A 110,364-nucleotide genomic window follows, 5' to 3' on the forward strand; every position below is an offset into this window, starting at 1 on the left:
CCTGCCGGTCGAGCGGGTGGACTCGGCCGGGACCAGCAACGCGATGTTCCGGCTCGGCGCCGAGCTGGTGGTGCGGATCCCGCGCATCCCCGGGGCGGCCGAGGACATCGGCAAGGAGCACACCTGGCTGCGCCGACTGGCACCCGAACTGCCCGTCGCCGTACCGGTTCCGGTGGCCCTGGGCGAGCCGCTCGACGGCTGCCCGTGGGAGTGGTCGGTGCTGCACTGGCTGGACGGGGCCAACCCGGCTGCCGGGGACGTACGTCAACCGGGCCTGCTGGCCGCTGACTTGGCCGCGTTCGTGACCGCGCTGCACCGGGCCGACCCGGCGGGCGCCCCCGCCTCCTACCGCAGCGAGCCGCTGGCGGCGCGGGACGCGGCGGTCCGGCGGGCGATCGCGGCGCTGGCGGGCGTGGTGGACGCGGCGGCGGCAACCGGGCTGTGGGAGGCGGTACTCGGCGCGCCCGAGCACCCCGGGCCGCCGGTCTGGATCCACGCCGACCTCCAGCCCGGCAACCTGCTGGTCGACGGGCCCGGCCGGCTCAGCGCCGTCATCGACTTCGGCTGCGCCGGCCTCGGCGACCCGGCCGTGGACCTGCTCCCCGCCTGGTACGTGCTCCCGGCTTCGGCCCGTGACGCCTTCCGGACGGCCGTCGGCGCCGATGACGCGGCCTGGGAGCGGGGGAGGGGCTGGGCGCTGTCCGTGGCGCTGGCGGAGCTGGACTACTACGGCGACAGCAACCCCCGGATGGCGCGCACCGCCCGGTACGTGCTCGGCGAACTGCTCGCCGACCACGGCAGGGAGGCGTGAGGAGGCCTGAGGAGCCCTGAGGAGCGCTGAGGCAGCCTGGAGGGGACGCCTGACGGGCTGCTACGACGGGGAGGCGGTGACCTGAGCCCCCGCAAGGGGCCGCTTGGCCATACCCAGGCGCTCGTACACGGCTATCGCCGACTGATTCCCGCCGTGCACCATGAGGGCGGCCCGCCCGTGCCGGCGCACCAACTCCCCGAGGACGAAACCGCAGACGGCCTGCGCCAGCCCGCGCCCACGGGCGGCGGGGTGGGTGCACACGCCGGCCATGAACCCGCAACCGGCCGCCGACCAGACGTCCGCCGCCACGGCCAGGGGCTCCGGTGGGGTGCGGCTGTCGAGGGAGTCGACGATCCCGGCCCAACGGTGCGCACCGCCGTCCCCCGGCTGCGCGAACGAGTCGGGGAAGAAGCGGTCGAACAGCGAGGTCGCCTCCTTCACCGTCACCTCGTCCAGCCACTCCACCGCGACGGCGGGCGGAGCAGGTACGGTCGAGGTCTCCATCCAGTAGAACCGGGGGAACAGCGACAGACCGGGGATCGCGTCGGCCAGCGACTCGATCAACGACGCCTGGCCGACGGGGCGGTAGGTCGGGCCGACCTCGGTCAGCACGCGCCGCACCAGCCGTGCGGCGTCATCGGCACTGCCCCTGACCGCCAGCCGGTCCCGCGCGGAGAGATCGGGGCTCGCCACCGCGAGGGCCGTCCCGTGGCGCCAGGCCCGCACTCCCGGGCCGAGTCGGCCGCCGTGCTGCCCACAGCAGGTGCCCGTCTCCGGCTGCGGCTTCCTCGACGTCGTCGAGACGTATGAGTTCTTCCATGGGTCTCTACCTATCAAGCGGTTTGATCATGTGCAGTGATCCAGCACTCACCTGGCCTCACCTGGGGTCGGCGGCAGCCGCCACTCGAAGGGCCACAGCTCGGCCGCCCAGGCGGGGCCGGTTTCGGCGGGGGTCGCGGGGGTGCGCAGCAGGGTGCGGTGACGGAGGAGTTCGCGGCGCTCGGCGGGGGTGAGCAGGCGCTCGTCCGGCCCGAGGTTGCCGTAGGCGTTCGGGTCGAGGTCGGGGCGGCCGTCGATCGGGGCGTCCTCGGCGACGTTGAGCAGGTCGCCGTCGGCGGTGCGGTAGTCGAGGCGGAAGTCGGTGCGCCACTGGGAGTTGCCGCCCCAGCCCTGGGAGAGGTCCCGGGTGGGGCGGTGGGCGCGGCGGTGCGTCCAGAACAGCGGCCAGCGGTCGGCCACCCCGCGTTCCGCGTGCGCGGCGCCGGCCCGGACCCGTACGCCGGCGCGGCTGAACAGCAGCTCGCCGAGCATCAGGCCGGGGTGACGGACCTCGAGGATCTCGATGGGGGAGTCGCGGTCCTCGGCCTGCTCGACCTCGGTGATCTCGTGCAGGAACGGGTCGAAGGGGTGCTGTTCGGCGACCGGGGTCATGCCGAGGGCGGTGAAGAGGTGGAGGTGGGGCGGGAGTTGGGGGTCGAGGAGCAGGTAGTCGCTGACCCGGCTGAGGGCGTAGAGCTCCTGGAGGAGGTCCTTGTCCTCGGTCCACCAGTGGGTGCGATGGGTGGCGGCGAGGTGGAGGTGGGCGCGGTAGTCGGCGGTGGCGGCCTGGTCGAGCCAGGGCGCGATGACCTCGTCGTAGGGGCCGTCGGTGTCGAGTAGCGCCTCGTACAGCGCGCGAGCGTTCACCCCGGCGATCCTGGCAGGTTTTGCCGAACGGTCAACCAAAATGAGGGCCGGCGCGGGTAGCGTCCCTGGTCATGAGCTTGGTGGACGTGAAGGAGCAGGCGGCCCAACTGTCGGACGCGTGGCGGTCGGTGGTGCTGGCGCGGGTCGGGACGGCGGCGGTGAAGGTGCTGCGGATGGACGGCCGGGAGCTGCCGGAGGAGGTGCACGGGACGGCGGAGGTGTTGGTGGTCGCCGACGGCGTCCTGGAGCTGGAGTTGGGTGGTGAGGAGCTGACGGTCGGCGCAGGGGAGCTGTGCCGCATCCCGGCGGGCACCCGGCACGCGGTACGCGCGGGCAGCCGGGGAACCCTGCTGATCGTGGAGGTCGGGGAGGACTGATGATGAGCGTTGCCTCGCCCGGAAAGGGGCGAGGCACCGCGATCACGGGCGCTCAGAGGAGACCGAAGTCGAACTCCCCGGCGGAGATGGCCCTGATGAAGGCCTCATGTGCTGCGCGATCAAACACAAGTATCGGGCCGAAGAGGTCCTTCGAGTCGCGGATGTAGGAGTTGGGGCCGCTCGGAATGGCGACCTCGACGCAGTTGACATCTCCGGCGCTGTATGTGGACTTCTTGAAGGTCAGGTCGGTCACTTGATCTTGTCTCTCTGTGCGGTGATGAACGCGAGCGAAGAGTCGACGGACATCGCTTCAGCTGTGATCTCCTGGAACTTCGCCCGATAGATCTCCACATCGGCTGGATCCTCGACCCACATGCTGCTCAACAGCCCTTCGACCAGGACAACATCCAGGTCCTGCCGCTGCGGGAACCCCATCAGTGCGAGGGCTCCAGTCATTCCCGCATGGATTGCCGCACCGATTGGCATGACCTGAATGTTGATGTTGGGCAAGCTGCTGAGCGTCAGGAGCCGGTCCAACTGCGGGACCATGATCTCCGGGCGGTTTGCGTTCGAGCAGAGGGCGGCCTCATGGATGACGGCCCACACCTGCACGGGGTTCGGGCGCGTCAGGATGGACTGGCGTGCCATCCGAACCTGAACGAGATCCTCTACCGATCCACCAGAGCTGATGCGCAGCCGATTGATCACGATGCGCGCATAGTCGGGGGTTTGGAAGAGGCCTGGAATGAACGCCGGCTCATACGTTCGATAGGTGACGGCGTCGGCTTCCAGAAGGATCAGATCGGTTGTGGTGGTGTTGATGACATCGCGATAGCTCAGCCACCAGCCGCGCTTGCTCCCATCCTTGGTGATGGCGATCAGCCCGGCCCGATAGTCCTCGTCGTCGCAACCGTAGAAGTCGAGGAGCTTCTCTACATCTTCGACCTTGGCTGCGGTGTGGGCGGTTTCGATCCGAGTGAGCTTGGCCTGACTCATCCCGGTGGCGTCCGCGACTGTTTCTGCGGTGAGCTTCCGCTCCTCACGGAGCTTCCTCAGCACACCGCCGAGCCGCCGTCGACGAACGGTCGAGACTGCCATCTTGTCCCCTCCTGAGCTGTCAGTTGACCAGTCTGCCCGTGCAAAAGGCCGTGGCGCCACCGACAACTAGCAGTCTAAGTCGCCGAATTCAGGTTCGATTTGCAAAATTGCGACTTATGGCGAGTGAGTTGCGCTAGGTGTCGCATAGGCTCCATGCTGAGAGTAGCGGGCCGCATGCATTGAGTGTTCGGTGGCCCTGTGATCTCGCCGTTGCCTGAGGCGTGCCTGCCGGTATGCGGCGATGAATGATCCATTTCGCCCCACGGAGGTATCTTCGTGTTCTCCCTCGAACTCCCCCCTGACTGGTCGGCCCCGCGCGAGGAGTTGCGCGAGGCCACCTCGCGCGCCGGGTGGAAGCCCGACCTGGTCGCCGACGCCGAGCTCGCGCTCCTCGAACTCTTCGTCAACGCCTGGCGCCACGGCGGCAGTGCGGCGCCCATCGTGGTGGTCCTCATCATCGGGGAGGTGCTCCGCGTCTCGGTCAGTGACGGGAGCCCCGTCCTCCCCTCCCCGCGCGAGGACTCCGACCCGTTCGCTGTCTCCGGCAGGGGCCTGCACCTCGTCCGCTCGCTCACCCACCGTTTCGGCACGGAGCCCCGCAAAACCGGCAAATCCGTGTGGTTCGAGCTGGACGCCGCCGCGTGAGCGCCCCGATCGAGCCGGCCGACCCGCGCATCCGTACCTACACCGAGCCCGACATCACCCGTCTGCTCGCCGAACTCGCCGAGCGCGGCCGGAAGTTCGGTCTGCTGTGGCCCTCCGCCACCACCGACAGCGTCGTGGACGGCCGAGTCCTCGTCCGCTTCGGCAACGCGCCGACCAGCACGGTGCTCAACCTCCTCGCCCTCCTCCGCTCCCACGACACCACCGAGGACGACACCCCGTGCGACTCCTGATCGGCCTCGCTCTCCTCACCCTCCTGATCCTCGCCATCGCCGTCGTCGGCCTCGGTGCGGTCGCCGTCCTGCGGATGCCCCACCGCCCGGACGACGCCACTCCCGCCGCGCCTCCCACCGCGCCTCCCACCCGCGACCGCCAACCGGTGGCCTGACTCCGCTGAAACCCGCGCCGCCCGGTCGGACCCGCCGGGCGGCTACTGGTCGGACTCGTTGACCTCCCTTACAGCGGTGGGCAGTTGGGGTCGGCCGGGACGGCGGAAGGACGCGGCGATGGTCTGAGCCACCTCGGCACGCTGGCGGGCGGTGCACCCGGTCATCAGGCGTTCCAGGCGACGGAGCACGAGGACGTCCCGCCACGCCCGGATCGCTCCGCTCACCACGCCGCACAGCAGGGCGCCGGCCAGGGCAACGGTGGGGGTCATCGGACGGCCTCCGCCCAGTCCGAGGCGGGGGCGTCGGGAGGGCCCCCGTGATCGCAGAGGCCATGTCGCCTCAGGACGACCGTTCGACCGCCGATCATTGCGGTCGCCGAGGTGCTGTAGAGCTCGGCGGCGTCCATCGGATCGAGCCCGTCGGCCAGGCCGTGGGCCAGCATGGCGGCGAAGACCGCCTCCACGCTGTCGCCGCAGCACCATTCGATCACCAGGTCGGACATGCCGTGGGTGTGACAGTTGGCCACTCCGTGAGCGGCGGCGGCCCGGTTCAGCAGGGCTGGACGCCGCAGGAGCCTGCTCCACAGCAGATCGCGGACGTCCGGGGCGTCGGCCTGGTCCCATTTGTCGGCGCGGGTGACTTCGGCCTGGTGGACCGGTATCACGAACTCGCCCGGGAGCTCGCGGGGCGCCCCGAGCGGCGCGCCGTCGGCTCGCAGCAGAGTGATGCGGGCAGGGAGGATCGCGCTCTCGATCACGAGCCGCCCGCTTCGGACGGACCATCGCACGCCGGCGACTCCCCCGACCATGCGGTGCGTTGCCATCGGGCCGACCAGCAGTTGGCCCACCGCCTCGTCGGCCATCGCCGGGTGGAGGTGCAGCGTGAGCCCGTCTCCGTCGTGCGTCGTGAAGAGGACCCCCAGCACGGCACCGTCGCGCTGACGATCGCGAAACACGTTGGCGAGAGCGCTCACCACCATGGCCTCGAAGCGCAGTTGGCCAGGATCGGTGGTGTCGGATACCGAGTGTTTGATGAAGACCCTGACCTGCCCGGCGAGTTCACGAGCCCGCCAGAGTGGCAGACCGCTCAGCCGCTGGATGCGCCTGGCCAGACGGGTGACATTGTCCGACGCGGACATGCGACTCCAATCCCCCCACGGAGCCGTCCGGCGGCGGCTGGAGAGACAGGTGCGTCTGTCTGTGCGTACGGATGAAGAGGGACAACGCCTGCGGGTGACTCTCCGGAGCCCTTCGCCCACCCCGGCCGCCGGTGACCGAGTGTGTGGGCCTGTTGCCACATCAACGCAACCAGCTTACACACGCCAGGGGTTGGCCCGTCGTGAATCCTCAGTAACCGCAGTTCTCCTCGCCCCAGGTGTCGAACCAGCGCAGCCAGATGGGCGTGTCCTTGCCGTGGTGGTGGTGCCTCCTGTCGGCCTCTCGCTGTTCCGGGGTGATCAGGGGTTCCTCGCGGGCCAGCCAGTCGAGGTACCACTCGGCGAAGGTGGCCGGGCGGCCGTCGTCGGTCAGGAGCGGGTTGAGGCGGTCGCAGGTCGGGCGGCCGTCGAACCACATGGTGCCGCGGTGCGGGCCGGTGACGACGAGCAGGGCGGAGAAGCCGTGGCCGTGGCCCTTGAGGAACACGGCGCCGGTGACCCGGTCCGCCTCCGCCGCCTCGGCGGCCTCCTCCCAGGCGGTGCGGGCGGCGAGCCACTCCTCCGGGCGCCGGTGGTCCTCCTCGCGCGGGGGGTTGTCCCATACCGCGTCGGCCGTCGCCAGTGCGCGGTCGTGATCGGGGAACGGCGTGCCCAGCCGGGAGCGGTCGGTGTGCTCGTCACCCGCCCAGTGCCAGCCGTCCGGGCCGTGCCGCAGTTCCCTGGGGAAGCAGCCGCCCGCGCTGACCCGGAGCAGGAAGTCGCGGTAGTCGGTCGGGAAGGTGATGCCGAACTGGCGCTCCGCCCCGCCGACCTGGGCCTCGGTGAGCGGTGGCGCCGGAGCTTCACCGGCCGCCCCGCCGCGGTACCCGGCCCGCTTCTCGTACAGCGCGCGCAGCCGCTTTCCCACCTGGTCCCAGTCCGTGTTCAGCACGGTCGGTCACTCTAGCGACCGGCCTGCGCTCCTACACTGGCAGCCATGGCGGACCCGCAGCCCTTCTCGGCCTTCCACATCCCCAACGCCGACCCGGCGACCACCGACCGGCTGGTCACCGCGCTGGACGTCCAGGCCGCCAACCCCGGGGTGCGGCGGCTGCGCGAGTGGGCGTATGCGCGCCTGGCGGTGCGCCCCGGCGAGCGGGTGCTGGACATCGGCTCCGGCACCGGTTCGGAGACCCTCGTCCTCGCCGCGGCGGTCGGCCCGGACGGCACCGCGACCGGGCTCGAACCCAACCCGGGCCTGCGCGCCGTCGCCGAGCGCCGCGCCGCCGAGGCGGGCAGCGCCGCCCGTTTCCTCGACGGCGACGCGCTCGCCCTGCCGCTGCCCGACGGCGCGTTGGACGCGGTCCGGTGCGAGCGCGTCCTCCAGCACCTGGACGATCCGGCGCAGGCCGTGGCGGAGATGGCCAGGGTGCTGCGGCCGGGCGGGCGGGTCGCCCTGCTGGACACCGACTGGGCCACCCTCCTCCTCCACCCGGCCGGCCCGGAGGCCTACCCCGGGCTGGCCGCCGTCGCCCGGGCCGCCGCCAGTACCCCGGACGCCGGACGCCACCTGACGGGCTGGCTGGCCGCGGCGGGCCTGACCGTCGACCACGTCGGCGCCGACGTCCTGCTGCACGACCCCGACACCGTCCCCTGGCCGCTGCTGCGCGGTCTCGCCACGGCGGCCGTCGCCCACGGGCTGCTCACCGAGGCGCAGCGCGACGACCTGTACGCCGACCTCACGGCGGCGGCCGAGCGGGGCGCCTTCCACTTCTCCGTGACGATGTTCGCCGCGATCGGTCACCTGCCGGGCTGAGCCGATCGGGACGGTCAGGGGCGGAACGGGACGGTCCGGATTGGTCCGTCCCGGCCTGTCCACCCGCTGAGTTCGCCTGCACAGGAAGTCGGCCCGGCCGACTTCCTGTGTATCCGCCCCGCTGTCCGAGTCTGCCGCCATACTGGCCGCGCACGCAGCTCGTGCACGTACTCGTGCACGTGGCCGCCGGGGCCGCCGAGGCGGCGCCCCGTCACCTCGGTCCACTCCAGGAGTCGTTCACCCATGTCCTCGCCCGCCGCGTACCGGTCGCCGAGATCGCTCGCCACCGCCGCCATCGTCCTGCTCGTCGTCTGCGGTGCGGTCACGCTGCTCCAACTCGTCGTCGACGTCCTCCGGTACCGGGCGGCGGGTGACCTGCCGGGCGCCGTCGAGTTCGGCGACGACAGCGCGTTCGGCGTCCCGTACTGGCTCGACCTGGTCGCTCTCCTGCTGTACGGCCTGACCCTGACGGGTTCGGCGGTCACGTTCCTCGGCTGGTTCCACCGGGTGCGGGTGAACGCCGAGTGGCTGAGCCCGTACGGGCACCGGCACAGCCGCGGCTGGGCGGTCGGTGGCTGGTTCACGCCCGTGATCTTCCTCTGGTTCCCCTGGCGGATCGCTTGTGACATCTGGCAGGCCGGCGTCCGGCCGGATGCGTCCGGGGTGCGGACGCCGCTCCCGACGACGCTGATCAACCTCTGGTGGGTCAGCTTCTGCCTGGCCAACATGGTGGACGCGCTGGGCAACCAGGACATCGACGCGGCGCGTTACCCGGACGCCTACCAGCAGGGCGCGGCCTGGCTGATCGCCTCCGACGCACTCGAACTGGTCGCCGCCGTCCTCGCCGTCCTGGTGGTCAGCAAGGTGACGACCATGCAGGAGGAACGTTTCGCCGAGCACACCGCCGCCACCTCGTACGGGGTGCACGTCTCGGCCGTCGAGAGCTGAGCCGCCCCCGCTCCACGACGCGGGCGCACAGGAAATCGGTCCAGCCGACTTCCTGTGCGCTCTTCCCATGCCGTCAGGCCAGCGAGCCCGCCCAGGCCGCTAGTCGGCGGAAGTCGCCCGCCGTCAGGCCGACCTTCGGGTCGACGTGGTGGAGCAGCGCCGGACCGGGGTGGTGGGCCGCGACCCAGGCGCGGTCCGCGTCCGTGATGTTGTCGTCGACCCAGGCGAAGGGGCGGCCCTGCGCCCAGGCGACGATCTCCGGGGTCTTCCAGAACACCCCGCCGACCGGCTCCGGCCGGGGCTCGGACCAGGCGATGTACGGCAGTTCGGGCAGTCCCAGCAGGGGGCCGATGAAGGAGTTGGCCTCCTCCTCCCAGGTCGTCGCCCACACCAGGTCGAAGGGCAGCGCCGCCAGCGCCGGCCCGTGCTCCGGGTTGAGCCACACCCGCAGCGGCTTCGGCGCCTTGTGGGGCGTGCCCCACCACGCGAGCCGCCGCCGCTCGGCAGCCTCCCAGCGCGGGGTCATCAGCCGGTGGGTCCGGTAACCCTCCGGCCGCCGGTACGGCTTCGCCGCATCGGGGTTCAACGGCCCGTCCACGTCCACCAGCAGCGCTGGCCGCACCAATCCCGCACCTCCTCGACCGTCGTCGAACGGTACCCGGTGCACCGGCCGCGCCGAAGCGGATATCTCCCCCGCCCGCCGACTGTCGTAGGCGGCGGGCAAGCTGTGTGCCATGACGCTCGCTCAGTCCCTGGCGCCGGTGCCACAGTCCGTGGCTCCGCCTGTGGCACCGCCGTGGTGGCGCCCGCTGCGGCGCCTGCACCATCGGACGGTGGAACGGCGCGCGGCCACCGGGGCGAAGGATCTCCGGGCCGTCCTGGGAGTGCCGCTCGACGTGGCACTGCTGCGCCGCGCACTGATCTACCAGGCCGACGGGCAGGTCGTGTTCCGGATCTTCGCCACCGGCCTCTTCGCGGTGATGGTGACCGGATTCCTCTTCACGGCGATGAAGGGGAACTGCACGCCTGGGGGATGGCTCCCCGGGCCAGGTGCGGAGCTCAGCCCCTGTCCGACCCACCGGGACAAGGTGACCGTGGCGCAGGTGTTCGGCTACTCGGCAGCCGCGTTCACGGTGGCGGCCGTGCTGCGCAGCGCGGTGAGGGCTGTCGCCGTCAGGCCCGCCGGCAAACCGGTGCTCCCGGCGCTCGACCTCCTGCGGGCGTGCGCCCAGGCCGCTGAGCCAGGTGCGGGGCACCCGGAGGCCGCCCGACTGAGCAAGGTGGCACAGGCCTTGGGGCAGGCCCTGGTCGATGCGACGGGCCCGGTCGCGACCGACTACGGAGCCCGGCCGACCACTCGCAAGCAGTTGCGCCAACACGCCCGGCAGGTCGCCGCCCTCCTGGAACGGACCGCCGACGAGCTGCTGCCGGACCGGGACCGCGCTACCCGGAAGCTGGCCGAACTGGCGGCGGTGATCGCCGAGCAGGTCGCCGACGGGCAGTTCACCAACCTGCTCAGGGAGCACGGGCAGCCACCGGACCTGCCGACGAGCGCCCCCGAGTCGCCGGACCGCGCCGACGGGCGACGGCTGGCCGTGGCGGCCGTGACGGCGCTGCTGGTCACCATCTCCCTGGCCGTCACGACCGGGATGCTCGGCCTGCCCGCCTTCGTCACCGCGCCGCTGGCGGCGATCACCGTCCCGCTCCTCACCTTCCTGCTGCTGGCGCACCGGTTCGGCCTCAGCGAGGCGGTGCGCCTCGTCCAGGTCCTTCGGACGGTGCGGGGGGAGAACGCCATCGAGCCCACGGCGACGCCCGCGCGGCAGGAGCCCGGGTCGGACGCCGGTGGTGACCAGCCCGCTGGGGAGGTGCGGGGTGCGGGGAGATCCGCCTGAGGTTGCCGGGAAACGGCATGGCGGCCGGGGGATTGACGGGTCTATGGTCGCGCGGTGAGTACTTCGACCGGTGCCGTCCGAAGACGGCGCGCGTTCTTCGTCGTGGGCTGGGCCGTGCTCCTGCTGGCGATCGTCGTGCCGCCGCTCGTGGTCGGACCGGCCTTCGCCCGCTCGGGGGCGCTGGTCGTGCCCGGCCTGGTCGCCACGATCGGCCCCGCGATCCTGATGGACGCGGGCACCGCACGGCGGACGGGCTGGCGGGTGGCCGGCGGGGTGGCCCGGGCCCGTACCTGGTCGGGTGCGCGGGAGGTCGACCTGACGGAACTCCGGACGGTGCGCGCCTGGGAGATGGTGTCGAGGGCCGGCTCGGCGACACTGGTCTCCCTCTCCGACCGCTCCGGCGGGTGGGTGATCCTGACCGTCGCCGACGAGGACACCCACCTCGTCACCGACGCGGTGCGCCGCCACGGCGCGGGCTACGTCTCACCGTGGGCCAAGGCGCTCCTGGGCCTCGAACCGACCCGGTGGTACGCCTCCGGAGCCCGGCTGCTCGGCCTCCTCCTCATCACGATCGCGCCCCTCCCCGCCGCGATGCTGCTGGCCGCAGCGATCGCCCAGCGCTGACCGGTCTCGGTCCTCAGCAGTACCCGTCCACCACGGCAGGGACCTGGGCGCGAGGGCTCAGGGCTTCTGCCAGGTCAGCGAGTAGCGCCGCAGGATGTGCCACCGGTAGCGCACCCCGGGCAGCACCTGCCCGGCTGCCTCCCGCACCTCCCGGTAGCTCATCACGGGTGCGGCCGTCGGCATGCTCTCGGGGCCGGACGCCCGGCGCAGCGCCTTCACCGCGCGCACCAGCGGGGCGGCCGCGACCCAGCGGGCCCAGTCCGCCGCCGTCTCCTCGCGGGCCAGGCCGGCCACCACCAACACGCCGCCGGGGCGCAGCAGTTCACGCATCCGGGCGAGGGCGGTGGTGAGGTCCATGTGGTGCACGGCCGTCACCGAGCAGACGAAGTCGAAGCCGCCGTCCGGTAGATCGAGGGTGAGGAAGTCCCCTTCCAGAAACGTGACTTCGCCGTAGGCTGCGCGCGCCCGCGCGACCATCCCCGGATCGCTGTCCACCCCGACCACCCGCCCGCACCGCCGCGCGAGCTTCGCCGCCAACAATCCGTCCCCGCACCCGACATCCAGCGCGGCCCCGCACCCGGGCGGCGCCGCCCGCAGGATCCCGGGGTGCCGCGCCACGTTGGTGTTCCAGTACGGACGTTCCTCGCGCATCGACACCAGCTTGCCATGTGCTGCACTGCATGAGTGTGGGGTGTCCGGTGGCGGCCCGAAAGGCCTCCGGAGCAGTCGCGAACTGCAGGGCGGCTTGCGCTGCTTTGTGCAGACGGCCGGCATCGCGAGTTCAAGCTGAGTAGCGGGGACAGGATTTGAACCTGCGACCTCTGGGTTATGAGCCCAGCGAGCTACCGAGCTGCTCCACCCCGCGTCGGTAGTCCCGACTCTACGGCACAAACGGGTGATCACAAACCAGATTCCTGCTCGGGTGGGTCAGTCGTCGGCCAGGGCGGCGGTGACGGCGGCCTCCGCATGCAGGCGGGCGGTGGGGAAGAGGGGGACGGGGCTGTCCTCGGGGCGGACGAGGAGTTCGATCTCGGTGCAGCCGAGGATGATGCCTTCGGCGCCGGCGGCGACCAGGTCGGCGATGATCCGGCGGTAGGCGGCGCGGGATTCCTCGCGGACGAGGCCGAGGCACAGTTCCTGGTAGATCACCTGGTGGACCAGGGCGCGGGAGTCGGGCCCCGGGACGAGGACGTCCAGGCCGCCGGCGGTGAGGCGGCCGCGGTAGAAGTCCTGCTCCATGGTGAAGGCCGTGCCCAGCAGGCCGACCCGGCGCAGGCCGGCCGCGCGGACGGCGTCGGCGGTGGCGTCGGCGAGGTGCAGCAGGGGGATGGAGACGGCCGCCGCGACCTGGTCGGCGACCTTGTGCATGGTGTTGGTGCAGATCAGCAGCAGGTCGGCGCCGGCGGCTTCCAGGCCGCGGGCCGCGTCGGCGAGGACCGCCCCGGCTTCCTCCCGGCGCCCGGCGGCCTGGAGCCCTTCGATGTCGGCGAAGTCGACGGAATGGAGCACCAGTCGGGCGGAGTGGAGGCCGCCGAGACGGTCGCGGGTGAGCTCGTTGAGGGTGCGGTAGTACTCGGCGGTGGATTCCCAGCTCATGCCGCCGATAAGGCCGAGGGTTTTCATGGGGCCAGTTATAAGCCGGAGGGGAGAAGGAAATCAATTGCATAAGGATTACTTTGAGGTGCCCTCCCGTGCCACCCGGTGCTGCCATTCCCGGGCGAACACCACCGACCCCGCCTCCAGCGCCCGCACCTGCACCACGCTGATGAAGTGCCCGGCGTCGCACCGCAGTTGGGCGCGGGTCTGGACGGTCACGTCCCAGCCGATGTCCGGCCGCTCCAGCCGGACGGTGCGGTCGGTGCGGGCCTGGGCGCTGAGCGGGGCGCCGGTGAGGATGCGGTAGGCGGTGACGGTGTGCTCGTCGCGGACCAGGCCGTCGGGGTAGGTGCGGGTGCCGTCGCTGGCGGGGGAGAGTTCGCTGCGCCACTCGTGGCGGCCGATGTCGTGCACGGTGACGTGTTCGGGCCGGGCGGTGAGCGGTTCGGTGAGGTGGACGTCCAGCGGGTCGGGCAGGGTGGGGGCCGCGAGGGTGACGGGTGCGGCGCCGGCGTCCGCGGCGAGGTGGCGGACCGGCAGGACGAGGGTGGAGTGGGACGGGTCGACGGCGTACCCGGTGTCGTCCGCGCTCGGCCACACCCAGGGCCAGTAGACGGAGGAGAGCGCGAGCCGCAGCCGGTGCCCGGCCGGGACGGTGGCCGCGAAGGCGGCGAGTTCGACCTCGACGTCCGGGCCGGCGGCGGCCCGCACACCGCGGGTGAGCAGGGTGGAGGTGCCGTCGGGGCCCACCGCGCACAGCCGGGCGACCACCTGGGCGGGCCCGCCGCCGGGGCGCAGCCGCAGCCGGGCGGTGGGTGCGCCGAGCAGTTCGACGGGTTCGGGCAGCGGCTGGGAGTCGAAGCAGACCGAGCGGCCGTCCTCCTCACGCTGGTCCGGTGGTAGGTCGGCGGGGCGGCCGTACGGGACGTAGGCGCCGGCGTTGAGGCCGGTGTGCTGCGGGGAGCGGACGGGGACGTACCGGTCCTGGGAGGCGGTGCCGGCGGTGCGCAGCTGGCCGTCGAGGTCGTAGTGGATCTCCCGGACGTCGGGGGAGGGCCAGACGTCCTCGCCGGTCCAGCGGGTGCTGATCCAGCTGCGCAGGGCGGGTTCCTTGACGGCGCCGGTGTCGATGCCGCGCAGCCAGTGGTCCCACCAGCGCAGGGTCTCGGGCAGCGCGGCCTCGGGCAGGCCGTGCGGCCAGGGGCCGAGCAGGGCGTGCGCGGTGGGGGACTCGGCGAGCAGGCGCAGTACGAAGGAGCAGGACGGGTCGCCCCAGCCGGCCACGGCGAGGACCGGGACGGAGACCGGCACGGTGGTGCCCCCGGCGGCGAGCCAGGTGTCGACGGGGGGTTCCAGGGATTCGAGCCGGGCCAGCCAGCCGGGCCGCCAGGCGTCGCCGAGCCGGCTCGGGTCCGGGGGGAGCGCGGCGTCGGAGATCAGGGTGGTGAGCCGGGTGTGCAGGTCGGCGGCGAGGACGGCGCCGCCGAGCCGGTGGCCGCCCTCGGGGCAGGCGGTGACGGCCGCGCCGACGGTCTCGGGCACCCGGGCGGCCAGCCGCAGCGCGGTGGTGCCGGCCGCGCCGACGCCGAGCAGGCCGACCCGGCCGTTGGCCCAGGGGCGGCGGGCGAGCCAGTCGACGGCGGCGGCGCCGTCGGTGAGTTCCTGCTCGCCGCCGGGTTCGCCGGGCAGGCCGCCGGAGTTGCCGTGGCCACGGGTGTCGACCCGGACGGCGGCGTAGCCGTGGCCCGCGTACCAGGGGTGGCGGCGGGCGTCCTCGGCGGCGGTGCGGTCGCCGAGGCGGTCGGCCGAGTACTCCAGCAGGACGGGGACGGGCTCGTCGCTGACCGGGCGCCAGAGCCGGGCGGCGAGTTCCGTGCCGTCGGGCAGCGGGATGCGCAGGTCCTCGCGGGTGGTGTGGAAGGGGTACGACGGCATGGCCGCTCCCATCGGGGTCCCGGGCCGGTGAGCGCCGAGCGGCCCGCGGCGCGTTCGGGGGCCGCGCCGCGGGCTCGGCCCCTCCGACCCTAGGGGAGGAATCGGGCGATTTCCTGATGAGCGCCCCGCAGTGGTGACGCCGCGCAGGCGTGCGGCTGTGTGCCGCGCGCCCCCGGCCTGCGCCGTCGTGGATCGGTTCGCTGCCGTCCGGCATTTGCACATGACTTGCAACTGCTCGCCCGAGGGGGGAAAGATGGCCCAGCTTCGCCCAGCTCAGCCCGGGCCCGGACGGTCTCAGCCCGTGTCCGGACCGTCCTGGACCGGGCCGTCCCAGTCCCGACCGGCCCGGACCCGTCCGAGCCCGCCCGCCCCAGAAAGGACCCCACGATGCCCAGCGCCGCCACAGCCGCCCCGGCAGGTGCCCCAGCCGTCAGATGGCGCGACCGGCTCACCCGCGAGGAGTGGATCCGGCTGGCCGGGATGGGCGGCTTCATCCTCGCGCTGCACGTCATCGGCTGGTTCACCCTGCTCGCGCTGGTGGCGCCCGAGCACTACGACGTCGGCGGCCAGGTCTTCGGCGCGGGCATGGGCCTGACCGCCTACACCCTCGGCATGCGGCACGCCTTCGACGCGGACCACATCGCGGCGATCGACAACACCACCCGCAAGCTGATGGGCCAGGGCAAGCGGCCGCTGTCGGTCGGCTTCTGGTTCTCGCTCGGGCACTCCTCGATCGTCTTCGGCCTCTGCGCGCTGCTGGCCTTCGGCATCCGCACGCTCGCGGACCAGGTCGAGGCGGACGACTCGACCCTGCACCGGATGACCGGCCTGATCGGCACCACGGTCTCCGGCACCTTCCTGCTGCTGCTCGGCCTGATCAACCTGGGCGCCTTCAACGGCATCCTCAAGGTGTTCCGCCGGATGCGCGTCGGCGAGTACGACGAGGCGGAGCTGGAGCGCCAGTTGGAGCGGCGCGGGCTGATGAACCGGATCCTCGGCAAGGTCACCCGGGCGGTCACCAAGCCCTGGCACATGTACCCGGTGGGCCTGCTGTTCGGGCTGGGTTTCGACACCGCGACCGAGGTGTCCCTGCTGGTGCTGGCCGGCGGCGCGGCGGCGTTCTCGCTGCCCTGGTACGCGCTGCTGACGCTGCCGATCCTGTTCGCGGCGGGGATGAGCCTGCTGGACACCATCGACGGCTCGTTCATGAACTTCGCCTACGAGTGGGCGTTCTCCAAGCCGGTCCGCAAGATCTACTACAACCTGACGGTCACCGGCCTGTCGGTGCTGGTCGCGCTGGTCATCGGCCTGGTCGAGCTGATCGGCCTGATCGGCGAGAAGCTGGACATCACCAGCGGGCCGATCGCCTGGATCGGCGGGCTGGACCTCAACTTCGTCGGCTACGCGATCGTCGGCCTGTTCGTGCTGACCTGGGCCGGGGCGATCGCGTTCTGGAAGTTCGGCCGGGTCGAGGAGAAGTGGTCGGCGGGCCTGGCGGCGGGCTCCGCGGCCGACGCGGAGTAGCGCGCCGCCCGCAGGCGGGCCGAGGGGCCGGTGACCAGACCGTTGGTCACCGGCCCCTCGTGCTTTTCCATGGCAAGCGGGAGCCGGTCAGACCGCCGCACGGGCGGCTACCTGAGCGCGGCGAGCACCGCGTCCGCCATCACCTTCTCGCCGGTCGCGTTCGGGTGGAACGGTACGGCGGGCGAGCCGGGCAGGGCGCCCTCGATCCAGCGGTCGTCCGAGCAGACGTCGTGCCCGCGGGTCGGTGTCGCGGTGTCCACGTAGGTCGCGCCGTTGGCGGCCGCGGTGGATTTCAGGGCGGCGTTGAGCTTGTCGAGCACGCCGTGCATGTACTCCACGTCGCCCGGGGTCACCGGCTGGCGCAGGACGCAGGTCGAGCCGTCGGCGGGCAGCACGGACGGGTAACCGACCAGCAGCACCCGGGCCTTGGGGGCCTTGGCGTGGATCTGCTGGAGCGTGCCGGCGATCTGCGGGGCGATGGTGGTGGTGATCCGCTCGGCCAGGTCGTCGTTGCCGTACTGCCAGGACCACGTCTGCCAGTCGAAGTAGCCGTGGTGGTAGACGTCCTTGCAGGGCGTGCCGAGCGGGTTGACGACCGCGCCGGCGACGCAGGTGGCGACGAGTTCGCCGAGACCGAGGTCGCTGCTGGCGAGGTCGTTGCCGCCGATCCCGAGGGTGACCAGGTCGGTGTCGGCGCTCACCGAGTCCAGCTGCGGGTCGTTGACCCGGATGAAGGCGTCGTACTGGGGCTGCGTCATGGCCTTGACCTTGGCGGCCGCGCAGGTGACGTCGGTGTACGCGCCGGCCTTGAGCGAGGCGGCGACCAGGTGGCCGTAGTTGTGGTCGGAGCGCAGGCACAGGCCGGCCGACTGGCCGGGGACGCCGGCGCCGGCGGCGTAGGAGTCGCCGAGGGCCACGTAGTGCCTGGGCGCGGGGGTGGCCGCCTGGGCGGTGGTGGAGGTGAGCGCGAGGGCGGCGCCGACGGCGACGGCCGCGAGGGCGCTGGAATTGCGGAGTCGCCGGGAATTCCGGGCAGGGCGGAGCACGGTTCCTCCTGGGGGAGAGAAACGACGGGTGGGGGTCGTGCCGAGCCGGGCCACAGCTGCTACTCGTACTACTCGCAGGTAAGTTACTTCCAGGTTTCGCAGCCGTCCATAGGTTACGGCGGAATTTCCGGAAATCCCGTCAGATGACACCGGGTGCCATTTCGAATTCCGCTCCACCGCGTTTCGGAATTGCCGCCGATACGTGCGGGAGGGGAATTCGGTTCACTCGGCGGGGCCGGCCGGGGTGCGCCGCCGGGCAGCGGCGAAGGAGGCGATGACGACCGCCGCGAGCACCCCGAACACGGTGACCAGGGCCCCGAGCACCATCAGCGCCGCGGCGCCGATCAGCTTGCCGGGCAGGACGGGGGAGTCGCCGCCGGAGTGCCAGACCACCCGGTGGCCGGTCAGCCGGGCCAGGTCGACCGTCCCCTGCCGGTCGTCCTCGACGTGCTGCCGGGAGTCGACCGCGGTGTCGCGCCGATCGCCCATCAGGAAGGCCCGGCCGGGGGAGACGGTGACGTCGAAGTCGTGGGCGCAGGTGCCGTCCTGTCGGTCGGCCGGCTCGTCCAGTGGCCTGCCGTCGAGGCTGAGCCGCCCGCCGGTGCAGCTGATGCGCTGGCCGCCGAGCGCCATCACCCGGAACACGGGGGAGCGGTCGGGGCCCCAGGGCGCGTCGGCGATGTAGAGCTCGCCGCGCCGCACGTCCGCGGCCGCGACCCGGTCGGTCAGCATCCGGTCGCCCGGCCGGAGTCCCGGCTCCATCGCGGTGCCGTCCATGCGGTGCAGGGAGTAGCCGCCGGTCAGGACCACCGAGAGCCCGAGCGCCCCGCACAGCAGGCCGAGCACCGCCACGGCCACCGCGAACCACAGGCCGCGGGCCCTCCGCTTCGGCATCCGCCCGTCCCCTTTCCCCGCCCGCTCCGCGGCTCGGACCGTCGGCCGGATCCTAGTTCAGGCCGGCCGGGGCCTCGGTGCCCCCGGCCGCCCTCGATGCCCGGTGGGCTGACAGGTACAGTTCCGGTGCAGAGCGTGCCGTCGAACCGGGCCGCCGACCAGGAGGGGGACCAGCGCGGATGAGCCGCCGAGAGCGTGACCGCGACCGCGACGGCAAGCGGGGTGCCGGCTCCCCGGTGACCGTGACCGTCTGTCGGGGCTGCTGCTGCGGCGCCGAGGCGAAGCACCCCGGGGTGGACCACGCGGGGCAGTACGAGCGGCTGCGGACGGCGGTCGGTCCGGCGGGCCGGGTCCGGGCGGTCAAGTGCCTGGACGTCTGCTCCCAGTCCAACGTGGTGGTGGTCGGGCCGTCCTCTGAGGGGCGGGCGGCGGGCGGTCGCCCGGTCTGGCTCGGCTTCGTGCTGATGGACGAGATGATCGACGACATAGCCGCCTGGGTGCGGGCGGGCGGGCCGGGTCTCGCCGATCCGCCGGGGCTGCTCGACCTCCAGCTGATCTCGGTCTCCCGCCGGGTCCGCGAGGGCCTGCCGGAGTGACGGCGGGGACCGCTGGGGCCCCTGGGGCCGCTGGGACGGCGGGGCGCGCGAAGTGCTGACGATTCGTCAGGTCTGCGGCCCGGCGCGGTCCCCGGGTCGGCCCACTACCATGACCGGTGGCGTCGAGCGGTTCCGCGTAACGGGAGGAAGACGATGACGACGGTCTGCCGCATCTGCGCGGGCACCGGCCGGACCGCCGGCCTCAACTGCCGCACCTGCCAGGGCACCGGCACCACCGAGGTGGGCGGCGGGGGCGGCAACTGCTTCCTCTGCGACGGCACCGGGGTGTACGTGCGCTACCGGGTGGACGCGACCGGCGCCAAGCAGGCGTACCGGGACGAGATCTGCCGCACCTGCGACGGCACCGGCAACCGGTCCGCGAACCTCTGGGACGAACCGTCCTCCTGAACTGCCCCCCTTAGCGGCCCTCCTGAGCCGTCCTCCTGAACCACCCGCGCCTGAACCACCCGCGCCTGAACCACCCGCGCCTGAACCACCCGCGCCTGAACCACCCGCGCCTGAACCACCAGCCCGACCCAGGCCGATGATCCGACATCACTTCGATGTGGACATGCTCTTTGCCCAACCATGGTCGAACGTTGGTGTTCGAGTGGCCGATGCGCTGACCCCCGTTCACCGGGAGGCCGCGCGCGGTCAACGCGCCGCTGACAGAGTCCCGCGCATGGATATCCCCAAGATGGGCGTGCCGGCCAAGCTTGCCGACCGCATGAGCACGGCCGAGCAGCACGAGTACCTGCGGGCCCGCTTCTCCCGCCGCCGGATGCTGCGCGCCGGTGCCGTCACCGTGGGCGCCGTCGCCGTCGGCGGTGCACTGGGCAGCGCGCCGGCCTTCGCCGCCCCGGCGAGCCCCCAGCTCCTGACGGGTGCCACGACGGCCGGCATCGACGGCGCGCTGGTCGCGCCGGTCGGGCGTCACCTCCAGTTCGGCGCCGAGCCGGACACCCAGTTCCGCATCTCCTGGCAGGTCCCGGCGCCGGTCAAGAAGCCGTTCCTGCGCTTCGGCAAGCACCCGTGGGAGCTGAGCCACAAGATCCAGGCCGAGGTCCGCGCGCTGCACACCCCGGCGCTGACCCCGACCGGCAAGCCGGTGGACCAGTACTACCTGCACGTCGCGCTGGAGGACCTCCAGCCCGACACCACCTACTACTACGGTGTCGGCCACGAGGGCTTCGACCCGGCTTCGCAGCAGCAGATCTCCACCCTGCACACCTTCCGTACCGCGCCCTCCCGCGACCACCGCTGGGGCAAGGTGTACGAGCCGTTCACCTTCACCGCCTTCGGCGACCAGGGCGTCAGCTCCCACGCGGCCGGCAACGACAACATCATCAAGGCCCAGAAGCCGGCCTTCCACCTGCACGCCGGGGACATCTGCTACGCCGACCCGGCCGGTTCCGGCACCGACCCGGACAAGTCCGTCTTCAACGCCAAGACCTGGGACGACTTCCTGGTCCAGACCGAGACGGTCGCCGCCGACATCCCGTGGATGGTCGCGTACGGCAACCACGACGTCGAGGCCTGGTACTCGCCGAACGGCTACGGCGGCGAGAACGCCCGCTTCTTCCTGCCGGACAACGGCCCGGACCCGCGCCAGGTCCCCGGCGTCTACACCTTCCGGTACAAGAACGTCGGCGTCATCTCGCTGGACGCCAACGACGTCTCCTACGAGATCCCGGCCAACCTGGGCATCTCGGCGAACAAGCAGACCAAGTGGCTGGAGCGCACCCTCAAGGACCTGCGGGGCGACGAGACCGTCGACTTCGTCGTGGTCTTCTTCCACCACTGCGCCTTCTCCACCACCGTCGCCCACGCCTCCGAGGGCGGCGTCCGCGAGGCCTGGGTGCCGCTGTTCGAGAAGTACCGGGTGGACCTGGTCATCAACGGCCACAACCACATCTACGAGCGCACCGACGCCATCCTCGGCAACAAGGTCTCGAAGCAGGTGCCGAGCGGTGCCACCATCGAGCCGGCCAAGGACGGCGTGGTCTACGTGACCGCGGGCGCGGCCGGCCGCAGCCTGTACAAGTTCGACGTGCCGGACACCTACGAGGGGCACGAGAACCACCAGGACGAGGTGCAGAGCTACTACTGGAGCAAGGGCCGGGTGAAGACCCCCGAGACCATCCAGTGGTCGCGGGTCCGCTACACCGGCTACTCCTTCATCAAGGTCGACGTCACCCCGGCCCACCTGGGCCAGAAGTCGTCCATGAAGGTCACCGCGCTGGCCGAGAACGGCACCCAGATCGACCACTACACGATCCTGCGCAAGGTCGGCGAGGGCTGGGACTCCAACAGCGACGACGACGGCGAGGGTGGCGGCTGGGGCTGGTAGTCGCCGAACCCGCCTACCGGGCCCCGGTGTTGAGGAGCGAAGAGCTCAACGCCGGGGCCCGTACATGATCACGCCGACCCCGGCCAGGCAGATCAGCGCGCCCAGCACGTCGTAGCGGGTCGGCCGGAAGCCGTCCACGGCCATGCCCCACAGCAGCGAGCCAGCCACGAACACCCCGCCGTAGGCGGCCAGCACCCGGCCGAACTCGGCGTCCGGCTGGAGCGCCGCCACGAAGCCGTACACGCCCAGCGCCACCACGCCCAACCCGGCCAGCCACCAAGGCCGTTGCTCCCGCACGCTCTGCCAGACCAGCCAGCAGCCGCCGATCTCGGCGACGGCCGCGAGGGCGAACAGGACGACGGAGCGCAGAACGGTCATGGTCCGTGAGCGTACGGGGTCAGACCTGCCGGTACGTGGCCAGGAAGCGCCCGATCCGGTTGATCGCCGTCTCCAGGTCGTCGGCACGCGGCAGGGTGACGAAGCGGAAGTGGTCCGGGCGGGGCCAGTTGAAGCCGGTGCCCTGGACGACGTGGATCTTCTCGCGCAGCAGCAGGTCCAGCACGAAGCGCTCGTCGTCGACGATCCGGTGCACCGCCGGGTCGAGCTTGGCGAAGGCGTACAGCGCGCCCTTGGGCTTGACGCAGCTGACCCCGGGGATCTCGTTGAGCGCCTTGACCGCGATGTCGCGCTGCTCGGTGAGCCGGCCGTTCGGCAGGACCAGGTCGTTGATGGACTGGTGGCCGCCGAGCGCGGCCTGGACGGCGTACTGCGCGGGCACGTTGGGGCACAGCCGCATGCCGGAGAGCATGGTCAGGCCCTCCAGGTAGTCGGTGGCGTGCTGCTTGGGGCCGGAGACGACCAGCCAGCCGCTGCGGAAGCCGGCCACCCGGTAGGCCTTGGAGAGGCCGTTGAAGGTGAGGGTGAGCACGTCGTCGGCGAGCGCGGCCAGGCAGTGGTGCTCGGTGCCGTCGTAGAGGATCTTGTCGTAGATCTCGTCGGCCAGCACCATCAGCTGGTGGCGGCGGGCCAGGTCGAGGATCCCCTCCAGCAGTTCCTTCGGGTAGACCGCGCCGGTCGGGTTGTTGGGGTTGATGACGACGATCGCCTTGGTGCGGGCGGTGATCTTGGCGGCGATGTCGTCGAGGTCCGGGTACCAATCGGCCGCCTCGTCGCACAGGTAGTGCACGGCCTTGCCGCCGGCCAGCCGGACGGAGGCCGTCCACAGCGGGTAGTCCGGCATCGGGACGAGCACCTCGTCGCCGTCGTCCACCAGGGCGGTGATCGCCATCTGGATCAGCTCGGAGACGCCGTTGCCGAGGTAGACGTCGTTGACGCCGACGCCCTGGACCCCGCGCTGCTGGTAGTACTGCACCACGGCGCGGCGGGCCGGCAGGATGCCGCGCGAGTCGCTGTAGCCGTGCGCCGAGGGCAGGTTGCGGATGATGTCCTGGATGATCTCCTCGGGCGCCTCGAAACCGAACGGCGCCGGGTTGCCGGTGTTCAACCGCAGCACGCTGTGCCCGGCCTCCTCCAGGGCGTTGGCCTGGTCGACCACCGGGCCCCGGATCTCGTAGCACACGTCGTTCAGCTTGCTGGACTGCCGAAACTCCATCTGCGGCCTCCCGACCGTCACCACCGCGCCGTTGCTTCCGCTTTGTTCTACCAAGTAGGCACTTGGAAAGTCCAACCTTTTGGCTATGCTGATCCACATGTCACGCCGAAGCTACGACCAGTACTGCGCCGTCGCCCGCGCCCTGGACGCGGTGGGGGAGCGCTGGAGCCTCCTGATCGTCCGTGAACTCCTGCGCGGCCCGCGCCGCTACACCGACCTCCACGCCGACCTGCCCGGCGTCTCCACCGACATCCTGGCCGCCCGGCTCAAGCAGTTGGAGGGCGAGGGGCTCGCGGAACGGCGGCGACTGGAGCGGCCCGCCAACGCCACGGTGTACGAGCTGACCGACCGCGGGCGCGAACTGCGACCGGTGATCGAGGCCCTGGGGGAGTGGGGGCTCGGCGCCCTCGGCGACCAGCGGCCCACGGACGCGGTGCGCGAGCACTGGTACACGGCTCCGGGCGCGGGCGCGGGCGTCGCGGCGGGCGCGGGCGTCGGGGGCGTCGGGGCGGAAGCGGCCGTCGCGGGCTGAGCGCCTCGCCGGACGGGGTGGGGCGGGGGCGGCGGCAAGGCCCCCGTCGCCGGCCGCCGCCCCGTGGACCCAGGATGGCGCAGGGCGATAAACGAACAGTGGACGCCGAATGAGCGGCCGGGCCCCCGTGACACTGGTTGGCAAGTGCACACGTACGATCGTCGGATCGCGGAGCCATCTCAGGAGAGCGGAGGCAGCCCGTGCCCACCACCAGCCGCAGTTACACCAGCTACGTCGCCATCGGGGACTCCTTCACCGAGGGCATGTGCGACGACCTCCAGCCGGACGGCCACTACCGCGGCTGGGCCGACCGGGTCGCCTCCGCGCTCGCCGCCGAGGGCGGGGCCGACGGCTTCCGGTACGCCAACCTCGCCGTCCGCGGCAAGCTCATCGGCCAGATCCACGACGAGCAGCTCCCCGCCGCCGCCGGGATGGGCGCCGACCTCGTCACGCTGGCCGGCGGTTTCAACGACGTGCTGCGCCCCGGCTGCGACATCGACCGGGTCGAGCGGCAGCTCGGCCGCTGCGCCGCCGAGCTGCGCGCCACCGGCGCCACCGTCGTCCTGTTCACCAGCACCGACCCCAGCCGCAGGATGGCCGGCGGCGCCCGGCTGCTCCCCGCCATCCTGCGGATGAAGGCCTTCGTCCAGGAACTCGGGCGGCAGGACGGCTACGCCGTCGTCGACCTGTTCTCCGCGCCCTGCTTCGACGACCGCCGGCTCTGGGCCGAGGACCGGCTGCACCTGTCGCCCGAGGGCCACCGCCGGGTCGCCGAAGGCGTCCTGGAGGCCCTCGGCCGCCCGGCGGCCTTCGACTGGCGCGCCCCGCTGCCCGCCGTCGCCCCGCCCGGCCGCGCCGAGCGGCTGCGCTCCGACGCCCGCTGGCTGGGCACCCACCTCGGCCCCTGGATCGGCCGCCGCCTCACCGGCCGCTCCTCCGGCGACGGCCGGCCGCCGAAGCGCCCGGAGCTGCTGCCGTTCCCCTAGCCCCGGCCGTCCCAGCTAGTCCACCCAGCTGGGGCCGGGCTGCTCCGCCTCCAGGACCAGGCTCGCCATCGGGGCGTGGGTGGTCCAGCCGAGGGCCCGGTAGAGCCCCTGGCCGTCCGCCGTGCCGACCAGGACGCCGGTGCGGGCGCCCGCCTCGTACGCGCCGGACAGCAGGGCCCGCATCACCACCGAGCCCAGGCCCCGGCGGCGGTGCTCGGGGGCGGTGGCGATCTGGTCCGGTACGGCCACCGGGCCGGCCAGGCCCACCTGGCCGCGGGCGGCGAGGTGCCCGTCCGTGCTGCGCACCAGGGCGCGCAGCACACCGCCCCTGCTCCAGGTGGTCAGGGTGTAGCCGGACGGCGGCTGCGCCCGCTCGGGGGTGAGCGCGGCGGTCATCAGGAAGCCCGGACGGTCCAGCCGCCACTGCGGGCCCAGCCAGGGCCGTACCGTCCCGTCCTCGGCGAACAGCTTGAGCCAGGTGGTCGGCGCGGTGGTCGCCCCGGCGAGCTCGCGGACGGCCTCCTCGGTCGGCTCGGGCAGCACGTACCGCCCCACCTCCCCGGCCGGCGCGCCGACGTCGATGCTCCAGCCCCAGGGCCGCTCCACCGGGTCGGCGGCGCCCCGGGAGACGGTCCAGCCGCTGATCCACATCCGGACCAGCTCGGTCACGTTCGACTCCGGCATCGTTCGGATCCCCCGCATGTAATGGTCTCTGCTTGCCTGCATACCTTACTCGGAGGGAGGGGGGCCTGCCCAGTAATCTTGACGGGTTCGACGCGCCGGCTCCCGCCGGTGCCCAGCAGCTTCGGAAGGACCCCGGACGTGAGCGAGACCGAGTCGCCGCAGGACCCCACGGCGGCCGCGCCGACCCCGCTCCGCTCCGACTGCGGCAGCTGCTTCGGGCTGTGCTGCGTCGCCCTGCCCTTCGCGGCCACCGCCGACTTCGCGGTCGACAAGGCCGTCGGCACCCCCTGCCGCAACCTGCAGACGGACTTCACCTGCGGGATCCACGCCCGGCTCCGCGACAGCGGCTTCCAGGGCTGCACCGTCTACGACTGCTTCGGCGCCGGTCAGCGGGTCTCCCAGGTCACCTTCGGCGGGGTCAGCTGGCGGGAGGAACCCGCCACCGCCAAGCCGATGTTCGACGTCTTCCCGATCGTCCGACAGCTCCACGAACTGCTCTGGTACCTCACCGAGGCGCTCACCTTCGCCCCCGCCCGGCCCGTCCACGCCGAGCTGCGGCAGGCCCTGGAGGAGACCGACCGCCTCGCCGCCGGCACCCCCGAGGAACTCATGGCCGTCGACGTCGCGGCCCACCGCGGGCGGATCAGCGAGCTGCTGCTGCGGGCCGGCGAACTCGTCCGCGCCGCCGTTCCCCGCCGCCGCGAACACCGGGGCGCCGACCTCTTCGGCGCCCGCCTGCGCGGCGCCGACCTCCAGGGCGCCAACCTGCGCGGCGCCCTCCTGGTCGCCGCCGACCTCGCCGGTGCCGACCTGCGCCTCGCCGACCTGATCGGCGCCGACCTCCGCGACGCCAACCTCGCCGGTGCCGACCTCAGCACCGCCCTCTTCCTCACCCAGGCCCAGCTCAACGCCGCCCGCGGCGACGCCACCACCCGCCTCCCGGCCACCCTCACCCGCCCCACCCACTGGCCCGAGACGGCCCCGGCGGGCCCGACGGGCCCGGCCACCGGCGACCGCAAGCCCCGCGGCGGTTCCCGGCCCCAGTCCGGCAACCGCACCGGCAACCGCTCCGGCAGCCGCTCCGGCAGGCCGCGCCGCCGCTAGCGGTGGAGCCCGTCACTCGGCAACCGCCACAAGCGGTCAGGGCGTGAGCAGTCGTGACCGCAGGGCGTCGATCCGGGCGCGGTCGATGCCGACGGTGCCGGCGAGGTAGGCCTCGACGGAGCCGTAGCGGGTGGCGAGGTCGGCGAGGGTGAGGCGGATGACGGTCTCCGGGGCGCGGCCGTAGCCGGGCCAGCGGAGGGTTTCGCCGGGGTGGGCGGCGTGCCAGTCGGCGACCAGGTGCGGGGTGGCGAGCTCGGTGAGGGCGAAGTCCGCGGCGATGTCGTCCTCGGAGACGCCGAGCAGGGTGAGCACCAGGGCGGCGATCAGGCCGGTGCGGTCCTTGCCGGACATGCAGTGGAAGACCACCGGGGCCTCGGCGTCGGTGATCGCGTCCAGGGTCTGGCGGATCTCCTTGACGCCGTCCTCGGCGACCTCGGCGAAGCGGTCGGCGAGGTAGCGCCACGGGTCGAGCGCCGGGTCGATCGCGGCCTGGTCGTACGGGCGGTGCTCGATCGAGTGGTTGCGGAAGTCCAGGCCGTCGAAGTCGGGGACCCGGCCCTTGGCGGCGATCTCCCAGTCGTAGCGCAGGTCGATCACGGTCCGGACGCCGAGGGCCCGGAGCCGTTCGAGGTCGGCGGCGGTGGAGAGCTTGCCGAGCGAGTCGGCGCGGTAGAGCAGGCCCCACCGGACGGTCCGTCCGTCGGCGGCCGGATAGCCGCCCAGGTCACGGAAGTTGTGCAGGGCGTCGAAGTGGAGGTGGCGGGTCGTCATGGGCGGCAATCCAACCACGGCGTCAGGCGTCGGTGTAGCCCCGGGCGAGCAGTTCGAAGGCGCGGTCGGCGTGGGCGACGGCCTCGGGGTGGAGGTCGTCGGCGGTGCGGCCGCCGTCCCGGAGGAGCTGCCAGTTGTGCAGGGCCAGGACCCGCTGGGTGGCGGTGACCTGGGCGGCGAGCAGCGGGGCGGTGAGCTCGTGCGGCGGGGCGAGGTCGGGGGCCTCGCGCAGCGCCTCGGCGAGGGACTGCTCGGCGCGGGCGACGTACGCGCCGACCCGGGCGGCCAGGCTGGGGGTGCCCTGGACGAGGGCGGTGAAGGCCAGTACCTGGGGGTGGTCGTTGAGGCCGGTGACCGGGTCGCGCCGGGCGAGGCCGTCCAGGAAGTCCCGGTGCAGGGCGTCCAGCAGGGTCTCGTCCCCGGCCCGGTTGCGGACCACGTCCGCCGCCTGCTCCTGGTGGTCGGCGAAGCGGTGGACGACCAGGTCCTCCTTGCTGGCGAAGTAGCTGAACAGGGTGGGCTTGGAGACCTCGGCGGCGGCGGCGACGTCGGCCACCGAGACCTGGTCGAAGCCGTGCTCCAGGAAGAGCGTGATGGCCGCCTCGGAGATGGCCCGCCGGGTCCGTTCCTTCTTGCGCTCCCGCAGTCCAGTCATGCGGTCCAGGCTAGCAGCCGGGATTGACCGGGGCAGTTTTCTGACCCGGTACGAAAATAGTGGCCCGACCGTCAGGAGTCGAGCGAGTCCAGGAGCCGGCGGACCGACTCCACCACCGGCGCACCCGCCCGCACCAGCGAGGCCACCCCGGAGATGTTGCGCAGCGCCCGGCGCAGGGCGGACGGCGAGTCCCCGTCGCCGGCGCCGTCGCCGATCGCCTCCAGCGACTCGTCCAGCACCTCGCGGTCCTCGGCCGGCACGTGGTCGCGCAACTGCCGGACGGCGGCCGCGAGTTCGCGCAGCGCGGCCTGCGGGTCGACCGGGCCCTGGGGACTCACGCTGACATCGATCGTGCTACGTGCCAAGTCCGATCCCCCTACCCGTAGTGGCGGGGAGAACCATAGCAACGGCCGCGGACAGCGCGAACGCTGGCGGTGGATCAGCGACCCCTCACCCGGTTGAGCGCCGGGCGGTCACCTCGATCTCGATCCGCATCCGGGGGTCGGCCAGGCCGCACACCTGCATCGTCGCGGCCGGTCGGACCTCGCCGAAGCAGCGCCGCAGCACTGGCCAGCAGGGCTCGAAGTCCGCGCGCTCGGGCAGCAGGTAGCGCACCCGCACCACGTCCGCGAAGCCGGAGCCGGCCTCGGCCAGGGCGGCCGCGATGTTGCGCAGGCACTGCTCGGCCTGCTCCACCACGTCCGGGGAGATGGTCATCGTGGCGTAGTCGAACCCCGTCGTCCCGGACACGTGCACCCAGTCGCCGTCCACCACGGCGCGGGCGTAGCCGATCTGTTCCTCGAAGGTGGAGCCGCTCAGCACGGCGCGTCGCTCGGATCGCTCTGTCATGCGCCGAACGCTAGGTGGCCTGCGGGGATACGTCCAATACTGCTACGGAGCCGATCTGATATCCCTGGAGCTATGGAGCACCGCCCCGAACTCCCCCTCCCGCAGCTGCACGCCTTCACCGTGCTCGCCGGGGAACTGCACTTCGGCCGGGCCGCCGCCCGCCTCGGCATCGCCCAGCCGCCGCTGTCCCAGCAGATCCGCCGGCTGGAGGAGAAGGTCGGCCACCCGCTGTTCCGGCGCGAGCCGGGCGGCGTCACGCTGACCCCGGCCGGGCAGGAGCTGCTGCCGGTCGCGCGCCGGGTGCTGGCCGAGCTCGCGGACGGGCTGGCGGCCGCCCGGGCGGTGGGCGACGGGGAGGCGGGGCGGCTGCGGATCGGCTTCTCCGCCTCGCTCGCCCTGACCGTCCTGCCCGGGCTGCTGCACGGATTCCGGGAGCGCCACCCGGGGGTGCGGCTGGACGTCCGGGAGATGACCAGCGCGCCCCAGCTCGCCGCCCTGCGCGACCAAGGCATCGACGTCGGCCTGCTGCGCGAGCCGCCCGCCGACGACCCGGGGCTGCGGTTCCGGACGGTGCTCAGCGAGCCCTTCGTCGCCGTGCTCCCGGCGGACCATCCGCTCGCCGCCCAACGGGTCGTCCGGCTCGGGCAGTTGGCGGCGGAGCCGTTCGTGCTGCTGCCCCGCGAGGAGGGGCCGCAGCTGTACGACCGGATCACCGGCCTGTGCGCGGAGGCGGGTTTCACCCCGCGGATCGGGCAGCAGGCGGTGGAGTGGCAGACGGTGTGCGCCCTGGTGGGGGCGGGCCTCGGGGTCTCGCTGGCCCCGGCCGGCATCCGGCGGATCCGGCTGCGCGGCGTCGCCTTCCGCCGGATCGACCCCGGCGCGGCCCGCACCCGGGTCGCGGTGGCCTGGCGGGCCGACGACGGCAGCCCGTTGGTGCACCGACTGCTGGCGATCGTCGGGCCGGACGGCAACCCTTAGACGCTGCTCAGACGCTGCGGTCGGCGAGTACCTCGCGGACGACGTGACGGGCGTTGGCGGTCCGGGCCGGGTCGGTGTGGCGGTAGTAGGGGATCGTCACCAGGGCTATGGAGAGGGCCCAGGCGCGGCCGCGGGCCCACATGGCGTCGTCGGCGCCCAGGGCGGCGCGGAAGCCGGGTCTGGCGGCGGCGGGCAGCAGGTTCCAGGCGGGCATCAGGTCGGCGGTGGGGTCGCCGACGCCCATCAGGGCGAAGTCGATGACGGCGGTGAGCCGCCCGGAGCCGTCGACCAGCAGGTTCCCGGGGGTGAGGTCGCCGTGCATCCAGGCCGGCGGTCCGGCGTACTCGGGGAGGCGGAGTGCCTTGTCCCACAGGGCGGTTGCGGCGGCGGTGTCGATCGCGCCGGTGAGTTGGGCGATCGCCGCGCGGGTGGCGCCGTCCCGGGAGGCGAGCGGCACGCTGCGCTGGCCGGCCGGGGCGCCGGCCGGGTCGAGCTCGCGCAGGGCGTTGACGAAGCCGGCCAGGTCGCGCGCGAGGCCCTCGGGTGCGGCGAGCACGCCGACCGCCGGGTTGACGCCGTCGAGCCAGCGCAGCACCGACCACTGCCAGGGGTAGCCGGCGGCGGGGCGGCCGACGGCCAGCGGGGCGGGGACGGGCAGCGGCAACTGCGGTGCCAGCCGGGGCAGCCACTGGTGCTCGCGCCGGACGTCCCCGGCGGCCCACTCCACCCGGGGCAGCCGGACGGCGAGTTCGGGCCCGAGCCGGAACATGGCGTTGTCCGCCCCGGCGGGCCCGACGGGCGTGACCGGAAGTCCCACCCACTGCGGGAACTGGGCGGAGAGCAACCGCCGTACCAGGGCCGCGTCGACGACCGGTTCATCGGGGTGCATCCGGGCGGCAGCGCACATGCCCGGCAGCGTACAGCGCGGACCGCCGCCCGACAGGCGGATCGGCGAACTGCCGGGGCACCGGCCTGACCGCGCGCCGCCTGCCCCCGCGCCGCCCGCCCCCGCGCCGCCCCGCCCGCCCGCGCGCCACGCCCGCCGCCCCGGGTGCGGCCGTGCGGTGTCACCGGCACCTGCCAGAATGCGGGGGGTACGGCGAAAGCACTGAAGGAGAAGGTGACCGGCTTCGTGACCACGCCAGTCGAACAGGTGGCCCGGCAGGCCCAGCAGGCGATCGAGCGCAAGATCGCCGAGGAACTGGGCGTTCGCGAGGGGCAGGTGACGTCCGCCGTCGAGTTGCTCGACGGCGGTGCGACCGTGCCGTTCGTGGCCCGCTACCGCAAGGAGGTCACCGGCTCGCTGGACGACGCCCAGCTGCGCACGCTGGAGGAGCGGCTGCGCTACCTGCGCGAGTTGGAGGAGCGCCGGGCGGCCGTCCTGGAGTCGATCGACTCCCAGGGCAAGCTGGACGACGCGCTGCGCGCCCAGGTGCTGGCCGCCGACTCCAAGGCACGGCTGGAGGACATCTACCTGCCGTTCAAGCCCAAGCGGCGCACCAAGGCGCAGATCGCCCGGGAGGCCGGGCTGGAGCCGCTGGCCGACACCCTGCTCGCCGACCCGACGCAGGACCCGGCGGCGCTCGCCGCGCAGTACCTGAACGAGTCGCTGGCGGACGCCGCGGCCGCGCTGGAGGGCGCCAGGTCGATCCTGGTCGAGCGCTTCGGCGAGGACGCGGACCTGGTCGGCTCGCTGCGCGAGCGGATGTGGGGCCGCGGCCGGCTGGTGGCCAGGGTCCGGGACGGCAAGGAGGGCGACGGCGCCAAGTTCGCCGACTACTTCGACTTCTCCGAGCCGTTCACCAAGCTCCCCTCGCACCGCATCCTGGCGATGCTGCGCGGCGAGAAGGAGGAGGTGCTGGACCTCGAACTCTCCCCCTACGACGGCGAGTCCGAGGGCGACCTGCCCGGCGAGAGCGACTACGAGCAGCGCATCGCGGCCCGCTTCGGCATCGCCGACCGCGGCCGCCCGGCCGACAAGTGGCTGGTCGACACGGTCCGTTGGGCCTGGCGCACCCGGATCCTGGTGCGGCTCGGCATCGACCTGCGGGGTCGGCTGCGCGCCGAGGCCGAGGACGAGGCGGTGCGGGTCTTCGCCGCCAACCTGCGGGACCTGCTGCTCGCCGCCCCGGCCGGCACCCGCGCCACCATGGGCCTGGACCCGGGCTTCCGCACCGGGGTGAAGGTCGCCGTGGTGGACGCCACCGGCAAGGTGGTCGCGTACGAGACCATCTACCCGCACCAGCCCGCCAACAAGTGGGACGCGGCGCTGAACACCCTCGCCGCGCTGGCGAAGAAGCACGACGTCGACCTGGTGGCGATCGGCAACGGCACCGCCTCCCGGGAGACCGACAAGCTCGCCGAGGACCTGCTCAAGCGCCACCCCGAGCTGGGGCTCACCAAGGCGATGGTCAGCGAGGCCGGCGCCTCCGTCTACTCGGCCTCCGCGTTCGCCTCGCAGGAGCTGCCGGAGCTCGACGTGTCGATCCGCGGCGCGGTGTCGATCGCCCGCCGGCTCCAGGACCCGCTGGCCGAACTGGTCAAGATCGACCCCAAGTCGATCGGCGTCGGCCAGTACCAGCACGACCTGAGCGAGGTGAAGCTCTCGCGCTCGCTGGACGCCGTGGTCGAGGACTGCGTCAACGCCGTCGGGGTGGACGTCAACACCGCCTCGGCGCCGCTGCTCACCCGGGTCTCCGGCATCACCGCCACGCTGGCCGACAACATCGTGGCGCACCGCGACGCCAACGGCCCGTTCCGCACCCGCAAGCAGCTCAAGGACGTCTCCCGGCTGGGCCCCAAGGCCTTCGAGCAGTGCGCGGGCTTCCTGCGGATCCCCGGCGGCGAGGACCCGCTGGACGCCTCCAGCGTGCACCCCGAGGCCTACCCGGTGGTGCGCCGGATCCTCGCCGCCACCGGGGGCGAGCTGCGCGAGCTGATCGGCAACGGGGAGCGGCTGCGGGCGCTGCGCCCGGCCGACTTCGCCGACGACACCTTCGGCGTCCCGACCGTCACCGACATCCTGGGCGAGCTGGACAAGCCGGGCCGTGACCCGCGCCCGGCCTTCCGCACCGCGGTGTTCAAGGAGGGCGTCGACAAGATCGGCGACCTGGAGGTCGGCATGGTGCTGGAGGGCGTGGTCACCAACGTGGCCGCCTTCGGCGCCTTCGTCGACGTGGGCGTCCACCAGGACGGGCTGGTGCACGTCTCGGCGCTGTCCAGGAACTTCGTCAAGGACCCGCGCGAGGTGGTCAAGCCGGGCGACATCGTCAAGGTCCGGGTGCTCACGGTGGACGTGCCGCGCAAGCGGATCGGGCTGACCCTGCGGCTGGACGACGAGGTCGGCCGGGAGCGGGGCGGCGACCGCGGTGACCGCGGTGGCGACCGGGGCGAGCGGCAGGCCCGCCCGCCGCGCCAGGAGCGCCGTGGCGGCGACCGGGGCGGCGACCGCGGCGCCGGCCAGGGCGGTCAGGGCGGTCAGGGCGGCCGGGGCGGCCAGGACCGGCGCGGGGGCGGCTCCGGCTCCGGCGGCAACGCCCCGCTGGCCAACAGCGCCATGGCGGACGCGCTGCGCCGGGCCGGTCTGACCGGTGGCGGCGGCGACGGCGTCCCGAAGGACCGGCGCTCCGGACGGCGCTGAGCAGGGCGCCGAGCAGGGGCGCTGAGCAGGGGCGCTGACGGCCGGGGCCGGTGGACACGCGTCCACCGGCCCCGGCCGCTTCGTCCGCTCACGCCAGGAGCTTGTCCTTGGCCTTCTGGTACTCCTCGTCGGAGATGGCGCCCCGCTCCTTCAGGTCCGACAGTCTCGCCAGGTCCTCGACGTGGCTGCGGCCGCCACTGCCGCCCTCCGCGGGCGTTCCGGCCGCCGCGTCCCGGATGTAGGCCCGGACCGCCGCGTCGGCCTGCTGGGCCTGTTCGACGTCCCGCTTTCCCATGCCCTGGCCGCGGGCGATCAGGTAGGCGAGGATGCCGATCAGCGGCAGGATGATCACCAGGATCAGCCAGCCGGCCTTGCCCCAGCCGCTGAGGTCGTGGCTGCGGAAGATGTCCGTGATGATCTTGAACAGCAGGAAGAACCAGAGGATCCAGAGGAACAGCTCCAGCATCGTCCAGAAGATGTTGAGCACCGGGTAGTCCACGGCCAGTGACGAGGCCAACGAATAGGTGTCCATGGCCGAGTCATATCACCGCAAAACGGACAGTTCCCTCTTCTGTTCGGCCGTTCCGGTGGTCTTCCGGCCCGACGGGAATATCCCGGACCGGGGGTGACCTCGGGCTGGGGGCCGCCTCGGGCCGGGGGCATGGCTCGGGCGGGGGCCGGCTCAGGGCTCAGCCCCGCCCGGCCCGCCGTCGCAGCTCGACCGCCAGCCCGATCAGCTCGCCCCACCAGGCGTCGTGCCCGCCGAGCAGCAGCCGCTGCGCCTCGGCGGCCGGGACGGCCCGGACCTCGACCACCTGCTCGCCGTCCGCCGGATTGGTCGGCGTGGAGTCCAGCTCGACCTCGCCCCAGCCCCACAGCCAGGCCTTGTCCGGGTGCGGCTGCCACGGCCGGTACGGCACCAGGTCCTCGGTGTGGCAGCGGTGCGCGCCGAGCCAGGCCGGCTCGCCGAGCAGCCGGGCGCCGGCCTCCTCGCGCAGCTCCCGCGTCAGGCAGTCGGCGACGGACTCGTCCTTCTCCCGGGTCCCGCCGGGCAGGAACCAGTGGTTCCGGTCGTCCCGGCAGAGCACCACGTCACCGTCCGCGAACCCGACCAGGTGGATGTTGGTGACCAGCTCGTCCGGCGGCAGCAGGGTGGAGAACTGCGCGTCGTAGCGGCCCCAGGCCCAGTACTGCGGCGCGTGCAACGCCGGGAACAGGGCGGCGAGTTCGGCGGCTCTGGCGGCCGTGTCGGTGTCGGTGCGGTCCGTGGTGTCGGTCATTCCGTGATCGTAGTGCCGGCCGGGAAACGGCGGGGGGCGCCCTGGTGGACGAGGGCGATGTCGGAGGTGGAGATGGCGCGCGGCCGGCGGCGCACCGGTTCGACCGGAGTGTCGACCCAACTGCCCAGGGAGATCTCGGCGGTGATGCCCGGCCCGAACCCGGCGATCAGGCCGGTGGTGCCCTCGGCGACCCCGCCGTCGGCGAACAGCCGGGCCAGGGCGTCGAAGACGACGGCGCTGGCGATGTTGCCGCGCTCGGTCAGCGTGGCCCGGCTGTAGCGGAAGGTCGACGGCTCCAGGTTGAGGAAGTGGCAGAGGTCGTCCAGGATGCGCGGGCCGCCGGCGTGCACGACGTAGAAGCCGAGTCCGGAGACGTCCCAGCCGTGCTGTCCGGCCAGGGTGCGCAGCGCGGGGGCGAGCATCTCCATGGTGCCGGGCACCCGTTTGTCCAGCTGGAAGTGGAAGCCGGTGTCCTTGACCCCGTACGAGATCCAGCCCTCGGTGTGCGGGACGAGGTGCGAGCCGTTGCGCTCGACGTGCACCCCGCGGCCGCCCCGGCCGCGCATCACCACGGCGGCGACGGCGTCCCCGAACAGGCCGTTGGAGAGCAGCGAACCGACTTCGAGGTCGCTCGGCTGGTAGCAGAGCGAGCAGAACTCGCAGGCGACGATGAGCACGTTGGCGCCCGGGTAGGCGCGGCAGAAGTCGTGGGCGCGGTTGACGGCGGCGCCGCCGGCCGCGCAGCCGAGCTGGGCGATCGGCACCTGGCGGGTGTCGGAGCGGAAGCCCATGGTGTTGATCAGCCAGGCGGTCATCGACGGCATCATGAAGCCGGTGCAGGACACGTAGATGATCAGGTCGATCTCCTGGGCGCCCAACTCGGCGTGGGCGAGGGCGCGTTCGACCACCTCGGGGACGCGGCGCTTGGCCTCCCGCTCGTACACCTGGTTGCGCTGGGTGAAGCCCGGGTGGGTGAGGGTCTGCTCGATCGGCTGGACCAGGTGCCTGGTGCGCACCCCGGTGTTCTCGATCAGTCGCAGGGCCAGGCCGAGTTGGGGGTGGCCGGCGTGCAGGGTGCGGGCCAGGTCGAGGGTCTCGTCCAGGGTGATGACGTGCTCGGGCACGGCGACGGCGGGGCGGCAGAGTGTGGGCATGGGTGTGTGGGTCTCCCCGGTGCGGGAACGGTGTGGCGAAGGGGAGTGGGCTACCAGGCGACCGGCAGGGTCTGCGGGAAGCGCCAGATCGAGCCGGATTCCCAGTCGAGTTCGGCCGGGTCGACGGCCAGTCGCAGCCGGGGGAAGCGGCGCAGCAGGGTGCCGATCGCGACCTGGAGCTCCATCAGGGCGAGGTGCGAGCCGAGGCAGCGGTGCTGGCCGTGGCCGAAGGCCATGTTGACGGGCCCGTCGGTGCGGTCCAGGCGCAGCTCGTCGGGGTGCTCGTAGACGGCCGGGTCGCGGTTGGCGGTGAGGTAGGAGACGTGCACGGCCTCGCCGGCCCGGATCAGCACGCCGCCGAGCTGCACGTCCTCGGTGGCGATCCGGGCGATGCCGGGGCCCTGGCGGAACGGGATGAAGCGCAGCAGTTCCTCCAGGGCGCGGGGCAGCTCCTCGGGCCGGGCGCGCAGCTTCGCGAGCTGCTCGGGGTGGGTGAGCAGGGTGTAGGTGATGTTGCTCAGCTGGTAGGTGCTGGTGTCGTGGCCGGTGACCAGCAGGACCATCGCCATGACGGCCAGTTCGTCCGGGTCGAGCAGGTCCTCGCCGTCGCGGGCGGTGGCGAGCGCGCTGATCAGGTCCTCGCCGGGGTGGGCCCGGCGTTCGGCGGTGAGCTCGGTGAAGTAGGCGCGCAGGCCGGCCTTGGCCTCTTCCTGGCCCTCGCGGCTGCCGGGGCCCATCCGCATCATCGCGACCGCCCGGGCGCGCAGTTGGTCGCGGTCCGGTTCGGGGATCTCCAGCAGTTCGCAGATGGTGTGGAGCGGGAGCCGGGCGGAGAGGAAGTGCGCGAGGTCGGCGGGGGCGCCGTGCTCGGCCATCTCGTCGAGGAAGCCGTCGACGATGGCCTGCGTCCGGGGGCGCATCCGCTCGACCTGGCGGTTGGTGAAGCCCTGGGCGACCAGGCGGCGCAGCCGGTTGTGCTCGGGCGGGTCCATCAGATTGATGGACTCGGCCTGGGCGATGGTGGCGGGCGTCATCCGCGGCAGGTCGCGCCCGATGCCCGCGGCGCGGCTGAACCGGCGGTCGGTGGTGACCAGTTTGACGTCCTCGTAGCGGGTGGCCAGCCAGGCCTCGCCCGCGCCGTACGGCAGTCGGACCCTGGCGATCGGGGCCTCGGTGAGCAGCCGCTTGAGGAGGGGGTCGAACTCCAGGCCGTCGGTGTGGTGGAAGGGGCAGTCCCACACGGGGGTGCTGGTGGTCACGGGCCTGTCCAATGGTCTTCGTCCTGCGGGGTGGTGCCGCCCGGACGGTGTTCGTCGCTCCGGTCGCGGATACGCAGATGCTCCCCCATGGACTGGCAAAAATGTGAATCCTTCGAGCCGTTCCCCCTAATGAGTGAGATGCCTGATTGTCACGCGAATCATCCTGGCGAGGAGGGGGATTGACGGTCAGTCGTTCGAGCCGGGTGCGACCAGTCCGGTCTCGTAGGCGAGCACCACCGCCTGGGCCCGGTCGCGCAGGCCGGGCCGGCCTTCCTCGACCAGCACGGGCTCAAGCTCGGCGACCGGATCACGCTGGTCCTGGACGGCCGACAGACCACGGTCACCCTGGTCGGCAAGGAACTTGAGGGCAACGCCAACGCGATCACCTCCAACGACGCCACCAGGGCCCTGCTCACCCCCAATCCGCACGTGGTCGAGTACGACGTGAAGCTCGCCCAGGGCGCTGACGCCGCGGCCTACCAGAAGGCCGCCACGGACGCCGACCCGAGCCTGTCGGTCTCGGTGAGCACCCAGGGGTCGGTGGGGCCCGTCGTCGCGATCAAGACCTTCAGCACGACCTTCACCGTTCTGCTGTCCGTGGTCGCCGCGCTCGGCGTCTTCAACACCCTGCTGCTCACCATGCGTGAACGCCGCCGCGACCTCGGCATGCTGAAGTCGATCGGGATGACGCCCCGGCAGGTGGTCGCGATGACGATCACCTCGGTGGCCTGGCAGGGCGTGGCCAGTGGGATCATCGGCATCCCACTCGGGATCCTGGTGCACCGGCTGATCATCGAGCATGTCCGGATCATCGCCTTCACGGACTCGATGATCGACGTCTGGGGCGCCCCGCTGCTGGCCGCCCTCGCCCTCGCGGGCGTCGCGATCGCCGTCCTCGGCGCGCTCGTCCCGGCCCGCTCGGCGGCCCGGCTGCCGATCGCCGAGGTGCTGCACAACGAGTGAGCCCGCCCGGGACGCGGCGGACGCGACGAAGGGACCGGGTGCGGGGCGGCCGGCGGCGGGGTGGCCGGGCGGCCGTGCGGCCGTGCGGTCGGGTGGCGGGGCGGTCGGGCGGGGAACCGCCCGGCCGGTCCCGGCGTCCCACTTCCCGTCGACACCGGGGGAGTTGAGGCCAATGACCGCCAGCCGTACGGGAACCGGCCTGCGGGCCGCCGCCACCACGCTCAGCGTCGTTGTGCTGTTCCGGCTCGGCCAGAGCCTGCCGCTGCCGGGCGTCGACCCGGCGGTCCTGGGCCGGGTCGCCGACCGCACCCTGCCGGGCGACCAACTGCGCGGCCTGGTCGACCTGCTGACCGGCGGCGGGCTGTACCGGTTGGCGCTGCTCCCGTTCGGCGTCCTGCCGGTCCTGCTCGCCCGGGCGCTGGTGCTGCTCCTCACCCGGCTGCACCCCAGGCTCGCCGCGCTGCGCCCCGAGCACCTGGGCGGCAGCCGCGCCGGGATGCGGCGGCTGGAGACCCGGACCACCCTCGCCCTCGGCCTGCTCGGCGGCCTGGCGCTCGGGCTGGTCGCCGACTCCGGGCGGCTGCTGCCGTCCCCGGCCGCGGCGGACGGCGTGCTGCGGCTGCACGGCGCGCCCGCCGTCGCGGTGATCACCGGCTGCGCCGCGGCCGGCGCGATGGCGGTGCTCTGGCTCGCCCGGTGGCTGAGCCGGCGCGGGCTCGGCGACGGGGTGTCGGTGCTGCTGCTCGTCCAAATGCTCGCCGTCCTGCCCGGCCAACTGTGGGCGGTGGAGCGGGAGTCGGGCCTCGGCGGCTACGCGCTGGTGCTCGCGGCGGCGCTGTTCGCCCTGCTGGCGACCACCGCGCTGGTCATCGCCGGGCGCAAGGGCGAGCGGCGCGTCCCGGTCCAGTACGCCCGGCGCCTGATCGGGGCCCGGTCGGGCGGTGAGACCCGCTACCTGCCCCTGGTGCTCAGCCACCGCGGCTTCGTCCCGGCGGTGACCGCGGCGCTGCTGCTGGCGCCCTTCCCGCTGCCCCGACTCCCGTACCTCGCGCTGCTGTTCGTGCTCGCGGCGGTCGGCGCCGGGCTGGCCGTACGGGCCGACCGGTCGGCCCTGGCCGGCGCCGACGCGCTGCTGCGCACCGGGGGGTTCGTGCCCGGGATCCGGCCCGGCCGGCCGACCGTCGAGTTCCTCTCCTACCTGCGCCGACGGCTCGCCGTGGCCGAGGTGCTCGGCACCGGACTGGTCGCCGTGCTGCCCGCGCTCGCCCTGACCGCCGTCGACGCGGGCGACGGGTACGCGTTCAGCGGCGCGAGTCTGCTGGTGGCGGCGGGCGCCGCGCTCGGCGCCGTCGGGCCGGTGGTGCGGGACCTCCGACGGGCGGAGCTGCCGCGCCGTTACGCCGAGTACGTGAGGCAGGCCGAGGGGTGAGCGTCGGAGCGCCTATCATCGCGCCATGGCCACCGCTGAGCTGATCCGCATCGTGTCCCGCTCCTCGCCCATGGCACTCGCCCAGGTCGACCGGGTCCGCGCCGAACTCGCCGCACTGCACCTGGGGTTGCGCACCGAGGTGGTGCCGGTCACCACCTCCGGCGACCGCTGGACCGGGGACCTCGCCGCCCTCGGCGGCAAGGGCGCGTTCACCAAGGAGGTGGACGCCGCGCTGCTCGCCGGGGAGGCCGACGTCGCCGTGCACTGCCTCAAGGACGTGCCCGCCGACCGCCCGCTGCCCGCCGGTACCGTGTTCGCCGCCCACCTGCGCCGCGACGACATCCGCGACGCACTCGTCCACCCCGGCGGTCTGACCCTGGCCGAACTGCCGCCCGGCACCCGGATCGGCACCTCCTCCGTCCGCCGGATCGCCCAGCTCGCCGCCTCCCACCCGCACCTGGAGTGCGTGCCGATCCGCGGCAACGCCAACAGCCGGCTCGCCAAGCTGGCCGCCGGGGACGTCGACGCGCTGCTGCTCGCCGTCTCCGGACTGGAGCGGATCGGCGAGCGGGCCAGGATCACCGAGGTCCTCCCGGTCGAGGAGATGTGCCCGCCGATCGGCGCCGGCATCCTCGTGCTGCAGTGCCGCGAGGACGACGCGGCGACCATCGAGGCCGTCACCGGGCTCGGCCACCACGACACCTGGCGCGAGGCGTCGGCCGAGCGGATGTTCCTGCACGTGCTGCAGGGCCACTGCAACAGCCCGATCTCCGGCTTCGCCAAGGCCGAGGCGGACGGCCGGCTCTCGCTGCGCGGCCGGGTCTTCACCCCGGACGGCAAGCGGGTGCTGGACGCCCACGAGTGGGCCGGCGCGCTCACCCCGGAGGACCTCGGCACCTCGGTCGCCCTCGCGCTCAAGCGGCAGGGGGCGCACGAGCTGATCTCCTCGATCCCGCACTGAGGCCGACCGACACAAGCCGTTGACCTGCAGTGACGTCGACCTGCAGTGACATTGACCTGCAGTGACATCCGCTCCGCGAGGGCGGGGACCGGTACTCGGTCCCCGCCCTCGTCGGGTCTCAGCGGTGGGTCGCGGCCTTGCGGCGGCGTGCGACCACGAACAGCGCGCCGCCGACGGCGATGGCCGCCGCGCCGGTGCCCGCGATCAGGAGCGTGCCGTCGCTACCGGTGTGGGCGAGGTCGCCACCCAGCGCGCGGGCGCTGGGGGAGGCGGTGCTCGCTGCCGAGGCCGTCGTGCTCGGGGCCTGGCCCGGCGTCGAGGGCGTGGCGGTCGGCCGTGCGATCGGCGGGGCGGAGGTCGGGCGGCTGCTCGGCGTCGGGCCCTGCGAGGGCTCCGTGGTCGGAACCGGGCCGGGGATCGAGCCGCTCGCCTGGGCGCCCAGCTGGACCGAGACCGACTCGTGCGACGGGTCCGGTTCGAAGGACAGCTTGGCGACCGTGGCGCCGGTGCCGTACAGGCTGTCCTGGTCCTGGAGCGTCACCTGGACGGTCGGCGGGGTGCCGGCGTCGATGGACAGCCCGAACGGGAACACCTTCTCCAGGCCGTTCGCCACCCAGATCGGGGACTCGCACAGGTACTTGTCCGGGTGGGCGACCTGCTTGCCGTTCTCCCAGGTCTTGGGTCGGCAGCCGTCCGGGACCTTGGTCACGGTGACGCCGGCGGGGATCGCGGCCTGGACGGTCACGACCGCGTCGCCGCTGCGGTAGAAGATCGAGGCCGGGCCGCTGTTGCGGAAGCCGACCGACAGCGTGCCCTGCTTGTCGCCGTTGGGCTTCCAGGCGCCGAGCGCGGAGAAGTCGGCGGTGTTCGTGGCCTGCACGTTCTGCTCGACGTGGTTGTCGTAGCTGGTGCGGGGGGTGCTGAGCAGCTCGGGGTCGTTGGCCGGCTTGGCGGTCAGGGCCGGGCCGGTGCCGCGCTGGAAGGTCAGGCGCTTGCGCCAGTCCGAGATCTCGGAGAACTGGGCGTCCTCGGTCGGGGACACCGTGATGTCCGCGAAGGTGTACCAGGCGCTGTTGGTGATGCCGAGCTGCAGCGGGTCCAGGGCGACCACCTGGCCGGGCGCGACGGTGGTGTCCACGGTGCAGATCGCGATGGAGTCACCGGGCCAGGCCTTGTCGCCCGAGCTGCCGTCCGGTGCGGACGCGAACTCGCAGTTCGACGGGCGCTGCTTGAGGTCGATGCCGGAGATGGCGTCGACGGTCACCACGACCTTGCCGGCCGGCAGGTCACCGACGTTGGCGAACTCCACCGACGGCGTCAGCACGGTGCCGGGCTTGACGTGGTTCTGGTCGGCGAGCGGCTTGGCCTTGAAGTCCGGCCCGCCGACGTCGACCCGGACGTCCTGGCCGGCGCTCTGCGCGTTGGACGCCGTCAGCTTCAGGTGCAGCACTCCGTGGCTGCCCGGGGTCGCCCCCGGTACGGCACTGAGCCACGGGTTGGCGAGGATGTTGATCCGGTCGAAGTTCAGTTCGTGCTGGTCGCACGTGATGGTCTTGCCCGCGGTCGCGCAGCCGGGAACGGTCAGGTCCGCGACGCCGGCCAGGTCGGTGGTGTCGAACACGACCTTCACGTCGTGCGCGGTACCGGAGCCGATCCGGCCGATCTCGATGTGCAGGTTCTCGCTGCCCCGACTCGGCTGCGCAGGCTTGGTCGGGATCTGGACGGTGGAGTTCGAGACTCCGGCGAAGGTGAGCTTCAGGTCGTCCGCGTGCGCCGGGACGGCGGTCGCCCCGAGGACGACGGCGGCGATGGTGAAGGGCGCGTAGAGCGCGCGTCTGCGCGAGTTGCGCATGTGGAAGGTCCCCCTGGGGTCGTTACGGGCATGCCGGGACGGATCTGCCAGGACGGGCATGCCGACGGGAAGAACTACTCGACCGGTGGAGCGGTCCGCAATTCCCGTAGGGGTGACGCCTTCTCAGATGTGGTTGATCGGGTAAGGAATGTCCGAAAAGCACACTCTGTCCCGGTGAAGATTTTTGCCGCCCTTGGAAATCCCGTCATCCGGCCGTTACCCGGTCACTGGGGCCGGTAGTTCTTTGCCTTCCCGAACTGGCCCCAGGGGCGTGCAGCTGAGATTATTCTGCTTGCGGGGTCAGGCAGCTGAGGTTTACTCAGGCACCACCGGCCCCGCAGAACGTGGAACGCGCACGCCGGGGGTGGACGTGGAGGCGTTGAGACCCACCGACCCGACGACGGTCGGCGGCCGCTACCGGCTGCTGGCCCGGCTCGGCAGCGGCGGGATGGGGGTCGTCTACCTGGGGCGCTCGCCCGGCGGACGCCTGGTCGCGGTCAAGTGCGTGCACTGGGACCTCGCCACCGATCCCCGCTTCCGGCTCCGCTTCACCCAGGAGACGGAGGCCGCCCGGCGGGTCGGCGGCTTCCACACCGCCCAGGTGGTCGACGCCGACCCGGACGGCGACCCGCCCTGGCTGGTCACCGCCTACATCCCCGGCCCGTCCCTGGAGGCGGCCGTCGCCACCCACGGCCCGCTGCCCGAACCCGTCCTACGGGTGCTCGGCGCCGGACTGGCCGAGGCCCTGGCGGCGATCCACGCGGTCGGACTCGTCCACCGCGACCTCAAGCCCTCCAACGTGCTGCTCGGCGACGACGGGCCGCGGGTCATCGACTTCGGCATCGCCCGCGCCCTCGACGGCGCCTCGATCACCCGCACCCAGACCGTCATCGGCACCCCCGGCTACATGGCGCCGGAACAGATCGCCGGCGAGCCGCTCACCCCCGCCTGCGACCTGTTCAGCCTCGGCCGGGTGCTCTGCCACGCCGCCGGCAGCGCCCCGTACGGGCACGGCGGCAACCCGCAGGTGCTGCTCTACCGGATCATGCACACCGAGCCCGACCTCGGCCAGGTGCCCGAGGCGCTGCGCCCGCTGGTCGCCGCCTGCCTGGCCCGCCGCCCGGAGGACCGGCCCACCCCCGCCGAGTTGGTGGAGCGGCTCGGGCCGCCCGGGTACCAGGGGCCGACCGGGTCATGGCTGCCGGAGGCGCTGCGGGTGCGGTCCGCCGTCCCGGAGGCGCCGCTGCTGGCGCCCGGGTCCGGTGCGCCCGGGTCCGGTGCGCCCGAGTCCGGTGCGCCCGGTTCCGCTGCGCCCGGGTACGAGGGGCCCGGGTTTGAGGGGCCCGGGTTTGAGGGGCCCGGGGCGCCGGGCGGGCTGCCCGGCCGGGTGCCCTCGACCAGGGTGCCGACCCTGCTGGGCGCGGACCCGTACGGCGCCGGCGGCTGGGCGCGGACCGAGCCCTCAGAGGCGGCGGCCCGGCGGCGGCGCGTGCGGCGGCTCTGGGTGCTGCTGCCGAGCGCGTTGGCGGTGGTCGCGGCCGCCGTGCTGGTGCCGGTCTACCTGCGGCACGACGGCGGCAGCGGCACCGGACTGGACAACGGCGGCTTCGTGGTCGCCGAGGACGGCGGCGGCCCGCCGGACTGCGTGACCGGCGGGTCCGGCGGCACGGGCGGAGCGGGCGGAGCAGGCGCCACGGGTGGCACGGGCGGCGACGCGAGCGCCAACCAGGGCCCGCCCGCGGCCGTGCCGAACGGCACCCCGCACGCCTCCGGCCTGCTCACCCCGGCCGACCGGGACACCCTGACGCTGGGCCGCTCGCTGGTGCTCAGCTGGGACAAGGCCGGCGCGGTGACCAAGGTCTTCACCCGGCGCGGCACCCAGCCCTGGCAGGCCTCCGGCTGGCTCACCTCCGCCGACTGCACCTTCAAGCCCACCGAGGCGGGCGTCTACCAGTGGGCCGTGGTCGGCGCGAACGCCTCCAACGGCAGCATCGGCAGCGGCTGGAGCGCCACCCGCTACCTCAACGTGCAGCCGGACCGGAGCCAGGCGACCAACCCGGTCAAGGCCGCGCCCTCGGCCCCGATCCCGGTCTTCCCGAAGGACCAGCAGGTGGTTCCGGTGGGGAAGCCGGTCGAGTTCAGCTGGGCGAGCGCCGGCACCACCTCCACGGTGAACATCCTGACGCCGGGCGCCACCGCATGGGACCACCTGCCCTGGCAGACCGCGCTGAGCACCACGTACACGCCGAAGCTGCCCGGCGTGTACATCTGGACGGTCTACACCTCGGGCCCCGGGGACTGCGCGGGCGGGCCGTTCACCGGCGGGGGCTGCGTCAGCGGCGGGAGCGAGCAGCGGTACCTGGTCGTGCAGTGACGGCCGCTCAGTCCGTCGCCGCCCGGGCCCGGGCCACCCGCCGGAGCACCGGTCCCAGCGCCAGCCCCACCGCCGCCCCCAGGACGATCCCCTGCACCCCGTCCCAGACGTCCTGCACGTCGCAGGCCCGCCCGATCGACGGCACCGCGTACTGCACCGCCGACACCGCGAACGGCAGCACCGCCGCACCCAGCAGCGCCACCACCGCCCGCCGCCTCGTCCCGGCCAGGGCGGCGGCGAAGCCGACCGGGGCGTAGGTCGCCAGCTTGAGCTCGATGTGCCGCACGTGCAGCAGCTCGTACGGCGAACGCGGCCGCGCCCCCTGGACGGTGCAGTGCCGGACGGCGTCCGCGGACAGCCGGAACGCCTCCGGCAGCAGCGTCGCCACCACGACTCCGCCGAGCCCGAGCAGCAGCAGGAAGCCCACCACCCAATGGGCCCGCAGCAACCGCCCCACCGGCCGGTTCAGCAGCGCCGCCGGTACCAGCGAGAGCAGCAGCCCGGGCCAGAACATCGGCATCCCGCCGAGCACCGCACTGATCACGCCTCAAACGGACGCGCCGAACGCCCGTCCGGTTCTGGCGTCGGCGGGTCGGCCTCAGTCCCCTTCCAGCAGCGGGAACAGCCGGGTGACGGCGGCGACCGGGCGGGCCCCGGCGGGGCGGGCGGCCGGGTCGGCCTCGCGGCCGCGGTAGCGGGCGAGGATCCGGCGCACCTCCGCGCCGACGGCGGCCAGTTCGGCCGGGGTGAGGTGGACGACGGTGCTGAACGCCTCGTCCTGCTGCCACTCGGCGGGCGCCTCGGAGCGCCGGGCCAGCCAGCGCCGGTGGCTCTCGTCCTCCAGGCCGCGGGCGAGTTCGCCGAACTCGTCCGGGCTCTGTTCCTCGCTCGGCTCCGGGCTCTGCCCCGGCTCGGCCCGGGGGAGCCGCCAGGGGCGGGCTCGGCCGTCGAGGGCGGGTGCCTCCTCGATCAGCCCGTGGCGGGCGAGCTGGCGCAGGTGGAAGGAGCAGAGCCCGGAGCTCTGCCCCAGGTGGGCGGCGGCCTCGGTGGAGGTGAGGGTGCCGTGTTCGGCGAGGAGCGCCAACAGGGCGGTGCGCACCGCGTGTTCGGGGAGGGTCCCGGATCTGACGAGGTCTTCGGTCACTTTGCAAAGTCTGCTACTTTGCAAAGCTGACAGCAAGTCCGACAGAAAGTCCGACAGCTGGTCCGACCGCACGTCCGGCATCTCGTCCGGCATCACGTCGGACGGCAAGTCCATCGAAGGGGAGCACCCGTGTCCGAGCTGCGCGAGCGTCCGACCGCCCTGAGGATCACCGAGGTGGGGGAGGAGATCCTCCGCCGCACCTGCCGCACGGCGACCGAGCAGGACTTCGGCACCGAGCGACTGGCCCGGCTGATCGACGACATGTTCGCCACCATGTACCTCGCCGACGGCTGCGGCCTCGCCGCCAACCAGGTGGACGTGGACCTGCGGCTGTTCGTCTACGACTGCACCGACGAGGACGGCGTCCGGCACGTCGGACACGTGCTCAACCCGGTGGTCGAGGCGCAGGAGCCCGGCCGCCGACTGATCGAGGACGTCGAGGGCTGCCTGTCCGTGCCCGGCGCCAACACCCGACTCGTCCGCCCCGCCCACGCGGTGGTGCACGGCGTCGACCAGCGCGGCGAGCCCGTGGTGATCGAGGGCGCCGGCTACTTCGCCCGCTGCCTCCAGCGCGAGACCGACCACCTCAACGGCGGCCTCTACCTCGACCGGCTCTCCGCCCGCGACCGCAAGCGGATGATGAAGCAGACCGCCGACCGCCGGGAGAAGGTCTTCGCCGAGCGCGCCGCCCGGGCCGCGAAGGCCTAGGGCCCGTCTTCAAACTCCCGCCTGCGGGCCGACGCCGGGGCACGCACCTCGCCGCGTTGTCGTCGGTCGCCGATGGCCCCCAGCCTTCGGCCGGGAGGTGCCCCCACCGCATGGACTCCCTCCTCCGCCTTGCGATGCACGCACCCCAACGCCGCCCCGCCCGCCCTCCGGGCGAACGACGGGAGTTTGAAGACGGGCCCTAGTGTGGCGCGGTGACCGAGCCCGCACACCTCACCGCCGTCCGCGAGTCCTACGACACCGTGGCCGCCGCCTACCTCCGCCGTGTCGTCCTGCCCGAGGGCATGGACCCGCTCTCCCGCGCGATGCTCGCCGCCTTCGCGGAGCTGGTCCGGGAGTCGGGCGGCGCCGAGGTCGCCGACCTCGGCTGCGGGCCGGGGCGGGTGACGGCGTACCTGCACCGGCTGGGGCTCTCCGCCCACGGCGTCGACGTGTCGGGCCGGATGATCGCCCTCGCCCGCCGCGCGTACCCCCGGCTGCGCTTCGCCGTCGGCTCGATGGCCGCCCTGGACGCCGCCGACGGCAGTCTCGGCGGCATCCTCGCCTGGTACTCCGTCCACCACACCCCGGAGGCCGAACTGCCCGCGCTGTTCGCGGAGTTCCACCGGGTGCTCGCCCCCGGCGGGCACCTGCTGCTGGGCGGGCACACCGGAGACGAGGAGTCCCGGCCGAGTTCGGCGTACGGGCACCCGGTGTCCTGGGCCTCCCACCTCGTCCCGGCCGAGCGCCTGGTCGCGCTGCTGGCGGGGGCCGGGTTCACCGTCACCACCCGGCTGGAACAGGCCCGGCCGGAGCGCCCGGACCGGGGGTACGTCAGCCTGCTGGCGCACACGTAGCTCGCTCTGCCGGGGGAGGGGGTTCGGCCGCGCGGTCGAGGCGGGGGAGGGGTGGCGGCGGCGAGGGTGGACGCATGTGGAAGAACATCCCCGTCGGTGACACCGAACGCCCCGTCCCCCGTTGGGCCTTGCGGCTGGCCAAGGCCCTGCCGTTCATCCTGCTGCCGCACTGCCTGTGGCGGCTGCCGTTCGCCTTCGACTTCGAGATGGGCACGGTCGATCCGGGCCGCCCGCCCTTCCCGTGGTTCGGCGCCCCGTACGTGTTCGCCCTGAGCCTGGTGACCGAGGGGCTGGCGCTGCTCACCCTGGGCCTGGTCAGCGGCTGGGGCGAGGTGTTCCCGCGCTGGGTGCCGCTCCTGCGGGGGCGCCGGGTGCCGCCGCTCGGGCCGCTGGTCGCGACGGTGCTGGGCGGGCTGGTGCTGTTCGGGCTCTTCGGCCTCCAGCCGCTCGCCTGGGCCGGCGTGCTGGACGAGGTCGGGTTCGACAACGGCTGGTGGGAGGCGCTGTACCGGGTCTGCGTCACCCCGGCCGGGCTGTGGGGGCCGATCACCATCGCCCTCGGCGTCGCGTACTACCGCCGCCGCACCGCCTGAGCGCCCGGTTGGTCATTGCCGGCGACCAGGGTGTCGGCGAGCCGTTCGGCGACGGTCGGGTCCAGCGGGCCGTGGCCGAGCAGGAAGCGGTACCAGAACACCCCGTAGATCTGGTCCACGATCAGGTCGAGGTCGGCGTGGTCGGCCAGTTCGCCGCGCTCGCGCCCCCGGGCGAGCAGTTCGTGCAGCGCGTCGCGCCGGGTGGCGGTGAAGGCCTGCATCAGTTCGGCCAGGTGCGGGTCGCGGGCGGCCTCGCGGACCAGGGTGCGCAGCGCGGAGGCCGTGGTGCTCTGCTGGGCGGCGTCGAAGGTGGTCCCGATGAAGGCGCGCAGGTCGGTGCGGAGTGCGCCGGTGTCGGGGTGGTCGGTGACGTCCTGGTCGGCGCGGTCGGTGAGGGCGTCCAGGAGGACGGCGCCCTTGGAGGGCCACCAGCGGTAGACGGTCTGCTTGCCGACGCCGGCCGCGCGGGCGATGGCGTCGATGGTGACGGGCGTGCCGTCGGATTCCGCGAGCAGGTGCAGCGCCGCGTCGAGGATCGCCCGGTGGGCCGCCTCGTTGCGGCGGCGGCCGGTGTGCGGCCGGGTGGCCTGGGCGTCGGTCTCGTTCATGGCGGTGTCCCTCTCTTCCTGTCCCCGTGCTTCCTCTTCCCGCTTGACAAGACTAGCAGTCTCGGCAAACATCGTTACCGGAACCGATGGTCTCGACAAGTTCCCGATCAAGCCGGAAGGGCCAGAACCATGAGCACTGCATCGAACCTCTTCGCCGGACAGCGCGTCGTCGTCATGGGCGGCAGCTCGGGCATCGGCGAGGCGACCGCGACCGCCTTCGCGGCCGACGGCGCCGAGGTCGTCATCACCGGCCGCGACCGGGCGAAGCTGGACGCCGCCGTCGCCCGGATCGGCGGCAAGACCGAGGGTGCGCAACTGGACGCGACCGACCCGGCCGCCCTCGCGGCCTTCTTCACCGGCGCCGGCACCGTCGACCACCTGGTCGTCGCGGTCAGCGGCGCGGCCGGCAGCGGCCCCTTCGCCCAGCTCGACCTCGCCGAGCTCGCGCACGGCTTCGACGCCAAGTTCTGGCCGCAGGTGCGCGTCCTCCAGGCCGCCCTGCCGCACCTGCGCAAGGACGGCTCGGTCACCCTGATCACTGCCGCCTCGGCCCGCGCTGCCATCCCCGGCACCGCCGGACTGGCCGCCATCAACGGCGCCCTGGAGGCGATGGTCCCGCCGCTGGCCGTCGAACTCGCCCCGCTGCGGGTCAACGCCGTCTCGCCCGGCGTCATCGACACCCCGTGGTGGGACCGCGTCCCCGCCGAGCAGCGCACCGCGCTCTTCGACGGCCTGGCCGCCACCACCCCGGTCGGCCGGGTCGGGCGCCCCGAGGATGTCGCCCGGGCGATCCAGATGTTCGCCGCCAACACCTTCGTCACCGGCGTGGTGCTCGACTGCACCGGCGGGGCCAACCTGCCGACCGGCCGCTGAGCACTGGTCGCTGATCACTGAATGGCGCGACGGCCCGCCCGGGGCACCCCGGGCGGGCCGTCATCGCAGGTCAGGCCTAGGGTTCGAGCATGAACGTACCCGCACTGATCCCGATCCGGCACGAGCCGGGCGGGCGCACGGACACCATCGGCCGCTGGCAGGGCGGCCAGTTCTTCGCCTCGGCCGTGTGGGCCGACGGCCGGCCGTACGCGGTGCTGCACCGCTTCGACCCGGACGGTCGGCACCTGGAGTCGAGCATCCGGGCCGTCGGCACGGCGGCGGAGGCCCGGCGGCTGCTGGGGGAGTGGCTGGACGCCCTGCCCGAGCGCGCGTACGGGGACATCGCGATCGCGCAGTTCTCCGTGGAGGTCGACGGCGTGCTCTTCGGCCTCCTCCTCGACGACGAGGAAACCGACGAGGACGACGAGGACGACGAGGACGACGAGGACGACGAGGACGACGAGGAGGAAGGCCCCTGGGTCGAGCTCCACCCCGACGGCCTCGGCTTCCACGCGCCCTGGCACGGCTGCTACGACACCTGAGCTGTTACCACCTCAACGCCTCACCACCTCATCGCCTCACCGCCTCACCACTCCGCGACCCGGTAGTCCTTGAGGAACACCCCCGACACCGGGTGCCCGGCCTCGCCGCGCACGATCGGGTCGTACACCCGGGCCGCGCCGTCCACGATGTCCAGCGGGGTGCGGAAGCCCCGGGCGGCGATCCGGGCCTTCCTGGGCGCCGGGTTCTCGTCCGTGATCCAGCCGGTGTCGACGGCGCACATGTGCACGCCCTGCGGGGCGAGTTCGGCGGCGCTGGTGCGGGTGAGCATGTTGAGCGCGGCCTTGGCCATGTTGGTGTGCGGGTGGCGCGCGGTCTTGTTGCGGACGGCGAACCGGCCCTCCACCGCCGTGACGTTGACGATGTAGCGGGCGGGGTGCGGGGAGGCGAGCAGCAGCGGCAGCAGCCGGTCGCACAACAGGGCCGGGGCCAGGGAGTTGACCAGCTGGGTCTCCAGCAGCTCCGTCGGGTCGAGCGAACCGAGCGTGGCGGACCACGAGTTGGCGGGCGCGAGGTCGGGCAGCAGTCCGGCCTCGTCGGTGAGGTCCGGCAGCAGTCCGGCCCCGTCGGTGAGGTCGGGCAGCAGTCCGACCTCGTCGGTGAGGTCCGGCAACGCGCCCGCGCCCGAGGGCAGTCGGGCGGCGTCGGCGAACGGCCGGAAGCCGGGCGCGTGGGTGATGGCCCGGAGGTCGGCGCCCGGCAGGGGCACGGACTCGCCCGCCGCCAGCAGGGCGTAGGACTCCGGCGGGCGGCGCAGGGTCTGCGCGGCGTTGTTGACCAGGATGTCCAGCGGCCGTCCGTCGGTGCGCAACTGCTCGGTCAGGCCGAGGACTTGGCGCGGATCCCGGAGGTCGATGCCGACCACGGTCAGCCGCTCCCACCACTGCGCGCTGCCCTCGGCGGCACGGAAGCGGCGGACGGTGTCCTGCGGGAAGCGGCTGGTGACGATCAGCTCGGCGCCGTCCCGCAGCAGCATCAGGGCGAGCTGGAAGCCGATCTTCACCCGCCCGCCGGTGAGCAGCGCCCGTCGGCCGCGCAGGTCGGTGGAGAGCTCGCGGCGGGCCGTGTTGTCGGCCGCGCAGCCGGGGCAAAGCATGTGGTAGAAGCCGTCGACCTGCCGGTACGGCTGCTTGCAGACGTAGCACCGGCGCGGGGCCAGCAGTTCGCCCACCGGTCCTCCCGGGGCCGGGGCGAGCGGCGCGTCCTCACGGCGCTGCCGGGCGCCGGTCGCGGTGGCGGCGAGCAGGGCGGCGTCGGCCTGCCGGACGGCCTCCTTGGCCTCCTGGCGGCGGCGCTTGCGGCTCTCCGTCACGAAGGAGGTGAGCTGGCGCTCGGCGACCAGTCGGGTCCGGTCGTGGGAGGGGAGGCCGCGCAGCCGGCCCAGGGTGAGGCTGAACGCGCTGAGTTCCTCGGGGGTGAGGCCCGCCGCAGAGGCGGCTTCGCTGGTCGTGGTGGTGGTGATCAGCTGTTTGTGGTCGTCCCGGACCGTCATGTCCGCCCCCTCGTTCCGTACAGGTGGGAGGGACTGTAGTTGACGGTCCGGGAGGATGGGATGCCAATTTACGTGCGGAGGTGCCGGCGGCCCCCTGGTCCGCCGGCACCTCCGACAGTCGTGTCGTCAGCCCGTGTACTTGCTGAAGATCTTCGCGAACTCGTACGGCTGCTGCGGGATGTTGGTGCACTTCGCCAGCGAGCCGCCGGTGCAGGCGTTGGCGTCCCGGGTGGCGTCCCAGAAGGCGAGCAGGCCGAGGTGGTTCTGCTGGGCGAAGGTCACCAACTGCTGGGCGGCGGCCTGGTTGTAGACCTGGTGGTCGTCGTTCTCGCCGATCATCGGGGTGACCCCGACCATGGCCCACAGCCGGGCGTCGGTCTTCGCCGGGTAGAGCGCCTTGAGCTGGCCGAAGGTCGCCTGCGCGGCCTGGACGGCGGCGTTGCCGTAGTCGCTGCCGGAGCGGTAGTAGTCCATCGCCATGATGTTCACCAGGTCCAGGTCGACCCCGGCGTCCCGGGCGGACTTGACGATGGCGACGCCCTCGCTGGTCAGGCCCTCGGGCAGGACGGGCAGGGTGAGCGAGACCTTGAGGCCGGGGTGGGCCTGCTGGAGCTTGGCGAGCGCGGCGGAGCGGCGGTCGTTGGAGGCGGTGTCGGCGATCGCCGCGCCCTCGATGTCGTAGTCGACGTAGCGCAGGTTGTAGGCGTTGACCACCGCGTCGTACTCGTTGAACAGCGAGTCCACCGAGGTGCAGGCGGCGGCGAGTTCGGTGCCGCTGGCGCCGCCGAAGGAGAGCTTGACGTCGCCGCCGGCCGCGCGCAGCGCGTCGACCTGGTCCTTGGCCCAGGCGGTGCGCGGGTCGTAGGCGTTGAACCAGCTGGCCTTGCAGCCGACGCCGGTGACGAAGCCCATGGTGTAGCCCTTGACGCCGCCGGCCTTGGCCATGTCGGGCATGGACGGGGTGGGCCAGGCGCCCATGTCGATGTACGGGGCGACGGGGAGGGCGACGTTCGGCGGCGGGGTGGTCGGGCCGCCGGTGGGCGTGCCGGTGGGTGTCCCGGTGGGCGTGCTCGTGGGCGTCCCGGTCGGCGGGGTGGTCGGCCCGCCGCCGGGGCCGGTGAGGGCGACGTCGTCGGCGAGGTAGGCGCCCTGCCCGTACCAGCCGTGCAGGTAGACGTTGACGCTGGTGGTGCTCGGTCCGGTGGTGAAACTGGCGGACAGCTGCTGCCAGTCGGCGCCGCCCGGGGTCCACACGGCGGGGTCGGTGACGCCGCTGCCGGTGGCGCCGAGGTAGACGTACCGGCCCTGCACCCAGGCGCTCAGGGTGTAGGTGGTGTTGGGCCGGACGCTCACGGTCTGGCCGCACTGCGCGGTGTCGCTCGCGCCGACCGCCCCCTTGAGGGCGTCTGCTCCGCTGTGGGCACCGGAGTTGACGATGCTTCCGGTGCCGGCGGAACAGCTCCACGGGTCGAGCGCGCCGCTCTCGAAGCCGCCGTTGGCGAGCAGGTTGGCGTCCGCGGCGCCGGCGTTCCCGGCGAGGGTGGCGAGGCCGCCGGCCGCGAGCACGGTGGCGGCGGCGAGGCTCAGCAGTTTGGTCCGGCCGGCGGGGCGGCGGTGGGTGGGGGCGTGCTGGGGCGCGCTGGGCATGGGGGTGCCTCTCGGAGCGTGGGGCCGCCCGCGCCGCGAAGGGGGAGACACGGGGCGGGCGGCAGCATGGGGGCTGTTCCGGTGCGGGAGGAGCACGGTGCTGAGCATCAAACTGGACTAGACCAGCTGTGCACGTCAAGCACTTCCCGGGGTTCGGAGCCTTGCGGGAGCAGGTTTTAGGGAGGGTTTAAGGAGGCCGGCCGCTCGGCCGAGCCGCGGTTCGATGGCCGTACCGGGCCGGAGACTTGACCTTGAGTGCACTCCAAGGGGGAAGCTGGTGGCGTTGATCCACTTCGGCTCAGCGGAACCACAGATCGGAGCACCGTCATGCGCAGCGTCTCGTTCGGCAGCGGCGGCCCGGAGGTCGGCGTGATCGGCCTCGGCTGCATGGGGATGACCCACGCCTACGACGTCCGGAGCCGGGACGACGAGAAGTCCGTCCGGGTCATCCACCAGGCGCTCGACCTGGGCGTCACCCTGATCGACACCGCCGACGTCTACGGCCCGTACAGCAACGAGGAGGTGGTCGGCGCCGCCCTGGCCGGCCCGCACCGCGAGCGCGCCTTCCTCGCCACCAAGGTGGGCATCGTCCCGGGCGGCGGCGGCCCGGACGTGCGCGACGGCCGGCCCGAGCACGTGCGACGCTCGATCGACGACAGCCTGCGCCGGCTCGGCACCGACCACGTCGACCTGTACCAGCTGCACCGGGTCGACCCGGCCGTCCCGATCGAGGAGACCTGGGGCGCGCTCGCCGAGGCCGTCCAGGCCGGCAAGGCCCGCCGGATCGGGCTCTCCGAGGTCGGCGTCGAGGAGATCCGGCGCGCCCAGGCGGTGCACCCGGTGGCCTCCGTGCAGTCCGAACTGTCGCTGTGGACCAGGGACGTACTGGCCGAGGTGCTGCCGTACACCGAGGAGCAGGGCATCGCCTTCCTCCCCTTCTCGCCGCTCGGCCGGGGCTTCCTGACCGGCAGCATCTCCTCCTTCGACGAGCTGCCCGAGGACGACCTCCGCCGCCGCCTGCCGCGCTTCCAGCAGGACGCGCTCAAGGCCAACCTGGCGCTGGTCGGCAGGGTCCGGGAGGTCGCCGAGCGGCTCGGCACCACCCCGGCGCGGGTCGCGCTGGCCTGGGTGCTGGCGCAGGGCCGGTACGTCCTCCCGATCCCGGGCACCAAGACGCCGCGCTACCTGGAGGACAACGTGGGCGCGGCCGCGCTCGAGCTCTCGGCGGCCGACCTGGCCGAGCTGGACGCGCTGCCGGCCCCGGAGGGCGGGCGCTACTGAGCGCCCCGGGCCTCACCGCCACCGCGCGCGGGGCGTCACCGCCTCCGGGTCACCGCTCCATGACCCAGACCAGCTGCCGTCCGGTCTCGCCCGGAGCCCGGACGGCGGCCTGGGCGACCCGGTCCAGCCGGTAGCCGAGCTTGCGCGGGACGGCCGCGCTGGCGGCGTTCGCCCGGTCGCAGCGGATCTCCACCCGGACGATCCCGGGCAGCGCCAGCGCGGCCTCGGTCAGTGCCCCGGCCGCGGCGGTGGCGATGCCGCGGCCGACGTGCCGGGCCGCGACCCAGTAGCCGATCTCCAGCGCGCCCGGGCCGATCCGGGCGTGCAGTCCGAGGGCGGCGACCACCCGGCCGGGGGCCTCGTCCAGCTCGGCGAGGTACATGAAGTCCGTCCCGGCCTCCCAGGCGGCGGTGCCGGCCCTGGTCCGTTCGGCGGTCCGGGCCCGGGTGGGGACCTCGGCCGCCCAGTCCAGCCAGGGCCGCAGGTGCTCCAGGTTGGCCCGGACGGCCCGGTGCAGCGCCGGTGCGTGGGCGCTGCGGCGGCGGTGCAGGGAGAGGCCGCCGGGCAGCCGCAGCAGTTCGGGCGGCCGTCCGGTGGTCACCTCGGGTGCCGCCCGGGCGGGCTCGCAGGACTGCGGCAGTGCGGGGCTCATGGCGGCGATTATGTCCTTGGCCCGGACCTGCCACATCCGGACGGGGGCGCATCCCGTCCCGCCGACCGGCGGGGGCGGGCGACGCGCTTCGGACGCGCCCCGCCGTGCGCTTAGGGGCGCGTCCCGCGGGCGCGCCGCCCGGCGCGTCAAAGCCGGATCATCACCTCGTCCAGCTCCTTGCGCCGCAGGTCCGGCACCCGCGCCCCCTCGGCGGGGTAGCCCACCGGAATCACGTACGCGGCCCGCTCCTCCGCCGGGCGCCCGCACACCTCGTTGAGGAAGCGCATCGGGCTCGGTGTGTGGGTCAGCGTGGCCAGCCCGGCCTGGTGCAGCGAGGCCAGCAGCAGTCCGACCGCGATCCCCACCGACTCCTTGGTGTAGTACGGGCGCGGCGAGTTGGGGCCCTTGTGCACCTCGAAGACCACGATCACGGCCGGCGCGTCCTCCAGGAACGGCTTGTGCCAGTCGGTGCCGATCGGCGCCAACGCGGCCAGCCACTCCTCGGACGCCCGGTGGCCGTAGAACTCGCGCTCCTCCGCCTCGGCCGCCTCGCGCAGCAGCCGCTTGCGCTCCGGGTCGGTGATCACCACGAAGCGCCAGGGCTGGACGTGGGCGCCGCTGGGCGCGGTGCTCGCGGTGCGGACGGCCCACTCGACCACCCCGTCCGGGATCGGTTCGGTGGAGTAGTCGCGGACGGTCCGGCGCTGCGCCATCACGTCGTGGAAGGCCTTGCTGCGGGCCTCGGCCTGGTGGGCCGGCACCGTCATCGGGGTGAGCGGGACGGTCGGGTGGGGCGTCCCTGCCACTGTGCTGTCAACCATGGCCGACAGCACAGCACATGACGGCCGCTCCGGGAAGAGGTAGAGACCAATTCCCGGAGCGGCCGACTGCGCTTCGACGGACCTACAGCTCGTGCACCCGGCCGTCCCGGACCTCGATCCGCCGGTTCACCGCCACCGTGTCCAGCATCCGCCGGTCGTGGGTGACCAGCAGCAGGGTGCCGGTGTACGAGGCGAGCGCGGACTCCAGCTGCTCGATCGCCGGCAGGTCCAGGTGGTTGGTGGGCTCGTCCAGCACCAGCAGGTTGACCCCGCGGGCCTGCAGCAGCGCCAGCGCGGCCCGGGTGCGCTCGCCGGGGGAGAGGGTGCTCGCCGGGCGCAGCACGTGCACCGCCTTGAGGCCGAACTTGGCCAGCAGGGTGCGCACCTCCTCCTCGGTGAGCTCCGGTACGGCGGCCGCGAAGGCGTCCGCCAGTGGCTCCCCGCCCAGCCTGTGCCTGTTCGTGAAGATGTGCCCGCGCGCCTGGTCCACCTCGCCGACCACCACGCCGGAGCCCAGCACGGCACTGCCGGAGTCGAGTTCGAGCCGGCCGAGCAGGGCCGCCAGCAGGGTGGACTTGCCCGCGCCGTTGGCCCCGGTGATGGCGACCCGGTCGGCCCAGTCGATCTGCAGGTCCACCGGGCCGAAGGCGAAGTCGCCGCGCTTGACGGCGGCCGCGCGCAGGGTGGCCACCACCGAGCCGGAGCGCGGCGCGGTGGCGATCTCCATCCGCAGCTCCCACTCCTTGCGCGGCTCCTCGACCACGTCCAGCCGCTCGATCATCCGCTGGGTCTGCCGGGCCTTGGAGGCCTGCTTCTCGGTGGACTCGGTGCGCTTCGCCTTGGCGTTCTTGTCGTTGTCGCCACCCTTGCGGCGGGCGTTGCGGACGCCGTGCTCCATCCAGTTGCGCTGCATCTGCGCCCGGGCCTCCAGCGAGGCCTTGGTGTCGGCGTAGTCCTCGTACTCCTCGCGGGCGTGCCGGCGGGCCACCGCCCGCTCCTCCAGGTACGCCTCGTAGCCGCCGCCGTACAGGTTGACCTGCTGCTGGTGCAGGTCCAGCTCCAGCACCTTGGTCACGGTGCGGGCCAGGAACTCGCGGTCGTGGCTGATCAGCACGGTGCCGGCGCGCAGGCCCTTGACGAAGGACTCCAGCCGCTCCAGGCCGTCCAGGTCGAGGTCGTTGGTGGGCTCGTCCAGCAGGAACACGTCGTAGCGGGAGAGCAGCAGCGAGGCCAGGCCCGCGCGGGCCGCCTGGCCGCCGGAGAGCGCCGTCATCGGCAGGTCGAGGGAGACCTTGAGGCCGAGCGAGTCGGCCACCTCCTCGGCCCGCTCGTCCAGGTCGGCACCGCCGAGGTCCAGCCAGCGGTCCAGGCTCGTCGCGTACGCGTCGTCGGCGCCCGGGCGGCCCTCGACCAGGCCCTCGGTGGCCTCGTCCAGCTCGGCCTGGGCGGCCGCCACGCCGGTGCGCCGGGCCAGGAAGTCGCGCACCGACTCGCCCTCGCGGCGCTCCGGCTCCTGCGGCAGGTGGCCGACGTTGGCGCTGGCCGGGCTGAGCCGCAGCGAGCCGCCCTCGGGGGTGTCCAGGCCGGCCAGCAGCCGCAGCAGGGTCGACTTGCCGGCGCCGTTCACGCCGACCAGGCCGATCACGTCCCCCGGGGCGACGACCAGGTCCAGGCCGGAGAAGAGGGTGCGTTCGCCGTGACCGGCGGCGAGGTCCTTGACTACGAGTGTCGCGCTCATGATGGAGCCGATTGTAGGAGGAGCGGGCCCCGAGCCGGAAAAGCCGGCGGGGCCGCGACTGCGCTCCGGCAGTCGCGGCCCCGCACGGGACCGGGGCGGGTCTCAGCCCTCGGTCACCGGCCTTCTCGGAGAACGGTCACTTGGCCTTCTTGGAGAAGTAGTCGAACATGTGCGCCGCGACGTCCTCCAGGTAGGGGCCCGCCTCGTAGGTGTTGGCGCCGTTGCCGACGGAGGTGTCGCTGACCAGGGCCGGCTTGCCGTCCTTGGTGGTGTACCAGCCGCCGCCGCTGCTGCCGCCGGTCATGTTGCAGCCGATCATCAGCATCGCCGGGCGGCTCGGGTCACCGGGCTTCGCGGCCGGCTTGCCGCCGTCGCAGTGCTCCAGCTCGACGCCGTCGAAGGGCTTGCCCTCCGGGAAGCCGTAGTTGGCGACGGAGGCGAGCTGGTCGCGCGGGGCGTTGAACCACAGCGGCACGGAGCCGCCGACGGTCTCCTCCAGCGACTTGCCGTTCGGGTCCGGGTTGGCGACCTTGATGATGCCGAAGTCGTACTGGCTCCACGGACCGCCCTTCTCCGGGTCGGCCTCCTGGGTCCACTGCGGGGAGACCATGCCGGCGGTCGCGCCCCACTCGCCGTACGGCTCGGCGTCGTCCAGCTTGGACTTCTGCTTGTTGCCGTTGCTCAGCACGCCGTTGCTGTTGAAGGCCGGGGCGAAGGTGATGTCGGTGTAGTACTTGTTGCCCTTGCCGCCGTGCAGGCAGTGGCTGGCGGTCCACACCAGGTTGCTCTTGCCCGGGTTGGCCGGGTCGGAGACGACGGTGCCGGAGCAGACGTAGTCCTCGTTGCCGTCCTTGAAGAAGATCTTGCCGTTGACGTGCATGTTCTTCGGGAACGGGTGCGCCACGGGCTTGGCGGCGACGACCGAGGGCAGCTGGTCCGGACCGGTCGGCGGCTGGGCGGCGGTGGGCTGGGCCGGGGCCGCGCTCGTCGGCTGGGCCGGGGCGGCGCCCGTCGGCTGCCCGGTGGGCTGGGCCGGCGCCTGCGGCAGCGGCTTCGGCTTGGCGTTCAGCAGCTTCTGCAGGGTCCAGTAGCCCTTGGTCGCCGGGGTGATCACGTTGGCCTGGGCCCACTTGTCCCAGTCCTCGAGCTTCCAGGTCTTCAGCTCCTGGACCGTCGGCAGCTTGATCGGAGCCGCGCCCGGCTTCCCGGAGGTGCTGGCCGCGACCGACGGCGCGGAGGTCTGGGCGCCGGCCGGGTCGCTGTTGTCCGGGCCGCAGCCGGTGGCGACCACCATGGTCAGCGCGGCGACGGAGGCGCCGAGGACGGCACGGCTCGGCCGGGATATCGGTGACATGAGTTCAAATCCCCCTGTTGACTACCGCCATACGGCCCGGTCCTCGGGTACGGCCGGCTGGGGCCGCAGGTATGGCAGGTGAGGAGTCTGCCATGCGGATAAGGAACTCCTTACAGGTGCCCCCGGCCGGTACGAGGCTGTCACCGGATCGGCACCGGATCGGCACGGGGGCTTTGCCGTGGCCGAATTCGCCCGGGCGTTGCGGCGGCCGGATCGAGCCGCCGGATAAATCGGTTGCACGCGTCCGTCGGGGCTCCTAGCGTGGTTCGCGTCATCCGCCAGACAAGGAGAAGGCCGTTGCTCTACTGAGGTCCCGGGACACCGCCCCCGCCACGCAGGCCCCGCTGCCGTTGCCGTTGCCGCTTTCGTTCTCGCGGCCGCAGCCGTAGCCCTTGCCGCGTGGTGTGCGAGTGTGCGACCTCAGTCACGGCCCCCTGGCGCGTCATCGCGCCGTCCTGTTCTCCGGCCGTCCCGGTTCCGCACCCGCGGTGTCTCCCCGTGTTGCTCGTCACCCCTTCAGCAACCACCCGGGAGGCCTTGCATGGCACAACCCACCACCGCCGTCCTCTGCACCGACCTCGCGTTCGAGTGGCCCGACGGCAAACCCGTCCTGGACGGCTTCCACCTCGCCGTCGGCCCCGGCCGCACCGGACTCATCGGCCTCAACGGGGCCGGCAAGTCCACCCTGCTGCGGCTGATCGCCGGCGAACTCACCCCCACCGGCGGCACCGTCCGGGTCGAGGGCGAACTCGGCCACCTGCCGCAGGGCCTCACCCTCGACACCGGCCTGCGGGTCGACGAGGCGCTCGGCATCCGGGCCGCCCGCGAGGCCCTGCACGCCATCGAGTCGGGCGACACCGACCAGCGGCACTTCGACGCCGTCGGCGACGACTGGGACGTCGAGGAGCGCGCCCGCGCCACCCTCGACAAGCTCGGCCTGCGCCGCCTCGGCCTCGACCGCACCACCGGCGAACTCTCCGGCGGTGAGGCGGTGTTGCTGCGACTGGCCGCCCTGCTGCTGCGCCGCCCCGACGTGCTGCTGCTGGACGAGCCCACCAACAACCTCGACCGGGCCGCCCGTGAGCGGCTCTACGAGACGGTGGCCGGCTGGCAGGGCGCCATGGTGATCGTCAGCCACGACCGCGAACTGCTCCGGCACGTCGACCAGATCGCCGACCTCCGGGACGGCGGGGTGACGTGGTACGGCGGCAACTACGACGACTACGAGCGCACCCTCGCGGCCCAGCAGGAGACGGCCGAGCGACTGCTGCGCAACGCCGAGGCCGACGTCCAGCGCCAGAAGCGGGACTTGGCCGAGGCCCGGACCAGGCTGGACCGCAGCGCCAGCTACGGCAAGAAGCGCTCGGTCACCCGCAACGACCCGCACATCTTCGCCGGGATGCTCAAACGCAAGGGCCAGGAGACGGCCGGCCGGCTCACCGGCATGCACGCCGAACGACTGGAGGAGGCCAGGGCGCGGCTGACCGCCGCCGAGGAGGCGGTGCGCGACGACGCCGAGATCCGGATCGACCTGCCGCGCACCGAGGTGCCGGCCGGGCGCACCGTGCTCACCCTGCAGAAGGTCCGGCTGCCCTTCGGCGCCACCGTCGACCTCGACCTGCGCGGCCCCGAGCGGATCGCCCTGGTCGGGCGCAACGGCTCCGGCAAGACCACGCTGCTGCGCACCATCGCGGGCGAACTCTCCCCGCTGGAGGGGCAGATCACCACCCCGGAGGGGCTGCGCCACCTGCCGCAGCGGCTCGACCTGCTGGACGACGCCCTCACCGTCGTGGAGAACGTCAAGCGGTTCGCCCCCGCCGCCGGGGACAACGCGATCCGTGCCCGGCTGGCCCGCTTCCTGTTCCGGGGCGCCCGGGCCGAGCAGCCGGTCGGCACGCTGTCCGGTGGCGAGCGCTTCCGGGCGACACTGGCCGCCCTGCTGCTGGCCGACCCGCCGCCGCAGCTGCTGCTGCTCGACGAGCCGACCAACAACCTGGACCTCGCCAGCGTCCGCCAGCTCACCCAGGCGCTGGCCGCCTACCGGGGCGCGCTGATCGTGGTCAGCCACGACCTGCCCTTCCTGCGCGGCCTGGGGCTGACCAGGTGGCTGGAGCTGGACGGCGAACTGAGGGCGGTGGATCCGATGTAGCGGCTACTGCTACTGCGACGGCTACTGCTACTGGTACGGCTACTGGCTACTGGCGCGGCTGGTGCTGCCGCTGGCGGTCCTGGTCGCCCTGGTCGCCCTGGTCGCCTCGGGCGTCCTCGGCGAGCACCCGGCGGGCCGTGCTCAGGGCGGAGTCCTTGAGCGCGGCCAGCTCCTCGGGGCTGTACACCGGGGTCCGGAGGTCCGGCGCGATGCCCGGGCCGTCGAAGGTGCCGCCGCTGCGGGTGAGGTACTTCTCGTTCGGCAGGACGACCGCGAAGTCCGGTGAGAGCGGCTTGATCAGGACGTCCGAGAAGACGCCCTGGGTGTTCTCGCCGATCCGGGTCACGTGCGGGGAGCGGCCCATCAGCGCCTGGGCGAAGGTCTCCGCCGCGCTGGCCGAGATCGAGGAGGTGAGCAGGGCCACCGGCCCGGTGAAGTGCTCGCCGTCCGAGGGCTCCACGGGGACGGGCACGGGCCGGGTGAACTTCGTCGGGTCGGCCGGGTCGTTCCGCGCCACCTTCCGGTAGGCGAGGTACGGGCGGTCGGTGAGCCGGGCGGCGATGTGCAGCCCCAGCGCGTCCGAGCCGCCGCCGTTCAGCCGGACGTCGAGCACCAGCCCGGTGAGCCCGTCCGGGTCGGTGAGCAGGGCGTCCAGCGCCCTGTCCAACTCGGCGACCTGGCTGCGGTAGTCGCCGTCGGTGTAGCCGTCGAAGCTGCCGACCCGCAGGTAGCCGACACCGTCGGGAAGCCGGCCCACCCCGAGCTTCCCACCGGCGAAGAGTTGCTCCGGGCCGGTGAGCTGGGCGGCGACGGCCTCCCCGGCCCGGGTGGTCAGCTCCTTGGTGCGCACCGTCGAGCCGGGCCGCCGCCCGCCGAACGCCGGTGTCGGCTGCCCGTCGACGATCCGTGCCAGCCCGGTGTGGGCGTCGCCGAGCGGCCGCAGCATGTCGACGAACACCTCCTGCAACTGGTCGGCGGTCGTCGTCGGCGTGATCCTTCGCCGCTGCTCGTCCCGGACGGCGTGCCAGTCGATCCCCTTGGCCGCGAAGAAGGGGTAGTTCTCCGCGAAGTCCTCCCAGAACCGGTCGAAGACCGCGAGCGGGTCGTTCGGTGCCGGGGTGGTGCACAGCGCCGGCAGCGCGGGGATCCGGTACATGTCCTTGGTGCCGACCCCGCCCTCCTCACGGTCGACCAGCCGGTCGCGGCCCTTCGGGGTGAGGGTCACCGCGTTGGTGCCCATGACGTAGCGGACGGTGCCGTCCGGTCCGGGCGAGCCGGCCTGCGTCGCGGTGATCCAGCCGGGCACGCAGCTGTGCGCGGTCACGTCGTAGGTGGTCAGCCGGCCCCCGTCGACGGCGACCACCGTGCCGTAGCCGTCCATCCGCCAGACGCCGGTCAGCGGACTCCCCGGCCGCCCCTCGGCCGCGGCCGCTGCCGTCCCGGCCGTCGGCCCGATCACTGTCGCGAGCGCCGTCGCGAGCACCACCGTCGTCGCCAGTGCCGTCGTGGTGGCCGCCGCCCGGCCGACCTTCCCGTACCTCAGGTCCAGCCCTTGCCGGCTCTGCTTCATGTCCGGCCGCTGCCCGCGCTGCTTCATTTTCGGCCTCCGCCGACTCTGCTTCATTTTCGGCCTCCGCCGAGTGGCCGGCCTCCCCCGCGGAACCCCTCCGCCGCCGTGCCCACGACGCTACGGTCGCCCGCACCGCCCGGGCGTCATCCGACGCGCCGCTCCCGTCCCCTCCTCCGGGCGCACTCGCACGCCCGGGCGAACCGCCTCGGGAGGGATGGACGGCAAACCCTTTTGACGGCGGGTGGAAAATCCGTCGCGCACAGGCGTCCCCGGCTGCCACCCGCCCCGGCTGCCACCCGCCCGGGCCGTGCCCCCCGCGGTCCCTCACCCCGGCAGGACGAAGCCCGACTCGTAGGCCGCGATCACGGCCTGGGTGCGGTCCCGGGCGCCCAGCTTGGCCAGCACGCTGCCGACGTGGGTCTTCACCGTCTCCTGGCTCACCACCAACTGCCGGGCGATCTCCGCGTTGTTGAGCCCGGTGGCCATCAACCGCAGCACCTGGCCCTCCCGTTCGGTCAGCCGCCCGATCGGCCCCCGGTCCGCGGCGGCCCCCCGCCGGCCGTCCGCGCCGTGCCGCAGCGCGAGTTCGCGCACCGCCGCCGGGAACAGCAGCGAGTCCCCGCGCGCGACCAGTCGCACCGCCTGCACCATCTCCTCGGCCCGGGCCCGCTTCAACAGGAAGCCGGCCGCGCCCGCGCGCAGCGCGTCGTACACGTGGTCGTCGTGCTCGAAGGTGGTGACCACCAGGATCCGCGGCGGCTCAGCCATCCCGCCGACCAGCTGCTCGGTGGCCCGGATCCCGTCGATGCCGGGCATCCGGACGTCCATCAGCACCACGTCCGGGCGCAGTTCGCGCACCAGCGGCACGACCTCGGCGCCGTCGGCGGCCTCGCCGACCACGGAGAGGTCCGGTTCGGCGTCGATCACCACCCGCAGGCCCATCCGGACCAGGCGCTCGTCGTCCGCGATCACCACGCGGACGGGCCCGTCCCCCGCGCCGTTGCCGTCGTTCATCCCCCAGTCCCTCCCAGCGGCAGCCACACGGCCAGCCGCCACGTCGTCCCGTCCTCGCTCGGCCCCACGGCGCTCCCGCCGCGCAGGGCCGTCGCCCGTTCCCCGATCCCGCGCAGCCCGCGCCCGCCGCCGGGGCGGCTCGGGCGGGCCGGGCCCAGCGGGTTGGTCAGTTCGATCTCCAGCCGGCCCGCGTCCAGCGCGACCCGCAGCCCCGCCGGGGCGGCCCCGGCGTGCCGGAGCACATTGGTCAGGCCCTCCTGGACGATCCGGTACGCCTCGCGGGAGACCTCGGCGGGCAGCGCGCCCAGGCCGGGCGCCAGCTCGGCGTCCACCGTCACGCCGGTGCGGGCGAGTTGGCGCAGCAGGTCGTCCAGCCCGGCCAGCGTGGGCCCGGCCGGTCCGGCGCCGCCGTCCTCCTCCTCGCGCAACAGCCCCAGCACGGTGTCCAGTTCGGCGACGGCCCCGCGCGCGGTCTCCTCGATCGCGCGCAGCGCCTCCGCGGCGAAGTCCGGGTCGGTGCGCAGCACCCGGGCGGCCGCGGAGGCCTGGATGCCGACCGCGCTGAGCGCGTGCCCGACCGAGTCGTGCAGTTCCCGGGCCAGCCGGTTGCGCTGGGCGAGCACGGTGGCCCGCCGTTCAGCGGCGGCAAGCCGCTCCTCCGGGGTGGGGCCGAGCAGCCTGGGCGCCCAACGGGCCAGCAGCGCACCGCAGCCGGCGTTGCTGACGACGATCAGCAGCAGCACGGCCAGGCCCAGCGCGGGGCCGGTGAGCATCCAGCCGGGGAAGCGGTCCGTCCAGTAGCCGGCGAAATCCCTGGACCCGACGAGGCCGAACATCAGCACCACCGCGAAGGGCGTCCCGGCCAGCGTCATCCCGGCGACCACCCCGCCGGTGAACAGGTGCAGCCCGAAGAACGCGGCGGTCCGCCACCGGGCGGCCCAGGACCGGGACGGCCCGGTGGCCAGTTCCTCCGGCCGGGCCACCGCGCACAGCGCCCGGGCGGCCGCGCCCTCCAGCCCGCGGACGGTCGGCACCAGTGCGGTCACCGCAGCCATCGGCAGCGAGGTGAACAACGACAGGATCTGCAAAAGGAGTTGGCGGGCGTGCCCCTGGTTCGGGTTGAGCGCTCCGAGTCCCACCGTCGACAACAGGTAGTAGGGCATCAGCAGCGCGCCGCCCAGCACCAGGTGCACCCAGCGCAGTCGGGCCCGCCGCCCGAACAACACCTCGCCCGCCCGCCGGATCCGGCCGCCCCCCGTACTCACCCGGGCGACTTTACGTCAGTGCCGCCGGGGCCGTCGGCGCTGCGGGGGCTGTCCGTGCCGCCGGGGCCGTCAGCGCTGCGGGGCCCGGCCAACCTGCCGGCGCCGGCCCCCCGTTCGGTCAGGGCCACCGAGCCCACGGCCAGCATCAGGGCCCCGGCCGTGAACTGCCCGGCCTCCACCAGGGCCATGAACCCCGGCACGGCCCGTGACAGGTCCGGCACCGTCGTCGAGGTCCCGAACGCCACCAGCAGGAAGCCGCCCCAGCCGAACAGCGAGCCCGCGCCGGTCCAGGCCACCAACAGCGGTACCCGCAGCCGCCGTCGCGGCCCGATCCGGAAGACCAGCACCAGCAGGGCCAGTGCCGCGGCGACGGCGGTCACGGCGGTCGCCGCGTCCATCGTCGCCATCGACCGGCCGTACTCCTCGGCCATCCGCAGCGGCAGGCCCACCCGCCCACCCGCCGCCCAGTACGCCCGGGCCGTCGCGACCCCCAGCGCGACCAGCGCGGCCACCGTGGCGAAGGCCCGCTGCACAGTGCGGGTGGGGGAGTCGGGCAGGTCGCCGATCCGGTCGTGGAGCAGGCCCGTCCAGCGTCGGCGGGCGTAGAGCGCGAACGCGGTGAACAGGGCGGCGCCCTGCATCCCGAAGCCCCCGTAGACCAGGGCGTACACCCACCCCGCCAGACCGTCGTCGGCCTGCTGCGCCGCGGTTCGGTGCTCCGCCCCGAACACCAGCGAGCCGAGCAGGTCCAGCGGGACGACCACCAGGATCGTCCCCAGCAGGCCGGTCGCCACCCACATCGGGAACGCCACCAGCGCGGCCGGGGCCCGCCGCCCCCACGGCCGGACGAAGGCGAGCGCGAGCAGCAGCGCGATCACGTCCATGCCGAAGGTGAGGAGGTTGAGCGTCCACAGGCCGTCCAGCGCCTTCCCGTCCCGCGCGCCCACGTGGGAGCCGGACAGCCACAGCAGTTTCAGCGTCAGATAGGGCACCGTGGCGGCCATCGCGATCCCGGCCGCCGCCCCCCGCACCATGTCTTCCTTGTGCCTCATGCCCCCTACGCTGCCGCCGCACCCCGGGCCCCGGCCTCGGCCCGGGGTGCGATCCCCCTCCCCCCGGCGGGGGATCTTCCGGTCCTGGGGCCCGTCTTCAAACTCCCAACGCCGCCCCGCAGGCGGGAGTTCGAAGACGGGCCCCAAGCTAGGAGCTGTCCGGCCGATCATGCTGCTCGTTAGGGTTCCGGGGTGTCGAAGACCAGCGTGAGCAACGAGACCGAGAGCATGCTCTGCCTGTGGGTGGAGCCCTGGGGAACTGATCACTGGATGCGCCCCGGTGAGGAGTTCACTGTGGTGACGGAACTGGAACCCGAGGAGTCACCGTTCAACGTCGTTGTCCATGCCCAGGGCATCACGGTGTGGGTGAACTCGGCCAACGACGCTGAGGTCGTCGACAAGAACGGCAGCCTCGTGCCGTGCGGGCACCAGCGCCCCGCCGATCCGGGATGGTGACCAGGCTCGGTGCTCGTCAGGACCGCAGCCAGATGACGAGCGCGGCCGCAGTGACCGTGCCGAGGAACACGTAGCCACGCTTGTCATAGCGAGTCGCGACGGCGCGGGAGTTCTTCAGCTTGTTGATGGCCCGCTCGACGGTGTTGCGCCTTTTGTACCGCTCCTCGTCGAAGCCCGGTGGCCGTCCGCCTCGCGATCCTTTGCGCAGGCGGGCGGCCTGGCTGTCGGCCTTCTCCGGGATCGTGTGTCGGATGCTGCGGCGCCGCAGGTACTGACGGCAAGGGCCGTTGCTGTAGGCCTTGTCGGCCACAACACTGTCGGGCTTCTTGCGGGGCCTGCCTGCACCGAGCCGGGGGACCCGGATCTTCTCCAGCACTGGCACGAACTGGGTGCAGTCGGCCCGCTGCCCCGGCGTGACGATCAGGGACAGCGGGCGACAGAGGCCGTCCGCGCTCAGGTGGATTTTGCTGGTGAAGCCTCCGCGCGAGCGGCCCAGGCCCTCGCCTCCCGCGCCACCTCCGCCAGCCGGCCGACAAGCCTCTGCCACGGAGTTTCGTCCTGATGTTCCAGTCCCTCGTCCCCCTTTGGGGTGGTGGGAGCCGGCGGTGGGTCGGTGCGGGCGCCAGCCGCGTGCTGGTGCGCGCGGACGATGGTGGAGTCCACCGAGATGTCCCAGTCGATCTCGCCCGCCGCGTCGGCCGCGGCCTGGACCTGCTGCAGCAACCGCTTCCGGTGCCGTCCGCCGACCACAAGCGATGGCGCTCATAAACGGTCTTCCACGGCCCGAACCGCTCCGGTAGATCACGCCAGTGCACCCCGGTTCTCACCCGGTGCAGAATCCCGTCGATCACCTGCCGATGATCACGCCACCGCCCGCACCGACCGTTGCTCACCGGCAAGAACGGCCGCAGCCGCTCCCATTCCACATCCGACAGATCGCCGCGTTCTCCCCGCCCCATGTACGGAACAACGATCCGACCAGCCGACAGTCACATGATCGACCGGACAGCTCCTAGGCCATCCGGTGGATCAGCCGGTCCTCCTGGTCCACGCGCCCGTCCGGGTCCGGCATCAGCCCGAGCCGCTCGGCCAGCCGGCGCGACGGCAGGTTGTCCGCCCTGATCAGCGCCGTCACCGGGACCCCGGGGAATCGCGGCAGCGCCTCCGCCATCGCCGCCCGGCACGCCTCCGCCGCGTACCCCTTGCCCCACGCCGACGGCCGGAACCGGTAGTACAGGTTGAACACCGGCTCCCCGTCGAGCGAGTGCAGGAACAGCCCGGCGACCCCGATCACCACCTCCGGCTCCGCCCGGGTCGCCACCATGCAGTACCCCACCCCGTCCCGCGGCCAGTCCGCCACGAACCCGGCCAACTGCTCCCGCGCCGCCGCGAGATCCCGCTGCGGCCCGTGCGGGTTGTACCGGTTGGTCTCCGGATCCCCGTGGATCGCGAACATCGCCTCCGCGTCCCCCTCCTGCGGCCGGCTCAACACCAACCGCTCGGACACGGCGACGACCGTCCGGGCATCGGCGGGCAGATCGGTGGTGGTCATGGCGGTTCCCCTGTCGTTCGTAATGGTCCAACGGCACGATAGACCATTACGCCGACACCCGCCCGTCCATTTCCTACAGGATCGGCTCACACCCGATCGCCTTGCCCCCGGCGGTGAGGAACTGCTTCCAGGTCGCAGTACCGTCCGGGACGAGATCCCAGAGACCATCCGGTGTGAACCGGAAGCGGGTGGGGCGTCCCTGGCAGGTTGTCACCGCCTCGAACGTTCCCACTTCCTGAGCTCGGCCGAGTGTGGGCCCGGGGTCGCCGGTCGGTGACGCCACGAGTCTGGGATCGGTGCCGATCGTGAAGGTGATCGAGGACCTGGGGTCCGTGTCCGAGTGGATGCGGCAGCTCCACAGCGGGTCGGTTCCGGGCGTCACGGTCGCCCGGTAGGCGGGGCCACCGGGCGTGTCGGGCATGGTGAGTCCCGGCAGGCCGCAGACGGCGTTGCGGTCGAGCGCACGGTCCGTGCCCGCCGCGGTCAGTTTGTGCGGTGCGGGGAGCCGCTCCTTGCCACAACCCTGTTGTTCCGCAGCGCGGTTGGCCACCGAGACGGCGAGCCTGGCGAGCCCCGGGGCGTCGGAGGAACGGGATTTGGCCGTCGCCTGCTGCCCGCTGTCGCAGTCCGCCGGGAACAGCGCGTAGGCGAAGGACGAATCGCGCACAGCGCCGGCCGAGCCGCCGTTCGCCGATGCGGCGAACAACTGCGACTCCGCGTCGACCGCGAACGGGGTGAGGTTCAAGCTCTTGCGGAGGTCGACGGCGACGAACCGGTCGTCTCCGAAGATCCCCCTGCTCACCTTCGCCACACAGGACGAGCCGTCGGCCTTCAAGGTCTTTCCGTCGCCGTACATGGTGTCGCTGACCTTGCCCCATCCGAGGGCGTCGTTCACCGCCTCCGCGCTCACCGCACCACCGCACACGCTGTCGGGGCCGAAGGCGTTGGTCAGGTTGTCCGTCAGAAGTGCCGTCCCGCCGGCCAACGCCGCCAGTGCGACCGTCGCGATGGCGGCGGCCCGCAGTCGCCGGGGGCGCGGCTCGGTGGGGGCGTCGGTGTTCCGGTCGTGGTTGATCGCCACGGTCACCCCTTGCCGAAGGCAGCGTGGTAGGCGGTGTTGATCCCGTTGTCGTAGAAGGGCCCGGCGTCGAGCAGCAGATGGTTCGTCACCGTGCCGGCGCGGGCCGCGTCCTTGGGATCGATGCCGTACTGGCTCGCCTTGCCCACGAGCATCGCGTCCAGCTCGGAGCGCCCCGCCGAGTAGCGGTCGCTCACGCTGGCAGAGGTGGCGCTGTCGATCGGGGCCTTGGCCTGCTCTGCCCACGCGGCGGTCCCGACGTCGACGAGGCGCTGTGCCGCGTCTCCCAGCGGGATCACCTTCGAGACCCCCGGCATCAGGAAGTCCGGGGCGAGGTTCACGGGTGTTCCGATCGCGTGGTAGAGCATCCGCTGCTGCCAGTCGATGCCGGCCTTCTCGGCGTCCCCGTGATCCGTGGCCGCGTTGACGAACGCCGCGTCGAGCCCGCCGAGAACCTTGGCGGACTGCTCGGAGAAGGCGGACAGGACATGGTCCGGACGTCCCGTGGCATCGGGCTTGAAGTCCTCGGGCCGGAAGGCGTCGAGGCGGCGGGCGATCTCCTCGGTCTGCGCCTTGTGCATGATCTGGAACGTGTCCGGGTCCTCCAGGGTGCCGCGGATCATGCGCAGGAGTTGCTCCGCCTTGGCCGTCAGCCCATTCGGCTCGGACGGGCTCTGCAGGTTGTTGCCGAGGATCTGGTACATGTCCGGGGCGTAGTCGGCGAACATCCTGGCCACCGGCTTGCGGAGGATCGCCGCCACCGAGGTCCGGTCGTCGGGGGTGGTGCCGCCGAGGGTCTTGACCGTCTCGTCCATGATCCGCTGGCTGACCGGGTCGTGCGGGGCCGGGTGCTGGTTCCGGTCGGGGCCGTGGCTGGTGGCGGCGTCCTCCAGCATGTCGGCGAACAGCTTGTGGGCGGTGTCGCCCAGGACGTCCGCGGGGAGCTTGCGCTCCTCGTCCTGGTCGAGCCAGTCACGGTCCTTGAGCAGGTGGACGAGGTTCTTGTTCTCGCTGGGGTCGAGGAACGCCTGGACGGTCTCCCGGTCGCCCTTCATCATCCTCAGGAGCGGAGCCAGCGGGTCGGCGTTGCGGGGGTCGTAGGAGAACTGCGGACCCCAGAGGTCGTCGCCCTTGAGCTTGGTGGAGGCCTCGTAGTCGAGCAGATCGGTTCCGACCCTGCGGACGAAGCCCTTGTCGAACGTTCCCTTCGCCGCCATGAGGGCGGTGAGGGCCGGGTAGTTGTCGTTCATCCCGACTGCCCCGGCGCTGGGGCGGCGGGCGGCTGCGAAGAGGCCGGCCTCCCAGTCCTTGCCCATGCCGCCGTCGCGGGTCGCGGTGGCGAGCAGCACCGACAGGTTGCCGTAGACGTCCTGGTAGCCCTGGGCGTTGTGCTTGCCGTGGGCGAAGTCGCCGTAGATCTTGGTGTACTCCAGGAAGGCCTCCGGGCCTTTCTTGCCGCCGTAGTTGAGGCCGCCGAGCAGCGTCGTGGCGAAGTCCTTGTTCTCCGCGTTGGCGGCCAGCAGGGTCTGCAGCTCCCTGAGCTGGTCACCGGTCAGGCCGCCGGCCGTCGACATCAGGTCGGTGGCGCGCTTGGCGTCGGCGATCGGGCCGGTGCCGCCGGGGGCGGGGTTGAAGGCGGTGTTGCTGGTGCCGATGTCGCTCTGGAGGTGGAGCGTGGCCCGCTGGTCGGCGGCGGTGGCCTTCTCGACGGCCTTGGCCAGGCGTTCCGAGATGGCCTTGGACTTGGCGGCCATGTCCCGTGCGAGAACCTCACTGTCGGGATCGTTCCTCGCCTCCTTCGGCAGACTCCAGCTGACCGTGCCGTCCGCCGAGACGCTCAGGTCCTGGGTCTGGGCGTCGTGGAGGGCCGTGTCGAGGTCGCGGCGGGCGGCCGTGAAGTCCTCGGCGGCGGTCTTCATGATCGCGGCGAGGGCGGTGGCGACGGCCGAGGCCTGCTTGAAGTCGCCGTCGATGCCCTGCATCACCTTGGTCGCCTCGTCGGCGGCCTCGCCCTTCCAGCCAGCCCGCTGCGGGGTGCTGGTGAGGTCCTTGGTGACCCGGCCGTCCAGCGCGGTGAGGGCCTTGGCGACCCCGGCCCACGCCTCGGCGGCGTCGGAGACCCCGGAGAAGTCGGCCTCGTGCAGTTCCTTGAAGGACACCATCTCTCTGTTTCCCCTGTCCTTACTGGCGGGCCGCGCGGAGGTCGGCGACAGTGGTGATCTCGTTGCCGTGGTAGTACTCGCGGGTGCGGTCGAGGCTGGTGGCCGCGTTGTTGACCTTGTCGTGCAGGGTCTTGCACTGGTTCAGCCAGCGCTCCGTGGCGCCGGTGAGGGCGCCGCCGAAGGAGAAGCCGCGGATCTTGGTCGACGCGGTGCTCGCGTACTCGGTGAGGCTGTGCGCGCCGGGCCCGGCCTTGCTGTTGGCGCCGTCGAGGTCGGTGGCGATCTGGCGGGCCATTCCGGCGGAGGCGGTGAGCTCGTACGGGGTGTCCAGCTGGCTGGTGGCCTTGCCGGGCGGGATGAGGGGGAGGGGTGGCACGGCGTTGCCGCCGTCGGCCGGGGCCGGCGGGGCGTACGGCGACTTCTTGGCCGTGGTGGTCGGCATCGGGTCCGTGGCCGGGGCGACCGGCCCGGTGGTGAAGTACGGGCTTCCCATGTCTGCGTGTTCCTCCCCTGGTCGGCGGGGGTTCGTGCACCCCCTTCGGCATGACGACCGTACAGGTCGGCTCCGTCAGTACACCGACGCACCCTCCGTGCCGACGGTTGCACCGGGCGTGATCGGCTCCATCAAGGTTTCGTCAGGAGGGAATTGGCGGGGGATCGGCGACGCGGCTGCGCGGGCGAGGGCTTGTTACCGGCGGGTCGCTTCCCTATCATCGCGAGTGTTACAGCTTTACTGTCAAACCCCGGAGGGGCTGCGGCCAGTGCGTGACGCGAGCAATTCGGCGAGCAGTCCGGCGACCGCCCCGACGAGCAGCCCGGCAATCGGCCCGACGAGCAGTCCGGTGACCGCTCCGGCCGCCGGTGCGGGCCCGTTGGCGGGTGTTCGGGTGGTCGAGCTCGCCGGGATCGGGCCGGGGCCGTTCGCGGCCATGCTGTTGGGCGACCTCGGGGCGGACGTGGTGCGGGTGGACCGCCCGGAGCCCTCGCCGCTCGGGACGGACCCGGCGTACGACGTGACCAACCGGAACAAGCGGTCGGTGCTGGTGGACCTCAAGTCGCCGGAGGGGCCCGGCCTGGTGCTGGACCTGGTCGAGCGGGCCGACCTGTTGATCGAGGGCTACCGGCCGGGGGTGGCGGAGCGGCTCGGGGTGGGCCCCGGGGTGTGCCTGGCGCGCAACCCGGCCCTGGTGTACGGGCGGATGACCGGGTGGGGCCAGCAGGGGCCGCGGGCCGCCACCGCCGGGCACGACCTCGGGTACGCGGCGGTGGCCGGGGTGCTCGGGCTGGTCGCCGCGGAGGGTGGGGCCGACGCGCCGCCCGGGATCCCGGCGAACCTGCTCGGCGACTACGCGGGCGGCTCGCTCTACCTGGTGGTCGGCCTGCTCGCCGGGCTGCACCACGCCCGCGCCACCGGTGCCGGGCAGGTGGTGGACGCCGCGATCGTGGACGGCGCGGCGCACCTGGGCAGCATGCTCTGGGGTCTGCTGGCGGCCGGCCACTGGCAGGACCGCCGGGGCGTCAACCTGCTGGACGGCGGTGCCCCGTTCTACGCGATCTACCGGGCCGCCGACGGCGGGCACCTCGCGGTGGGCGCCCTGGAGCCCCGGTTCTACGCGGAGTTCGTCCGCCTGTTGGAACTCGGCCCGGACGCGCCCGGCCAGTACGACCTCGCCCGCTGGCCCGAACTGCGGTCCCTGATCGCCGCCCGCTTCGCCACCCGGACCAGGGCCGAGTGGGAGGCCGTCTTCGCGGGCTCCGACGCCTGCGTGGAGCCGGTGCTGACGATGCGTCAGGCTGCTGCCGAGGGGCATCTGTCGGCGCGCGGCACGTACGTCGAGGCGGGTGGCGTCACCCAGCCCGCCCCCGCCCCGCGGTTCTCCGTCACCCCCGGGGCGCTGCGCCGCCCGCCGGCCCGGCCGGGTGCGGACACCGCGGAGGTGGCCCGGGACTGGGGCGTGCCGGCACTCGACCGCGTGCCGTCCGCGCACCCGTGCGACCCGCCGGCCGGTGCCACCGAACCTCTCAACTCCGCGACCGAACAAGGGGAGTAGCGTTGCAGCGCGAGATCTTCACCGAGCAGCACGAGGACTTCCGGGCCACCGTGAAGGCCTTCCTCGCCAAGGAGGTGCTGCCGCACTACGACCGCTGGGAGAAGGCCGGCATCGTCGACCGCTCGGTCTGGCTGGCGGCGGGCCGGCAGGGCCTGCTGGGCATCGCGGTGCCCGAGGAGTTCGGCGGCGGCGGCGCCCCCGACTTCCGCTACGCCGCCGTGCTGGCCGAGGAGTTCGCCCGGGCCGGTGCGTCCGGGCTGGCGATCGGGTTGCACAACGACATCATCGGCCCGTACCTCACCTCGCTCGCCACCGAGGAGCAGAAGCGGCGCTGGCTGCCCGGCTTCTGCAGCGGTGAGCTGATCACCGCGATCGCGATGACCGAGCCCGGCACCGGCTCCGACCTCCAGGGCATCCGCACCCAGGCGGTGGACCGGGGTGACCACTTCGTGCTGAACGGCGCCAAGACCTTCATCTCCAACGGAATCCTGGCCGACCTGGTCGTCGTGGTCGCCCGGACCACGCCGGAGGGCGGTGCGCACGGGCTGAGCCTGCTGGTGGTCGAGCGCGGGACGCCCGGGTTCGAGCGCGGCCGCAACCTCGACAAGATCGGCCAGAAGGCCCAGGACACCGCGGAGTTGTTCTTCGAGGACGTCCGGGTGCCGAAGGAGAACCTGCTCGGCGAGCTCAACGGCGGCTTCGTCCACCTGATGCAGAACCTCGCCCAGGAGCGGCTCACCATCGCCGCCGCGGCGATCGCCGGCGCCGAGTACCTGGTCGAGATCACCACCGACTACGTCAAGCAGCGCGAGGCCTTCGGCCGGCCGCTGGCCAGGCTCCAGCACGTGCGCTTCGAGATCGCCGAACTGGCCACCGAGTGCGCGATCACCCGGACCTTCGTCGACCGCTGCATCACCGAGCACAACCGCTACGCGCTCACCCCGGCGGACGCCTCGATGGCCAAGTGGTGGGCCACCGAACTGCAGAAGCGCACGGCCGACCGCTGCCTCCAACTCCACGGCGGCTACGGGTACATGAGCGAGTTCCCGGTCGCCCGGGCGTTCACCGACGGTCGCATCCAGACGATCTACGGCGGCACCACCGAGATCATGAAGGAGATCGTCGGCCGCTCCATCCTCGGCTGACCCCTCCGCCAACCCCCCCCTGCCCCGAAAGGCATCCCCATCGTGACCACCGAAGCGTACGTCTACGACGCGATCCGCACCCCGCGCGGCCGCGGCAAGGCCACCGGCTCGCTGCACGGCACCAAGCCGATCGACCTGGTCGTCGGCCTGATCCACGAGATCCGCCGCCGCTACCCCGAGTTGGACCCGGCGGCGATCGACGACATCGTGCTCGGCGTGGTCAGCCCGATCGGCGACCAGGGCTCCGACATCGCCCGGATCGCCGCCATCGCGGCCGGCCTGCCCGACACGGTGGCCGGCGTCCAGGAGAACCGCTTCTGCGCCTCGGGCCTGGAGGCCGTCAACCTGGCCGCCGCCAAGGTCCGTTCGGGCTGGGAGGACCTGATCCTGGCCGGCGGCGTGGAGTCGATGTCCCGGGTCAAGATGGCCTCCGACGGCGGCGCCTGGTTCGCCGACCCGATGACCTCGTACGAGACCAACTTCGCCCCGCAGGGCATCGGCGCCGACCTCATCGCCACCATCGGGGGCTTCTCCCGCACCGACGTGGACGCCTTCGCCGCCGAGTCCCAGGCGCGCGCCGCCAAGGCGCAGGCGGACGGCCTGTTCGACCGCTCGGTCGTCCCGGTGCGCGACCGCAACGGCCTGGTCGTGCTGGAGCGCGACGAGTTCATCCGCCCCGGCACCACTGTCGAGACCCTGGCCGGCCTCAAGCCCTCCTTCGCCGCGATCGGCGAGGCCGGCGGCTTCGACGCCGTCGCCCTCCAGAAGTACCACTGGGTGGAGGCCATCGACCACGTCCACCACGCGGGCAACTCCTCCGGCATCGTGGACGGCGCCGCCCTCGTCGCGATCGGCAACCGCGAGGTCGGCGAGCGGTACGGGCTGCGCCCGCGCGCCCGGATCGTCTCCGCGGCCGTGTCCGGCTCCGAGCCGACCATCATGCTGACCGGCCCCGCCCCGGCCACCCGCAAGGCCCTCGCCAAGGCCGGGCTCACCGCCGCCGACATCGACCTGGTCGAGATCAACGAGGCCTTCGCGGCGGTCGCCCTGCGCTTCATCGGCGAACTCGGCTTCCGGCACGACCAGGTGAACGTCAACGGCGGCGCGATCGCGCTCGGTCACCCGCTCGGCGCGACCGGCGCGATGCTGCTCGGCACCGTCGTCGACGAGCTGGAGCGGCGCGAGCTGCGCTACGGCCTGATCACCCTGTGCGTGGGCGGCGGCATGGGCGTCGCCACCATCGTCGAGCGCGTCTGATCCCCCTCTCCCCCCGGTAGACCTGGAGACCTTGAACCCATGAGCGACACCACCACCATCCGCTGGGAGCAGGACCAGGACGGCGTGGTCACCCTCGTCCTCGACGACCCCACCCAGTCCGTCAACACCATGAACGAGGCCTTCACGGCCGACTTCGAGGCCACCGTCGAGCGGCTGGCCGGCCTCGGCGACGCGTTGCGCGGCGTGGTGGTCACCTCCGGCAAGAAGACCTTCTTCGCCGGGGGAGACCTGCGGATGCTGTCCGCCGCCCGCCCCGAGGACGCCGAGGCCGTCTTCGAGAAGTCCATGCGGATCAAGCGCTCGCTGCGCAAGCTGGAGACCCTCGGCAAGCCGGTCGTCGCCGCCGTCAACGGCAGCGCGCTCGGCGGCGGCCTGGAGATCGCCCTCGCCTGCCACCACCGGATCGCGCTGAACACCCCCGCCAGCCGGATCGGCCTGCCCGAGGTCACCCTCGGCCTGCTGCCGGGCGGTGGCGGCGTCGTCCGCACGGTGCGGCTGTTCGGCATCACCGACGCCCTGCTGAAATTCCTGCTGCAGGGCCGCCAGTACCGCCCGGCGCAGGCGCTGGAGCACGGACTGGTACACGAACTGGTCGACACCCCGGAGGAGTTGACGGCCCGGGCGAAGGCCTGGATCGAGGCCAACCCGACCGCCGTCCAGCCCTGGGACGTCAAGGGCTACAAGATCCCCGGCGGCACCCCCGCCACCCCCGCCTTCGCCGCCAACCTGCCCGCCTTCCCGGCCAACCTGCGCAAGCAGCTCAACGGCGCGCCCTACCCGGCCCCGCGCAACGTGCTGGCCACCGCGGTGGAGAGCAGCCAGGTCGACGTCGACACCGCGATGGTGATCGAGGCCCGCTACTTCACCGAGCTGGCCTGCGGGCAGACCAGTAAGAACATGATCCAGGCGCTGTTCTTCGACATGCAGGCGGTCAACTCCGGCGCCGGGCGGCCCAAGGACGTCGAGAAGCGGCTGGTCCGCAAGGTCGCGGTGCTCGGCGCCGGGATGATGGGCGCCGGCATCGCCTACGCCTGCGCCAAGGCCGGCATCGAGGTGGTGCTCAAGGACGTCAGCACCGAGGCCGCCGAGCGCGGAAAGGCCTACTCCGAGGGCCTGCTGAACAAGGCGATCGCTCGCGGCCGCTCCACCGAGGCGAAGCGCGACGAACTGCTGGCCCGGATCACCCCCACCGGCGACGCCGCCGACCTGGCCGGCTGCGACGCGGTGATCGAGGCCGTCTTCGAGAACACCGAGCTCAAGCACAAGGTGTTCCAGGAGATCGAAGGCGTGGTCGCCCCCGACGCGCTGCTCTGCTCCAACACCTCCACCCTGCCGATCGGCGTGCTCGCCGAAGGCGTCCGGCGCACCGGCGACTTCATCGGGCTGCACTTCTTCTCGCCGGTCGACAAGATGCGCCTGGTCGAGATCATCCGGGGCCCGCAGACCGGCGACGAGGCGCTGGCCCGCGCCTTCGACCTGGTCCGGCAGATCGACCGGACCCCGATCGTGGTCAACGACTCCCGCGGCTTCTTCACCTCGCGGGTGATCGGCCAGTTCCTCAACGAGGGCGTCGCCATGGTCGGCGAGGGCATCCATCCGGCCTCCGTCGAGCAGGCCGCCGCCCAGGCCGGCTACCCCGCCAAGGTGCTCTCCCTGATGGACGAGCTCACCCTCACCCTGCCGCGCAAGATCCGCGACGAGTACCGGCGCGCGGTCGAGGCCGCCGGCGGCACCTGGACCCCGCACCCGGCGGACACGGTGGTGGACCGGATGGTCGACGAGTTCGGCCGCCCCGGGCGCAGCGGCGGCGCGGGCTTCTACGAGTACGGCGAGGACGGCAAGCGCGGCCGGCTCTGGCCGGGGCTGCTGGAGCACTTCGCCGGTGGCGCCGACGGTGCCGAACCGGTCGACCCCTCGGAGGTCCCGTTCGAGGACCTCAAGGAGCGGATGCTGTTCAGCGAGGCGATCGACTCGGTGCGCTGCCTGGAGGAGGGCGTGCTCACCTCGGTCGCCGACGCCAACGTGGGCTCCATCCTGGGCATCGGCTTCCCGGCCTGGACGGGCGGCGTCTTCCAGTACATCAACGGCTACCCGGGCGGCCCGGCCGGCTTCGCGGCCCGCGCCCGCGAACTCGCCGCCGCCTACGGCGAGCGGTTCGCGCCGCCGGCGCTGCTGGAGCGGATCGCGGCGGAGGGGCGGACCTTCACCGACTGACCACCTTCACCGACTGACAGAGTGGCGGAGGGGAGGGGGTGGGGCCGTGCGCGCGAGGGCGCGGCCCCACCCGGGTGCTGCTAGGTGCCGGGTTCCGCGCCGGGTTCCTCGCCGGATTCCTCGCCGGATTCCTCGCCGGGTTCCGCGCCGGGTTTCTCGCCTGACGCCTCGCCCAGCTCGTCGCCCAACTCCTCCCGCAGGAAGCGTTGGAACGCGGTGACCAGCGCCTGCGCCACCATCGGCTGGATGTGGTCGGTCAGCTCCTTCATCCGGGCCAGCTCCGCCGGATCCGGCTCGCTCTCCCGGTACGGCTTCCAGACCGTCTCCCGGAACAGCCGCTGCAGCTCCCGCGCGGTCGCCCGGCTGTGCTCCACCACCACCGCCCGGGCGGCCAGCAGCGTCTCCAGCGGGATCGGCACGTCCAGGATCCGCACGCCCAACGGCAGCAGGGCCGGATCCGTCCGGAACACCTCAGGGTCGGCGGTGCGCTCCAGCGCCCCCATCGCGACCAGGCGCTCCACCTGCTCCTCCGACAGCCCCCGACCGGCCCGCCGCTCCAACTGGGCCCGGCCCACCTCCTCGGCCGTCTCCGGTGTCCAGGACGCCACCAGCGCCCGGTGGATGGCCAGGCCCAGCGGGGTGCTGTCCTCCGGCAGCCGGGCCAGGTAGCGCTCGATCGCGGCCAAGGTCAGCCCCTGCCGCTGCAACTCCTCGATCAGCCCCAGCCGGTCCAGGTGCGCGGCCCCGTACAGCCCGACCCGCCGCGGACCCAGTTCCGGCGGCGGGAGCAGCCCCTTCGTCCCGTAGAACCGCACCGTCCGCACCGTCACCCCGGCCCGCGCCGCCAACTCGTCCACCGTCAGCCGCACCTCGCCGACCCCGGCGCCGTGCTCCCCCATCTGCTGCCTCCCGCGCTGGCACACTCCTGCTGTGACAGCTGCAGTGTGACAGTGCGGTGCGATCAGGTCCATCGGACGGGGTGGGCGGCCCGGGCGGTGGCGGCCCGGGCGGTGGCCCGGGCGGTGGGGGCCCGGAGGCGGTGGCCCGGGCGGTGGCGGCCCGGAGACTGCGAACGGCGCCCGCCCCGGCGTCGGTCGGGGCGGGCGCCGGGGCGGGGCACCTGTGGGTCTCTCGCGGGCCTCGGGTCAGGCGAGGGCGGCGTGGTGGCGGCGGGTGACCTCGGGGTGGGCCCGGGTGTAGCCCTTCCACTCGTTGAAGCCGAAGTCGGCGAAGAGGGGGTTGGCCGGGTCCTCGGTGGCGCCGGGGGCGTGGTGGGCGAGGGGGAAGTCGAGCGGCTCGATGTGGGCGTCGAGGCGGGGGTTGTAGAAGAACGGGACGGAGTAGCGCTCACGGGCTCCGGCCGGGCTGACCACGCGGTGGCTGGTCGCCTTGAGGTAGCCGTCGGTGGCCACCTCCAGCAGCTCGCCGAGGTTGACCACGAAGGCGCCGTCGAGCGGCGGGACGTCCAGGAAGGTGCCGTCCGGGCGCTCCACCTGGAGGCCGCCGACGGTGTCCTGGAGGAGCAGGGTGATGAACCCGTAGTCCTTGTGGGCGCCGACGCCCTGGCCGGCGCCGTCCGGCGCGGTGCCCGGGTAGCGGACCAGCTTGAGCCGCAGGTGGGGGTGGCCCGCGAAGGCGTCGTCGTAGAAGTCGGGGCGGGCGCCGATCGAGGCGAGGAGTTCGTGCAGCAGGCGGCGGGCGACCGCGCCGAGGTGGTCGATCCAGCCGAGCGCGGCGGTGCGCAGCTCGGGGAGCGCGGCCGGCCACTGGTTGGGACCCTCCAGCCACCAGTACGGGGGCTCGCCGCTGCCGGGGGCGTGCGGGGGCAGCTCGGCGCCGATGTCCAGCTGGTCGCGCCAGTCCTGGCTGCCGCCGGTGCGCTCGTCGCCGGTGCGGGTGTAGCCGCGGTAGTGGGGGGAGTTGAGGTTGCTCACGGAGAGCCGGTCGGCCTCGGGGAGGGCGAAGAAGGCGCGCATGGCTCCGGTGAGCGCGGCCGTCTCCTCCGGGGTGACGCCGTGGCCGACGAGCTGGAAGAAACCGACGCCGGTGGCGGCGGCACGGAGCTCGTCGTGCAGGCGGCGGCGGTCCTCGGGGCTGCCGTCGGCGAGCGAGAGGTCGATCACCGGGAGGGCCTCGGGGTGCGCCTCCGGGGTGGAACCGGATCCGGATATGGGCGTGTACTGCTGCGTCATGTGTGACATCCGCTGGTCTCGTCCCGGCTGGTCCCGGTGGTCGACCAGGGAAGGCCGGAGCCGCGCCTGGTGGGGCGGGTGCTCCGGTAGCCGGGAGGTGGTGGCGGCCGCGTCGGGGCTGCCGTGAGGGTGGGTGGCGCGAGGTTCAGCCGGAGCGTCGACAGGACATGGTCGTCACGCGGAGCAGGTCCACGTGGCGGCGGCGAACAAGGATGAGCACCTCACCAGGGTAGATGACCCGTTCGGTGCCGGGCGAGCCCCCCTGGGCGGAGGGGGCCGTCGAGGTCGTCAGGAGTTGTTGAGGTAGGCCAGGACGGCCAGGACCCGGCGGTTGTCGTCGTCGGAGGGCTGGAGGTCGAGGCGGACGAAGATCGACGCGGTGTGCTTGGCGACCGCCCGCTCGGTGATCACCAGCTGCTGGGCGATCGCCGCGTTCGAGCGGCCCTCGGCCATCAGCGCCAGCACCTGCCGCTCGCGCGGGGAGAGGGTGGAGACCGGGCCGGCCGAGGAGTTGTGGGTGAGCAGCCGGGTGATCACCTCCGGATCCATGGCCGTACCACCCTGGGAGACCCGGCGGACGGCGTCGAGGAACTGGGCACCGTCCAGCACGCGGTCCTTGAGCAGGTAGCCGATCCCGCCGGAGCTGCCGGCCAGCAGCTCGCGGGCGTAGAGCTGCTCCACGAACTGTGAGAGCACCAGCACGGGGAGTCCCGGGTGGGCCCGCCGGGCGGCGAGTGCCGCGCGCAGCCCCTCGTCCGTGAAGCTCGGCGGCAGCCGCACGTCGACCACGGCGATGTCGGGCCGGTCGGCGGCGACCGCGGCGAGCAACTGCTCGCCGTTCTCGACCGCCGCGGTGACCTTCATGCCGTTGGCCTCCAGCAACCGGGTCAGCCCGTCCCGGAGGAGGAAGAGGTCTTCGGCGATGACAACGCGCACGGGATCTCCAGGTTCACGATGGTCGGCCCACCGGACGGACTGCTGATCGCGAGTACCCCGTCGAAGGCGGCCAGTCGGCGTTCGGTTCCGCTGAGGCCGGTGCCCCGGGACGGGTCCGCGCCTCCGCGCCCGTCGTCGGTGACCGATATCCGCAGCAGCCCGTCACTGTGCCCTATCTCGATCCACACGTGCGAGGCCCCGGCGTGTTTCACCGCGTTGGCCAGCAGCTCGGTCACCGCGAAGTAGGCGGCCGACTCCACCGGTGCCGGGGCCCGGCCGGGCAGGCCCCCGGTGAAGGTGACCGGCAGCGGCAGGTCCAGCGCGGTGGCCTCCACCGCGTCGGCCAGGCCGCGGTCGGCCAGCACCGGCGGGTGGATGCCCCGGACCAAGTCCCGCAGTTCGCCGAGCGCCTTGACCGAGGACGTCCGGGCCTCGGCCAGCAGCGGCCCGAGGGCGTCCGGGTCGTGCTTCACCTGCTCGGCGACGGTCAGCAGCATGCCCAGCGCCACCAGCCGGGCCTGCGCCCCGTCGTGGAGGTCCCGCTCGATCCGGCGCAGCTCGGCCGCCCCGGCGTCGATGGTGTCCGCCCTGGTACGCGCCAGATGGCTGACCTGGCGGGCGAGTTCGGTCTGCCGAGAGGGCCCGAGCAGGGACCTGGCGGCCCTCTCGTGCAGCCTCAGGACGGGCGGTGCCGCCCACAGGAGGGCGAACGGGGCCGCCCAGACACCCATGCCGTAGACGATCACCAGCGGGAACAGCAGCCCGTTCCGGCCGAAGATCTCCAGGGCGATCGGCGCCAGCACCACGATCGCGGCGGTGAACAGCACGGCGAATCCGGTGAGGAGGGCCCAGGCGAAGTCCCGCCAGGTCGCCGGGTCGGCCAGCCAGCCGCCGGCCGACAGCCGCTGCCAGGCTCCGGCCCCCTCGGCCGGGCGGCGGTACGGTACCGGGATCGGTCGCCCGCTCCACCGCTCGACGACCCGCCGGCTCTCGGTGGCGATCCAGCGTGCGCCGAACAGCCCGAGCACCAGCAGCGAGGGCGCCAGCCAGAGCGAGACGGACCGGCCGCCGGGCGCGGCGCCGCCGTACAGGTGGGTCGCCGTCACCGCGAGCGCGCCCGGGGCGAACAGCGCGGCCCCCAGCGCCCGGCCGGAGCCGCCGGTGGCCCAGCAGAGCGCCCAGAGGGCGACCGGCCCCAGCGGCACCGCCAGGATGAGCGGCCCGCCCAGCCCGAAGTGCCCGGACTCGTCCGGACCGAACAGCGCGGCACCCAGCACGATCGGCCCGGCCAGCAGCGCGATCAGCCCCGTGACGGCCATCGTCGCCACGTACCAGGCGCGCACGCCGTCCGCGCAGGCTTGGCCCAGCCGTCGAGCCACCCCGGTGATCGCTTCCGTCCTCATGTCGCCCCCCTTTCGTCCCGGGCCTCGCGGGGCCCGAAGTCTGCCTGCCGGAGCCCTCCGTGAGCATCCGTCCCGATCTTCCGCGGAGTCAGTCTGCCCGCCGTGATCGTCCGGCGCTCTAGGCCTGAACACCCAGTTCGGGGTGTATCTGGATACACCCCGAGGACGCCGCCTAGACGGCTGTCCGGGCCCGACCGCGGATTCGTAGCGTGATGTTCCGTCAGCCGGTCCCGGGTCCCCCGGAGCCGGACCCCGAACCGTGGAGGGCCCGTGAACGCGCCGATCATCAGGATCCGCGGCGTCAGCAAGACGTACGACCGATCCGACGCCGCCCGTCCCGCCCTGGCCGGGCTCGACCTCGACGTGCGGGCCGGCGAAGCGGTGGCCGTGCTCGGCCGCTCGGGCAGCGGCAAGTCCACCCTGCTGAACCTGGTCGCCGGCCTCGACCGCCCGAGCGAGGGCGGCGTCGAGGTGGACGGCGTGGCCGTCCACGACCTCGGTGAGGCCGCGCTCGCCGAGTACCGGCGGACCAGGATCGGCATGGTGTTCCAGTTCTTCAACCTGCTGGACGACCTCAACGTCGAGGACAACGTGCTGCTCCCGGCCCAACTCGCCGGGATGCGGCGGGAGCAGGCCCGGGCCCGGGCCGGTGAGCTGCTGGAGCGGCTCGGGGTGGCCCGGCACGCGAAGGCCTTCCCCGGTCGGCTCTCCGGCGGCGAGCGCCAGCGCGTCGCGGTGGCCCGGGCGCTGATGAACCGTCCGCCGCTGCTGCTGGCCGACGAACCGACCGGAGCACTGGACACCGCCTCCGCCGCCGACGTCCGCGACCTGCTCCGCGGGCTCAACGCCGAGGGCCAGACGATCCTGCTGGTCACCCATGACACCGCGCTCGCCGAGGCCTGCGCCGACCGGACGATCGAGCTGCTCGACGGCCGCCTGGTCCGGGACACGGCGGCGGTGCCGGCCTCCGGCGGCCGGAGCGGGGTGGGCGCATGAACGCGATGGGCAAGGTGGTCCGCGCCGGGGTGGGCCGCAAGCGGGTGCAGACCCTGGTCATGGTGCTCACCACGATGATGTCCGTGACGGCGTGCATCCTCGCCCTCGGGCTGGTGGTCGCCGCCCAGGGCCCGTACGAGCGCGCCTTCACCGACCAGCGCGGCGCGCACCTCAACGTGCTGTACGACCGGACGAAGGCGAGCCCCGCCCAGCTGGCCGCGGCCGCGCACGCGCCCGGGGTGACGGCCTCGGCCGGCCCCTACCCGGCGGTGACCCTCCAACCGCGGGCCGGCCAGGACACCAGGATCCCGCCCGCGGGCAGCCTGCTGCCGCCGATGACGCTGGTCGGCCGGGCCCAGGACGGCCCGATGGACGACTTGCGGATCACCATGGGCCGCTGGATCGCGGGCCCCGGCGAGGTGGTGTTCCTGAACGGGCACTCCCCGCTGGCGGTCGGGGACTCCGCGCAGTTCCCGGAGCTGCCGGGGCAGCCGACGCTCAAGGTCGTCGGCCTGGCCGACTCGGTCTCCTGGAGCGCGGACGGCTGGGTCGCCCCCGAGCAGGTGGCCGGGCTGACGGCGCCGGGTACGACGCCCGCCGCCCAGTACCTCTACCGCTTCGCCCACGCGGGCAGCGACGCCGAGGTGGAGGCCGACCACGCGGCGATCGCCGCCGCGGTGCCGGGCGGAGCGCTCACCAAGGCCACCTCCTACCGGTCCGCCCGGGAGGAGGCCAACCGGACGGCCTCGACCTTCGTCCCGTTCGTCACGGCCTTCGGGGTGCTCGGCCTGGCCATGTCGGTGCTGATCATCGGCGTCGTGGTCGGTGGCGCGGTGAGTGCCGCCACCCGGCGGATCGGCATCCTCAAGTCCCTGGGCTTCACCCCGGCCCAGGTGGCGCGGGCCTACGTCGGGCAGGCGCTGATCCCCGCCGGGATCGGCACCGCGCTGGGCGTGCTGGGCGGCAATCTGCTGTCCGTGCCGGTGCTGGGAATGGCCCACAAGGCCCTGCGCGGCGGCCTGCTCGGCATCCCGCTCTGGGTGGACGCGGTGGTCGCGGTCGCGGCCCTGGGCGCGGTGGTCGGCACCTCGCTGGTGCCGGCCCTGCGGGCCGGGCGGCTGCGCACCGTGGAGGCGCTCGCGGTCGGCCGGACGGCGCCGGGCGCCAAGAGGGCGGCCGCCAGGGGTGCGGCGGGTCGGGCCGGAGTGGCGGGCCTGCTGTCCGGGGTGCGGGACGCGATCGGCCTGCTGCCGGTGCCGAGGGCGCTCAGCCTCGGGCTGGCATCCCCGCTGAACCGGCCGGGCCGCTCGGCGACCACCGCCGCCGCGGTGGTGCTCGGCACGGCCGGTGTCACCCTCTGCGTCGGGCTGACACTCTCCCTGGGCTCGCTCCAGGACGGCCTGACGGCCGACCGCGCGGGCAAGGTCCTGGTCCAGGTCCCGTTCGACGGCTCCGCACCGGTCGACCACGTGGACGAGGCAGCCGTGGCGAAGGCGATCGAGTCCCGCCCCGGGACCCGGGCCTGGTACAGCAGCGTGCCCGCCGCGGCGACGGTGGCCGGGAGTACCGATCGCTCCGAACTGGTCGCCTTCGCCGGCGACACCTCCTGGAGCGGCTTCCAGCTGGTCACGGGCCGCTGGTTCCACGGCGCCGGCGAGACGGTGGCCAGCGCCGCCTTCCTGCGGGCCAACCAGTTGAAGGTGGGGGACACCGTCACCCTCGCCGACCACGGGCGCACCACCCCGGCGAGGATCACCGGGGAGGTCATGACCACGCAGGACGTGGTGTTCCTGGACCGCGCTGCACTGGAGCCGCTCGGCGACGCGGTCCACGCCGAGGCGGTCTCCTTCCACATCGACCTCACCGCGGGCACCGACGCGGTGTCCTACGCCGACGGACTGGACGCGGTGGTCAAGCCGATGAGGCTGAGCGCCGACCCCGGCGAGGCGCACATCAACCTCGTGGTGCTGGCGGTGAACACCCTGGCGGGCACGCTCACCCTGCTGCTCTCGGTCGTGGCGGGGCTCGGGGTGCTCAACACCGTGCTGCTGGACACCCGGGACCGGGTGCACGACCTGGGGGTGCTCAAGGCTCTCGGGATGTCGCCCCGGCAAACCGTCGGCATGGTGCTCACCTCGGTCTGCGGCAGCGGCCTGCTGGCCGGCCTGGTCGGGGTCCCGATCGGGATCGGGGTGCACCACCTGGTGATGCCGGCGATGGCCCGCGCCGCCGGCATCGGGGTGCCGGACGCGGACCTCACGGTGTTCGCCCCGTCGGTGGTGGGGCCGCTGATATTCGGCGGGGTGGCGCTGGCCCTGCTCGGCGCCCTCCTGCCCGCGACCTGGGCCGCCCGCACCCGGACGGTCACGGCCCTGCGGACGGAGTGACGACGAAGTGCCCCGGAGGGCGACGGGCCCGCTCCCACAGGTGCCCGCCCCTCCGGGAGCGGGCCGGCCGAGGGCCACAGCGCCGACGGCCACGCGTGCGACGGCACTGGTTCACGCCCCGGCGAACCACTCCAGGCTCTGCCCGTGCGGCCCCGTGAAGGCGACCGGCCGCTCGTCCAGGGCGAGCGCGAACAGCCCGGAGCCGGCGGAGACCGGGCGGGGGAGTCGCTCCGCGACGGTCGGCAGGACGGAGACCGCCTCGTTGGAGATCCAGTGAGCAGGCAGCTCGCGCATGGTCGCCGCGAACTCCTCCCGTGCCTCCGGCGACAGGTAGGCGAGCACCGCGCTGTGGAACACCACCGGCGTCGAACCCGCCGGGGCCTGCGCCACCAACCCCCGTACGGTCGCGTTCAGATCGCCGCGAAACAGCAGCGGCGGTTCGGCCCGGGCGACCTGGACGGCGCCGCGCAGCCGCTCCAGCCGGTGGGTCTGCTCCGGCCACACCAGGGACTCCAGCCAGCGCATGTCCTCCTCGGACCGGACGTCCAGCGGATTGAGGTCGATTCCGGCGCGCCACACCACCTCGGGCAGCCGCTTCCGCGGGGCGTCCAGCTGGGGCACCGGCCCGCTCACCGCGCAGTCCAGCGTCACCGGGCTGCCAGCCGCGCCGAATTCCTCGGCCGAACCGGCCGAACCGGCCGCGCTGTTGGCATCGACCGCACCATCGGTACCGGTACCAGCCATGTACCGGTATCGGTATCGATACCGGTACCGGTCGGGATACAGGCAGAGTCCGGCCGAGGCGCCCACCTCGATCAACGCCAGCGGCTGCGGCAGCGAGGCCAGCAGTGGCAGCAGGGTGGCGCAGCGGCCTGCCTCGTTGGTCTGGGTCCGCCGCTCCAGCATCGTTGCCGAGACCTCGGCCCACCGCTCCACCGTCCAGGTATGGAAGGCCGGCCAGCCCTCCGTCACCGGTCCGCCGAGGTGCCGCACCGCGCCGAACAGCAGGTTCGGCTGCCGCTTGGCGTCCGGCAGTTCGTCCAGCCGGCCGAGCAACTCCGCATCGCCGGCCGTCCGTTCGGCCAGCTCCTGGTACATCGCCGAGTTGCCGCGCGCCTCCCGTTCCGCGAATGCCCGGTAGACGTCCCCCGTGACGCTGTCCATGGCCCGTACTCCCTTTCCCCGCCCCGATCGTGGCGCAGCCCCGGCCGGGCCTCTGCCCTCCGCCGTGCGGGCGCTGTCACGCGGTGACGCCGTGACGCCGTGACGCCGTCGCGCCGGAGCACGAGCCTACTGACCTGCGCCGCCGGCCCGATCACCCCCCCGCGACCCACACCCCCCCGCACCACCTACACCGTCCGCATCGCCGACGCCGGAGCTGCCACCGATCGGAGTGCCGCCACCAGTGCTCCGAGCACCGGCTGCCCCCAGGCGCTCTCCCGTACGGCGGCGTGCAGGGTCCGTACCGGCTCCGGGCCGCGCACCCGGCAGACCGTGACGCCCGGGTGGCGCTGCGTCAGCCCCAGTTCCGGAAGCAGTGACACTCCCAGCCCCGCCGCGACGAAGCCCTGGGCGGTGACGTAGTCCGCACCGTCCACCGCGAGCGCCGGACGGAAGCCGGCCGCGTCGCAGGCCTCCTCCACCAGGCTCCGACAGGGGCCGGGCGGCTCGGCGCCGACCCAGGGCTCGTCCGCCAGCTCGGACAGGTCCAGCACGCGCCGTCCGGCCAGCCGGTGCCCCCGGGGCAGCACGGCGCGGTACGGATCGTCCTGCAAGTGCACCAACCGCACGCCGGTCGGGGCCTCCTCGGACCGGAACACCACCGCGAGGTCGGCCCGGCCGTCCCGTACCTCGATGAGCGGGTCGACGGGGTCGGTCAGGCCCAGGTCGAGCCGCACGCCCGGGTACTCGCGGCGGAAGACGGCCAGCGCGGGTGCCACCAGGGCGGAGCCGGCCGTGGTGAAGTAACGGACGGTCAGGCAGCCGGTGCGTCCGGCCCGCAGGTCGGCCAGCGCCGCACCCGCCTCGGCGACCTGCCGGTCGATGGCTGCCGCGTGCCCGGCCAGCAGCAGCCCGGCGGCGGTCGGCCGCACGCCCCGCCCGATCCGTTCCAGCAGTGCCGTCCCGGTCTCCCGTTCCAGCGTGGACACCTGCTGGCTGACGGCGGACGGGGTGTAGCCGAGGGCGTCGGCGGCCGCGCTCACCGAGCCGTGGTCGACCACGGCGCGCAGCACCTGCATCCGGCGGACGTCGAGTGAGGCATTCATGCAGCGCAGCTTAAAGGTGATTCAGAACTTTTCGCTTGTGCTAAGTGATCACCGCGCGCGACCGTCATCGGGCACCCCGACACCCGAAACCCGACCGACACCACCACCGACAAGGAGCTGGACCGTGCTGCGGATGGCCGTCCTCGCACTGCTCTGGGGCTCAGGCTTCCTCTGGATCAGGCTCGCGCTGCAGCACGGGCTCACCCCGGTGCAGATCACCGTGCTGCGCGCCGCCCTCGGCGCCGCCGTCCTGCTGCTGCTCGCCCGCTCCGCCGGGCAACGCCTGCCACGCGGCGGCGCGCTCTGGCGGCGGCTCGCCGTGGCCGCGTTCTTCTGCAACGCCCTGCCGTTCCTGCTGACCGCCTACGGCGAACGCAGCGTCGGCTCCGGCCTGGCCGGGGTGCTGCACGCGACCACCCCGCTCTGGTTGGTGCTGATCGGCCTCGCCCTCGGGACGGAGCGGGCCCGGGGGCCACTGCGCCTTGCCGGTCTGCTGCTCGGCTTCGTCGGCGTGCTGCTGATCCTCGCCCCGTGGCAGGACAGCAGCGGAATCGGTGACGGCATCGGTGACGGAAACGGCGGCACCGGCGGGGGCATCAGCATCCCCGGGGCGCTCACCCTGCTCGGCGCGGCGGCGAGTTACGCCATCGCCTTCGCCTACATGGCCCGAGCATTCGCCGGGGCGGCCACCGCCCCGCTCGCCCTCTCCGCCGCCCAGCTCTCCGCCGCCGCCGGGCTGAGCACGATCGCCCTGCCCACGGTCGGCCCGCTGAACCCGCTCGCCGGCGCCGATCCGCTCGGCCTGGCCGCCGTCACCGTCCTCGGCATCGCCTGCACCGGGCTGACCTTCCATCTCAACTACCGCCTGATCGCCACCGAGGGCCCGACCGGCGCCGCCACCGTCGGCTACCTGCTGCCGGTCGTGTCCACCGTGCTCGGCGCCCTGGTCCTCGGCGAGCAGCTGACCGTACGGGCGGTGGCAGGGATGGCCGTCGTCCTCGCCGGGGTGTTCCTCGCGAAGCGCCGGCCGAAGCCCACCCCCGCCCCCGTATCGACCGCCCCCGCCCCCGTATCGACCGCCCCCGCACATGACTGAACGGACCATGCGCCCCGACTCCCTCTGGCGGATCCCCGACTTCCGCACCCTCTTCACCGCCACCGCCCTCACCCAACTCGGCACCAACGTCGGCTACGTCGCTGTCCCCCTGGTCGCCGTCGAGGCCCTCGACGCGGGCCCCGGCCAGGCCGGTCTGCTCGCCACCCTGAGTACCCTCGCCTTCCTGCTCATCGGCCTGCCCGCCGGTGCCTGGGTCGACCGGATGCACCACCGTCGCGTCCTGATCGTGGCCGACCTGGTGAAGGCCGCGCTCTACGCCTCCGTCCCGCTGGTCTGGTGGCTCGGCGGGCTGACCCTCGGGCAGCTGTACGCGGTCGCGCTGCTCACCGGCGCTGCCACGGTCTTCTTCGACGTCGGCTCGCAGAGCGTGCTACCCGGGCTGGTCGGCCGCGAGCACCTGGTGGACGCGAACTCCGCCGTGGTCGGGTTGATGGCGGTCGGCAATGTCGCCGGACGCGGCGCGGGCGGGCTGCTGGTCCAACTGCTCACCGCGCCACTGGCGATCGCCGTGACCGCGCTCAGCCACCTCGGCTCCGCCCTGCGACTGACCGCGCTGCGACTGACCGCGCTGCGACCGACCACGCTGCGACCGACCATGCTGCGACCGACCGCCCTGCGCCGCACCCCCGCTGATGACGTCCCCGTCCACCCCGACACCCCCACCCCCACCCCCACCTTCACCCCCGGTCTCGGCGCGCAGATCGCCGAGGGTCTGAGGCACGTCCTCGGCAACCCGGAGCTGCGGGCCCTGGCCGCCACCGCCTCCCTCAACAACCTCGGCTCGCAACTGGTCAACACCCTGCTCCCGGTGCTGTTCGTACGTGAACTGAACCTCCCCGCCTGGGCGTTGGGCCTGTTCTGGGCGGTCGGCGGGGTCGGCATCCTGCTCGGTTCGCGCTGCGCCCGCCCGGTCTCCGCCCGGCTCGGCGACGGTCGCACCCTCGCCCTGGCCGGCCTGTGCCTGGCGCCCGCCGGACTGCTGGTGCCGATGATCGGTGGCGGGCCGTGGCTGCTCCTGGCCGGGGCGGGCTGGCTGCTGGTCTCGCTCAAGACCGGCATGGACAACGTGCTCGGGGTGAGCCTGCGTCAGCGGATGACCGCGGACCACCTGCTCGGCCGGATGAACGCCACCTTCCGCTTCCTGCTCTTCGGCGCGCTCGCGATCGGCTCCGCGCTCTCCGGGCTGCTCGGCGAACTCCTCGGCCTGCGCACCACGCTCTGGCTCGGCGGGGCCGTCCTCGCGACGGCCTTCCTGCCGGTCTACCTGTCCCCGCTGCGCACCCGCCGCCGACCGTCCGCAGCACCGGTGAGCACGGCCACCAACGCCCCCACCAGTACGGCCCCCACCAGCCCGGCCCCCACCAGCCCGGCCCCCACCAGCCCGGCCCTCACCGGTACAGCCCCCACCGGTACGGCGCCCACCAGCCCGGCCCCTACCAGCCCGCCCCGGTACCGTGCCCCGGCTGCCAGCCCAGCCCCGGGTCCGGACGCGGACGGACGGTGTGCACCAGCGCGATGACCGACCAGACCAGCACGGTCAGCAGCGCGTAGAACAGCAGCAGCGCCCAGAACGGCGTGGTGGACAGGCTCCCGTCCTCGAACCGGCACCAGGCGTCCGGCGGGAGCCAGGAGGCGCCCGTCTCCAGCAGCCGACCGCCGCCCGACACCAGGCCGCGCTCGCAGCGCTCCCCGTAGCCCAGCGACCGCACGTACAGCAGGGCGTACAGCGCGCCCGCCGAGGCGAGGGAGAGACCGGCGCCGATGCCGAGGAGCACCGCCCGTCTTCGCCCGGCCGCCGTACGGATGTTCGTCACCGGGGCAGCGTACCGGCGCGGGGGCACCGGCCGAGGGAGGAGCGGCCCCCGGTGTTCAGCCGAGCAGCCCGCCCAGGTGTCCGTCCTCCGCGAGCAGCCGCCAGGACCGCCCGGGCGAGGCGAAGGCCTCCGGATCGACGCCCTCGACCAGCCGGTCCACCACGGTGCTCAGCAGCGACTGCGGGTCGAACACCGCCCAGGTGTCCCGGCCCCGGCCGTGCTCCCAGCGCTCCCACTCGGCGCGCAGCCGCTCGTACGTCCACAGGGCATAGAGCAGGGCGGTCAGGTCGCGGTTGAGGTAGGCCTCGGGCTGCCCGTCGTCGTACCAGTCGGGAAGTTCGAGCCGCCCGGTGGCGCCGTCCAGGGCGATGGTGAGGTCGGACGGCCAGTCCCCGAGCGCGAGGTAGTCCCGCTGGTACGGGCGTTCCTCCTCGCCGTCGAAGTACTCGGGGTACGCCTCCGCCATGGTGACCAGCGGCTCCTCGCACACCCCGAACATCGCACCGCCGAGCGGCAGTCCGACCTCGGTCAGCAGTCGGCGGGTCGGCTCGTGGGTGAGGGCGGCGGGCAGTGCCTCCGGCCGGAACCGGTGCACCCGGCCCGCCCCGCCGTCCTCGTCGGTCAGTGCCGCGAGCTCGGTGACCAGTTCGGTGCCGACCCGGTACGCGGGGCCGCCCGGGCCGCCGGGCAGCGCGCCCCAGCCCAGGGCGCGGACCAGCAGGGCCGTGCCCCAGTGCGCGGGCGTGGCGTCGTGCCCGAACAGCCCGGGGTCGATCTCCCGCATCCGCCGCTCGGTGCCGGCCGTCACCTCGGCCACCACGGCGGGCCCGCGCCGTCCGGCCAGCGCCTCCGGGCGCCGGGCCGCCTCGCCCACGGCCTCCACCTCCCGCACCAGCGCGGCCAGCGCGGGCAGGTCGGAGGCCAGCCGGTCCCGCCGGGGGCCGCCGTTGCCGAGGAGCACCTCGCCGGTGGTGCCGTCCAGCAGCACCAGGTCGCCGACGGGGGCGAAGGGGGTGCAGTAGTCCGTCTCCCCGAGGACGAAGAGCCGCTCCGGGCCGGCGGTCGGGAGGGCCTTCAGTGAGCCGCCGCCGAGCACCCGGAAGTCCAGGAACGCCCCGGCCGCCGGCAGCCCCTCCCGCACCAGGAACTTCCGGCTCCCCCCGTGCACCACGCCACCCGGCACCCCGGCCACCCGCACCCACTCCACGTGCCCCGCCCTTCCCCGTTCCGCCCCCTGTCCCACCCGACCCTAGCGGGCCGACCCGACAGCGCAGCCGCCCCTCCGGACCTGCCCCTCCGCACCTGCCCCGCCGCACCTGCCCCTCCGGACCCGCCGCCAGCCGGCACCCGCCCCGCCGCACCTGCCTGGACGCCGCCGTCGCCCGACTCCGCGCCCGACTCCGCGCCCGACTCCGCGCCGAGGGCCACGACATCAAGAACGAGGACGCCGCCCGCCTCTCCCCGTTCAAGGACCGGCAGGCACATCAACTTCCCGGGCCGCTACCTACCGTTCTACGGACGACGATGGGCCTGATCGCGGTGGAGCCTGCGCAGCCGGTCGCGTGGGGTGCGGGGCAGGCCGTCCACTACGCACTGCCAGGAGTGGCTGATCATTTCGGCGATCTCCTCGTCGGGGACCGTGCCGTCCAGGTGCACGGTGATCCAGTGCCACCGCGGGCCCTGGTACCCGTACCCGGGGCGTACCGCGGGGTGCTGCTCGTACAGGTGCAGGGCGAGGGCGGCTTCGCACTTCATGCTCAGCCGGTCGGGCTGGGAGGTGGTGGCCGCTGCCAGGGTGGCGAAGATCTTGCCGCCGGTCTTGTAGACGGGCCGGTGCGGGCCCCAGGGCTCTTCCTCACTGACCTCGGGCAGGTCCAGGGCGTATGCCGCGACCTCGTCGGGATTCATTCGGTGTCGTCTTTCGTGCGCGGGTAGGGCAGGTCGCCCGTCGGGACCCGGCCAGGTGCTCCCGTGGGGCGATGCCCCCGGGCCGAGGGGGAGCGCGATCGGCCGGTCCCTCGCCGGACCACGCTCCGAGCCAGGGCGTCCTGAGCCCGGGTCAGGCGTATTTGCCGAGGTCGCTGGCCTGGAGGGCGGCTTGGTCGTTGATGCCGATGACGTAGCCGTCCGGGTCGCGGAAGTAGAAGATGCGCTGGCCGGTGTGGTCGGTGTCGGTGTCCTTGACGATCTCGGCGTGCTGAGCGATGTGGTCGTGCACGCCGTCGAAGTCGTCCACGCCGAGGTAGAACATGCCGGCGAAGCCGATGGGGGTGTCGGCCAGGCTGGGCAGCCAGTTCTTCAGGTCGGTGTTGCTGTAGAGCATGGCGCAGAATCCGCCCCGGTAGAGCAGCATGTGGATGTCGTCGCCGGGGCGGGCGGTGCTGGAGTCGACGTCGAAGCCGAGCTGCTTGTAGAACGCGACGCTGGCCGCGGTGTCCTTGACGCTCAGGCAGGGAGCGAACGGCATGAATCCTCCATGATCGGGGGTGGGCGGTCTTCACCGGTGTGCGAGCGCGGGGCCGGCCGGCGCCCGGCGCCTGCGGTTTCTTTCTCCGCCGGTCGGGGCGTGCGTGCACTCCGGGGGCCGCCGTCCTGGTGAGAGCAGCCGCTGTGAGCGGCTGGGGCCGTCAGCGGGTGCTGCTGGTGCGGAAGGGCCGGCGGGAGGGGCCGAGCAGGACGGTCCCGCGGTTTCGCCCTCCGAAAAGACCGTAATGGCCGTATAGGACAGTTAATGTCCTATACGGCTCATGGTGGGGCTGCGCGGGCAGGGGCCGTGGCGCGTGGGTAGCGTCAGGGCCATGGCGTATGACGAGGTGCTGGCGGAGCGGGTCCGGGAGCTGCTGGAGGAGGACTGCGAGGTCGTCGCGAAGAAGATGTTCGGCGGACTCGTCTTCACGGTGCGGGGAAACACGGCGGTCGGCGTGGTCGGCGACGAACTGCTGGTACGAGTCGCCCCGGACGACACCCCACAGGCCCTCGCCCAGCCCGGCGCGCGGCCCTTCGAGGTCCGCGGCCGGATCTCGAAGGGCTGGGTCATCGTGGCGGGAGAAGTCCTCGACGACCACGTCCTGGACGACTGGCTGCAACTGGGGCAGAGGGCCGCTGCCGCACTTCCGCCGAAGTGACCCCCTCCGTCCCCGACGCGAGTTCCGGGAGGTGAGCCGGTTCCGCTTCCGCCCCGGGGCTCAGGCGAGTCCGCCCGCCTCGCGAGCCGCCTGCTCCACCCGGTCGCGGTGGGCCCGCCACCACGAAGCGTCGCCGGGGGCCGTGTTGGCGCCGTCGGAGCGCTGGCCGGTGGCGCCGTCGACGAGTTCGCGGACCAGGTCGGCATGGCCGACGTGCCGGTGGGTCTCGGCGATCAGGTGGACGAGTACCCGGTGCAGGGTCTGCTGCGGGCGGTCGCCGAACGGGAGTCGGCCGACGGCGTCCAGCGGCAGCGCCTCGATGGTGGCGTCCGAGTGCGCCCAGACCCGGCGGTAGCGCCCGACGATCTCCTCGGTGCTCTCCTCGGCCCGGGCCCACAGGTCGCCGTTCGGCTCGTCGGTGCCGATGATCCACAGCGGGGTCGGTTCGGGGAAGGGGCGCCCGAAGGTCTCGCCGAGGTACAGCGCCTCGGCTCCGGTGACGTGCTTGACCAGCCCCAGGAGATTGGTACCGGTGGGCGTGAGCGGTCGCCGGAGGTCGTACTCGGAGAGGCCGTCCAGCTTCCACAACAGGGCGTCGCGGGCGTCCTGGACGTAGATCCGCAGGTCGTTCTTGTCGTCGTTCGCCGTCATGGGATCAGTCTGTTGACCGCCGGGAACCTGTCCATCGGTTTAAGCCGGACCGGTCGAGCGTCGAGCCCGTCCCATGGGGCGAGCACCCGGGTCCCCGGCGGTCCGCGATGGTCCCCGGCGGTCCGCGACGGTCCCGGCAGTCCGCGACGGGCGCGGGCCCCGGGGACGCTGGGCGGGAACGCCGGTCAGCGCACGACGTCGAAGATCTGCTTCTGCAGGCCGTTGCCGTAGACCTGGTGCTCGACCAGCTCCAGCTTCTGGGTGTCCTTGTCCGTGGCGCTGAACAGGCGCTTGCCCGCGCCGAGCAGCAGCGGGTAGACGAGCAGGTGGTAGCGGTCGATCAGGCCGGCGTCCGAGAGGCTGTGGTTCAGGGCGGCGCTGCCGTGCAGGATGATCGGCCCGCCCTCGGTCTCCTTGAGTGCGGCGACCTGGTCGACCGAGCGCAGGATGGTGGTCTCGCCCCAGTTCGACACCAGGTCGTCCTCGGTGAGGGTGGTGGAGACGACGTACTTCGGCAGCGTCTTGTAGCGGGCGAACTCCGGCATGTCCGGCCAGACCGGGCTGAACGCCTGGTAGCTGACCCGGCCCAGCAGCATCGCGGTGGCCTCCTCCTGCTCCCGGCCCTTGATCTCGTAGGCCTCGGGGAGGAACTCGACGTCCTTGAAGGTCCATCCGGAGTTCCGGTAGCCGGGTTCGCCGCCGGGGGCCTCGACGACGCCGTCGAGCGAGATGAAGGCGGAGCTGATCAGGGTGCGCATGGGTGGTTCCTCGGTTCTCGTTGCTCTGCGGACGTCGCGACGTCCTCGGTTCTCGTGGGCTCTGCGGAGGCGGTTACGGGCGGTGCGTGCGCGTCGGTCAGGCGAGGGCCAGGCGCGGGTCAGGCGAGAAGCCCGGCCAGCCACCGCTGCCAGGCGGCTTCGGCCCCGTCCGTCCCGGGCCCGAAGAGGTGGTGGAACATCAGCGCCGTCCCCGCGCCGTGGTGGAAGGTGAGGAGCCCGTCGGCGGTGCGGAGTTCGAAGCGTTCGTCGTCCGCCCAGACCACCTCCCCGTCCAGCGCGGGCAGTCCGGCCGGCTCGGCGTGGGTCCGGGCACCCACGGTGACCGGCAGCGGCAGTGACAGTGCGTCGGCGAGGAGGCTGCGGACCTCCGGGTCCGGGCGCCCGCCTCCGGGCGCCGCGGCGAAGACCGGGGTGCCGGTGCGGCCGGGGAAGTGGGTGAGGTACTCGCGGAGCGTGTGGAGGTGGAACGGCCAGCCGCGGCGCAGCGCGTCGTACTCGTCCTGCCAGTCGTCGCCGAGCAGGCCGCTGTGGACGACGCGGAGCACGGTGCTGCCGCCGTCCCGGCCCTCGACCAGGTACTCGAAGGCCATGAACCGGCCGTCCTCGGCGGTGGCCGTGCGGGTGGCCAGGCGCTTGCCGGGCTCGTGGGCGGTGACCACCGCCTCCGTGCGGTGGCCGCCGATCTCCATGCCGGCGGTTCCGCCCTCGCGCGGGTCGAGTTCGTTGCGGCCCATGAACCAGGAGTCGAGGCCCGGTCCGGTGGCGATGGCCTCCCAGACCTGTTCCGGGCTCGCCGGGAGGGTCGTCTCCAGTTCGATCTCGAAGGGGTGGGTCACGTCCGGTTCTCCTGGTCGTCTTCGGGCTGCGGCCGGTCGCCTTCGGGCTGGGATCGGCCACTTTCGGGCTGGGGGCGGTTGCCTTCGGGCTTGGGCGCCGAGGGGATCTGGTGGAGTCCGACGACCACCCGGTGGCTGCGGCCCCCGGGGGCGGACTCGTCGTGGTAGCGGCTGACCAGGGTGGCCACGGCCAGGGACAGTTCCTCGGCGAAGGCCGTCCGGTCGGCGGCGGAGGCGAACCGCACCTGGGCGTCGATGCCGAAGGTGGCGACCCGCCGCCCGGCCCGGGAGGCGCCGGTGAGCAGGGCCCCGACCTCCTGCACCAGCCGGGAGCCCAGGGCGAGCAGCCAGCGGGCGGAGAGCTGGTCGGGGGAGCGGGAGGGGTCGGGGCTCACGGCGGCCAGGACGCTGGGGGAGATCACGTAGGAGGCGGCGGTGGCGCGGTACACCCGTTCGGTGACGTTGCCCTTGCGTCGCTCCTCGGCGAGTTCGACGAGTCCGTGCCGTTCCAGTTCTTTCAGGTGGTAGTTGACCTTCTGTCGGGGCAGTTCCAGCCGGGTGGCCAGCATGGCGGCCGAGCCGGGCTCGGCGAGGGCGGCGAGGATCCGGGACCGGATCGGGTCCAGGGAGGCCTCGGCCGCGGCGGGTTCTTCGATCACGGCGACGTCCAGCACTCCTCCAGCATCCGACCGACAAAAAAATTTGTCAAGGAAAAAAGGGTTGTCGGTCAGCCGAAAGGGCCAAGGGGGCTCCGGCATTCGGCGCATCCGACACGGAGTGTGACGAATGAGGGCGGTGGGGTGGACTTGAATCTTTGCGAACGGATGTTCGATCCTGGGGCTGTGTCCGTTTTCGAACCTGCTTTCGAATCCACCGCCGAGCAGCCCGAACGCCCCGTGCTGCGGCCGGTGGCGCTCCCGGCTGCCGTGCCCGCCTCCGAGGCGGGGCGGGCGGCCGGGCGGACTGATGGACAGGCGGACGGGCAGGCGGCCGGGCACGGACTGGTGCCGGTGGTGCCCGCCCTGCGCGAGGTGCTGCCGGACGGCGGACTGCGGCGCGGGACGGCGGTGTCGGTGGCGGGCGGAGACGCCGGACTGCTGCTCGCGCTGGCCGCCGGGGTCCGGGAGGCCGGGGGCGGCTGGGCGGCCGCGATCGGGCTGCCGGACCTGGGCCTCGCCGCCGCCGAGGGGTACGGGCTGGACCTGCGCCGCCTGCTGGTCGCCGACGACCCGGGGCGGCACTGGCCCGAGGTGGTGTCGGTGCTGGCCGGCGCGGTCGAACTGATCATGCTGCGCCCGGACGGGCCGGTGCCCCCGAAGCTGGCCGCCCGCCTGGCCGCCGTGCTGCGGCGCAGCGGCTGCGTGCTGCTGGTGGCCGGCCCGTGGCCGGGGGCGGCGCTGCGGCTGGGGGTGCGGTCCAGGCGCTGGTTCGGGCTGGGGGACGGCTACGGGCAGCTCGCCGGGCGTCAGGTGGAGGTGGTGGCCGAGGGGCGCGGCTCGGCGGTGCGCGGCCGGACGGCCCGGCTCTGGCTGCCGGACGAGCACGGCGCGGTGCGCCCGGTCCGGGAGCAGGCGCAGCCCCTCGCCGTTCCCCCGGGCCCCGCGGTCGTCCCCACGGCTGTCCCGGTGGCCGTCCCCGCCGTGGCTGTGCCCGCCGTCCCCGCGGCCGTCCCCGCCGTAGCCGTGCCCACCCTGCCCGCCGCAGCCGAGGCGGCCCCGCTCGTGGCGGCGGTGGTGTGACATGCCGACGACGCCCGACGGCGACCGGACCCCCAGGGTCCTGGTGGTCTGGTGCCCGGACTGGCCGGTGGTGGCCGTCACCGGTGACGACCCGGTGGCCGTGACGGAGGCCGGCCGGATCCTCGCCTGCTCGGCGGGTGCCCGGGCCGCCGGGGTGCGGCAGGGGCAACGGCTCAAGCTGGCCCAGCGGCTCTGCCCGGAACTGGAGCTGCGCGACCGCGACCCGGAGGCGGAGACCCGCCGCTTCGAGCCGGTGGTCGCGGCGGTGGAGGCGTTCACGCCCCGGGTGGAGGTGATCCGCCCGGGCCTGTGCGCCATCCCGGTGAAGGGCCCGGGCCGCTACTTCGGCGGCGAGGAGGCGCTCGCGACCCTGGTCGGCGCGGCGGTGGCGGACGCTCTCGGGCGACCGCCCGTCCCGGACGCCGTCCCCGGCGCGGTGGCGGTGCCCGCCATGCCCGCCACCACCCCAGGCCCACCCGTCGAAGCCGCCGGATCCGCCGGACCCACCGACCGCGCCGCCGAACGCTCCACCGAATCGATCGAGCCCACCACCCCGACCGCCCCCCACGCCCGGATCGGCGTCGCCGACGGCCTGTTCGCCGCCGTGCTCGCCGCCCGCGCCGGGGTGCTGGTGCCCGCCGGCCGTACGGCGGAGTTCCTCGCCCCCTACCCGGTGGCCGCGCTGGGCGACGAGGCGCTGGCCGAGCTGCTGGGGCGGCTCGGCCTGCCCACCGTCGGGGCCTTCGCCGGGCTGCCGCCCGAGGCGGTCGCGGACCGCTTCGGCCCGACCGGGACGGTCGCGCACCGGCTGGCCCGCGGCCTGCAGCCGCGCCCGCTGGTGCCGCGCGACGAGGAGCCGGACCTCGCCGTCGAGCAGCGCTTCGACCCGCCGGAGCGGTCGGCCGAGCCGCTGGTGTTCGTCGCCCGCACGCTGGCCGAGCAGCTGCACCGGCGGCTGGCCGGGGCCGGGCTGACCTGCCGCCGGGTGGCGGTCGAGGTGGCCTGCGCGGACGGCCGGACGGCCTCCCGGCTGTGGCGGCACGAGGGCCGGCTGTCCGCGACGGCGCTGGCCGAACGGGTCCGCTGGCAGCTCCAGGCCTGGCAGGGCATGGGCACCTTCGCCGCCGGCCACGGCGATCGAGCGGGCTTCGCCCTGCTCCGCCTCGCCCCCGACGGCCTCTCCCCGGACCAGGGCCGCCAACTCGCCCTGTGGGGCCAGGCCGTCGCGGACGACCGGGTGGAGCGCGCGGTGGCCCGGGTGCAGTCGGTGCTCGGGCACGCCGGGCTGCGCCGGATCGAACCGGCCGGCGGTCGCGGCCCGGGCGAGCAGCAGGTCCGGGTGCCGTGGGGCGAGCCGTACGAGGCGGCAGCCGCGGCGGACGCGCCCTGGCCGGGGCGGCTGGCGGAGCGGTCGGCGGACCTCTGGCCGGCCGTGGTGCTGCGCGAGCCGGCGCCGGTGCGGGTGCTGGACGAGGCCGGCCGGCCGGTCACGGTGGACGGCCGGGCGGGGGTGTCGGGCCGGCCGGCCCTGGTCGTGACCGGGGGCCGCGAGGAGCGGGTGGCGGCCTGGACCGGGCCCTGGCCGGCGGTCGAGTACTGGTGGGACCAGTCGCTCGCCCGCCGCCGGGCGCGGTTCCAGGTGGTGGTGGACGGCGGTCGGGCGCTGCTGCTCACCGTGGAGGGGGGTGCGTGGTACCTGGAGGCCGGCTACGACTAGCGGCCCGAAGGCCCGAAGGCCCGAAGGCCCGTGGCAGGGGGGCAAGGGGGGCAGGACCAGTACGAGAACGACGAAGGCAACCCCCGATGGGCTTCACCAGCCACCCCACCGTCCCGTGGAGCGAACTGCACCGCCGGCTGACCGGCGCCGCGCCGGACCGCACGGTCGTCCCGCTGCGCCGCCCCGCCGAGGAAGCCCGCGCCGCGGAAGCCTTTGCCGCGGAACCCCCCACCGCGGAACCCCCCACCGCGGAACCCCCTGCCGTAAAGCCCGGAGGCCCAGCCTCCGTCGAACCCTGGGCCGAACTGCACGTCCACTCCGCCTTCAGCTTCCTGGACGGCGCCAGCGACCCGGAGGACCTGGTCGCCGAGGCGGCCCGGCTGGGCGTGGAGACCCTGGCGATCACCGACCACGACGGCCTGTACGGCGCCGTCCGGCTCGCCGAGGCAGCCCGGGGAACGGGCGTGGCCACCGTGTTCGGAGCCGAGCTGACGATCAGTCACAAGAGTTCCACCGAACACCTGTTGGTCCTCGCCCGAGACCCGGCCGGCTACCGCCGCCTCTCCGCCGCGATCGCCGCCGCCCAACTGGCCGGCGGCGCCAAGGGCCGCCCGGCGTACGACTTCGCCGCGCTCGCCGAGGCGCACGACGGCCACTGGGCGGTGCTCACTGGCTGCCGCCTCGGCCGGGTCCCGGCGGCCCTCGCGACCGGCGGGGCGGAGCGGCGACTGCGTACCCTCACCGAGGCGTTCGGCCGCGAGAACGTGTACGTCGAGCTGATCGACCAGTGGCTGCCCGGCGACGACCGGCGCAACGACGCCCTCGCCGCGCTCGCCGGAGAACTGCGACTGCCCGTCGTCGCCTCCACCAACGCCCACCACGCCGGCCCCGCCCAGGGCCGGCTCGCCCAGAGCCTGGCCGCCCTGCACGAGCGCCGCACGCTCCAGGAGGCGGCCGGCTGGACCAGGGCCTCCGGCACCGCGCACCTGCGCTCGGGCCGGGAGATGGCCGCCCGGCTGGCCCGCTTCCCCGGCGTGCGGCGGGCCACCGCCGAACTCGGCCGGGCCTGCGCCTTCGACTTCACCAAGCTGGACCCGGAACTGCCCGGCTACCCCGTCCCCGAGGGGGAGACCGAGATCGGCCACCTGCGCGCCCTGGTCGCGGCCGGCGGCCCGGCCCGCTTCGGCCCCGGCAACGCCGCCGCCCGCCGCCAGCTCGCCAAGGAGCTCGACGTGATCGAGGACCTCGCGCTGGCCGGCTACTTCCTGATCGTGCACGACATCGTGGACTTCTGCCGGAGCCAGGACATCTGGTGCCAGGGCCGCGGCTCGGCCGCCAACTCGGCGGTCTGCTACGCCCTCGGGATCACCGCCGTCGACCCGATCCACTACAAGCTGCTGTTCGAGCGCTTCCTGTCCACCGCCCGGGACGGCCCGCCCGACATCGACCTGGACATCGAGAACCGCCGCCGCGAGGAGGTCATCCAGTACGTCTACCGCCGCTACGGGCGCGAGCACGCCGCCCAGGTCGCCAACGTGATCACCTACCGGCCCCGGCTGGCGATCCGCGACGCCGCCCGGGTGCTCGGCTACCCGCAGGGGCAGGTGGACGCCTTCAGTCGGCAGACCGACTTCCGCTCCGCCCCCGGCGCGGACGCCGTCATCCCCGCCGACGTGCTCTCGCTCGCCGCCCAGCTCCACGGCCTGCCGCGCCACCTGGGCATCCACTCGGGCGGCATGGTGCTCACCAAGGAGCCGATCGGGGAGATCTGCCCGTGTAGGGTCCGCTGCCCCGTGCACAAAGCCAATCCCCTGACCTGCCACGTCCGCATTGCTGCGCACTGATCTAGCGGTTCACGTCCGCACTCAGCACGCAATCAGGGCCAACACCTTCGCTGGCTGCCTTCACCGTGTGTGAGCAACAGCGGGGAAGTCCCCCAACCGTGGGCGAAGACCCGGTGGTTGAGCGCTCGCACACAGCAGCCGCTTCGTCTCCGCCCGATCAGCTCCCCGGCCAGAACCATGCCGCCCGAGTGGATGCCCAGGTGGCGCGGCACGCCGTGCAGTTGGGCGCAGTGCTTGAGCACGTCGGCGGGGATCACGGCATCCTCGCGGGGTGGGCCGTGGAAGTCCACCTGCCGGGAGAAGGCGTTCACCTGGTCCATCGGGTAGCCGAGCACATTCGGGCAGCATCGCGCAGGGCCAGCCGGGGGCGGTAGGTGATCACGTTGGCCACCTGGGCGGCGTGCTCGCGCCCGTACCGCCGGTAGACGTACTGGAACACCTCCTCGCGTGTGGTCGGGCGGGCGGGTCAGGTTGCCGTGACCCGGCCCTCTCGGAACCGTGCGTGCCCGATTTCCAGGCACACGGCTCAAGCAAGCACCCAAGGACTTCGCAGGTCAGCAGGTTTACGCGGTCCGTTTGCTGTCGCCCGCGTGATGCTGGCGGTGGCATTCGGAGTGCACGAGGCGGAGGTTGCTCCGCTCGTCCGTGCCGCCGTGTCACCGGTAGGTGAAGTGATGCTTGTGGAGCATCTTCGTTCGAGGCGAACCAGTTGATCCACTCGCGTGGGCTGTCCGGTTCGTACTCGGCCCCGGCGATCAGCGCCTGTTTGCAGAGGGGACAGGGCCCTTGCTGCCGCACCGCCAGGACGAGACTGGTCTTGTCCATCGGCGGTGGCGCTTTGCGTCGTCGGCGGTCCCGCCAGTAATCGATCAGGGCTGGGTCGTCCAGGTGCTCCGCCTTTGACGAGCTGGTGGCGGACGACGCCGGTCCAGGAGAACTTGGGCAGGAAGGCGCCGCTGTCGAAGCACTGGGTCGCGGCCTGGTACTTCGCCGACACGCCCTCGGGCGGGTGGCGATCAGCTCTTCCTGGACGGAGAGACACTATCTCCTGACGCATGATCACATCTCGCGGTGGCTGCCGCGCCGCCACCGCCCTCGTTGGGCTCTCCATTGTTCTTGTCCCGGCCGCCGTGCCAGCCTCCGCCGCGCATCATCTCGTAGAGTCGCTATATGGACGCATCTGGTGATGACCTGGACGAGTTGATCGATGCGTGGGTGGAGGGGCATCTCGCCTCGTCGCCTCCGTGATCTGTGGAGAAGTGGGAGACCCTCTTGGCCTTGCTGGGGATTCGAAACCCGAACCAGGAGGGCTCAACGGGCACAGCCGAACGTCACCAACCGCAGCATGCGGAGAGCCGAGTCGATCGGCGAACCGGAGACCCTGGGCCTTCTCCAACGGTGAGTGCCGGAGGCTCACGTCATCCCGACGGCTACGCTGCCTGCCAGTGCGGCCAGTGGCTGACGGGTCGTCATCTGCGGCCCAGGCGGACGGACATCGAGGCTGCCCTAGTGCTCCGCGAGTACCTCGAACACGAGCTGATGGCCCGGCTTGTCCTCGGCGACCCCATCCACACCCGCTACCTGACCCCCTGTCGACGCTCGCCGCTCTCACCTCGCCCGAGGCCCGGCACCTCCTTGCCCCGGTACCGCGCACGACTCGGCCCCTGAAGCCGCGCACTGCAGCGGCCACCCGGGGCGGGCTGCCGGATCTCTCAGCACTCCAGTGCGGTCTCGTGATCTAGCCAGGCAGGGCAAGGAGTCGGCGCTGGGAGTGGCTTCGACAGGCGGTCGATGATCCCTATGCTGTTCGTCCAGTGGACCCTTCAGGGATCACTGCTGGTGATGTGCGCGCTGGAGATCACCCCATTGATGACGGTGTAGGTGCCCGTGAACCGCCTCACGGTGCCGTCGGTCTGGGTAGCTTCGATGAAGACGTTTACCGTGCCCGGCGCCGTGACGTCGTCCGAGGCAGCCACCTCGATCTCCTTGGTGGTGGCGAAGCCGCCGACCCACTGGTCGTACGAGGTCTGAGCGATGTTGCTGCCGCCAAGGCTCCAGGCGTCGAGGTAGTCCTTGGAGTTCAGGTCCCGGTAGTACCGCATCACCACCGCGCGCGGTCCCAGGACCGACGGCGAAGGAGTGGGCGGGGTTACCGTCACCTCGGTCGGGGACACCGGCGTGAGCGTCTCGGGCGGCAAGGTCGTGACCGGCTGGAGAACGTTCGGTACGAAGGCTGGCGGCTGCCCCTCCTGGGAGCGTGACAACGCCCACAGTCCGACACCGGCTCCGCCAGCGAGAAGGAGCCCGACCATGACCACGATCAGCAGCCGTAGAGAGGCTCCTCCGGGGGGCGGCTTGTCCGGACGAAAGGGCTCCCACTGCTGCCGGTCCTCGTCCCACTGTCCCATGGTGGCTAGCCCAGCCCGCTCAGCTGGGCAATCTGCTGCATGAGGGCCGCAGCCGAGGAGAGTCCCGCAACCGTGCTCGTGCCGAGTTCGAGCCGCTCGCGCAGCCGTTGAAGCCGGTCGCGTCTCACCAGACCCGTCGTGGTGATCTCCTCCTCGGCCTCGTCGAGCTGCGCACCAAGCTCCGCCGTCTCCGCTCCGGTGTCGACAGAGCGCAACTGCTCACGCAGGACCCGCACCGCAACGAGCAATTCGGTGGACGCTTCGATCCGTTGAATCGACTGGTCGAGCGCCTGGACTTCGGTACCGGACGCCACCGCGCCACCGGTCATCACGGAGATGCTGATGCCACCGGGAGTACTCGGTGGCGCCGTAGGCGGCCAGGGGCTGCCTGTCGGCGCCGGCTGCCCGGAGCGGTGCGAACGGTCCTCTGCGCGGGCCGACGGCCCGGCGGCCACGGCTCCGCCGGTCAGCGTGCCAATGCTGATACCACCTACCACCCCTTGCGAACGCAGCACCGGATCGGTGCCCTCCGTGTTCTCCTCGTCATGGGAAGCCGACGTCATGGCGTATTCCCCTTCATGTCCATAGCACTCACGTTATGTGCCGAGGCCCACGCGCCCATGGCGACCGCGCCTCCGCTCATCCCTCCGATGAACATCCCGTCCCCGCTCACGTTGATGATGTACTGCTGGAACTCGCTGGTCTCGTAGCCCTTCTGGCGCAGCGCGTCCTCCACTCCGCTGGCAATCCGGTCCTGCAGCGTCCGTACGTACCGGTTGATGTCCATCTCCTGGAACAACGACAGGTCACTCACGCTGCCCAACTCCCGCACCGACGCGGCGGGAGCGTCGAGCGGTGCCTGGTGCGGCATGGTCAGCCAGACCCGGAGGAGCGACATCGTGGTGCCGACCAGCGAGACCCCGGCAGCCGGGTTCGCCGCCGGGCTGACGAACAGAGCGGACACGGCCTGACGCAGCGGACCAGCGGCGCCACGTGCCGCGACCACGTCCACGGAGTTGAACTCGTGCCGGATCGGGGCGAGTACGTGCGGGACGACCTCCAGTACCAGCATCCCGCCCTGCGTGTGCACACGGACCAGGAGGGAAAGACCGATCCGCTCGTCCCAGGCTCCGACTCGGATGCGCAGGAAGTGCCGACGCGCCTCACCGCCCTCACCGACGGCGCCGTTGATCTGCTGCCGGATCTGGGCGGGCTGGAAGTCGAGCTGGCTCCGGGACAAGCCGGCAGGCATATAGACCACTTCGTCGATCTCGATCGAGCGCAGGCGGTCGCGACTGGTGGCCGCGGCCGACGTGGCCAGGGCTTCGAGACGAGGTCTGATGAGGTCGATGACCTCACGAGCGGTGAGTGCCTCGGGACGCGGGTGCTGTCCCGCCTTGCTCCGCAGCTCCGTGACGACCGACCAGGGCTTGTAAGGCTCGCCGGCACCGACGAACGGCTTGAACGGGTCGTAGATCACCATGCCGGCGTGCTGCTCCCGGTCGATGGCCGCACCGATGCGCTGGTACTGGGCACGGTCCGGCAACTTCGCACGGGGTTGCGTGGCGAAGGCGGTCCGGCTGAGGCTGAGGCGCATCACGGACACCACCTGCGTACGGTACGCCTGCACGGGCAGCGCCAGAAGCGCGGGGAACACCAGCGCCGCCCAGGCGTCGACACCCCTGAAGAGCGCGAAGACGGCAAGCCCCCAGTAGGCCACCGTCACCAGGAACGCTCCCAGCGGCAGTACCTTCCCCAGCCTGCCGCGAGTGGCCTCCTTGACGACCGAACGGCCGAGAACGAAGATCGCGAGAGGAGTCCCTTGGACCGCCCACGACGTCATGCAGACCATCGTGTAAGCAACGAACCAGGGTATCGCCGGCAGCACCTCGTCCGAGCCGATCCCGAACAGCCCGAATACGATGAACCCTACCCAGATCACCAGGAGGTACAGAGCGGTCTGCGCCTCCCAGCGGCGGGAGCGATGCGCGTGTGCGAGGACCTGCAAAGCGTCGATCCCGAGTGAGGGAGCCACCGGCCGCTCCTCATGCTCCACCAACTGCTCGATGACGCGCTGACGGAACTCTCCGTCGAAGTAGACGCCCGCACAGAGCAGCCGAGTGGCCTCGCTTCGGGCGTACCGCGGCTCGATGGCCGATGACAGAGAAACAAACCTGCTGGAGGTGGTCACGCATCCCCCCGATGCCCTAACTGCCGCTCCAGGTAAGAATCTTGGGTGAGCTCCAGTAGACAGCATGGCGCTCGTCCCCATGGCCCGGAAGCGCACCGAGGACTTCTCGCCCTTCGGTGTCCACTCGTTTTCACGGCCCTTCGCCAGTGCCATGTCCACTCGAAGCAGGGCTTCGCGAGGACGCTCTGAGCCTTGATTCCAAACTCGGCCCGGATGTGGTCGGGTTGCCTGGGCAGATCGCCCAGCCGCTCCAGCAGAACCCCGGCGACATGCCGCACCCGGGCCAGTCCGGACTCGAACGCTTCAGCCGACGACTCGATCAACGCCTCACCCCGAGTCGCCCGGAGGACCCCGGAGCCCTGCCCCTCGGGCAGTTCCACGACCATGCTCTCGCCATTCTCGAAAGGCACACTCAGGTACATGAGAAAGTCCCCAGATTTATCATCAAGTCGCTTTTGACGCAGGCGCGTTACTCTGAATCATTGCGGCGAGGACAGGTGAATCCCGGACCTCATCCGGAGCCCGTCCGGACTGGATCCGACGCCGGTAGGTAAGCTGCCCCGGGTACTCCGTACGTATACGGCGCCACCCGCTACGCGGAGCTGGCCAGTGGAACGCGGTGAGACAGAGGAATCCGGCACCGATGCGCCCTGCCATGCCAGCAACAGGCGGACGGACCGACCAAATCCCTCCGTCACCACATCTGTGGTACCACGGCTGCGGTATCATCGGCAAGGCTCCAGGAACGAGGAACGTTGACGGTGAATCAGGACCGGCGCGACCTGCTGCGCGACGCGGCGATCGAGGTGCTGGCTGAAGAGGGCGGACGCGGGCTGACGCACCGCGCCGTCGACACGGCCGCCGAGGTGCCCCCGGGTACCGCCAAGAACTACTTCCCGAGCCGGGACGCCCTGCTGCGAGCAGTGGCCGAGCGGTGCGTGGAGCAGTACCACGAGGTCATGGCGCGCTCAACCGCCGCCGGCCCCCCCAAGGACCGCGAGGGCCTGGCGGGCATGCTCGGGGCACTGCTGAAGGATGTCGCCGGGCCCGGGCGGGCCCGCATGCTCGCCTACCTGGAACTCCAGAACGAGTCTGCCCGCAAGGACTGGCTGTCCGAGGTCCTCGGTGTGGTCGCCGCCGCCGACCTCGCCGGCCTGGAGGAGGCGCAGCGGGCCGCCCGCCTGCCCGTCACCCCGCAACGGGCCGCCGCCGTCACCCTGGCCCTGCACGGCGCCATCCCCCGCCTGCTGGCCGACGGCCCCGCCGTCCTGGCCGCCGCCGGACTGGACGACCCCGACCGCTTCGTCCGCGACCTGCTGGACGCGGTGTACCCCGACAACCCGCGCCCACCCGGAACCAGCTGAGAGGCCCAACCCACCAACCACTGAAGGCGCACAGCCAGCGCTCGCGCTTGCGGCCCATCTCCGCAGCGGCCGCCAGCTCGTACCGGTGCCTGACTCAGAGCCGGGCGTGTGCCCGCTCAGCGGCCCGCTGGAACGCCGGCCGCATCTCGCCCAACGCGTGGGCGAGGACGGCGAGGAAGCGGTTGACGTGCTGCCGGGCCATCTGCTCCTGATCTTCGGGAACGTCGAAGATGTGTGCCAGGTGGCCGGCGTCGCGCATCAGGGCGGGCCGCTGCGCCGCATACCCGGCCCAGTCTTTCCGTGCCGCCTCGCGGGCTTCCAGGAGCTTGCCCTCGGGCACGGACTCGGTTCTCAGCTGTCGGGTGACCGCCCACTTGGCTTCCCATATCGCCCCCACCTGATCCGTCGTGAGCGGCATCTGGGGCGGCCCGAAACCACGGACGATCTCGGCCGGGCCCTCGCCGCGCCGCCACGGGCTGGCCACAGCCGCGAGCGCATCCGCGACCGCGTCCCAATCTGGGCGCCGGGTCTGCTCGCCCTCTCTCAGCAGTTGAGCCAGCCGGAGGCGCTGCGCGGTCGTAGCGGTCGGGTGAGCGAACTGCTCAACGACCTGGTTCGCACTCTTCCGGCGTCGTCCCTCCGCACTGATGCCGGTGGCGCTGGCGTGGGTGCGCAGCGCCCGCCGGGCCTGCTCGGCGGGGATGACCGTGTCGTCAGTCAGCCACATGTACAGGACCACCGGGATCATGGTGCGGTGCGGCACCCGCGGCAAGGGGGACCGCTGCTTGGCCCGGCACAGCTCGTAGAACAGGCGGCGCTGTTCCGGCGGGAACAGCCGCTGGTCGCTGCCGCGCTGCGTGGTCTTGCGGTACCGCGGAGGGGCGAGCAGCCCGACCTCCACGTAGTCGGTGACCATCCTGGCGGTCGCCTGAACACCCAGCCCGAGCGCATCCGCGACCAGATCGTCAGCCGTTCCCGACTCCCAGCCAGCCTGACCGTTCATCACGCCGTGGAACTTACACCGAGATCGGCCGCCGCGAGCTGGGATCGCCATCGGCCTGCGTGGGACAACGGGAACAGGCGGCCGCGACGGACCGGACTTCCCGGTCGGCTCCGACCTGAACCGACCCCTGGGGGCTTCATGTACCACCGTGCCCGTCTTCCGCGCCGCCGGCGCCCGACCCCGAACCCAACCCCGAACCCGGCCGTGGCCCGGGCCACGAGTCGATGCCGGGACCTCGTAGACCTGGCTCTGCGCACCGCGGTGGGCGTGGTGTCCACTGGCGTTGCCGCAGCTGCCTCGGGTGCGGCGCCAGGGCGGGCCGACCATGCCCGGTCGCAACGTGTAGGCCTGGCTGCTCCTCTCATTCGGGGTACGAGCGCGTCTTTGGTCCGGGCCTCACCGTCACCGGCAAGGCCCGGACCACTCACCCGCGGGTTCAGGCCTGCTGACTGGCCAAGCGCTTTGCGGCCTTCAGGCGATCCGGCTGAAGGGGGTCAATCACGATACCCGCGCCCTGGCCCGGAGTGTGGGCCCAGCTGCGGAACTTGTCGGCGAGCTTGTTCAGCCTCTGGTCGCCGGGGGGCACGTCGACGTAGAACAGGGCTTCGTCCGGCACGCGATCGTCGCCTCCCCAGCGGATCACGCCTTCGCAGTCGGCGAGGATGTCCCGGATGGTCACCTCCTCAAGAGGGTAGAAACCTCCACGGGCTCCGGAGGGGTAGGAGCCGGGGCGGATCTGGATGGCTGTGCCGGATGCCTGGTTGGAATCCGCCCGGTCGCGGCGTACCGAGGCCGGCGTACGCCAGCCGACCACGTCGCCTTCGCGCAGTGTGTCGACCTCGTAGTGGAAGCGGCTGATCACGTACACGAGGGCTGTTTCGACGTCGCCCATGCGCACCTGGACGTTCAGCGGTGTGCCGGGAACGGGGCGGGTGTAGATGTTGCCTCGGTCGTCCGTGACCTTCTCCATCTCCCAGCCATTGCTCGAGGCAATGCCAGTGCGGACCCGGGCCTCCCGCTCCTGGGCCTCCTTTGTCAGCTTGCGCACGGCGTCAGGGTCTGGACCAGGGGTCGGGGCCGCCGCGTAGCCGGGCGTGGCGAGCAACTGTGATCCGACCGCGGCGCCTGCGGCAATGCCTATGGCACGACGCAGCAGGGCGCGCCGCGGGATGTTCGCCGTCACGTGGTTTTCTCCTTGCTTCGGACGATCGCGAATACGGTGAGCGTTACGGCACAGACCAGGAGAACGGCCAGCACCGGGTTGACGTATGAGGGGATGAGCACCGGGACGGTGCGGCCGGAGGAGCTGACGCAGCCGAACTCCAGGGGGATGAAGGAGGAGTCGTAGCCGGTCACTTGCTTCCCCACTGCCTCATCGCATGCCCTGGCCGCGGTGTAGTCGTCGGCCGTGAACAGATGGAGCAGGCCCCATACGTAGAGACCGACCGTCGTGGCCCAAGCCAAGGCTGAGGCCGAGACGAGAGCCGTTACGCGGGATCTCTTCGCCCGGGTACGGACCAGCATCCTGATGCCGTAAACGGCCAGCCACACAGTGGCGAGGAAGCCGACCAGCAGCAACAGGAGAACGATGACGCCTGCGTGTCTGGCGAACGGCTGGTCTCCGGACATCACATACCTCACATTCTGTCAGAGGTTCCGGGAGATGGCGTTGTACTTCTCCATCACGTAGTACAGTCCCATGCGCTTCTTCGCCTCGGGGTACGCCACATCTCCGGGCCCCTGGTAGCGGCGCAGGATGTCGTAGATCTCCTCGTCCACGTAATCCAGGCGCGGCCCCCTCATCGCGGGCGATTTGT

109 protein-coding genes, 1 tRNA gene and 3 pseudogenes (2 of these 113 only partly in view) are annotated in these 110,364 nt (G+C 72.9%); 43 read left to right on the top strand and 70 right to left on the bottom strand.

The window, feature by feature from the left end; genetic code table 11:
• Positions 1-811 carry the 3' portion of an aminoglycoside phosphotransferase family protein gene (locus ACIQWA_RS16440; RefSeq protein ID WP_402482886.1) on the top strand. It extends 89 nt beyond the left edge of the window, so 811 of the gene's 900 nt are visible here — the last part of the coding sequence; the start codon falls outside the window, past its left edge; its stop codon occupies positions 809-811.
• 60 nt (positions 812-871) lie between these two features.
• Here the strand turns inward: ACIQWA_RS16440 and ACIQWA_RS16445 are convergent, their stop codons facing one another.
• Complete coding sequence (locus ACIQWA_RS16445) at positions 872-1,504, bottom strand: GNAT family N-acetyltransferase (protein WP_402482889.1); 633 nt, start codon at positions 1,502-1,504, stop codon at positions 872-874.
• A gap of 174 nt (positions 1,505-1,678) precedes the next feature.
• Positions 1,679-2,497 carry a hypothetical protein gene (locus tag ACIQWA_RS16450; protein ID WP_402482891.1) on the bottom strand — a complete coding sequence of 273 codons (819 nt, stop codon included), beginning with the start codon at positions 2,495-2,497 and terminating at the stop codon, positions 1,679-1,681.
• A gap of 71 nt (positions 2,498-2,568) precedes the next feature.
• On the opposite strand from ACIQWA_RS16450, the gene ACIQWA_RS16455 reads away from it, so the two are divergent.
• Entirely contained in the window at positions 2,569-2,874 is a 306-nt protein-coding gene (locus tag ACIQWA_RS16455) for a cupin domain-containing protein (protein WP_402482894.1), read from the top strand.
• Positions 2,875-2,926: 52 nt separating this feature from the next.
• On the opposite strand, the gene ACIQWA_RS16460 is transcribed toward ACIQWA_RS16455, so the two are convergent.
• A complete protein-coding gene (locus ACIQWA_RS16460) occupies positions 2,927-3,127 on the bottom strand; it encodes a DUF397 domain-containing protein (RefSeq protein WP_402482896.1) in 201 nt (66 codons plus the stop codon).
• On the bottom strand, positions 3,124-3,972 hold the full coding sequence (locus ACIQWA_RS16465) for a helix-turn-helix transcriptional regulator (protein ID WP_402482899.1): 849 nt from the start codon (positions 3,970-3,972) through the stop codon (positions 3,124-3,126). Before ACIQWA_RS16465 ends, ACIQWA_RS16460 begins: the two co-directional genes overlap by 4 nt.
• 276 nt (positions 3,973-4,248) lie before the next feature.
• On the opposite strand from ACIQWA_RS16465, the gene ACIQWA_RS16470 reads away from it, so the two are divergent.
• Genes ACIQWA_RS16470 through ACIQWA_RS16480 form a run of 3 tightly spaced genes read left to right on the top strand, consistent with a single transcriptional unit; the run spans position 4,249 to position 5,023 of the window.
• A complete protein-coding gene (locus ACIQWA_RS16470; RefSeq protein WP_402482902.1) occupies positions 4,249-4,617 on the top strand; it encodes an ATP-binding protein in 369 nt (122 codons plus the stop codon).
• The gene (locus tag ACIQWA_RS16475; protein WP_402482905.1) at positions 4,614-4,868 is read left to right on the top strand and encodes a hypothetical protein; all 255 of its coding nucleotides are present in this window, start codon (positions 4,614-4,616) and stop codon (positions 4,866-4,868) included. The genes ACIQWA_RS16470 and ACIQWA_RS16475 overlap by 4 nt, the downstream gene beginning before the upstream one ends.
• Positions 4,856-5,023, top strand: coding sequence for a hypothetical protein (locus tag ACIQWA_RS16480; protein WP_402482907.1), 168 nt, complete (start codon positions 4,856-4,858; stop codon positions 5,021-5,023). Before ACIQWA_RS16475 ends, ACIQWA_RS16480 begins: the two co-directional genes overlap by 13 nt.
• 42 nt (positions 5,024-5,065) lie before the next feature.
• On the opposite strand, the gene ACIQWA_RS16485 is transcribed toward ACIQWA_RS16480, so the two are convergent.
• The 3 genes from ACIQWA_RS16485 to ACIQWA_RS16495 all read right to left on the bottom strand — a co-directional run bounded on the left by ACIQWA_RS16485 (position 5,066) and on the right by ACIQWA_RS16495 (position 7,111).
• Positions 5,066-5,293 (bottom strand): hypothetical protein, encoded by a 228-nt coding sequence (locus ACIQWA_RS16485; protein ID WP_402482910.1) that lies wholly within the window; start codon positions 5,291-5,293, stop codon positions 5,066-5,068.
• Positions 5,290-6,162 (bottom strand): hypothetical protein, encoded by an 873-nt coding sequence (locus ACIQWA_RS16490; protein WP_402482912.1) that lies wholly within the window; start codon positions 6,160-6,162, stop codon positions 5,290-5,292. Before ACIQWA_RS16490 ends, ACIQWA_RS16485 begins: the two co-directional genes overlap by 4 nt.
• 208 nt (positions 6,163-6,370) lie before the next feature.
• Complete coding sequence (locus tag ACIQWA_RS16495; RefSeq protein ID WP_402482915.1) at positions 6,371-7,111, bottom strand: SMI1/KNR4 family protein; 741 nt, start codon at positions 7,109-7,111, stop codon at positions 6,371-6,373.
• A 45-nt stretch (positions 7,112-7,156) separates the two neighbouring features.
• Between ACIQWA_RS16495 and ACIQWA_RS16500 the strand changes: the two genes are divergently transcribed.
• Together ACIQWA_RS16500 and ACIQWA_RS16505 are read left to right on the top strand one after the other, a co-directional pair.
• Positions 7,157-7,975 carry a methyltransferase domain-containing protein gene (locus tag ACIQWA_RS16500; protein WP_402482918.1) on the top strand — a complete coding sequence of 273 codons (819 nt, stop codon included), beginning with the start codon at positions 7,157-7,159 and terminating at the stop codon, positions 7,973-7,975.
• A 243-nt stretch (positions 7,976-8,218) separates the two neighbouring features.
• Positions 8,219-8,923 (top strand): DUF4328 domain-containing protein, encoded by a 705-nt coding sequence (locus tag ACIQWA_RS16505; RefSeq protein WP_402482920.1) that lies wholly within the window; start codon positions 8,219-8,221, stop codon positions 8,921-8,923.
• Positions 8,924-8,996: 73 nt separating this feature from the next.
• Here ACIQWA_RS16505 and ACIQWA_RS16510 read toward each other — a convergent pair whose 3' ends face one another.
• Entirely contained in the window at positions 8,997-9,548 is a 552-nt protein-coding gene (locus tag ACIQWA_RS16510) for a hypothetical protein (protein ID WP_402482922.1), read from the bottom strand.
• A 208-nt stretch (positions 9,549-9,756) separates the two neighbouring features.
• On the opposite strand from ACIQWA_RS16510, the gene ACIQWA_RS16515 reads away from it, so the two are divergent.
• Both ACIQWA_RS16515 and ACIQWA_RS16520 read left to right on the top strand, forming a co-directional pair.
• A complete protein-coding gene (locus ACIQWA_RS16515; protein ID WP_402482925.1) occupies positions 9,757-10,818 on the top strand; it encodes a hypothetical protein in 1,062 nt (353 codons plus the stop codon).
• Between the two features lie 54 nt (positions 10,819-10,872).
• Positions 10,873-11,442: a hypothetical protein gene (locus ACIQWA_RS16520; protein ID WP_402482928.1), complete on the top strand. Its 570-nt coding sequence runs from the start codon at positions 10,873-10,875 to the stop codon at positions 11,440-11,442.
• 57 nt (positions 11,443-11,499) lie between these two features.
• On the opposite strand, the gene ACIQWA_RS16525 is transcribed toward ACIQWA_RS16520, so the two are convergent.
• From ACIQWA_RS16525 to ACIQWA_RS16540, 4 genes are all read right to left on the bottom strand, one after another.
• A complete protein-coding gene (locus tag ACIQWA_RS16525; RefSeq protein ID WP_402482931.1) occupies positions 11,500-12,093 on the bottom strand; it encodes a class I SAM-dependent methyltransferase in 594 nt (197 codons plus the stop codon).
• Between the two features lie 140 nt (positions 12,094-12,233).
• Positions 12,234-12,307: transfer RNA gene (locus ACIQWA_RS16530), tRNA-Met, on the bottom strand.
• 62 nt (positions 12,308-12,369) lie between these two features.
• On the bottom strand, positions 12,370-13,065 hold the full coding sequence (locus tag ACIQWA_RS16535) for an aspartate/glutamate racemase family protein (protein ID WP_402482934.1): 696 nt from the start codon (positions 13,063-13,065) through the stop codon (positions 12,370-12,372).
• A gap of 48 nt (positions 13,066-13,113) precedes the next feature.
• Positions 13,114-14,973, bottom strand: coding sequence for a CocE/NonD family hydrolase (locus ACIQWA_RS16540; protein ID WP_402482937.1), 1,860 nt, complete (start codon positions 14,971-14,973; stop codon positions 13,114-13,116).
• Positions 14,974-15,360: 387 nt separating this feature from the next.
• Between ACIQWA_RS16540 and ACIQWA_RS16545 the strand changes: the two genes are divergently transcribed.
• Positions 15,361-16,497 (top strand): HoxN/HupN/NixA family nickel/cobalt transporter, encoded by a 1,137-nt coding sequence (locus tag ACIQWA_RS16545; protein WP_360245620.1) that lies wholly within the window; start codon positions 15,361-15,363, stop codon positions 16,495-16,497.
• Positions 16,498-16,604: 107 nt separating this feature from the next.
• Here ACIQWA_RS16545 and ACIQWA_RS16550 read toward each other — a convergent pair whose 3' ends face one another.
• Positions 16,605-17,543: an SGNH/GDSL hydrolase family protein gene (locus ACIQWA_RS16550; RefSeq protein WP_402482939.1), complete on the bottom strand. Its 939-nt coding sequence runs from the start codon at positions 17,541-17,543 to the stop codon at positions 16,605-16,607.
• A gap of 222 nt (positions 17,544-17,765) precedes the next feature.
• Positions 17,766-18,437 (bottom strand): signal peptidase I, encoded by a 672-nt coding sequence (lepB, locus tag ACIQWA_RS16555; RefSeq protein WP_360245626.1) that lies wholly within the window; start codon positions 18,435-18,437, stop codon positions 17,766-17,768.
• Positions 18,438-18,616: 179 nt separating this feature from the next.
• On the opposite strand from lepB, the gene ACIQWA_RS16560 reads away from it, so the two are divergent.
• The 3 genes from ACIQWA_RS16560 (at position 18,617) to ACIQWA_RS16570 (ending at position 21,383) form a co-directional block, all read left to right on the top strand.
• On the top strand, positions 18,617-19,033 hold the full coding sequence (locus ACIQWA_RS16560; RefSeq protein WP_402482942.1) for a (2Fe-2S) ferredoxin domain-containing protein: 417 nt from the start codon (positions 18,617-18,619) through the stop codon (positions 19,031-19,033).
• Positions 19,034-19,186: 153 nt separating this feature from the next.
• Entirely contained in the window at positions 19,187-19,441 is a 255-nt protein-coding gene (locus tag ACIQWA_RS16565; protein WP_350510191.1) for a hypothetical protein, read from the top strand.
• Positions 19,442-19,715: 274 nt separating this feature from the next.
• Entirely contained in the window at positions 19,716-21,383 is a 1,668-nt protein-coding gene (locus ACIQWA_RS16570) for a fibronectin type III domain-containing protein (protein WP_402482946.1), read from the top strand.
• 45 nt (positions 21,384-21,428) lie between these two features.
• Here the strand turns inward: ACIQWA_RS16570 and ACIQWA_RS16575 are convergent, their stop codons facing one another.
• Together ACIQWA_RS16575 and ACIQWA_RS16580 are read right to left on the bottom strand one after the other, a co-directional pair.
• A complete protein-coding gene (locus ACIQWA_RS16575; protein WP_360245635.1) occupies positions 21,429-21,761 on the bottom strand; it encodes a YnfA family protein in 333 nt (110 codons plus the stop codon).
• A 19-nt stretch (positions 21,762-21,780) separates the two neighbouring features.
• Positions 21,781-22,995, bottom strand: coding sequence for a pyridoxal phosphate-dependent aminotransferase (locus ACIQWA_RS16580; protein ID WP_402482950.1), 1,215 nt, complete (start codon positions 22,993-22,995; stop codon positions 21,781-21,783).
• A gap of 97 nt (positions 22,996-23,092) precedes the next feature.
• On the opposite strand from ACIQWA_RS16580, the pseudogene ACIQWA_RS16585 reads away from it, so the two are divergent.
• A pseudogene (locus tag ACIQWA_RS16585) lies at positions 23,093-23,500 on the top strand (winged helix-turn-helix transcriptional regulator); the annotation flags it as partial.
• 227 nt (positions 23,501-23,727) lie between these two features.
• Complete coding sequence (locus ACIQWA_RS16590) at positions 23,728-24,513, top strand: SGNH/GDSL hydrolase family protein (RefSeq protein WP_402482952.1); 786 nt, start codon at positions 23,728-23,730, stop codon at positions 24,511-24,513.
• Positions 24,514-24,528: 15 nt separating this feature from the next.
• On the opposite strand, the gene ACIQWA_RS16595 is transcribed toward ACIQWA_RS16590, so the two are convergent.
• On the bottom strand, positions 24,529-25,197 hold the full coding sequence (locus tag ACIQWA_RS16595; RefSeq protein ID WP_402482954.1) for a GNAT family N-acetyltransferase: 669 nt from the start codon (positions 25,195-25,197) through the stop codon (positions 24,529-24,531).
• Between the two features lie 138 nt (positions 25,198-25,335).
• Between ACIQWA_RS16595 and ACIQWA_RS16600 the strand changes: the two genes are divergently transcribed.
• Positions 25,336-26,301, top strand: a complete 966-nt coding sequence (locus ACIQWA_RS16600; protein WP_402482957.1) for a pentapeptide repeat-containing protein — start codon at positions 25,336-25,338, stop codon at positions 26,299-26,301.
• A gap of 36 nt (positions 26,302-26,337) precedes the next feature.
• Here ACIQWA_RS16600 and ACIQWA_RS16605 read toward each other — a convergent pair whose 3' ends face one another.
• The 4 genes from ACIQWA_RS16605 to ACIQWA_RS16620 all read right to left on the bottom strand — a co-directional run bounded on the left by ACIQWA_RS16605 (position 26,338) and on the right by ACIQWA_RS16620 (position 28,576).
• The gene (locus tag ACIQWA_RS16605; protein ID WP_402482960.1) at positions 26,338-27,072 is read right to left on the bottom strand and encodes a tyrosine-protein phosphatase; all 735 of its coding nucleotides are present in this window, start codon (positions 27,070-27,072) and stop codon (positions 26,338-26,340) included.
• 22 nt (positions 27,073-27,094) lie between these two features.
• Complete coding sequence (locus ACIQWA_RS16610; RefSeq protein WP_402482962.1) at positions 27,095-27,727, bottom strand: TetR/AcrR family transcriptional regulator; 633 nt, start codon at positions 27,725-27,727, stop codon at positions 27,095-27,097.
• Between the two features lie 71 nt (positions 27,728-27,798).
• Positions 27,799-28,092: a hypothetical protein gene (locus tag ACIQWA_RS16615; protein ID WP_402482964.1), complete on the bottom strand. Its 294-nt coding sequence runs from the start codon at positions 28,090-28,092 to the stop codon at positions 27,799-27,801.
• 85 nt (positions 28,093-28,177) lie between these two features.
• Positions 28,178-28,576: a RidA family protein gene (locus ACIQWA_RS16620; RefSeq protein ID WP_402482967.1), complete on the bottom strand. Its 399-nt coding sequence runs from the start codon at positions 28,574-28,576 to the stop codon at positions 28,178-28,180.
• Positions 28,577-28,648: 72 nt separating this feature from the next.
• Here ACIQWA_RS16620 and ACIQWA_RS16625 point away from each other — a divergent pair, with 72 nt between their 5' ends.
• On the top strand, positions 28,649-29,554 hold the full coding sequence (locus ACIQWA_RS16625) for a LysR substrate-binding domain-containing protein (RefSeq protein ID WP_402482969.1): 906 nt from the start codon (positions 28,649-28,651) through the stop codon (positions 29,552-29,554).
• A gap of 7 nt (positions 29,555-29,561) precedes the next feature.
• Here ACIQWA_RS16625 and ACIQWA_RS16630 read toward each other — a convergent pair whose 3' ends face one another.
• A complete protein-coding gene (locus ACIQWA_RS16630; protein WP_402482972.1) occupies positions 29,562-30,461 on the bottom strand; it encodes an aminoglycoside phosphotransferase family protein in 900 nt (299 codons plus the stop codon).
• A 225-nt stretch (positions 30,462-30,686) separates the two neighbouring features.
• Between ACIQWA_RS16630 and ACIQWA_RS16635 the strand changes: the two genes are divergently transcribed.
• Positions 30,687-33,194, top strand: coding sequence for a Tex family protein (locus ACIQWA_RS16635; RefSeq protein WP_402482975.1), 2,508 nt, complete (start codon positions 30,687-30,689; stop codon positions 33,192-33,194).
• A gap of 88 nt (positions 33,195-33,282) precedes the next feature.
• On the opposite strand, the gene ACIQWA_RS16640 is transcribed toward ACIQWA_RS16635, so the two are convergent.
• From ACIQWA_RS16640 to ACIQWA_RS16655, 4 genes are all read right to left on the bottom strand, one after another.
• Positions 33,283-33,726: an SHOCT domain-containing protein gene (locus tag ACIQWA_RS16640; RefSeq protein ID WP_402482978.1), complete on the bottom strand. Its 444-nt coding sequence runs from the start codon at positions 33,724-33,726 to the stop codon at positions 33,283-33,285.
• A gap of 157 nt (positions 33,727-33,883) precedes the next feature.
• Positions 33,884-34,474: an NUDIX hydrolase gene (locus tag ACIQWA_RS16645; RefSeq protein WP_360237229.1), complete on the bottom strand. Its 591-nt coding sequence runs from the start codon at positions 34,472-34,474 to the stop codon at positions 33,884-33,886.
• The gene (locus tag ACIQWA_RS16650) at positions 34,471-35,628 is read right to left on the bottom strand and encodes a type III polyketide synthase (protein WP_360237231.1); all 1,158 of its coding nucleotides are present in this window, start codon (positions 35,626-35,628) and stop codon (positions 34,471-34,473) included. Before ACIQWA_RS16650 ends, ACIQWA_RS16645 begins: the two co-directional genes overlap by 4 nt.
• Positions 35,629-35,678: 50 nt before the next feature.
• On the bottom strand, positions 35,679-36,887 hold the full coding sequence (locus tag ACIQWA_RS16655) for a cytochrome P450 (RefSeq protein ID WP_402482981.1): 1,209 nt from the start codon (positions 36,885-36,887) through the stop codon (positions 35,679-35,681).
• A 429-nt stretch (positions 36,888-37,316) separates the two neighbouring features.
• Here ACIQWA_RS16655 and ACIQWA_RS16660 point away from each other — a divergent pair, with 429 nt between their 5' ends.
• From ACIQWA_RS16660 to hemC, 3 genes are all read left to right on the top strand, one after another.
• Positions 37,317-37,850, top strand: a complete 534-nt coding sequence (locus ACIQWA_RS16660; RefSeq protein WP_402482984.1) for an ABC transporter permease — start codon at positions 37,317-37,319, stop codon at positions 37,848-37,850.
• 172 nt (positions 37,851-38,022) lie between these two features.
• A complete protein-coding gene (locus ACIQWA_RS16665; protein WP_402482987.1) occupies positions 38,023-39,279 on the top strand; it encodes a hypothetical protein in 1,257 nt (418 codons plus the stop codon).
• A gap of 25 nt (positions 39,280-39,304) precedes the next feature.
• Positions 39,305-40,240, top strand: coding sequence for a hydroxymethylbilane synthase (gene hemC / locus ACIQWA_RS16670; protein ID WP_402482990.1), 936 nt, complete (start codon positions 39,305-39,307; stop codon positions 40,238-40,240).
• A gap of 118 nt (positions 40,241-40,358) precedes the next feature.
• On the opposite strand, the gene ACIQWA_RS16675 is transcribed toward hemC, so the two are convergent.
• Positions 40,359-42,092, bottom strand: coding sequence for an LPXTG cell wall anchor domain-containing protein (locus tag ACIQWA_RS16675; protein ID WP_402482993.1), 1,734 nt, complete (start codon positions 42,090-42,092; stop codon positions 40,359-40,361).
• A gap of 379 nt (positions 42,093-42,471) precedes the next feature.
• Between ACIQWA_RS16675 and ACIQWA_RS16680 the strand changes: the two genes are divergently transcribed.
• Positions 42,472-44,466 (top strand): serine/threonine protein kinase, encoded by a 1,995-nt coding sequence (locus ACIQWA_RS16680; protein WP_402482996.1) that lies wholly within the window; start codon positions 42,472-42,474, stop codon positions 44,464-44,466.
• A gap of 7 nt (positions 44,467-44,473) precedes the next feature.
• Here the strand turns inward: ACIQWA_RS16680 and ACIQWA_RS16685 are convergent, their stop codons facing one another.
• A complete protein-coding gene (locus tag ACIQWA_RS16685) occupies positions 44,474-45,010 on the bottom strand; it encodes a hypothetical protein (protein ID WP_402482998.1) in 537 nt (178 codons plus the stop codon).
• 54 nt (positions 45,011-45,064) lie between these two features.
• A complete protein-coding gene (locus tag ACIQWA_RS16690; protein ID WP_402483001.1) occupies positions 45,065-45,610 on the bottom strand; it encodes a winged helix-turn-helix domain-containing protein in 546 nt (181 codons plus the stop codon).
• Positions 45,611-45,739: 129 nt separating this feature from the next.
• Here ACIQWA_RS16690 and def point away from each other — a divergent pair, with 129 nt between their 5' ends.
• From def to ACIQWA_RS16705, 3 genes are all read left to right on the top strand, one after another.
• Positions 45,740-46,318 (top strand): peptide deformylase, encoded by a 579-nt coding sequence (def, locus tag ACIQWA_RS16695; RefSeq protein WP_402483004.1) that lies wholly within the window; start codon positions 45,740-45,742, stop codon positions 46,316-46,318.
• A 212-nt stretch (positions 46,319-46,530) separates the two neighbouring features.
• Positions 46,531-47,172 (top strand): class I SAM-dependent methyltransferase, encoded by a 642-nt coding sequence (locus ACIQWA_RS16700; RefSeq protein ID WP_402483007.1) that lies wholly within the window; start codon positions 46,531-46,533, stop codon positions 47,170-47,172.
• A 74-nt stretch (positions 47,173-47,246) separates the two neighbouring features.
• Complete coding sequence (locus ACIQWA_RS16705) at positions 47,247-47,765, top strand: hypothetical protein (protein ID WP_402483010.1); 519 nt, start codon at positions 47,247-47,249, stop codon at positions 47,763-47,765.
• Here ACIQWA_RS16705 and ACIQWA_RS16710 read toward each other — a convergent pair.
• Complete coding sequence (locus ACIQWA_RS16710) at positions 47,744-48,373, bottom strand: TetR/AcrR family transcriptional regulator (RefSeq protein ID WP_402483013.1); 630 nt, start codon at positions 48,371-48,373, stop codon at positions 47,744-47,746. The genes ACIQWA_RS16705 and ACIQWA_RS16710 overlap by 22 nt on opposite strands.
• Positions 48,374-48,502: 129 nt before the next feature.
• Between ACIQWA_RS16710 and ACIQWA_RS16715 the strand changes: the two genes are divergently transcribed.
• Entirely contained in the window at positions 48,503-49,246 is a 744-nt protein-coding gene (locus ACIQWA_RS16715) for an SDR family oxidoreductase (RefSeq protein WP_402483016.1), read from the top strand.
• 89 nt (positions 49,247-49,335) lie between these two features.
• Positions 49,336-49,788 (top strand): hypothetical protein, encoded by a 453-nt coding sequence (locus ACIQWA_RS16720; RefSeq protein WP_402483018.1) that lies wholly within the window; start codon positions 49,336-49,338, stop codon positions 49,786-49,788.
• A gap of 44 nt (positions 49,789-49,832) precedes the next feature.
• Here ACIQWA_RS16720 and ACIQWA_RS16725 read toward each other — a convergent pair whose 3' ends face one another.
• Positions 49,833-51,299 carry an SDR family NAD(P)-dependent oxidoreductase gene (locus ACIQWA_RS16725; RefSeq protein WP_402483021.1) on the bottom strand — a complete coding sequence of 489 codons (1,467 nt, stop codon included), beginning with the start codon at positions 51,297-51,299 and terminating at the stop codon, positions 49,833-49,835.
• Positions 51,300-51,425: 126 nt separating this feature from the next.
• Positions 51,426-52,946, bottom strand: a complete 1,521-nt coding sequence (locus ACIQWA_RS16730; protein ID WP_402483023.1) for a carbohydrate binding domain-containing protein — start codon at positions 52,944-52,946, stop codon at positions 51,426-51,428.
• Positions 52,947-53,273: 327 nt separating this feature from the next.
• On the opposite strand from ACIQWA_RS16730, the gene ACIQWA_RS16735 reads away from it, so the two are divergent.
• Positions 53,274-54,227: an aldo/keto reductase gene (locus tag ACIQWA_RS16735; protein WP_402483026.1), complete on the top strand. Its 954-nt coding sequence runs from the start codon at positions 53,274-53,276 to the stop codon at positions 54,225-54,227.
• 49 nt (positions 54,228-54,276) lie between these two features.
• On the opposite strand, the gene ACIQWA_RS16740 is transcribed toward ACIQWA_RS16735, so the two are convergent.
• The 4 genes from ACIQWA_RS16740 to ACIQWA_RS16755 all read right to left on the bottom strand — a co-directional run bounded on the left by ACIQWA_RS16740 (position 54,277) and on the right by ACIQWA_RS16755 (position 58,792).
• Entirely contained in the window at positions 54,277-54,879 is a 603-nt protein-coding gene (locus ACIQWA_RS16740; RefSeq protein WP_360237271.1) for a GNAT family protein, read from the bottom strand.
• 146 nt (positions 54,880-55,025) lie between these two features.
• On the bottom strand, positions 55,026-55,700 hold the full coding sequence (locus tag ACIQWA_RS16745) for a nitroreductase family protein (RefSeq protein ID WP_360237273.1): 675 nt from the start codon (positions 55,698-55,700) through the stop codon (positions 55,026-55,028).
• 82 nt (positions 55,701-55,782) lie between these two features.
• Complete coding sequence (locus tag ACIQWA_RS16750) at positions 55,783-57,438, bottom strand: ABC-F family ATP-binding cassette domain-containing protein (RefSeq protein ID WP_402483030.1); 1,656 nt, start codon at positions 57,436-57,438, stop codon at positions 55,783-55,785.
• Between the two features lie 136 nt (positions 57,439-57,574).
• The gene (locus ACIQWA_RS16755; RefSeq protein ID WP_360237277.1) at positions 57,575-58,792 is read right to left on the bottom strand and encodes a hypothetical protein; all 1,218 of its coding nucleotides are present in this window, start codon (positions 58,790-58,792) and stop codon (positions 57,575-57,577) included.
• A 541-nt stretch (positions 58,793-59,333) separates the two neighbouring features.
• Between ACIQWA_RS16755 and ACIQWA_RS16760 the strand changes: the two genes are divergently transcribed.
• Entirely contained in the window at positions 59,334-60,941 is a 1,608-nt protein-coding gene (locus ACIQWA_RS16760) for an ABC-F family ATP-binding cassette domain-containing protein (RefSeq protein WP_402483033.1), read from the top strand.
• Between the two features lie 46 nt (positions 60,942-60,987).
• Here ACIQWA_RS16760 and ACIQWA_RS16765 read toward each other — a convergent pair whose 3' ends face one another.
• The 4 genes from ACIQWA_RS16765 to ACIQWA_RS16780 form a co-directional block, all read right to left on the bottom strand.
• Positions 60,988-62,538 carry a S41 family peptidase gene (locus tag ACIQWA_RS16765; RefSeq protein WP_402483035.1) on the bottom strand — a complete coding sequence of 517 codons (1,551 nt, stop codon included), beginning with the start codon at positions 62,536-62,538 and terminating at the stop codon, positions 60,988-60,990.
• Positions 62,539-62,835: 297 nt separating this feature from the next.
• Positions 62,836-63,525 carry a response regulator transcription factor gene (locus tag ACIQWA_RS16770; protein WP_360237283.1) on the bottom strand — a complete coding sequence of 230 codons (690 nt, stop codon included), beginning with the start codon at positions 63,523-63,525 and terminating at the stop codon, positions 62,836-62,838.
• Complete coding sequence (locus tag ACIQWA_RS16775; protein WP_402483038.1) at positions 63,522-64,790, bottom strand: sensor histidine kinase; 1,269 nt, start codon at positions 64,788-64,790, stop codon at positions 63,522-63,524. Before ACIQWA_RS16775 ends, ACIQWA_RS16770 begins: the two co-directional genes overlap by 4 nt.
• On the bottom strand, positions 64,787-65,842 hold the full coding sequence (locus ACIQWA_RS16780; protein ID WP_402483040.1) for a hypothetical protein: 1,056 nt from the start codon (positions 65,840-65,842) through the stop codon (positions 64,787-64,789). The genes ACIQWA_RS16775 and ACIQWA_RS16780 overlap by 4 nt, the downstream gene beginning before the upstream one ends.
• 192 nt (positions 65,843-66,034) lie before the next feature.
• On the opposite strand from ACIQWA_RS16780, the gene ACIQWA_RS16785 reads away from it, so the two are divergent.
• Positions 66,035-66,298 (top strand): hypothetical protein, encoded by a 264-nt coding sequence (locus ACIQWA_RS16785; RefSeq protein ID WP_402483043.1) that lies wholly within the window; start codon positions 66,035-66,037, stop codon positions 66,296-66,298.
• Positions 66,299-66,314: 16 nt separating this feature from the next.
• Here the strand turns inward: ACIQWA_RS16785 and ACIQWA_RS16790 are convergent.
• The 5 genes and pseudogenes from ACIQWA_RS16790 to ACIQWA_RS16810 form a co-directional block, all read right to left on the bottom strand.
• Positions 66,315-67,257 (bottom strand): annotated as a pseudogene (locus tag ACIQWA_RS16790) (IS5 family transposase).
• 53 nt (positions 67,258-67,310) lie between these two features.
• Positions 67,311-67,850, bottom strand: coding sequence for a GNAT family N-acetyltransferase (locus tag ACIQWA_RS16795; protein WP_402483045.1), 540 nt, complete (start codon positions 67,848-67,850; stop codon positions 67,311-67,313).
• Positions 67,851-67,923: 73 nt separating this feature from the next.
• Complete coding sequence (locus tag ACIQWA_RS16800; RefSeq protein ID WP_402483048.1) at positions 67,924-68,931, bottom strand: hypothetical protein; 1,008 nt, start codon at positions 68,929-68,931, stop codon at positions 67,924-67,926.
• A gap of 2 nt (positions 68,932-68,933) precedes the next feature.
• Positions 68,934-71,090 carry a hypothetical protein gene (locus ACIQWA_RS16805; RefSeq protein WP_402483049.1) on the bottom strand — a complete coding sequence of 719 codons (2,157 nt, stop codon included), beginning with the start codon at positions 71,088-71,090 and terminating at the stop codon, positions 68,934-68,936.
• A 19-nt stretch (positions 71,091-71,109) separates the two neighbouring features.
• Positions 71,110-71,583 carry a hypothetical protein gene (locus tag ACIQWA_RS16810; RefSeq protein WP_402483052.1) on the bottom strand — a complete coding sequence of 158 codons (474 nt, stop codon included), beginning with the start codon at positions 71,581-71,583 and terminating at the stop codon, positions 71,110-71,112.
• 349 nt (positions 71,584-71,932) lie between these two features.
• Between ACIQWA_RS16810 and ACIQWA_RS16815 the strand changes: the two genes are divergently transcribed.
• Genes ACIQWA_RS16815 through ACIQWA_RS16830 form a run of 4 tightly spaced genes read left to right on the top strand, consistent with a single transcriptional unit; the run spans position 71,933 to position 77,778 of the window.
• The gene (locus ACIQWA_RS16815; RefSeq protein WP_402483053.1) at positions 71,933-73,141 is read left to right on the top strand and encodes a CaiB/BaiF CoA transferase family protein; all 1,209 of its coding nucleotides are present in this window, start codon (positions 71,933-71,935) and stop codon (positions 73,139-73,141) included.
• A gap of 2 nt (positions 73,142-73,143) precedes the next feature.
• Positions 73,144-74,286, top strand: coding sequence for an acyl-CoA dehydrogenase family protein (locus tag ACIQWA_RS16820; RefSeq protein ID WP_402483056.1), 1,143 nt, complete (start codon positions 73,144-73,146; stop codon positions 74,284-74,286).
• 42 nt (positions 74,287-74,328) lie between these two features.
• The gene (locus tag ACIQWA_RS16825) at positions 74,329-75,543 is read left to right on the top strand and encodes an acetyl-CoA C-acetyltransferase (RefSeq protein WP_360237299.1); all 1,215 of its coding nucleotides are present in this window, start codon (positions 74,329-74,331) and stop codon (positions 75,541-75,543) included.
• Between the two features lie 39 nt (positions 75,544-75,582).
• Complete coding sequence (locus tag ACIQWA_RS16830; RefSeq protein WP_402483059.1) at positions 75,583-77,778, top strand: 3-hydroxyacyl-CoA dehydrogenase NAD-binding domain-containing protein; 2,196 nt, start codon at positions 75,583-75,585, stop codon at positions 77,776-77,778.
• Positions 77,779-77,858: 80 nt separating this feature from the next.
• Here the strand turns inward: ACIQWA_RS16830 and ACIQWA_RS16835 are convergent, their stop codons facing one another.
• The 4 genes from ACIQWA_RS16835 to ACIQWA_RS16850 form a co-directional block, all read right to left on the bottom strand.
• The gene (locus tag ACIQWA_RS16835; protein ID WP_402483060.1) at positions 77,859-78,677 is read right to left on the bottom strand and encodes a MerR family transcriptional regulator; all 819 of its coding nucleotides are present in this window, start codon (positions 78,675-78,677) and stop codon (positions 77,859-77,861) included.
• 246 nt (positions 78,678-78,923) lie between these two features.
• Positions 78,924-79,970 (bottom strand): isopenicillin N synthase family dioxygenase, encoded by a 1,047-nt coding sequence (locus ACIQWA_RS16840; protein WP_402483063.1) that lies wholly within the window; start codon positions 79,968-79,970, stop codon positions 78,924-78,926.
• Positions 79,971-80,258: 288 nt separating this feature from the next.
• The gene (locus ACIQWA_RS16845; RefSeq protein ID WP_402483066.1) at positions 80,259-80,906 is read right to left on the bottom strand and encodes a response regulator; all 648 of its coding nucleotides are present in this window, start codon (positions 80,904-80,906) and stop codon (positions 80,259-80,261) included.
• Positions 80,858-82,309 (bottom strand): histidine kinase, encoded by a 1,452-nt coding sequence (locus ACIQWA_RS16850; RefSeq protein WP_402483069.1) that lies wholly within the window; start codon positions 82,307-82,309, stop codon positions 80,858-80,860. The genes ACIQWA_RS16845 and ACIQWA_RS16850 overlap by 49 nt, the downstream gene beginning before the upstream one ends.
• 270 nt (positions 82,310-82,579) lie before the next feature.
• Between ACIQWA_RS16850 and ACIQWA_RS16855 the strand changes: the two genes are divergently transcribed.
• Positions 82,580-83,305 (top strand): ABC transporter ATP-binding protein, encoded by a 726-nt coding sequence (locus ACIQWA_RS16855; protein WP_402483071.1) that lies wholly within the window; start codon positions 82,580-82,582, stop codon positions 83,303-83,305.
• Positions 83,302-85,692, top strand: a complete 2,391-nt coding sequence (locus ACIQWA_RS16860; RefSeq protein ID WP_402483074.1) for an FtsX-like permease family protein — start codon at positions 83,302-83,304, stop codon at positions 85,690-85,692. The genes ACIQWA_RS16855 and ACIQWA_RS16860 overlap by 4 nt, the downstream gene beginning before the upstream one ends.
• 111 nt (positions 85,693-85,803) lie before the next feature.
• Here ACIQWA_RS16860 and ACIQWA_RS16865 read toward each other — a convergent pair whose 3' ends face one another.
• Both ACIQWA_RS16865 and ACIQWA_RS16870 read right to left on the bottom strand, forming a co-directional pair.
• Positions 85,804-86,856 (bottom strand): DUF2332 domain-containing protein, encoded by a 1,053-nt coding sequence (locus ACIQWA_RS16865; RefSeq protein ID WP_402483077.1) that lies wholly within the window; start codon positions 86,854-86,856, stop codon positions 85,804-85,806.
• A 185-nt stretch (positions 86,857-87,041) separates the two neighbouring features.
• Positions 87,042-87,932 (bottom strand): LysR family transcriptional regulator, encoded by an 891-nt coding sequence (locus ACIQWA_RS16870; RefSeq protein ID WP_402483324.1) that lies wholly within the window; start codon positions 87,930-87,932, stop codon positions 87,042-87,044.
• A gap of 160 nt (positions 87,933-88,092) precedes the next feature.
• Here ACIQWA_RS16870 and ACIQWA_RS16875 point away from each other — a divergent pair, with 160 nt between their 5' ends.
• Positions 88,093-89,055 carry a DMT family transporter gene (locus ACIQWA_RS16875; protein WP_402483327.1) on the top strand — a complete coding sequence of 321 codons (963 nt, stop codon included), beginning with the start codon at positions 88,093-88,095 and terminating at the stop codon, positions 89,053-89,055.
• Positions 89,048-90,595 (top strand): MFS transporter, encoded by a 1,548-nt coding sequence (locus ACIQWA_RS16880; RefSeq protein ID WP_402483080.1) that lies wholly within the window; start codon positions 89,048-89,050, stop codon positions 90,593-90,595. The genes ACIQWA_RS16875 and ACIQWA_RS16880 overlap by 8 nt, the downstream gene beginning before the upstream one ends.
• Here ACIQWA_RS16880 and ACIQWA_RS16885 read toward each other — a convergent pair.
• The 4 genes from ACIQWA_RS16885 to ACIQWA_RS16900 all read right to left on the bottom strand — a co-directional run bounded on the left by ACIQWA_RS16885 (position 90,510) and on the right by ACIQWA_RS16900 (position 93,357).
• Positions 90,510-90,890 carry a hypothetical protein gene (locus tag ACIQWA_RS16885; RefSeq protein WP_402483083.1) on the bottom strand — a complete coding sequence of 127 codons (381 nt, stop codon included), beginning with the start codon at positions 90,888-90,890 and terminating at the stop codon, positions 90,510-90,512. The genes ACIQWA_RS16880 and ACIQWA_RS16885 overlap by 86 nt on opposite strands.
• Positions 90,891-90,945: 55 nt before the next feature.
• Positions 90,946-92,097: an SUKH-4 family immunity protein gene (locus ACIQWA_RS16890; RefSeq protein ID WP_402483085.1), complete on the bottom strand. Its 1,152-nt coding sequence runs from the start codon at positions 92,095-92,097 to the stop codon at positions 90,946-90,948.
• Positions 92,098-92,402: 305 nt separating this feature from the next.
• Entirely contained in the window at positions 92,403-92,798 is a 396-nt protein-coding gene (locus ACIQWA_RS16895) for an MmcQ/YjbR family DNA-binding protein (protein ID WP_402483087.1), read from the bottom strand.
• A gap of 151 nt (positions 92,799-92,949) precedes the next feature.
• Positions 92,950-93,357, bottom strand: coding sequence for a VOC family protein (locus tag ACIQWA_RS16900; RefSeq protein WP_402483089.1), 408 nt, complete (start codon positions 93,355-93,357; stop codon positions 92,950-92,952).
• 331 nt (positions 93,358-93,688) lie between these two features.
• Here ACIQWA_RS16900 and ACIQWA_RS16905 point away from each other — a divergent pair, with 331 nt between their 5' ends.
• Positions 93,689-94,015, top strand: a complete 327-nt coding sequence (locus tag ACIQWA_RS16905; protein ID WP_402483091.1) for a TfoX/Sxy family protein — start codon at positions 93,689-93,691, stop codon at positions 94,013-94,015.
• Positions 94,016-94,075: 60 nt separating this feature from the next.
• Here the strand turns inward: ACIQWA_RS16905 and ACIQWA_RS16910 are convergent, their stop codons facing one another.
• The 4 genes from ACIQWA_RS16910 to ACIQWA_RS16925 form a co-directional block, all read right to left on the bottom strand.
• Positions 94,076-94,666, bottom strand: coding sequence for a DinB family protein (locus tag ACIQWA_RS16910; RefSeq protein ID WP_402483094.1), 591 nt, complete (start codon positions 94,664-94,666; stop codon positions 94,076-94,078).
• Between the two features lie 185 nt (positions 94,667-94,851).
• A complete protein-coding gene (locus ACIQWA_RS16915; protein ID WP_402483097.1) occupies positions 94,852-95,424 on the bottom strand; it encodes a dihydrofolate reductase family protein in 573 nt (190 codons plus the stop codon).
• Positions 95,425-95,543: 119 nt separating this feature from the next.
• Complete coding sequence (locus ACIQWA_RS16920) at positions 95,544-96,281, bottom strand: SRPBCC domain-containing protein (protein ID WP_402483099.1); 738 nt, start codon at positions 96,279-96,281, stop codon at positions 95,544-95,546.
• Positions 96,278-96,955: an ArsR/SmtB family transcription factor gene (locus ACIQWA_RS16925; RefSeq protein WP_402483102.1), complete on the bottom strand. Its 678-nt coding sequence runs from the start codon at positions 96,953-96,955 to the stop codon at positions 96,278-96,280. The genes ACIQWA_RS16920 and ACIQWA_RS16925 overlap by 4 nt, the downstream gene beginning before the upstream one ends.
• 168 nt (positions 96,956-97,123) lie before the next feature.
• Here ACIQWA_RS16925 and ACIQWA_RS16930 point away from each other — a divergent pair, with 168 nt between their 5' ends.
• The 3 genes from ACIQWA_RS16930 to ACIQWA_RS16940 all read left to right on the top strand — a co-directional run bounded on the left by ACIQWA_RS16930 (position 97,124) and on the right by ACIQWA_RS16940 (position 101,581).
• Positions 97,124-98,020, top strand: coding sequence for a hypothetical protein (locus tag ACIQWA_RS16930; protein WP_402483104.1), 897 nt, complete (start codon positions 97,124-97,126; stop codon positions 98,018-98,020).
• Position 98,021: 1 nt separating this feature from the next.
• Positions 98,022-99,737 (top strand): DNA polymerase Y family protein, encoded by a 1,716-nt coding sequence (locus ACIQWA_RS16935; RefSeq protein ID WP_402483107.1) that lies wholly within the window; start codon positions 98,022-98,024, stop codon positions 99,735-99,737.
• A gap of 86 nt (positions 99,738-99,823) precedes the next feature.
• Positions 99,824-101,581: a PHP domain-containing protein gene (locus ACIQWA_RS16940; protein ID WP_402483110.1), complete on the top strand. Its 1,758-nt coding sequence runs from the start codon at positions 99,824-99,826 to the stop codon at positions 101,579-101,581.
• A gap of 32 nt (positions 101,582-101,613) precedes the next feature.
• On the opposite strand, the gene ACIQWA_RS16945 is transcribed toward ACIQWA_RS16940, so the two are convergent.
• The 7 genes and pseudogenes from ACIQWA_RS16945 to ACIQWA_RS16975 all read right to left on the bottom strand — a co-directional run bounded on the left by ACIQWA_RS16945 (position 101,614) and on the right by ACIQWA_RS16975 (position 106,602).
• Positions 101,614-101,901, bottom strand: coding sequence for a hypothetical protein (locus tag ACIQWA_RS16945; protein ID WP_402483113.1), 288 nt, complete (start codon positions 101,899-101,901; stop codon positions 101,614-101,616).
• Complete coding sequence (locus tag ACIQWA_RS16950) at positions 101,889-102,020, bottom strand: hypothetical protein (RefSeq protein ID WP_402483115.1); 132 nt, start codon at positions 102,018-102,020, stop codon at positions 101,889-101,891. Before ACIQWA_RS16950 ends, ACIQWA_RS16945 begins: the two co-directional genes overlap by 13 nt.
• 124 nt (positions 102,021-102,144) lie before the next feature.
• A pseudogene (locus tag ACIQWA_RS16955) lies at positions 102,145-102,207 on the bottom strand (hypothetical protein); the annotation flags it as partial.
• A 1,197-nt stretch (positions 102,208-103,404) separates the two neighbouring features.
• A complete protein-coding gene (locus ACIQWA_RS16960) occupies positions 103,405-103,989 on the bottom strand; it encodes a hypothetical protein (RefSeq protein ID WP_402483119.1) in 585 nt (194 codons plus the stop codon).
• Between the two features lie 5 nt (positions 103,990-103,994).
• The gene (locus ACIQWA_RS16965; protein WP_402483121.1) at positions 103,995-104,552 is read right to left on the bottom strand and encodes a hypothetical protein; all 558 of its coding nucleotides are present in this window, start codon (positions 104,550-104,552) and stop codon (positions 103,995-103,997) included.
• Positions 104,549-106,180, bottom strand: a complete 1,632-nt coding sequence (locus ACIQWA_RS16970) for a hypothetical protein (protein ID WP_402483124.1) — start codon at positions 106,178-106,180, stop codon at positions 104,549-104,551. The genes ACIQWA_RS16965 and ACIQWA_RS16970 overlap by 4 nt, the downstream gene beginning before the upstream one ends.
• Positions 106,177-106,602, bottom strand: a complete 426-nt coding sequence (locus ACIQWA_RS16975; protein ID WP_402483127.1) for a CU044_2847 family protein — start codon at positions 106,600-106,602, stop codon at positions 106,177-106,179. The genes ACIQWA_RS16970 and ACIQWA_RS16975 overlap by 4 nt, the downstream gene beginning before the upstream one ends.
• 339 nt (positions 106,603-106,941) lie before the next feature.
• On the opposite strand from ACIQWA_RS16975, the gene ACIQWA_RS16980 reads away from it, so the two are divergent.
• On the top strand, positions 106,942-107,544 hold the full coding sequence (locus tag ACIQWA_RS16980) for a TetR/AcrR family transcriptional regulator (RefSeq protein WP_402483330.1): 603 nt from the start codon (positions 106,942-106,944) through the stop codon (positions 107,542-107,544).
• A 94-nt stretch (positions 107,545-107,638) separates the two neighbouring features.
• On the opposite strand, the gene ACIQWA_RS16985 is transcribed toward ACIQWA_RS16980, so the two are convergent.
• From ACIQWA_RS16985 to ACIQWA_RS17000, 4 genes are all read right to left on the bottom strand, one after another.
• The gene (locus ACIQWA_RS16985; protein WP_402483130.1) at positions 107,639-108,550 is read right to left on the bottom strand and encodes a hypothetical protein; all 912 of its coding nucleotides are present in this window, start codon (positions 108,548-108,550) and stop codon (positions 107,639-107,641) included.
• 433 nt (positions 108,551-108,983) lie between these two features.
• Positions 108,984-109,730, bottom strand: coding sequence for a hypothetical protein (locus ACIQWA_RS16990; RefSeq protein ID WP_402483132.1), 747 nt, complete (start codon positions 109,728-109,730; stop codon positions 108,984-108,986).
• Positions 109,727-110,176 carry a hypothetical protein gene (locus tag ACIQWA_RS16995; protein WP_402483135.1) on the bottom strand — a complete coding sequence of 150 codons (450 nt, stop codon included), beginning with the start codon at positions 110,174-110,176 and terminating at the stop codon, positions 109,727-109,729. Before ACIQWA_RS16995 ends, ACIQWA_RS16990 begins: the two co-directional genes overlap by 4 nt.
• 18 nt (positions 110,177-110,194) lie before the next feature.
• A protein-coding gene (locus ACIQWA_RS17000) for a glycoside hydrolase domain-containing protein (protein ID WP_402483138.1) crosses the window boundary here: on the bottom strand, positions 110,195-110,364 show its 3' end. 2,053 nt of this gene lie beyond the right edge of the window; only the last 170 of its 2,223 coding nucleotides appear in the window; its start codon lies off the right edge, out of view — the gene reads right to left on this strand; the stop codon is at positions 110,195-110,197.

This window comes from Kitasatospora sp. NPDC098652 (assembly GCF_044760155.1).
Taxonomy (GTDB): Bacteria; Actinomycetota; Actinomycetes; order Streptomycetales; family Streptomycetaceae; genus Kitasatospora.

Bases quoted from the DNA above. Each gene is read 5' to 3' on its own strand.
- ACIQWA_RS16455 (WP_402482894.1), top strand. From the start codon at position 2,569: ATGAGCTTGGTGGACGTGAAGGAGCAGGCGGCCCAACTGTCGGACGCG.
- ACIQWA_RS16465 (WP_402482899.1), bottom strand. From the start codon at position 3,972: ATGGCAGTCTCGACCGTTCGTCGACGGCGGCTCGGCGGTGTGCTGAGG.
- ACIQWA_RS16485 (WP_402482910.1), bottom strand. From the start codon at position 5,293: ATGACCCCCACCGTTGCCCTGGCCGGCGCCCTGCTGTGCGGCGTGGTG.
- ACIQWA_RS16490 (WP_402482912.1), bottom strand. From the start codon at position 6,162: ATGTCCGCGTCGGACAATGTCACCCGTCTGGCCAGGCGCATCCAGCGG.
- ACIQWA_RS16500 (WP_402482918.1), top strand. From the start codon at position 7,157: ATGGCGGACCCGCAGCCCTTCTCGGCCTTCCACATCCCCAACGCCGAC.
- ACIQWA_RS16505 (WP_402482920.1), top strand. From the start codon at position 8,219: ATGTCCTCGCCCGCCGCGTACCGGTCGCCGAGATCGCTCGCCACCGCC.
- ACIQWA_RS16525 (WP_402482931.1), bottom strand. From the start codon at position 12,093: ATGCGCGAGGAACGTCCGTACTGGAACACCAACGTGGCGCGGCACCCC.
- ACIQWA_RS16535 (WP_402482934.1), bottom strand. From the start codon at position 13,065: ATGAAAACCCTCGGCCTTATCGGCGGCATGAGCTGGGAATCCACCGCC.
- ACIQWA_RS16540 (WP_402482937.1), bottom strand. From the start codon at position 14,973: ATGCCGTCGTACCCCTTCCACACCACCCGCGAGGACCTGCGCATCCCG.
- ACIQWA_RS16545 (WP_360245620.1), top strand. From the start codon at position 15,361: ATGCCCAGCGCCGCCACAGCCGCCCCGGCAGGTGCCCCAGCCGTCAGA.
- lepB (WP_360245626.1), bottom strand. From the start codon at position 18,437: ATGCCGAAGCGGAGGGCCCGCGGCCTGTGGTTCGCGGTGGCCGTGGCG.
- ACIQWA_RS16560 (WP_402482942.1), top strand. From the start codon at position 18,617: ATGAGCCGCCGAGAGCGTGACCGCGACCGCGACGGCAAGCGGGGTGCC.
- ACIQWA_RS16565 (WP_350510191.1), top strand. From the start codon at position 19,187: ATGACGACGGTCTGCCGCATCTGCGCGGGCACCGGCCGGACCGCCGGC.
- ACIQWA_RS16570 (WP_402482946.1), top strand. From the start codon at position 19,716: ATGGATATCCCCAAGATGGGCGTGCCGGCCAAGCTTGCCGACCGCATG.
- ACIQWA_RS16575 (WP_360245635.1), bottom strand. From the start codon at position 21,761: ATGACCGTTCTGCGCTCCGTCGTCCTGTTCGCCCTCGCGGCCGTCGCC.
- ACIQWA_RS16580 (WP_402482950.1), bottom strand. From the start codon at position 22,995: ATGGAGTTTCGGCAGTCCAGCAAGCTGAACGACGTGTGCTACGAGATC.
- ACIQWA_RS16595 (WP_402482954.1), bottom strand. From the start codon at position 25,197: ATGCCGGAGTCGAACGTGACCGAGCTGGTCCGGATGTGGATCAGCGGC.
- ACIQWA_RS16605 (WP_402482960.1), bottom strand. From the start codon at position 27,072: ATGACGACCCGCCACCTCCACTTCGACGCCCTGCACAACTTCCGTGAC.
- ACIQWA_RS16610 (WP_402482962.1), bottom strand. From the start codon at position 27,727: ATGACTGGACTGCGGGAGCGCAAGAAGGAACGGACCCGGCGGGCCATC.
- ACIQWA_RS16620 (WP_402482967.1), bottom strand. From the start codon at position 28,576: ATGACAGAGCGATCCGAGCGACGCGCCGTGCTGAGCGGCTCCACCTTC.
- ACIQWA_RS16625 (WP_402482969.1), top strand. From the start codon at position 28,649: ATGGAGCACCGCCCCGAACTCCCCCTCCCGCAGCTGCACGCCTTCACC.
- ACIQWA_RS16630 (WP_402482972.1), bottom strand. From the start codon at position 30,461: ATGTGCGCTGCCGCCCGGATGCACCCCGATGAACCGGTCGTCGACGCG.
- ACIQWA_RS16640 (WP_402482978.1), bottom strand. From the start codon at position 33,726: ATGGACACCTATTCGTTGGCCTCGTCACTGGCCGTGGACTACCCGGTG.
- ACIQWA_RS16645 (WP_360237229.1), bottom strand. From the start codon at position 34,474: ATGACCGACACCACGGACCGCACCGACACCGACACGGCCGCCAGAGCC.
- ACIQWA_RS16650 (WP_360237231.1), bottom strand. From the start codon at position 35,628: ATGCCCACACTCTGCCGCCCCGCCGTCGCCGTGCCCGAGCACGTCATC.
- ACIQWA_RS16665 (WP_402482987.1), top strand. From the start codon at position 38,023: ATGACCGCCAGCCGTACGGGAACCGGCCTGCGGGCCGCCGCCACCACG.
- hemC (WP_402482990.1), top strand. From the start codon at position 39,305: ATGGCCACCGCTGAGCTGATCCGCATCGTGTCCCGCTCCTCGCCCATG.
- ACIQWA_RS16675 (WP_402482993.1), bottom strand. From the start codon at position 42,092: ATGCGCAACTCGCGCAGACGCGCGCTCTACGCGCCCTTCACCATCGCC.
- ACIQWA_RS16705 (WP_402483010.1), top strand. From the start codon at position 47,247: ATGTGGAAGAACATCCCCGTCGGTGACACCGAACGCCCCGTCCCCCGT.
- ACIQWA_RS16710 (WP_402483013.1), bottom strand. From the start codon at position 48,373: ATGAACGAGACCGACGCCCAGGCCACCCGGCCGCACACCGGCCGCCGC.
- ACIQWA_RS16715 (WP_402483016.1), top strand. From the start codon at position 48,503: ATGAGCACTGCATCGAACCTCTTCGCCGGACAGCGCGTCGTCGTCATG.
- ACIQWA_RS16720 (WP_402483018.1), top strand. From the start codon at position 49,336: ATGAACGTACCCGCACTGATCCCGATCCGGCACGAGCCGGGCGGGCGC.
- ACIQWA_RS16725 (WP_402483021.1), bottom strand. From the start codon at position 51,299: ATGACGGTCCGGGACGACCACAAACAGCTGATCACCACCACCACGACC.
- ACIQWA_RS16730 (WP_402483023.1), bottom strand. From the start codon at position 52,946: ATGCCCAGCGCGCCCCAGCACGCCCCCACCCACCGCCGCCCCGCCGGC.
- ACIQWA_RS16735 (WP_402483026.1), top strand. From the start codon at position 53,274: ATGCGCAGCGTCTCGTTCGGCAGCGGCGGCCCGGAGGTCGGCGTGATC.
- ACIQWA_RS16740 (WP_360237271.1), bottom strand. From the start codon at position 54,879: ATGAGCCCCGCACTGCCGCAGTCCTGCGAGCCCGCCCGGGCGGCACCC.
- ACIQWA_RS16745 (WP_360237273.1), bottom strand. From the start codon at position 55,700: ATGGTTGACAGCACAGTGGCAGGGACGCCCCACCCGACCGTCCCGCTC.
- ACIQWA_RS16750 (WP_402483030.1), bottom strand. From the start codon at position 57,438: ATGAGCGCGACACTCGTAGTCAAGGACCTCGCCGCCGGTCACGGCGAA.
- ACIQWA_RS16755 (WP_360237277.1), bottom strand. From the start codon at position 58,792: ATGTCACCGATATCCCGGCCGAGCCGTGCCGTCCTCGGCGCCTCCGTC.
- ACIQWA_RS16760 (WP_402483033.1), top strand. From the start codon at position 59,334: ATGGCACAACCCACCACCGCCGTCCTCTGCACCGACCTCGCGTTCGAG.
- ACIQWA_RS16765 (WP_402483035.1), bottom strand. From the start codon at position 62,538: ATGAAGCAGCGCGGGCAGCGGCCGGACATGAAGCAGAGCCGGCAAGGG.
- ACIQWA_RS16770 (WP_360237283.1), bottom strand. From the start codon at position 63,525: ATGAACGACGGCAACGGCGCGGGGGACGGGCCCGTCCGCGTGGTGATC.
- ACIQWA_RS16780 (WP_402483040.1), bottom strand. From the start codon at position 65,842: ATGAGGCACAAGGAAGACATGGTGCGGGGGGCGGCGGCCGGGATCGCG.
- ACIQWA_RS16795 (WP_402483045.1), bottom strand. From the start codon at position 67,850: ATGACCACCACCGATCTGCCCGCCGATGCCCGGACGGTCGTCGCCGTG.
- ACIQWA_RS16805 (WP_402483049.1), bottom strand. From the start codon at position 71,090: ATGGTGTCCTTCAAGGAACTGCACGAGGCCGACTTCTCCGGGGTCTCC.
- ACIQWA_RS16810 (WP_402483052.1), bottom strand. From the start codon at position 71,583: ATGGGAAGCCCGTACTTCACCACCGGGCCGGTCGCCCCGGCCACGGAC.
- ACIQWA_RS16830 (WP_402483059.1), top strand. From the start codon at position 75,583: ATGAGCGACACCACCACCATCCGCTGGGAGCAGGACCAGGACGGCGTG.
- ACIQWA_RS16835 (WP_402483060.1), bottom strand. From the start codon at position 78,677: ATGGGGGAGCACGGCGCCGGGGTCGGCGAGGTGCGGCTGACGGTGGAC.
- ACIQWA_RS16840 (WP_402483063.1), bottom strand. From the start codon at position 79,970: ATGACGCAGCAGTACACGCCCATATCCGGATCCGGTTCCACCCCGGAG.
- ACIQWA_RS16850 (WP_402483069.1), bottom strand. From the start codon at position 82,309: ATGAGGACGGAAGCGATCACCGGGGTGGCTCGACGGCTGGGCCAAGCC.
- ACIQWA_RS16860 (WP_402483074.1), top strand. From the start codon at position 83,302: ATGAACGCGATGGGCAAGGTGGTCCGCGCCGGGGTGGGCCGCAAGCGG.
- ACIQWA_RS16865 (WP_402483077.1), bottom strand. From the start codon at position 86,856: ATGGACAGCGTCACGGGGGACGTCTACCGGGCATTCGCGGAACGGGAG.
- ACIQWA_RS16870 (WP_402483324.1), bottom strand. From the start codon at position 87,932: ATGCAGGTGCTGCGCGCCGTGGTCGACCACGGCTCGGTGAGCGCGGCC.
- ACIQWA_RS16875 (WP_402483327.1), top strand. From the start codon at position 88,093: ATGGCCGTCCTCGCACTGCTCTGGGGCTCAGGCTTCCTCTGGATCAGG.
- ACIQWA_RS16880 (WP_402483080.1), top strand. From the start codon at position 89,048: ATGACTGAACGGACCATGCGCCCCGACTCCCTCTGGCGGATCCCCGAC.
- ACIQWA_RS16895 (WP_402483087.1), bottom strand. From the start codon at position 92,798: ATGAATCCCGACGAGGTCGCGGCATACGCCCTGGACCTGCCCGAGGTC.
- ACIQWA_RS16900 (WP_402483089.1), bottom strand. From the start codon at position 93,357: ATGCCGTTCGCTCCCTGCCTGAGCGTCAAGGACACCGCGGCCAGCGTC.
- ACIQWA_RS16905 (WP_402483091.1), top strand. From the start codon at position 93,689: ATGGCGTATGACGAGGTGCTGGCGGAGCGGGTCCGGGAGCTGCTGGAG.
- ACIQWA_RS16910 (WP_402483094.1), bottom strand. From the start codon at position 94,666: ATGACGGCGAACGACGACAAGAACGACCTGCGGATCTACGTCCAGGAC.
- ACIQWA_RS16915 (WP_402483097.1), bottom strand. From the start codon at position 95,424: ATGCGCACCCTGATCAGCTCCGCCTTCATCTCGCTCGACGGCGTCGTC.
- ACIQWA_RS16935 (WP_402483107.1), top strand. From the start codon at position 98,022: ATGCCGACGACGCCCGACGGCGACCGGACCCCCAGGGTCCTGGTGGTC.
- ACIQWA_RS16940 (WP_402483110.1), top strand. From the start codon at position 99,824: ATGGGCTTCACCAGCCACCCCACCGTCCCGTGGAGCGAACTGCACCGC.
- ACIQWA_RS16945 (WP_402483113.1), bottom strand. From the start codon at position 101,901: ATGGACCAGGTGAACGCCTTCTCCCGGCAGGTGGACTTCCACGGCCCA.
- ACIQWA_RS16960 (WP_402483119.1), bottom strand. From the start codon at position 103,989: ATGGGACAGTGGGACGAGGACCGGCAGCAGTGGGAGCCCTTTCGTCCG.
- ACIQWA_RS16965 (WP_402483121.1), bottom strand. From the start codon at position 104,552: ATGACGTCGGCTTCCCATGACGAGGAGAACACGGAGGGCACCGATCCG.
- ACIQWA_RS16975 (WP_402483127.1), bottom strand. From the start codon at position 106,602: ATGTACCTGAGTGTGCCTTTCGAGAATGGCGAGAGCATGGTCGTGGAA.
- ACIQWA_RS16995 (WP_402483135.1), bottom strand. From the start codon at position 110,176: ATGTCCGGAGACCAGCCGTTCGCCAGACACGCAGGCGTCATCGTTCTC.